At 52.2% G+C, this 115,343-nt stretch carries 90 protein-coding genes (2 of these 90 cut by a window edge); 59 read left to right on the forward strand and 31 right to left on the reverse strand.

The window, feature by feature from the left end:
• The 4 genes in view from HBA55_RS21575 to HBA55_RS21590 are tightly spaced (at most 33 nt apart) and all read left to right on the forward strand, a layout consistent with a single transcriptional unit that may run on beyond the window.
• Positions 1-1,805 carry the 3' portion of a TonB-dependent receptor gene (locus HBA55_RS21575; protein WP_166995745.1) on the forward strand. 547 nt of this gene lie to the left of the window's left edge, so the window shows 1,805 of its 2,352 coding nt (coding positions 548-2,352); its start codon lies beyond the left edge, outside the window; its stop codon occupies positions 1,803-1,805.
• 19 nt (positions 1,806-1,824) lie between these two features.
• Positions 1,825-3,780, forward strand: a complete 1,956-nt coding sequence (locus HBA55_RS21580; protein ID WP_166995747.1) for an NAD(P)-binding protein — start codon at positions 1,825-1,827, stop codon at positions 3,778-3,780.
• Positions 3,781-3,813: 33 nt separating this feature from the next.
• The gene (locus HBA55_RS21585) at positions 3,814-4,416 is read left to right on the forward strand and encodes a hypothetical protein (RefSeq protein ID WP_166995748.1); all 603 of its coding nucleotides are present in this window, start codon (positions 3,814-3,816) and stop codon (positions 4,414-4,416) included.
• Between the two features lie 31 nt (positions 4,417-4,447).
• Positions 4,448-4,849, forward strand: a complete 402-nt coding sequence (locus HBA55_RS21590; RefSeq protein ID WP_166995750.1) for a hypothetical protein — start codon at positions 4,448-4,450, stop codon at positions 4,847-4,849.
• 127 nt (positions 4,850-4,976) lie between these two features.
• Here the strand turns inward: HBA55_RS21590 and HBA55_RS21595 are convergent, their stop codons facing one another.
• The 7 genes from HBA55_RS21595 to HBA55_RS21625 all read right to left on the reverse strand — a co-directional run bounded on the left by HBA55_RS21595 (position 4,977) and on the right by HBA55_RS21625 (position 15,682).
• Positions 4,977-7,484: a glycoside hydrolase family 3 protein gene (locus HBA55_RS21595; protein WP_166995752.1), complete on the reverse strand. Its 2,508-nt coding sequence runs from the start codon at positions 7,482-7,484 to the stop codon at positions 4,977-4,979.
• A 66-nt stretch (positions 7,485-7,550) separates the two neighbouring features.
• Complete coding sequence (locus tag HBA55_RS21600; RefSeq protein WP_166995754.1) at positions 7,551-8,357, reverse strand: enoyl-CoA hydratase/isomerase family protein; 807 nt, start codon at positions 8,355-8,357, stop codon at positions 7,551-7,553.
• A gap of 24 nt (positions 8,358-8,381) precedes the next feature.
• A complete protein-coding gene (locus tag HBA55_RS21605; RefSeq protein ID WP_166995756.1) occupies positions 8,382-10,172 on the reverse strand; it encodes an acyclic terpene utilization AtuA family protein in 1,791 nt (596 codons plus the stop codon).
• Positions 10,165-12,174, reverse strand: coding sequence for an acetyl/propionyl/methylcrotonyl-CoA carboxylase subunit alpha (locus tag HBA55_RS21610; protein ID WP_166995757.1), 2,010 nt, complete (start codon positions 12,172-12,174; stop codon positions 10,165-10,167). The genes HBA55_RS21605 and HBA55_RS21610 overlap by 8 nt, the downstream gene beginning before the upstream one ends.
• Positions 12,175-12,199: 25 nt before the next feature.
• On the reverse strand, positions 12,200-13,825 hold the full coding sequence (locus tag HBA55_RS21615; protein WP_166995759.1) for an acyl-CoA carboxylase subunit beta: 1,626 nt from the start codon (positions 13,823-13,825) through the stop codon (positions 12,200-12,202).
• Between the two features lie 40 nt (positions 13,826-13,865).
• Entirely contained in the window at positions 13,866-14,504 is a 639-nt protein-coding gene (locus HBA55_RS21620) for a glutathione S-transferase family protein (RefSeq protein ID WP_166995761.1), read from the reverse strand.
• A gap of 5 nt (positions 14,505-14,509) precedes the next feature.
• A complete protein-coding gene (locus HBA55_RS21625; protein ID WP_166995763.1) occupies positions 14,510-15,682 on the reverse strand; it encodes an acyl-CoA dehydrogenase family protein in 1,173 nt (390 codons plus the stop codon).
• A gap of 430 nt (positions 15,683-16,112) precedes the next feature.
• On the opposite strand from HBA55_RS21625, the gene putA reads away from it, so the two are divergent.
• The 5 genes from putA to HBA55_RS21650 all read left to right on the forward strand — a co-directional run bounded on the left by putA (position 16,113) and on the right by HBA55_RS21650 (position 25,222).
• The gene (gene putA / locus HBA55_RS21630; protein WP_166995765.1) at positions 16,113-19,874 is read left to right on the forward strand and encodes a bifunctional proline dehydrogenase/L-glutamate gamma-semialdehyde dehydrogenase PutA; all 3,762 of its coding nucleotides are present in this window, start codon (positions 16,113-16,115) and stop codon (positions 19,872-19,874) included.
• Positions 19,875-20,142: 268 nt separating this feature from the next.
• A complete protein-coding gene (locus HBA55_RS21635) occupies positions 20,143-22,026 on the forward strand; it encodes a methyl-accepting chemotaxis protein (protein WP_166995770.1) in 1,884 nt (627 codons plus the stop codon).
• Positions 22,027-22,308: 282 nt separating this feature from the next.
• Complete coding sequence (locus HBA55_RS21640) at positions 22,309-23,619, forward strand: Nramp family divalent metal transporter (RefSeq protein ID WP_166995772.1); 1,311 nt, start codon at positions 22,309-22,311, stop codon at positions 23,617-23,619.
• 123 nt (positions 23,620-23,742) lie between these two features.
• On the forward strand, positions 23,743-23,991 hold the full coding sequence (locus tag HBA55_RS21645; RefSeq protein ID WP_166995774.1) for a helix-turn-helix domain-containing protein: 249 nt from the start codon (positions 23,743-23,745) through the stop codon (positions 23,989-23,991).
• Positions 23,984-25,222 (forward strand): type II toxin-antitoxin system HipA family toxin, encoded by a 1,239-nt coding sequence (locus HBA55_RS21650; protein WP_166995776.1) that lies wholly within the window; start codon positions 23,984-23,986, stop codon positions 25,220-25,222. Before HBA55_RS21645 ends, HBA55_RS21650 begins: the two co-directional genes overlap by 8 nt.
• Before the next feature lie 109 nt (positions 25,223-25,331).
• Here HBA55_RS21650 and HBA55_RS21655 read toward each other — a convergent pair whose 3' ends face one another.
• Positions 25,332-27,026 (reverse strand): sigma 54-interacting transcriptional regulator, encoded by a 1,695-nt coding sequence (locus tag HBA55_RS21655; protein WP_206019914.1) that lies wholly within the window; start codon positions 27,024-27,026, stop codon positions 25,332-25,334.
• A gap of 359 nt (positions 27,027-27,385) precedes the next feature.
• Here HBA55_RS21655 and HBA55_RS21660 point away from each other — a divergent pair, with 359 nt between their 5' ends.
• From HBA55_RS21660 to pulA, 12 genes are all read left to right on the forward strand, one after another.
• Positions 27,386-27,637, forward strand: a complete 252-nt coding sequence (locus tag HBA55_RS21660) for a phenol hydroxylase subunit (protein ID WP_166995778.1) — start codon at positions 27,386-27,388, stop codon at positions 27,635-27,637.
• Between the two features lie 70 nt (positions 27,638-27,707).
• Positions 27,708-28,712 carry an aromatic/alkene monooxygenase hydroxylase subunit beta gene (locus HBA55_RS21665; RefSeq protein WP_166995780.1) on the forward strand — a complete coding sequence of 335 codons (1,005 nt, stop codon included), beginning with the start codon at positions 27,708-27,710 and terminating at the stop codon, positions 28,710-28,712.
• Positions 28,713-28,741: 29 nt separating this feature from the next.
• Positions 28,742-29,017 (forward strand): MmoB/DmpM family protein, encoded by a 276-nt coding sequence (locus HBA55_RS21670; protein WP_166995782.1) that lies wholly within the window; start codon positions 28,742-28,744, stop codon positions 29,015-29,017.
• Between the two features lie 47 nt (positions 29,018-29,064).
• The gene (locus tag HBA55_RS21675) at positions 29,065-30,609 is read left to right on the forward strand and encodes an aromatic/alkene/methane monooxygenase hydroxylase/oxygenase subunit alpha (protein ID WP_166995784.1); all 1,545 of its coding nucleotides are present in this window, start codon (positions 29,065-29,067) and stop codon (positions 30,607-30,609) included.
• A gap of 14 nt (positions 30,610-30,623) precedes the next feature.
• Entirely contained in the window at positions 30,624-30,983 is a 360-nt protein-coding gene (locus HBA55_RS21680; RefSeq protein ID WP_166995786.1) for a phenol hydroxylase subunit P4, read from the forward strand.
• Positions 30,984-31,038: 55 nt separating this feature from the next.
• Positions 31,039-32,100 carry an NADH:ubiquinone reductase (Na(+)-transporting) subunit F gene (locus HBA55_RS21685; protein ID WP_166995787.1) on the forward strand — a complete coding sequence of 354 codons (1,062 nt, stop codon included), beginning with the start codon at positions 31,039-31,041 and terminating at the stop codon, positions 32,098-32,100.
• Between the two features lie 11 nt (positions 32,101-32,111).
• The gene (locus HBA55_RS21690; RefSeq protein ID WP_206019915.1) at positions 32,112-32,456 is read left to right on the forward strand and encodes a 2Fe-2S iron-sulfur cluster-binding protein; all 345 of its coding nucleotides are present in this window, start codon (positions 32,112-32,114) and stop codon (positions 32,454-32,456) included.
• Between the two features lie 12 nt (positions 32,457-32,468).
• Positions 32,469-33,392: a catechol 2,3-dioxygenase gene (locus HBA55_RS21695; protein WP_166995789.1), complete on the forward strand. Its 924-nt coding sequence runs from the start codon at positions 32,469-32,471 to the stop codon at positions 33,390-33,392.
• Positions 33,393-33,557: 165 nt separating this feature from the next.
• A complete protein-coding gene (locus HBA55_RS21700; protein WP_166995791.1) occupies positions 33,558-35,009 on the forward strand; it encodes a 2-hydroxymuconic semialdehyde dehydrogenase in 1,452 nt (483 codons plus the stop codon).
• Positions 35,010-35,131: 122 nt separating this feature from the next.
• Complete coding sequence (gene dmpE / locus HBA55_RS21705; RefSeq protein WP_166995793.1) at positions 35,132-35,917, forward strand: 2-oxopent-4-enoate hydratase; 786 nt, start codon at positions 35,132-35,134, stop codon at positions 35,915-35,917.
• A 25-nt stretch (positions 35,918-35,942) separates the two neighbouring features.
• The gene (dmpH, locus tag HBA55_RS21710; protein WP_166995795.1) at positions 35,943-36,734 is read left to right on the forward strand and encodes a 2-oxo-3-hexenedioate decarboxylase; all 792 of its coding nucleotides are present in this window, start codon (positions 35,943-35,945) and stop codon (positions 36,732-36,734) included.
• 319 nt (positions 36,735-37,053) lie between these two features.
• On the forward strand, positions 37,054-43,278 hold the full coding sequence (gene pulA / locus HBA55_RS21715; RefSeq protein WP_166995797.1) for a pullulanase-type alpha-1,6-glucosidase: 6,225 nt from the start codon (positions 37,054-37,056) through the stop codon (positions 43,276-43,278).
• Positions 43,279-43,315: 37 nt separating this feature from the next.
• Here the strand turns inward: pulA and HBA55_RS21720 are convergent, their stop codons facing one another.
• The 5 genes from HBA55_RS21720 to HBA55_RS21740 form a co-directional block, all read right to left on the reverse strand.
• A complete protein-coding gene (locus HBA55_RS21720) occupies positions 43,316-44,068 on the reverse strand; it encodes a GNAT family N-acetyltransferase (protein WP_166995799.1) in 753 nt (250 codons plus the stop codon).
• Position 44,069: 1 nt separating this feature from the next.
• Entirely contained in the window at positions 44,070-44,519 is a 450-nt protein-coding gene (locus tag HBA55_RS21725) for a DMT family transporter (RefSeq protein ID WP_166995801.1), read from the reverse strand.
• On the reverse strand, positions 44,519-45,184 hold the full coding sequence (locus tag HBA55_RS21730) for an NAD(P)H-dependent oxidoreductase (RefSeq protein WP_166995803.1): 666 nt from the start codon (positions 45,182-45,184) through the stop codon (positions 44,519-44,521). Before HBA55_RS21730 ends, HBA55_RS21725 begins: the two co-directional genes overlap by 1 nt.
• A gap of 90 nt (positions 45,185-45,274) precedes the next feature.
• Positions 45,275-45,886, reverse strand: coding sequence for a Crp/Fnr family transcriptional regulator (locus HBA55_RS21735; RefSeq protein ID WP_338109434.1), 612 nt, complete (start codon positions 45,884-45,886; stop codon positions 45,275-45,277).
• A 9-nt stretch (positions 45,887-45,895) separates the two neighbouring features.
• Complete coding sequence (locus HBA55_RS21740) at positions 45,896-46,795, reverse strand: LysR family transcriptional regulator (RefSeq protein ID WP_166995805.1); 900 nt, start codon at positions 46,793-46,795, stop codon at positions 45,896-45,898.
• A 118-nt stretch (positions 46,796-46,913) separates the two neighbouring features.
• Between HBA55_RS21740 and lldD the strand changes: the two genes are divergently transcribed.
• From lldD to qhpR, 18 genes are all read left to right on the forward strand, one after another.
• Positions 46,914-48,053, forward strand: a complete 1,140-nt coding sequence (lldD, locus tag HBA55_RS21745) for an FMN-dependent L-lactate dehydrogenase LldD (protein WP_166995807.1) — start codon at positions 46,914-46,916, stop codon at positions 48,051-48,053.
• Positions 48,054-48,176: 123 nt separating this feature from the next.
• Positions 48,177-48,908, forward strand: coding sequence for a phytanoyl-CoA dioxygenase family protein (locus HBA55_RS21750; protein WP_338109435.1), 732 nt, complete (start codon positions 48,177-48,179; stop codon positions 48,906-48,908).
• A gap of 391 nt (positions 48,909-49,299) precedes the next feature.
• Positions 49,300-51,105, forward strand: coding sequence for an acyl-CoA dehydrogenase (locus HBA55_RS21755; RefSeq protein WP_166995809.1), 1,806 nt, complete (start codon positions 49,300-49,302; stop codon positions 51,103-51,105).
• Positions 51,092-51,910, forward strand: a complete 819-nt coding sequence (locus HBA55_RS21760; RefSeq protein ID WP_240946208.1) for an SDR family NAD(P)-dependent oxidoreductase — start codon at positions 51,092-51,094, stop codon at positions 51,908-51,910. The genes HBA55_RS21755 and HBA55_RS21760 overlap by 14 nt, the downstream gene beginning before the upstream one ends.
• A gap of 18 nt (positions 51,911-51,928) precedes the next feature.
• Positions 51,929-52,702 (forward strand): SDR family oxidoreductase, encoded by a 774-nt coding sequence (locus tag HBA55_RS21765; RefSeq protein ID WP_166995810.1) that lies wholly within the window; start codon positions 51,929-51,931, stop codon positions 52,700-52,702.
• Between the two features lie 50 nt (positions 52,703-52,752).
• Positions 52,753-54,537, forward strand: a complete 1,785-nt coding sequence (locus HBA55_RS21770) for an acyl-CoA dehydrogenase family protein (protein WP_166995812.1) — start codon at positions 52,753-52,755, stop codon at positions 54,535-54,537.
• Between the two features lie 121 nt (positions 54,538-54,658).
• On the forward strand, positions 54,659-55,432 hold the full coding sequence (locus tag HBA55_RS21775) for an acetoacetate decarboxylase family protein (protein ID WP_166995814.1): 774 nt from the start codon (positions 54,659-54,661) through the stop codon (positions 55,430-55,432).
• 10 nt (positions 55,433-55,442) lie between these two features.
• Positions 55,443-56,213 (forward strand): SDR family NAD(P)-dependent oxidoreductase, encoded by a 771-nt coding sequence (locus HBA55_RS21780; RefSeq protein WP_166995816.1) that lies wholly within the window; start codon positions 55,443-55,445, stop codon positions 56,211-56,213.
• Positions 56,214-56,262: 49 nt separating this feature from the next.
• A complete protein-coding gene (locus HBA55_RS21785; protein ID WP_166995818.1) occupies positions 56,263-57,288 on the forward strand; it encodes an MDR family NADP-dependent oxidoreductase in 1,026 nt (341 codons plus the stop codon).
• A gap of 3 nt (positions 57,289-57,291) precedes the next feature.
• A complete protein-coding gene (locus tag HBA55_RS21790; protein ID WP_166995820.1) occupies positions 57,292-58,146 on the forward strand; it encodes an EthD domain-containing protein in 855 nt (284 codons plus the stop codon).
• A gap of 48 nt (positions 58,147-58,194) precedes the next feature.
• Positions 58,195-58,956, forward strand: coding sequence for an SDR family oxidoreductase (locus HBA55_RS21795; protein WP_206019916.1), 762 nt, complete (start codon positions 58,195-58,197; stop codon positions 58,954-58,956).
• A gap of 262 nt (positions 58,957-59,218) precedes the next feature.
• Positions 59,219-60,163 (forward strand): VOC family protein, encoded by a 945-nt coding sequence (locus tag HBA55_RS21800; RefSeq protein WP_166995822.1) that lies wholly within the window; start codon positions 59,219-59,221, stop codon positions 60,161-60,163.
• A gap of 29 nt (positions 60,164-60,192) precedes the next feature.
• Positions 60,193-60,825, forward strand: coding sequence for a TetR family transcriptional regulator (locus tag HBA55_RS21805; protein WP_166995824.1), 633 nt, complete (start codon positions 60,193-60,195; stop codon positions 60,823-60,825).
• Positions 60,826-60,973: 148 nt separating this feature from the next.
• Complete coding sequence (locus HBA55_RS21810; protein ID WP_166995826.1) at positions 60,974-63,148, forward strand: TonB-dependent receptor; 2,175 nt, start codon at positions 60,974-60,976, stop codon at positions 63,146-63,148.
• 186 nt (positions 63,149-63,334) lie between these two features.
• Entirely contained in the window at positions 63,335-64,711 is a 1,377-nt protein-coding gene (locus HBA55_RS21815) for an aspartate aminotransferase family protein (protein WP_166995828.1), read from the forward strand.
• A gap of 14 nt (positions 64,712-64,725) precedes the next feature.
• Positions 64,726-66,159 (forward strand): aldehyde dehydrogenase family protein, encoded by a 1,434-nt coding sequence (locus HBA55_RS21820; RefSeq protein WP_166995829.1) that lies wholly within the window; start codon positions 64,726-64,728, stop codon positions 66,157-66,159.
• Between the two features lie 47 nt (positions 66,160-66,206).
• Positions 66,207-67,823, forward strand: a complete 1,617-nt coding sequence (locus tag HBA55_RS21825; RefSeq protein ID WP_206019917.1) for a long-chain fatty acid--CoA ligase — start codon at positions 66,207-66,209, stop codon at positions 67,821-67,823.
• Positions 67,824-67,943: 120 nt separating this feature from the next.
• Positions 67,944-68,966: an AraC-like transcriptional regulator QhpR gene (gene qhpR / locus HBA55_RS21830; RefSeq protein ID WP_277345674.1), complete on the forward strand. Its 1,023-nt coding sequence runs from the start codon at positions 67,944-67,946 to the stop codon at positions 68,964-68,966.
• Between the two features lie 180 nt (positions 68,967-69,146).
• Here the strand turns inward: qhpR and HBA55_RS21835 are convergent, their stop codons facing one another.
• Positions 69,147-70,193 (reverse strand): VOC family protein, encoded by a 1,047-nt coding sequence (locus HBA55_RS21835; RefSeq protein ID WP_166995835.1) that lies wholly within the window; start codon positions 70,191-70,193, stop codon positions 69,147-69,149.
• Between the two features lie 609 nt (positions 70,194-70,802).
• Here HBA55_RS21835 and HBA55_RS21840 point away from each other — a divergent pair.
• The 6 genes from HBA55_RS21840 (at position 70,803) to HBA55_RS21865 (ending at position 79,204) form a co-directional block, all read left to right on the forward strand.
• The gene (locus HBA55_RS21840; protein WP_166995837.1) at positions 70,803-71,846 is read left to right on the forward strand and encodes a YCF48-related protein; all 1,044 of its coding nucleotides are present in this window, start codon (positions 70,803-70,805) and stop codon (positions 71,844-71,846) included.
• Complete coding sequence (locus HBA55_RS21845; RefSeq protein WP_166995838.1) at positions 71,843-74,245, forward strand: efflux RND transporter permease subunit; 2,403 nt, start codon at positions 71,843-71,845, stop codon at positions 74,243-74,245. Before HBA55_RS21840 ends, HBA55_RS21845 begins: the two co-directional genes overlap by 4 nt.
• 260 nt (positions 74,246-74,505) lie before the next feature.
• Positions 74,506-76,488: a DUF1302 family protein gene (locus tag HBA55_RS21850; RefSeq protein ID WP_206019918.1), complete on the forward strand. Its 1,983-nt coding sequence runs from the start codon at positions 74,506-74,508 to the stop codon at positions 76,486-76,488.
• Positions 76,489-76,506: 18 nt separating this feature from the next.
• Complete coding sequence (locus HBA55_RS21855; protein ID WP_166995840.1) at positions 76,507-77,841, forward strand: DUF1329 domain-containing protein; 1,335 nt, start codon at positions 76,507-76,509, stop codon at positions 77,839-77,841.
• A 62-nt stretch (positions 77,842-77,903) separates the two neighbouring features.
• The gene (locus HBA55_RS21860) at positions 77,904-78,503 is read left to right on the forward strand and encodes a 2-hydroxychromene-2-carboxylate isomerase (RefSeq protein WP_166995842.1); all 600 of its coding nucleotides are present in this window, start codon (positions 77,904-77,906) and stop codon (positions 78,501-78,503) included.
• Positions 78,504-78,520: 17 nt separating this feature from the next.
• Complete coding sequence (locus HBA55_RS21865; RefSeq protein ID WP_166995844.1) at positions 78,521-79,204, forward strand: glutathione S-transferase family protein; 684 nt, start codon at positions 78,521-78,523, stop codon at positions 79,202-79,204.
• On the opposite strand, the gene HBA55_RS21870 is transcribed toward HBA55_RS21865, so the two are convergent.
• Complete coding sequence (locus tag HBA55_RS21870; protein WP_166995846.1) at positions 79,194-79,853, reverse strand: TetR/AcrR family transcriptional regulator; 660 nt, start codon at positions 79,851-79,853, stop codon at positions 79,194-79,196. The two genes, HBA55_RS21865 and HBA55_RS21870, sit on opposite strands and share 11 nt — an antisense overlap.
• A 326-nt stretch (positions 79,854-80,179) precedes the next feature.
• Here HBA55_RS21870 and HBA55_RS21875 point away from each other — a divergent pair, with 326 nt between their 5' ends.
• From HBA55_RS21875 to HBA55_RS21890, 4 genes are read left to right on the forward strand one after another with little or no spacing between them, the layout of a single operon-like run.
• Positions 80,180-82,063 (forward strand): 2-oxoacid:acceptor oxidoreductase subunit alpha, encoded by a 1,884-nt coding sequence (locus HBA55_RS21875; protein WP_206019919.1) that lies wholly within the window; start codon positions 80,180-80,182, stop codon positions 82,061-82,063.
• 21 nt (positions 82,064-82,084) lie between these two features.
• Positions 82,085-83,128 carry a 2-oxoacid:ferredoxin oxidoreductase subunit beta gene (locus HBA55_RS21880; RefSeq protein WP_166995848.1) on the forward strand — a complete coding sequence of 348 codons (1,044 nt, stop codon included), beginning with the start codon at positions 82,085-82,087 and terminating at the stop codon, positions 83,126-83,128.
• A gap of 34 nt (positions 83,129-83,162) precedes the next feature.
• Positions 83,163-83,486, forward strand: a complete 324-nt coding sequence (gene fdxA / locus HBA55_RS21885) for a ferredoxin FdxA (RefSeq protein ID WP_166995850.1) — start codon at positions 83,163-83,165, stop codon at positions 83,484-83,486.
• A 15-nt stretch (positions 83,487-83,501) separates the two neighbouring features.
• The gene (locus tag HBA55_RS21890) at positions 83,502-85,778 is read left to right on the forward strand and encodes a 4Fe-4S dicluster domain-containing protein (RefSeq protein ID WP_166995852.1); all 2,277 of its coding nucleotides are present in this window, start codon (positions 83,502-83,504) and stop codon (positions 85,776-85,778) included.
• Positions 85,779-85,864: 86 nt separating this feature from the next.
• On the opposite strand, the gene HBA55_RS21895 is transcribed toward HBA55_RS21890, so the two are convergent.
• Positions 85,865-86,662: a glutathione S-transferase family protein gene (locus HBA55_RS21895; RefSeq protein ID WP_166995854.1), complete on the reverse strand. Its 798-nt coding sequence runs from the start codon at positions 86,660-86,662 to the stop codon at positions 85,865-85,867.
• Positions 86,663-86,792: 130 nt separating this feature from the next.
• On the opposite strand from HBA55_RS21895, the gene HBA55_RS21900 reads away from it, so the two are divergent.
• The 3 genes from HBA55_RS21900 to HBA55_RS21910 all read left to right on the forward strand — a co-directional run bounded on the left by HBA55_RS21900 (position 86,793) and on the right by HBA55_RS21910 (position 88,903).
• Positions 86,793-87,674, forward strand: a complete 882-nt coding sequence (locus tag HBA55_RS21900; RefSeq protein ID WP_166995856.1) for a LysR family transcriptional regulator — start codon at positions 86,793-86,795, stop codon at positions 87,672-87,674.
• Positions 87,675-87,851: 177 nt separating this feature from the next.
• The gene (locus HBA55_RS21905) at positions 87,852-88,358 is read left to right on the forward strand and encodes a hypothetical protein (protein WP_166995858.1); all 507 of its coding nucleotides are present in this window, start codon (positions 87,852-87,854) and stop codon (positions 88,356-88,358) included.
• A gap of 32 nt (positions 88,359-88,390) precedes the next feature.
• Entirely contained in the window at positions 88,391-88,903 is a 513-nt protein-coding gene (locus HBA55_RS21910; RefSeq protein ID WP_166995860.1) for a hypothetical protein, read from the forward strand.
• Between the two features lie 35 nt (positions 88,904-88,938).
• Here HBA55_RS21910 and HBA55_RS21915 read toward each other — a convergent pair whose 3' ends face one another.
• Positions 88,939-89,103: a hypothetical protein gene (locus tag HBA55_RS21915; RefSeq protein WP_166995862.1), complete on the reverse strand. Its 165-nt coding sequence runs from the start codon at positions 89,101-89,103 to the stop codon at positions 88,939-88,941.
• A gap of 327 nt (positions 89,104-89,430) precedes the next feature.
• Between HBA55_RS21915 and HBA55_RS21920 the strand changes: the two genes are divergently transcribed.
• Positions 89,431-91,338: a hypothetical protein gene (locus HBA55_RS21920; RefSeq protein ID WP_166995864.1), complete on the forward strand. Its 1,908-nt coding sequence runs from the start codon at positions 89,431-89,433 to the stop codon at positions 91,336-91,338.
• A 67-nt stretch (positions 91,339-91,405) separates the two neighbouring features.
• On the opposite strand, the gene HBA55_RS21925 is transcribed toward HBA55_RS21920, so the two are convergent.
• Positions 91,406-92,032, reverse strand: a complete 627-nt coding sequence (locus tag HBA55_RS21925) for a TetR/AcrR family transcriptional regulator (protein WP_166995866.1) — start codon at positions 92,030-92,032, stop codon at positions 91,406-91,408.
• A gap of 244 nt (positions 92,033-92,276) precedes the next feature.
• Here HBA55_RS21925 and HBA55_RS21930 point away from each other — a divergent pair, with 244 nt between their 5' ends.
• Positions 92,277-93,218, forward strand: coding sequence for a homocysteine S-methyltransferase family protein (locus HBA55_RS21930; RefSeq protein ID WP_166995867.1), 942 nt, complete (start codon positions 92,277-92,279; stop codon positions 93,216-93,218).
• Between the two features lie 149 nt (positions 93,219-93,367).
• On the opposite strand, the gene HBA55_RS21935 is transcribed toward HBA55_RS21930, so the two are convergent.
• From HBA55_RS21935 to HBA55_RS21955, 5 genes are all read right to left on the reverse strand, one after another.
• Positions 93,368-94,483 carry a class II histone deacetylase gene (locus HBA55_RS21935; protein ID WP_166995869.1) on the reverse strand — a complete coding sequence of 372 codons (1,116 nt, stop codon included), beginning with the start codon at positions 94,481-94,483 and terminating at the stop codon, positions 93,368-93,370.
• A gap of 25 nt (positions 94,484-94,508) precedes the next feature.
• Positions 94,509-95,936 carry an amidase gene (locus tag HBA55_RS21940; protein WP_166995871.1) on the reverse strand — a complete coding sequence of 476 codons (1,428 nt, stop codon included), beginning with the start codon at positions 95,934-95,936 and terminating at the stop codon, positions 94,509-94,511.
• Positions 95,937-95,947: 11 nt separating this feature from the next.
• Complete coding sequence (locus tag HBA55_RS21945; protein ID WP_166995873.1) at positions 95,948-98,371, reverse strand: TonB-dependent receptor; 2,424 nt, start codon at positions 98,369-98,371, stop codon at positions 95,948-95,950.
• Positions 98,372-98,495: 124 nt separating this feature from the next.
• A complete protein-coding gene (locus tag HBA55_RS21950) occupies positions 98,496-101,201 on the reverse strand; it encodes a winged helix-turn-helix domain-containing protein (protein WP_166995875.1) in 2,706 nt (901 codons plus the stop codon).
• Between the two features lie 28 nt (positions 101,202-101,229).
• The gene (locus HBA55_RS21955; RefSeq protein ID WP_166995877.1) at positions 101,230-101,694 is read right to left on the reverse strand and encodes a PACE efflux transporter; all 465 of its coding nucleotides are present in this window, start codon (positions 101,692-101,694) and stop codon (positions 101,230-101,232) included.
• A 92-nt stretch (positions 101,695-101,786) separates the two neighbouring features.
• Between HBA55_RS21955 and HBA55_RS21960 the strand changes: the two genes are divergently transcribed.
• Entirely contained in the window at positions 101,787-102,683 is an 897-nt protein-coding gene (locus tag HBA55_RS21960) for a LysR family transcriptional regulator (RefSeq protein WP_166995879.1), read from the forward strand.
• A gap of 159 nt (positions 102,684-102,842) precedes the next feature.
• On the opposite strand, the gene HBA55_RS21965 is transcribed toward HBA55_RS21960, so the two are convergent.
• Complete coding sequence (locus HBA55_RS21965) at positions 102,843-103,781, reverse strand: substrate-binding periplasmic protein (RefSeq protein WP_166995881.1); 939 nt, start codon at positions 103,779-103,781, stop codon at positions 102,843-102,845.
• Positions 103,782-104,063: 282 nt separating this feature from the next.
• Between HBA55_RS21965 and HBA55_RS21970 the strand changes: the two genes are divergently transcribed.
• Positions 104,064-104,717, forward strand: a complete 654-nt coding sequence (locus HBA55_RS21970; RefSeq protein ID WP_166995882.1) for a carboxymuconolactone decarboxylase family protein — start codon at positions 104,064-104,066, stop codon at positions 104,715-104,717.
• Positions 104,718-104,807: 90 nt separating this feature from the next.
• Positions 104,808-105,131, forward strand: a complete 324-nt coding sequence (gene trxA, locus HBA55_RS21975; RefSeq protein ID WP_166995884.1) for a thioredoxin — start codon at positions 104,808-104,810, stop codon at positions 105,129-105,131.
• 130 nt (positions 105,132-105,261) lie between these two features.
• Here trxA and HBA55_RS21980 read toward each other — a convergent pair whose 3' ends face one another.
• From HBA55_RS21980 to HBA55_RS22010, 7 genes are all read right to left on the reverse strand, one after another.
• Positions 105,262-106,392, reverse strand: a complete 1,131-nt coding sequence (locus HBA55_RS21980; protein WP_166995886.1) for an FAD-dependent monooxygenase — start codon at positions 106,390-106,392, stop codon at positions 105,262-105,264.
• Between the two features lie 25 nt (positions 106,393-106,417).
• Positions 106,418-107,065: a VOC family protein gene (locus HBA55_RS21985; protein WP_166995888.1), complete on the reverse strand. Its 648-nt coding sequence runs from the start codon at positions 107,063-107,065 to the stop codon at positions 106,418-106,420.
• 183 nt (positions 107,066-107,248) lie between these two features.
• Entirely contained in the window at positions 107,249-108,550 is a 1,302-nt protein-coding gene (locus tag HBA55_RS21990) for an amidohydrolase family protein (protein ID WP_338109437.1), read from the reverse strand.
• A gap of 74 nt (positions 108,551-108,624) precedes the next feature.
• The gene (locus HBA55_RS21995) at positions 108,625-109,659 is read right to left on the reverse strand and encodes an aromatic ring-hydroxylating dioxygenase subunit alpha (RefSeq protein ID WP_166995890.1); all 1,035 of its coding nucleotides are present in this window, start codon (positions 109,657-109,659) and stop codon (positions 108,625-108,627) included.
• 42 nt (positions 109,660-109,701) lie between these two features.
• Complete coding sequence (locus HBA55_RS22000) at positions 109,702-112,146, reverse strand: TonB-dependent receptor (protein WP_166995892.1); 2,445 nt, start codon at positions 112,144-112,146, stop codon at positions 109,702-109,704.
• Positions 112,147-112,314: 168 nt separating this feature from the next.
• Complete coding sequence (locus HBA55_RS22005; RefSeq protein WP_166995894.1) at positions 112,315-112,947, reverse strand: TetR/AcrR family transcriptional regulator; 633 nt, start codon at positions 112,945-112,947, stop codon at positions 112,315-112,317.
• A 208-nt stretch (positions 112,948-113,155) separates the two neighbouring features.
• Positions 113,156-114,064 carry a LysR substrate-binding domain-containing protein gene (locus HBA55_RS22010; RefSeq protein WP_166995896.1) on the reverse strand — a complete coding sequence of 303 codons (909 nt, stop codon included), beginning with the start codon at positions 114,062-114,064 and terminating at the stop codon, positions 113,156-113,158.
• 130 nt (positions 114,065-114,194) lie between these two features.
• Between HBA55_RS22010 and HBA55_RS22015 the strand changes: the two genes are divergently transcribed.
• Positions 114,195-115,145 (forward strand): glutathione S-transferase family protein, encoded by a 951-nt coding sequence (locus tag HBA55_RS22015; RefSeq protein ID WP_166995898.1) that lies wholly within the window; start codon positions 114,195-114,197, stop codon positions 115,143-115,145.
• Between the two features lie 159 nt (positions 115,146-115,304).
• Positions 115,305-115,343, forward strand: the 5' portion of a protein-coding gene (locus HBA55_RS22020) for an MFS transporter (protein WP_166995900.1). The gene runs 1,185 nt beyond the window's last position; the window shows 39 of its 1,224 coding nt (coding positions 1-39); its start codon is at positions 115,305-115,307; its stop codon lies off the right edge, out of view.

A 115,343-nucleotide genomic window follows, 5' to 3' on the forward strand; every position in this document is an offset into this window, starting at 1 on the left:
TTAGCCTGGACTATGGTCGCTACGATTATGCCAAAGTGGATGGCTATATTACTGGTGCTCTCAATGACGCGGTGCAGGGTCGATTTGCATTCACCACCACCCGGCAGGACGAAGGCATCCAAAAACATCTGGTAACGGGTGAAAGGCTGGGCAAACAGGATAAATCCGCTGCAAGGGCCTTGCTTAATTGGAATGTCAGCGAAAACCTTAGTGTGCTGGCTGATTTTCACATCGCCCAGGACGACTCCGATCATTGGGCGCAACAGGCCTACAAAGTCGTCGATGTTTCCGGAGGAACGCTGACACCGGTTAATCCTGCGGAACTCAACCCCAGCAGCCCTCGCGATGCAGCCTGGGACCTCAAACCGCAGAAAGACCAGGACAGCAGCGGTGGGTCGATCACCGTCGACTGGGCTCTAAACGACGTACTGAGCCTGACCTCCATCAGCGCTTATGATCAGTTCGAACGCGACGATACCAGCGACTGGGACGGTACCAGCCTTGAGGATTTCAATATTCGCAACGTCACAGAGATTGACAGCTACAGCCAGGAGTTGCGCCTGAGTGCGAATGGTGATCGCTACAGCTGGATCGCAGGCCTTTATCTTTCCAGCGATACCGTCGATGAGGCCTATCACGCCTGGTTGAGTGATTCTGGCGCGAGTTTAGGGGTTTTCGGGGAGGTCGAAAGCCGCTACCAGCAGGAAACCGATACGCGCGCATTATTCGGGCATGCCGAGTTGGAGTTGAACGAGCAGTGGCATCTGTCCGTGGGAACCCGTTACACCCATGAAAAACGCAGCTGGCAGGGCTGCACCTACGACGTTGATGGAGGGGTGGCCGTACTCTATGAATTTCAAGGCATACGCAAGTTTGGAAATGCGCCATTTGAGCTGGGCGACTGCTCAACCATCGACAGTGCCAATGGCAATTTTAATCTGCAAACCGGCTATCTGGAGGTGGATAACACCCCTTTTAAGAATGAGATGGTGACTGAGAATGTCTCCGCCAAGATAACCCTCGACTATGCGGCCAGTGAAGATATCCTGATTTACGCTACGCTCGGCACGGGCTTTAAGTCGGGTGGTTACAACGGCGCGCTGGCCAACGATATTGCGCAGCTCGCCCCCTATCAGGAGGAAGAAACCACAGCTCTGGAACTGGGCGTCAAAGCGACTCTGCTCAACAACACTATGCAGCTGAACGGAGCTCTCTTCCACTATGACTACCGCGACAAGCAAGTGGTGGGGTCAGTCGACACCTTTCTTGGCCCGCTGACCACCACCGTAAACGTTCCCCGTTCCGAAATCGAAGGGGCGGAACTGGAGTTGCAATGGCGGCCACTGGCGGGGTTGGATTTGAAACTGGGCGTAGCCTACCTGGACACCCTGGTAAAAGAATATGACTCCCTGAGCTCGGTATTCACCAGCATTACCAACGCCAAGGGCGCCGAATTGCCCAACACGGCGCAGTGGCAGTACAACGGTCTTATCGGTTACGAATTTGCGATTACGGATGGAATGCTTATTCGTATGGTCACCAACTTTAGCTATTCCGACAGCTACTACAACCATCTGGAAGGCTCATTGGGCAAGGTGGATGAGTGGCATGTGGAAGACTACTGGCTGGTCAACGCTCGCCTGGCACTGGCCGCCGAAGACGGCAGCTGGGAGGTGGCCCTCTGGAGCCGCAATCTCGAGGACAAACATTACTACGTCAGCAGCAGCTTCGGCACCGACACCATTAACCGACCCGCCGGGCCCGGCAATACTTACGGTATTAATTTCAGTTACCACTGGATGTAATTAAAACAGGAAGCTTCGCATGGGTAAGAATATCACTCGGCGCGATTTGCTGAACGGAATGGCACTTTCGTTGGCAGGAGCGACGATCGCCTCAAAGACAGTGCTGGCAGACACCATTACTCACGCTAACCGCAGCACAATTAAGGGAAATGCGGCAGGTGGTCAGCAGTGTTTGCCTGACGACTATTACCCACCGTTGAAAAACGGGATTCGCGGCAGCCACAAGGGTTCGTTTGAAGTGGCGCACGACCTGGCCTGGCGGGGCAATCGCCCCCGGCAGTACGAAGATAGTGGCGAAGAGTACGACCTGGTGGTGGTAGGAGCAGGGATCAGCGGCCTGGCGGCCGCCTATTTTTATCAAAAGCATTCCGGCGGCAATCAGAAAATTCTGCTACTGGACAATCACGATGATTTTGGTGGTCATGCCAAGCGCAATGAGTTTCACTCCCAGGGCAATATGCTACTTGGTTTTGGCGGCAGCCAGAACCTCGAGCATTCTGATAACTACAGCGTTGTTTCTCGCGAGCTGCTTGAAGAGCTGGGGGTTGATTTCGAAAAACTGAGGCAGGCGATGGATCCGGAGTTTGCTCTGGCGAAGATGGACAAACCTATCGGCATGTTTTTGGAAACCGATACCAGTGCCAACATTGTAGCGGGTGAGTGGTTTTCTGCCGGGCTGGGGTTTGGAGATTATAAAAGCCTACTCAAAAAACTGGATCTTCCGGAAGACGAAACAACACGTCTGATGAGCTTTTATGGCGGCGACAAAGATTATCTCGACGGACTGTCGCTCACTGAAAAACTTGAGTACATCAAAACCACCGCCTACAACGATTATCTCAAGGATAAAGTTGGATTAACCAACCAGGCTTTGGCGTTATTTGATACATTTTTACGCGCCAATTATGCCGTTGGTGGTGACTGCCTATCGGTGACGGAGGCCTTGATGAGCGGAGCTCCGGGTTTACGGTCCTTAGGCTGGCTGGGTCATTTGGGTGTAAAGCTGACTGTCGACCCCAAGAATTTATATGAAGCAAAATATTTCCCCGATGGCAATGCCAGTATTGCCAGACTCTTGGTAAGAAAGCTAATCCCTGGAGTCGCGTCGGGCAATGATATGTTCGACATAGCTACGGCAAAATTCGATTACAAAAAGCTGGATCAGCCCGATAGTTTGGTCAAACTAAGGCTAAACAGTACGGCCGTGCATGTGCAGAACTTATCGGATAACCAAGTTGCTGTTTCCTATGTTGATAAATCCAATGGCAAAGAGGGTGGAGCTGCGCAGAGAAACATCACAGTAAAAGCCAAACGCTGCATTTTGGCCTGTTACAACGGTATTATCCCGCACCTGTGCCCTGAGCTTCCTGAATCGCAAAAAGAGAATCTCAAATACGGCGTAAAATGCCCATTGGTTTACGTAAATGTACTGTTACGTGACGGTGCTGTGATCAACAAAGCCGGTGCAAAAATGTTCAATTGCCCCGACAGTCACTATGACTGGGTGGCGACGGCGCCGTTGACCGCTATAGGTGACTACAGCGCGAAGGTGGTCGACGGTCAGCCTGCAGTACTGTTTATGAGCAAAACCCCACCGCCGCAGCGAGACGGCGATAATCCACAACAGACAGCCAGAGATCTCCTACGACTCGGCCGTTACAAGCTGTATACCACGCCTTTTTCGGAATACGAGGCCAATGTCAGGCAGCAACTCAATGCCATGTTTGGCCCTTACGGGTTCGATGCCGATCGAGACATTGAGGCCATCACCGTTAACCGCTGGTCACACGGCTATGCCTATCAATATATGGACCTGTTTGACCCCGAGTGGCCAGCGGGCGAGGCACCCCACGAACTGGGCCGCAAACCTTTCGGTAACATAACCATTGCCAACTCAGATTCGGAGGCCTACGCCTATGTCGATGGCGCCATTGACGCCGCGTGGCGTGCCGTCAAAGAGCAACTGCTGAAGTAGTACCACCCGGACTGAGCACAATTTGGAAACAATATGATGAAGAAACTTACGAAACTCTTTGCTCTCCTTATAGCAACCACCAGTTTAGTTGCTTGTTCTGCCAACGCCATCAACGGTAAAGAAGATATGAATGTAGACGTTATTGACACAGAATCCAGACGTGAATTTATCGATTTACTCGACTACGAGCTCCAGAATCGTGCCTTTGCGTTGAAACTTATGGAAGCGGCGGTAGAAAAAGGAAGTGGTAATGAGGCATTGCCTTTCCTCAAAGCCTACTTGGCGTTGGAGAAACTCAATCAACGGCATTTCGCCTCTGTTGCAAAAGAGTACAACCTGGATATGAAACCCCGTTGGTGGACGCGTACACGTACTACTCTGGCACTGTTGGGTACCGCATTGTTACCGGAAACATCGTTGAAGTCAGTACATAAAGCGACCGTAAAATATGTTGCTCAACTTCAGAGGCTTGAGAGCCTGTCAGCAGAGCAGCACAAGCGGTTCTTTCGCTACGTGGTAGCCCAGGAGCAGGCACAAGCCGATGCCGTTGGTCTGGTACTGGCAGGCGATATGGAACAGGGTGCAAGCCTGCTAAACGATTTTGTTCAGGAATATCAGAATCATACGTTTAACTAAACATCGAGAGGTATAGGAGATGCTTGAGGCATTGAACATTCTTCGCTGGATATTTGGTTCCTATTATTTGCTGGTGGGCATAGCCGTTGCCTTGTCATTGCTGGGGGTCATTCCAGGCGCTGACAGGATTGATTTTGGCAAGGGCATCAATGATTTTATTGCGGCCCTGGAAAGAACAGGATTCGCACTGGGTGCGCTGGCGGTAACCTACACGGTAGCGGGCGCTCTGATTCTAAGCCACAAAACCGCCCATCTGGGCATCGTGATACTCGCCCCTGCAGTGGTTATGATTTTCCTGACGCATCTGTTTGTAGAAGAAGGCGCACCGGTTTGGGGGTCGTTACATATGGCGATATTGATGGCGCTGGCTTGGCAATATCGGCATGGATATGCATCGCTGTTTGACTTTAATGGCACAGCCGCCATGGGCTAGGCTAATACGGGGGATGTACCCTTGTCATGCCGATGTTCTTCATGGTAACCGTTTTGTGTCGGCGATTGGTCAGATTGCTGGGCGGTGAAGGAGAGTCCTGTACTCGCTGAACGCGAGAATTGGTGCCTCAATGCCCCTCACATTGCAAATCCGCCGTAGCAACCTGGCCTGGCACAATCTGCACCCGGCTGATACTCAGACCCAGCTCGCCCTCCGTCATTAAAACAAATGGCGTGTCTACACGCTTGAGATTCAGTCCCGCTTCAGTGAAACAACGCAGGTCGATATTGAGCCGCCGCCATCCCCAGGTGGCCTGTCGAACTAACCAATCCGTGATCTCGACTCTTGCTGAGCAGGGATAACCGCAATCGATGCGCGCAACTACCGGAGCCGTTGGAGCGCTTTCCACTTTTACATCGATACTGAGTACTGCATCTCGGTTCTCAAAGGGCGACAAATCGTGTGGCGTTTTGTCCTGCAAGTGGATCTGAGCTGCTCTCTCGCCGCTCCAAACCAGGCTGCGGGCATCCCCTTGGCGCACTCTGCGAGTGGTGGTTGCGACCAAATTGGCTTTCACTTCGCTGACCACCCGTTCGCCGTCGACAAGCACTTGCCAGTTATGCTCATTGCCCAGGTAGAGTTTCCAGGGGGCGATCGGTTGTCCGTCAAACAACATCAGGGGCTGCTCACCTATCTTCAGTACCTGTGTTTCTATTTCTGCCAAGCGTTCCGGCAGTGTGTCCTGTTCACCATAGCGCAGCCCATAGCCCACCGGAAAAAGTGTCTCCCGTGTCTTGCCGCCGGGCCAGCTGAACGGCAGGCGCCCTTGCAGATCGTGGTTGATGTTGCCATCGGGGCGGCGAAATATCACATCGGTAACTCCGGCTCCTTCTGAGCCTGGCAGCCAAGCCGCGATAAACGCGTCTGAGGCATTCAGCTCTTTGTTGACTAACCGTGGCCGACCGGACAGAAAAATGGACACCACCGGTATTCCCCGGTTTTTTAAACGGCGCAACAGTTTGACATCCCGATGGGTGCTGGCCTGGTAGCTCAGATCGTCCAGATCCCCGAGAAACTCCGCGTAGGGGTCCTCCCCAAACACGACTATGGCGACATCGGGTTTGCGCGAAAACTCGCCCTCTTCGCTTAAAACCGCCTGTCCACCCGCTGCCGTCACCAAGGTGTTAATCGCCTGGTAAATGGAGGTGGCACCTGGAAAATCGTCGTTGGTATTATCGTTGCCCTGCCAGCTCAGGCTCCAACCACCGCTTTGTTTAGCAATAGTGTTGGCGCCGTCACCCGCCACCAAGACCCGTTGCCTGGGGGCCAGCGGTAGTAACTGGTCCCGGTTTTTCAGTAACACCAACGATTGCCGTACGGCGTCGCGGGCCAGAGACCGGTGAGCACTGCTGCCAATCTCGTTCAGCGGTGGCAGGGCGGGTCCATCAAAAAGACCTGCCCGCAGTTTCACTCGCAGGATTCGCCTGACGGCGTCATTAATACGCGATAGCTGAATTTCGCCGGCCTGAACCTGCTCCACAGTATTGTGCAGCAAGTCTCGCCAATCCGTGGGGGCCATCAGCATATCGATACCGGCGTTGATGGCAGCGGCGCAGCGGCTGGCGCTGCAACCCTGAACATCACTGTGGCCGTTCCAGTCCCCAACCACCAAACCGCCAAAACCCAGGCGCCCCTTTAATACCTCGGTCAACAGATAGCGATGTGTGTGCAATTTGCGATCCTGCCAGCTGCTCAGCGACACCATCACCACCTGAACACCGGCCTGCAGCGCCGCGACATAGGGAGGCAAGTCCCACTGGCGCAGTCGTGTTTCGTCCCCGCTGTAATTGCCGCGGTCGCGACCACCCTCAGTACCGCCGTCACCCAGGAAATGCTTGGCGGTTGCCAACATTTGAACCTGATCAGCATACACGGGTCCCTTTTGGACCCCTTGCAGGCCCAACACAGCCGCTTTGGCGCTGGTGGCCACCCATTGGGGATCGGCACCAAATGATTCGAAGGTACGGCCCCAGCGCAGGTCGCGAACCACCGACACGGTAGGGGCAAAGGTCCAGTGAATACCGGTCGCAAGCACTTCTTTGCGGGTGGCCTCGGCAATGTCTTTGATCAATGCCGGATTACCGGTGGCTCCCAGGGCGACATTGTGCGGGAACAGGGTAGCGCCCAAGACGCCGTTGTGACCATGAACGGCGTCAGTGCCCCAAAGTACGGGAATAGCCACGCCACCTTTGTCGGTATTTAAAGAGGCCTCCCGATAGGCTTGCGCCAGTGACCGCCAGGCAGCTGGCGAGGCCCTCTTGTCTTGCCCCGGGGAGGAACCACCGCCGTTCAAAACCGCCCCCAGACGGTAGCGTTTGACCTCCTCAGGAGTTGCCGATTTGATTTCGGCCATGATCATCTGCGCCACTTTGTCCCTCAGCGTCATTTTTGACATCAGCTGATCAATGGCTTGTTCCAGTGTGGGGTCGCGGGGGAAATGTGGAGACAGCCGTGGCCACTTGTTTAGATTGGCGTTTGGATCACGGCTGATTTGCCCTGAACAGGACAGCAGCGCGGTCAATATGAGCAGCAACAGGGCTTTATAGATACCTCGCCAATGAGTGTGTTTTGCCATGTGGGGGTCGAAAGTTTGCCAGGGACTCCAAGAATACTAGTAGAAAAAGGAGTCACCAGCTGCTGTTTATTCCCACTTGGGCGCACGTTTTTCCAGAAACGCCGTAATGCCTTCTTTGGCATCCGGACTCTGTAAACAGGCATCCAGTTGCTCGCGCAGAAAGGGAAGAGCGCTGTCAAAGTCCATGGCGTCCTGTTGGACATAGGCCGCCAGCCCCATGCTCATGGAGCCAGGGGCCAGACTGGCCAGCTCGGTTGCCAGGCTGGCGACGTGATCCTGTAAAGAGTCCGCTGGTACAGCCTCGTTAATCAGTCCCCATTTTTCGGCCTTGTCGGTAGAAATGGCATTACCGCGCATCACAAAATCGAGGGCTGCCCGCTGGGGCATAACCCGGAACAATCCGCCCATGACCATAAAGGGCCAGATGCCGCGTTTGATTTCCGGTGCGGAGAACTTTACGCCCTCGGCGGCAATTGCATGGGTCACATTGCAGAGGAACAGCAGGGCTCCGGCAAACAGGTTGCCCTGCACACAGGCTATAGACGGTTTATTGAGATGACGAATTCGCAGGGCGATATCGTCGGTGCCGCCGCGAACGGGTACCGTGGATGTGGTTTCACTGGCCTTACCGCTCATCATGGACAGGTCGCCGCCGGCGCAGAAGACATCGCCATTGGCTGCCAGTACCACCACGCGAATATCTCTTTCCTGTTTGGCGTAATCCAGGGCGTAGATGATCTCAGCCGCCATGGCGGCGTTAATGGCGTTTTTACGCTCCGGGCGGTTGAGGCGGATGGTGAGGATATGGTCTTTGATGTCGATTTCAACGGCTTCGAAGATCAAGCCTTCCAGAGATAGTTTTTCTGCAGTCATTGTTTGTCTCTCATTCTTCTCTTTTCAGCCCAGGTTCAAATGTTCCGTCAAAGCAACAGGTACCTCGATAACCTTGGCTCTGAGGTATTCCCCCATGGATTTTGCCTGTGGGTCCATCCGTACTGAAGACGCCACACCTTCACCCAGAATGCCTTTGATAAAGAAATTCAAAGATTGGATATTGGCCAGCTCAAAGCGTTCAATATCCAAGTCGGCTGTTTCCGGCATCAGTGCTTTTAATCGATCAACCGTCAGAAACTCATGCAGGAAGCCATAGGCGTCATCGCTGGTCGCCCATACCCCCACATTGGCACAGCCGCCTTTATCGCCGGAGCGGGTACCGAATAAGCGCCCGAATGGAATGCTGATAGTTTCTCCAGTTGGAGCAGCAGACACGGCGGCCGGTACCACTTCATGGTTAACAGGTTCCAAATCCAGTTGGCTGGTTGGTGTTACTTCGATCACCTGTTCGTCAATGTGTACGCGCTCGGTGATGTATCGGCTATCCACCAGCGTCGGCCAGTAAACCAGGAAGCTCTCACCATTTCCGATGGGGTTCATGGGACCAAAGCCCGGAATATTGGCCAGGGCGATTTCAATCATTTTGGCACTAAACAGGCGGCCAACCAGATCCTTGTCCTGGGATTTGGCGACGATTCTCAAGCGGGCAAAGGCTTCTTCATTGCATTGCGGGTTTTCTTTGTCGCTGCGAATCAATTCGATCGATACGTCGTCAAACTGTTCTTTACCACCGATGTTCTTGAAAAAGGTTTCAGTCAAAACATTAGCCTTGGCTTCCACATCCAGGCCGGCGATCAGGATTTCAAAACCGTTGCGAAAGCCCCCCAGGGTATTGATGCACACCTTATGCGTTGGTGGTGGGCAGGAGCCTTTACAGCCGCTGACGTACACGCGATCATCGCCGGTCTGCTCAATACTCAAGGTGTCAAAGTGGCCAATCACATCCGGGTTTTTGTAGGCCGGATCACCGATTTCGTACAACAGCTGTGATTTAACCGTGCCCACAGAAACCAGACCGCCTGTACCGGGGTGTTTGGTTATGGTGAAATTGCCGTTGGCCTCAATTTCGGCAATGGGGTAGCCGGGGTTGTCGAAGCTGGGCACCTCCTGAAAGAACGCGTAGTTGCCGCCGGTGGCCTGCTGGCCACACTCGATCACATGACCGGCGGCCAGTGCACCTGCCAAGGCATCGTAATCGGTGCGCTGCCAGTTGAACTTCCAGGCTGCGGGGCCGATGACCACTGCGGCATCGGTCACGCGAGGGCAGATAACCACATCGGCGCCCTGGTCGAGGGCTTCCTTGATGCCCCAGGCGCCCAAATAGGCATTGGCCGTCAGCAGTGTGTTTTGGCTGTCGGCCAGCCTGGCGCCGGTATCCATATTGCTAAAGGTTTCACCTTCGCCCTGTAACTCTTGCATACGAGGAACCAGATCGTCACCATCGATATAGGCGACCTTGACGTCGAGGTTCAGCTCACTGGCAATTACCTTTACGGCGTCGGCCATGGACGCAGGGTTGAGACCGCCGGCGTTGCTGACGATTTTGATGTTCTTTTCGATACAGGGCTGCAGCACCTGTTTAACCTGCTTTAGAAACGTACCTACGTAGCCCCCACTATTGTCGCCTTGAGAGCTTCGCTTCATTTTCTGGCCATACAGAATAGCCATGGTCAGCTCGGCGAGATAGTCACCGGTCAGCACATCAATGGGGCCACCTTCAACCATTTCCTTTGCCGCCGATAGCTTGTCGCCGTAAAAACCGCTGCAGTTGGCAATTTTGATGACATCAGTCATTGCTTTCCTCTCCGTCAACGCTGACCAGCAGCTGTTTGGATTTCACCTGCTGACCCGCTTCACAACTGATGGCGGACACGGTACCGCTAATGCCCGCTTTAAGGGGGTGCTCCATCTTCATAGCCTCCAGTATCACCAGGGTCTGGCCGGCTTCCACGGCGTCTCCCTCGTTTACCAGGACTTCGACAATGGCGCCGTCCATGGTTGCCTTGATCTGTCCGCTGCCGGCGCCACCGGCCGCAGCCGCGGGCTGGTGGGTAACGTCTTCGAGAATAAAGTGACCAGTGCCGTCATCCAGGTACAGTGTTTTATTGTCGAAGGCGAAGTGCAGGGTCTCGCGCACGCCATTTTCGATATAGACACAGCGATTGTCGTCCAGGGAAACAAATTGCAGCGCCATGCTTTCTTGTTCAGAAGAGGGTTCTCCAACCGAAATCACGAAATGATCATCGCTTTCACTCAGGTTAATCAGGTTGGACTGCCCGTCGAACTCCAGCTTGTAGGCATAGCTCTGGGCCACGGAACGGCTCCAGTGGAATTTTTGATCCTGGCCGGCGTCCTTTGAGCGCTTAAAGTACAGCAGGGCGGCTTTGGCCAGAGTCGTGTTGGACGGCTGTTTCTGATCCATGCTGACATCAGAGCTAAAGTGCTGCTCAATAAACGCGGTGGTGGCTTCGCCATCGCCGAAGACATCATGTCTCAGTACATTTTGCAGAAACAGTTTGTTGTTGTTCATCCCCAACAGTTGGGTATCCTGCACTGCGGAGGCCAGACGCCGAATGGCTTCGGCACGGTTATCACCATAGGCGATGACTTTGGCAATCATCGGGTCATAGAAGGGGCTGACTTGCTGGCCGGTTTGAATGCCGTGATCCATACGGATTCCGGAGCGCTCCGGGCTATTTGTCCGTTCGGGACAACTCCACAGGCGAACCTGACCGGTTTGCGGCATAAAGTTATTGCGCGGGTCTTCGGCGTACAGGCGGACCTCTACGGCGTGACCCTTCAATTGCACCTGATCCTGGGTGAGGGGCAGAGGGTCGCCGGAGGCGACTTTTAATTGCCAGGCAACCAGATCCAGACCGGTGATCAGCTCAGTGACCGGGTGTTCCACCTGCAGCCGGGTGTTCATTTCCAGGAAATAAAAGTTCTTGTCTTTATCAACCAAAAACTCCACGGTACCGGCGCCGCGATAGCTGCAGGCCTTGGCGGCGTTTACCGCCGCCTCGCCCATGCGCTGGCGCAGTTCGGGGTCAACAAACGGGGAGGGTGCTTCTTCCACCACTTTCTGGTGGCGGCGTTGGATGGAGCAATCCCGCTCACCCAGATAGACGGCATTGCCGTGTTCGTCGGCAAAGACCTGAATCTCGATATGGCGCGGTTCAATCACCGCGCGCTCCAAAATCAGTTCGCCGCTGCCAAAGGCGGTTTCTGCCTCGGAGCGCGCTGTGCGAATCTGCTCGGCCAGTTGTCTGTGTTCGAACACCAGGCGCATACCGCGACCGCCGCCACCGGCGGAGGCTTTTACCATCAACGGGAAGCCAATCTCTTCGGCCCTGGCTAGCAGGGTTTGGTCGGACTGGTCGGCATCCTGGTAACCGGGAATGCAGGGTACACCGGCATCAATCATCGCGATCTTGGACAAACGCTTGCTGCCCATCAGCTCGATGGCTTCGGCACGGGGGCCGATAAACACAATGCCCTCGGCTTCGCAGGCTTTGGAGAAATCGGCGTTTTCCGACAGGAAACCGTAACCGGGGTGGATGGCATCGGCACCGGTCTGTTTGGCAGCGGCCAGGATTTTGTCTGCGACCAGGTAGGATTCACCCACGGCAGCGGGTCCAATACAGACAGCCTGATCGGCCTCGCTCACATGCAGGGCGCCAGCGTCGGCCTCACTGTAAACGGCAACGGTGCGGTAGCCCAGGTCGCGGGCGGTGCGCATCACGCGAACGGCAATTTCGCCACGGTTGGCGACAAGTATTTTTGTGATCTTGCTCATGATGTCTATTTTCCTGATAAAGCCGTTACAAACGTCCGATACCGAAGGTATTGGTATTCACATGTCGCTCATCGGCTTCGCGACAAACACTCAGGGCAAAGGCCACCACCGAACGGGTGTCGGCGGGGTCGATAATGCCGTCGTCCCAAACCCGTGCAGTATTGGCCAGCGCGTTGGACTTGGCTTCCATGGTGTCGACCGTGTCTTTTTCCATGGCGTCGATCATACCGCGCATTTCGTCGGTCATCTGCGCGCCGGAGCGCGCCATTTTGGCTTCGGCCACCTGACGCAAAACACTGCCGGCCTGGGCCGGGCCCATGACCGACACCACACTGCGGGGCCAGGCAAACAGAAAGCGCGGCTTCATACCGCGACCGGCCATGGCGTAGTTGCCGGCACCGTAGGAGCCACCGACAATAATAGTGATTTTAGGTACGGTGCAATTGGTAACCGCCTGAATAAACTTGGAGCCGTGTTTGATAATGCCCGCCTGCTCGGGTTCGGTGCCCACCAGAAAGCCAGTGGTGTTAGTGAGAAACAGCAGCGGGGTGCCGGACTGCTCACACAGCTGGATGAACTGCGCGGCTTTGGCGGCACCTTTGGCGGTGATCGGGCTATTGTTGCCAATGACACCGCAGGGCTCGCCTTCGATCTCGATATGGCCACACAGGGTGCCGTTATCAAAATCACCCTTAAACTCCAAAAAGTCTGAGCCATCAGCGATGCGGGCAATCACCTCACGCATATCAAACGGTGTTTTGGCATCTTCCGGCACAATACCGCGCAATTCATTAGCCGCGTAAAGGGGCTCCTGATAGGAAACCTCGGCGTGCAGCGGTTGGTTTTTATTCCACCCCAGTTTTTGGGTTACGTCGCGGGCAATACGAATACCGTCGGCGTCATTCTCGGCCAGGTAGTCATTGGTACCGGCAATTTCACTGTGCATCTCGGCGCCGCCCAGTTCTTCGTCGGTGGCTATTTCGCCGGTGGCGGCTTTCAGCAGGGGAGGGCCCGCCAGATACATGGTGGACTGCTTACGTACCAGAATCAGGTAATCGGACAGTGTCGGTTGGTAGGCTCCACCGGCGGTGGCGCTGCCATGAACCACGGTAATTTGTGGAATACCCGCTGCGGATAAACGGCACTGGCGGGCAAACATCTCGCCGGACTCGCCAAAGGTGTCGCCAATCAACTTCAGATTACCGCCACCACTCTGGGACAAGTTCACCATCGGCAATTTGTTCTCCATGGCGATGTCCATCATACGGTTACGCTTTTTGCCTCCCATGGGGGCGATACTGCCGCCCTTGGTGAGGTAGTCGTCAACCGCCACCAGACAACGAACCCCGGCGATGTAGCCAATGCCGGCGATATAACTGCCGCCGGCGGCGGAGCCGTCCGTATCTTCATCCTGCATATAACCGCAGAGGCTGGATAATTCCAGAAACGGTGCCCCGGCGTCGAGCAGCAGGCTCAGGCGCTCGCGGGGCGGGATCAAGCCCTTTTTGATATAGCGTGGCGCCTTGGCCTGCGCCGCTTCAATCACCCGGCGTTCGATGCCGCGAAATTCGTCGACCGCGGCCGTCATCACCTTCAGGTTGTGTTTAAACGCCTCGGACTGGGTATCCAATTGAGATTCGATAACCGCCATAATGTCTCTTCCTGTAACCCTTGTTTTGACTTAAAAGTGTTTACTTAAAAACGCTGCCTTCTTCACCGATCACCACCACCTTCTGAAAGGCGGGGCGTGCTCGCATGCGGTTGAGGTAATCGCGAACGTGAGGTTTATAACGCTCGTCGATTTTCAGGGCTTCGCCCAGATGCAGTGCGTAGGCAATGGCGATATCGGCAATGGTAAAACGATCACCCACCAGATATTCGCGACCGTCTTCCAGGTGTTTGTTCAGTCGGCGCAGGCGTGCGTGGAACCATTTCATATAGTCTGTCGCCGCTTCTGCCAGACCCCGCTCAGGTGGTTCCTGCATGGTGTAGCGGATATAGACGGTCTGCGGAAATGTCAGGGTGGCGTCACTGTGAAACAGCCAGTTGAGGTAGTCGCCATACTCGGGGTGATCGGGTTTGAGACCAAACTCCTCTTTGCCATAGCGCTCTACCAGATACAGGGGGATGCCGGAAGACTCGGTCATATGAGTCTCTCCGTCGATCATATAGGGGATGGTTCCCAACTCGTTCAGCTCAAGAAACTCAGGCTGCATAAACCTTGGAGGAAAGGGCATCACTTCAACTTCGTAGTCGAAGCCCATTTCTTCCAGTGCCCAAAGTACGCGCAGGGAGCGGGCGTTGTGGCAGTGCCAAAGTTTGATGGTCATTCTGTTTATACTCCATATTGGCGCGAAGCGAGGTCGCGCATAATTTCTTCGGAGCCGCCGCCGATGGCGTTGACTCTTACTTCCCGATAGATTCGCTCGACCCGATTATCGCGCAGATAACTGGCGCCGCCCAGAATCTGGCTGGCTTCGCGGGCGCAGAACTCCATGGTCTGGCTGCACTGCACTTTAAGCATGGCAATGTCGCCGGGGTTGGGTCGGCCTTCGGCTATTTCACGTGAGCAATGATTAATATAGGCCTGGCAGGCGTTAATGCGCTGTTTCATCTCGGCAATCTTGTGACGAATCACCTGGTGGTCAGCCAGGCGCTTGCCAAAGGTTCTGCGTTCTTTGGCCCAGGTAACAGCCTCTTCCAGACAGACGCGGGCACTGGCTTCCATTCCCACGCACAGCATCATGCGCTCGGCGTTAAAGTTGTTCATGATCACCAGGAAGCCTTGGTTCTCTTCGCCTATCAGGTTACCCGCAGGTACTATGACGTTATCAAAGTAGATAGTGGCGGTGTCCGAACACCACCAGCCCTGTTTGCGATCCAGCCGGGTGCGGGACACGCCTTCGGCATCCATGGGGATCAGCAGCATGGAGACACCACCGGGGCCCTCGCCGCCGGTGCGAACGGCGGTAGAGGTCCAGTTAGCGTTCATGGCACCGGTAATAAAGGTTTTTGAGCCGTTAACGATGTAGTAGTCGCCCTCGCGTCTGGCGGTAGTCTGGATATTGGCAACGTCTGAGCCGCCACCGGGTTCAGTAATTCCCAGGGAGATGCGCTTGCTGCCGTTGAGTACAGCCGGAACCACCTCTTGTTTAATGGCCTCGGTGGCAAAGTTGGACACGGGAGGCAGACCGATGCTGTGAATCATCAGTGTAGCCGCCACCCCGCCCACGCCCGGCCGCGCCAGCTCCTCGTTAAGAATATTGTGATACCAGACGTCGATACCCTCGCTGATACCCCCATACTGTTCCGGATAACCCAGCCCCAGGATTCCCACTTCCCCTGCCTTGGTCCAGAGCTCATCAGGCAGCTCGCCGGCTTCGTCCCACTCTGCGGCGTAGGGCATGATTTCGCGATCGATAAAGCGGCGTACCTGATTGCGCCACTCTTCATGCTCCGATGTCAGATAAGGGTTGGTCAAGCGGGCGCTGTCAAAATCCAGGGCCATGGGTATCTCCTAATACACTCAATGTCATTGTTTCTTAGTGTAAGGCGATGGCTGGATGGCGCCCTTTTTTGAGTGCCAATCGTTTGGGAATTGGTGCCAATGGTACTCCGTACCCTGTAGCAGCGGGCTCTGACCGCGATTACTCCGTTACAGAGTGCCAATCCCTGTCGCGGTCAGAGCCCGCTGCTACAGGGTGAGGTAGATTGGCAGCGGCTTGCTGAGAGGGCTAATAACGTGATCGTTGATCAATTGAGGATTTATAGCATATTAAACCGCTATAACTGGATTTTATCAGTATTACCATCCTTTTAAAGTCATAAAAATAGATAAATAACCTGAATAAAGTCAATTATTCAAAACCACATGCTGCGGCTATTTCTCTAATATTTCACCCAACAATTGCACAAAGTTTAGTCAGAGGAACAGTGGCATGCATCTATCCCCGCATATTGATACGGATAACCCGCTCCGCAACCGGATTCGCCAGCACTATCGCGCTGATGAAGCGGACGTCATTAACTCGCTTCTGCCCTTGGCGGAACTGGATCAGCAATCCCGGCTGCGGGTGGATGCCAAGGCGGTCAGTATGGCGGGTCAGGTGCGTCAGGCCGCTCACAATGGCGGCAGCATTCAGAATCTACTCAACGAGTATGCGCTGTCGACCAATGAGGGCATTGTGTTGATGTGCCTGGCTGAGGCCTTGTTGCGAGTGCCTGATAAAACCACGGCAGACAGGTTGATTCGCGACAAGTTGATGAGTGGAGACTGGGCCTCGCATCTCGGTGGCAGCGACTCCTTATTTGTTAACGCCTCCTCCTGGGGGTTGCTGTTATCCGGTCGCGTGGTGAAGTTTAACCAGGAAGAACAAGAGCAGACCATCAACGGTCTGAAAAAAACCATCGGCCGCCTGGGCGAGCCACTGATCCGCCAGGCTATGCGTCAGGCTATGGGGGTGATGGGATCGCAATTTGTGTTGGGTCGTACCATTGATGAGGCGACCAAGCGCGCCGCCAAAGAGGAGGCCAGGGGCTTTCGCTACTCCTACGATATGTTGGGTGAAGCGGCGCGCACCCTGTCGGACGCCGACGGTTATTACCAATCCTACAAAAACGCCATCGAACATATTGGCCGCATCAGTGGTGGCAAGGGCATCTACAACGGCGCCGGCATTTCAGTAAAACTGTCGGCGATTCATCCTCGCTACGAGTTTGCTCAGAGTGAGCGGGTGATGACTGAGTTGGTGGCGCGTCTCAAAAGCCTGGCCTTGTTGGCCAAACAATACGATTTGGGTTTTACCATTGACGCCGAAGAGGCCGATCGACTGGATCTCTCTCTGGATATTATCGAGACGGTCTTTTCCGACCCAGACCTGGACGGCTGGGAAGGCTTTGGTATTGTCGTGCAGGCCTATCAAAAGCGCGCCATGCCGGTACTGGAATGGGTCATTGATCTCAGCCGCCGGGTGGGTCGAAAGATGATGTTGCGTCTGGTGAAGGGGGCCTATTGGGACACGGAGATTAAACTTGCTCAGGTGGACGGCCTGGGCGGCTACCCGGTGTATACTCGCAAAGCCTCCACTGATGTGTCTTACCAGGCTTGTGCCGGTCTATTGCTGGACAATCGCGATGTGGTTTTTCCTCAGTTCGCCACCCACAATGCCTACTCCGTCGCTTATATTCTTGAACGTGCCGGTAACACCTTCAGTGGCTTTGAATTCCAGCGTTTGCACGGTATGGGCAACGGGCTTTACGACAATATCATCAAAGACGAGCAAATCCCTGTTCGTATATACGCTCCGGTGGGCGAGCACGAAAATCTGTTGGCGTATCTGGTACGTCGGTTGTTGGAGAATGGAGCCAACTCCTCCTTTGTTAACCATATTGTTGATGAGTCGGTATCGCTTGCGTCTTTGGTTGAAGACCCCGTCGTTAAAGTCAAAGGCTGGGCGAGCAAGAGCAACCCCAATATTCCCCTGCCGGTCGATCTTTATGGCGCCAGTCGGGACAACTCACAGGGTGTTGACCTGACAGATATACCCAGCGTGATCAAAATGGCAACGGGTGTGAATGCCTGGGTTGATCAAAACGTGAAGCGCGAGTTGCAATGCCCGGAGGGTATGATGTTATCGACCAGTCCGACGGACACCCGCGACAAGCTGGGTCTGGTCGCGGCCACAACAGTCGAAGATATGCCCGATAAACTGCAAAAGGCCAGCGAGGCATACGAGCAGTGGTCCAATACCCCCGTTGAAGAACGATCCGAATGCCTGCGTCGCCTGGGTGACAAACTCGAACAACATATGGATGAGTTTATTGCCCTGTGTACCAAAGAGGCAGGCAAGATTGCCGTTGATGGCGTGGCTGAAGTTCGCGAAGCTGTGGATTTCTGCCGTTATTACGCCAATGAGGGACATAAGGTTTGCAGTCCGCACCCCGAGTGGGAGTCCGATGGCCAACTGCAGCCCCGAGGCGTGGTGGTGTGCATCAGCCCCTGGAACTTCCCGCTGGCCATTTTCCTGGGCCAGATTACGGCGGCATTGGCGGCGGGCAATACCGTATTGGCAAAGCCGGCTGACACAACCTGTCTGATCGCCGCCAGGGCGCTGGAGTTGATGGCGGAATGCGGCTTCCCGGAAAATGTTGTCCAGCTGGTCGTCGTGCCTGGAAGACTGGTCGGAGAGCACCTTTTGCCGGACCCACGAGTGGCGGCGGTCATGTTTACCGGCTCCACCGAGATTGGAGCCTGGATCAGCCAGAAGCTGGCGGCGCGCCCGGGGCCGAGAATTCCATTGATTGCCGAAACCGGGGGTCAAAACTGCATGATTGTGGATTCAACCGCGTTGCCGGAGCAGGTGGTGGACGATGTCATTTCTTCGGGCTTCCAGAGTGCCGGGCAGCGTTGCTCTGCGTTGCGGGTTCTGTTTTTGCAGGAAGACATTGCCGACGATGTTATCGCCATGATCATCGGTGCAATGAAGGAGCTGACGGTGGGTGATCCTTCCTACCTGCGCACAGACGTTGGTCCCGTGATTGATCAAAAGGCACTTTCAGCGCTGCAGGCACACGTGGACTATATGGCAATCAACGGCCGCTTGTTGTATCAGTGCGAGCTGCTGGACGAGTGCGCGCACGGGACTTACTTTGCGCCGCGGCTTTACGAAATCGACAATATTGGTGTGCTCCAGAAAGAAGTGTTTGGTCCCGTAGTGCATATTGTTCGTTACCAGGCCGATAAGCTGGATCAGGCGCTGGCTGATGTGAACAGCACCGGTTTCGGCCTGACCTCGGGCGTGCACTCGCGTATTTATTCGACCACGGACAAGGTGGTTAACACCATCGACGCCGGCAATATTTATGTGAATCGTAATACCATTGGTGCTGTGGTTGGGGTACAGCCTTTTGGCGGGCACGGACTGTCCGGTACCGGGCCAAAGGCAGGTGGTCCTTCATATGTGTATCGGTTGGCAAAGCAGGAATGCGGCGCGGAGCAGGGCGAAAAGAGCGGTGGGGTTGAATTTAACTTCGCTAATTGCTCGGTAAATCCCGCCAACTCTGTGGTCGATACGAATAGGCCCATGACTGTTAATCAACGCGCGGAAAAAGTGAAGTCGTTGATTGGTTTGCTGCTGGACAGCAATGACTTTGATCTGTCCGACAAGATTAAAACACAGATCGATGTGATGGCTACCGAAGCCGCTGGTTTTATGTCTGAGCCCAGCACATTGCCAGGACCCACCGGCGAACTCAATCAACTCCTGATCAAGGCCAGGGGTAAGCTGCTCTGTGTCGATCAGGGCAATGGCAATTGGGAAAACAGTATTCGTCAAATCTGTGCGGCATTACTGTGCGGTAACTCTGTCAGTCACATCAGTGATCAGCGCTCTGATATCAGTCCATACCTGGCACAGGTGGGTTTGGATCAGTGGTACCAGCGCCTGGCCGTCAACAGTCAGGCACAGGCAGAGGCCCTGTTGGCAGACTCGGCGTTAAAAGGCGTTGCGGCAAGTGCACCGCAGGCCATGATTGAATGGCTGGATAGAGCGCTGGCAAAACGTGAAGGGGCTCTGACACCCCTGATTGTGGAGTCCAATGGTCCGGCCATGATGCACCGTTTTGTGGTTGAGAAGGTTGTTTCCAATAACACCACCGCCTCCGGTGGCAATACTGCTTTGCTGACCATGAGTGATGCATAATCTGATCTAAAGTCAACATCGCTGAGAAAGGGTCAATCCCTTTCTCAGCGCTTTCCTGTCTGTAACAAATCTGACATAAACTCCTGGTCAGAATGTAAAGCCGTTGGTGGGCATCTATTTTTTGTGCAAGTAAAATATCAGGACGATACTTGCTCAATTCGCACCAAGCATCAATACTTCTACGGAGCAATACCCACCGGAGTCAATGTGAGTGGGCATAAAGCCGCCAACTACAAGGTGTTGCAAGCAGATTAAGGAGGATTTGATTATGGGGATGTGGCTTAATCACCTGACTATTCGATCAAAGCTAACCCTGGTGGCGGTTGCCGCCATCGTCGGGATGGGCTTGATGGTCGCACTCAAATACAATTTTGACCGCCGCATTGATGGATTGCATCAGGCTGGCGTGCTGATTCGGGAGATTGAATCTGGCATGCTTACCCTGCGGCGCAATGAAAAGGATTTTCTGGCGCGTCTGGATCTCAAGTATCGCGATAAATTCAATAGCAACCATGAGCTTCTGATGAGTGATCTTCAGAAACTGAAAGAAAGGCTCAAAGGACAAGGCGTTGAGATCCAGTCGATTAATAATCTGGACGAGGTCTTTTCTGACTACCGAAGCGCCTTCCTCGGTATCGTCTCCCAACAGCAAACGCTTGGGATGCATGCCAAAGACGGCTTGTACGGTCGCTTGCGACAGGCGGTACATCAGGTCGAAGATATCGTCGGTGCTCAACAGAATCACTTGCTGATGAAGGATATGTTAATGCTGCGTCGGCGCGAGAAGGATTTTATGTTGCGCTGGGATATGAAATACGCGGATAAGTTCTCGACGGATCTGGCGGTGTTTCATGACAACCTGCAGCGCAGTTCCATTGACCCCGAAAGCAAACAAGAAATAACGGGGTTTATGGAAAACTACGAACGTGATTTTATGGCATTTGTGGCTGCCAGCCAACACAAGGGATTGAGCAGTAGCAAGGGGCTTCACGGCAAGATGCGCTCAACAGTGCACCAAAGTGAGCAGCTGCTCGAAACCGCCAGCCAAGAGCTGAACCAGCAGCTTGAGGAACAGAGAGCCATTAATCAGTCTCGCTACCTGCTCACCGTGGTAGGCATTGCCGCCCTGATCCTCGGAGGACTTTATTTTATTCTGCGTAGCATCCAAGGACCGATTAAGGAGCTGACACAATTGATGCAAAAGGCCCGTGCAGAGCACGACCTGAGTGTCCGTTCCAATATGAATGGCAGGGATGAAATCAGTGTGATGGCCCAGGTATTCGACGATATGCTGGACAAATTCGGGAAGGTCTTGGATCGCATTTACCGCTCGACCGGGGAGATGGGGGTCGCGACCCATCAATTGACCTCAGTGTCGGAGCAGACTAACAGAAATATCAATGAACAGCGTTCCCAAACTGAGCAGGTGGCGACAGCCATGAATCAAATGAGCGCGACTGTACAAGAGGTCAGCAATAATATCTCGATCACGGCCGACGCCTCAGAGGACGCCAATCGGGAAACGGATAAGGGACGTCAGCGCGTGGAGGAGGCTGCGATTGCTGTTCAGAGTTTGGCCGATCGTATTGAAGGGGCTTCCGAAGTGATGCAGCAGCTGGAAAGCGACAGCGACAATATCAACGCAGTCCTGGAAGTCATCAAAGGCGTCGCGGAGCAAACCAACTTGCTAGCGCTCAACGCCGCCATTGAAGCCGCAAGAGCCGGTGAACAGGGGCGCGGTTTTGCTGTGGTTGCCGATGAAGTGAGAACGCTCGCCGGTCGCACCCAACAGTCAGCTGAAGAGATTAATCAACTCATTGAGCGTCTTCAGTCGGGCTCTCAGAAAGCCGTCGAGGTGATAAGCATCAGTCGCGATGAAGCACGCGCCGTGGTTGAGCAAGCCAATGCCGCAGGTGAATCGCTGGTATCCATCGCCGAAGCCGTTGCCCGTATCAATGACATGAGTGTACAGATCGCTACAGCCTCAGAACAACAAAGTACGACTACCGATGAGATTAACCGTAACGTCATGGCCATCGCGGATGTGGCCCAGAAAACCTCTCTGGGGGCGGAGCAAACCGCGGCGGCCAATGATAACCTTAATAAGCTTGCGGGTAACCTGCAGGGGTTGGTGGAGGAATTTAAAGTCTGAGCAGTAGGCTATTGAAAATACTGAAACACGCTCATTGTTAAATCGTCCAATTACCGCAGCGCAGGGACGCGCTCTTCGTAAAATTTGGTTGGACCAATATTCGACCCCAAAATCCATTTTTTTCTCTCTGTATTACAGTGGCGCTAAACCACGGCCAGCACGGCCAGGGCGTTATTTCTCCTCCTTCTTATACTTATGTGGTGTGCGGCAGTTATTGTCAGGCAACACGATCGCAGGTATTAACCACAGATTGAGCCGATATCCAATAAGAGACTGCGATCTATGAAGAGCGACCAACCTCTGCAATCCGTTGCTACGGAACATTTGCCCTGGTGGCGCCAACTGAGTGTGCTGGGCCCCGGGTTACTGTTTGCCGCCACCAGCGTTGGCACTTCTCATCTGGTGCAGTCCACCAGAGCCGGGGCACTGTATGGTTTGGCGTTGATGGCCATTATCGTGGTCGCCAATATTTTGAAATATCCGGCTTTTCGGTTCGCCAGTGACTATTTTCCCGCAACCGGAACGACTCTGCTGGAAGCCTACCGGCGCCAGGGGCGTTGGGTATTGTGTGTGTACTTTCTGATTACCCTGACAACCTTGCTTTTCGCTGTTTCAGTTTTGGCGCTGATGTCTGCGGGTCTGATCAAAGTGGTATTCGTGCTTTCAATACCAGCACATTGGTTGGCCCTGGGCTTGATTGGTGTGACTGCGGCGTTACTGGTAGTGGGACACTATCAGACCCTGGAGCGGGTGACCAAGGCATTAGTATTGCTGATGATGGTGTGCACCCTGGTGGCCACCGTGACGGTGATTCCCGAGATTTCCTGGGAGGAGGGGATGCAGCTATTGCCAACTGACCTCGATATTGTGGGGTTGCTGTTTATTGCAGCGTTGATTGGCTGGATGCCTGTACCTCTGGACGCCTCCGTCTGGCAGTCTCTGTGGGCCAAGGCCAAAGCAGAAAGTAGTGAAAAAGCACCGACATTGGCTCAAAGCCGTTTCGATTTTAACTTGGGCTTTTTCGGTACCCTGGTGCTCGCCATTTGTTTTCTGTTGTTGGGCGCGGGTTTGATGCACGGCAAGGGGATTGAATTGCAAACAGGCTCGGCAGCATTTTCGGCACAGTTGATCAGCTTGTATCAGGGGGTGTTTGGCAGCAGTACCGGACCGGTTATTGGTCTGGCGGCGCTGGCGATTATCTATTCCAGCCTGCTGGCCCTGATGGATGCCTTTCCCCGAACCTTGTCATCACTGCACCGTCGCTGGCTCGATATCCCCGAGGCGCAGGATGACCACAAACTCACCGAGACGGATCCCTTTTACTTAGGTGTTTTGGTATTAATGGCGGTAGGAGCAGCGCTGACATACCGCTATTTTCTGACGTCGTTGACGGGGTTGATCGACCTGGCTGCCACTGTGGCCTTTATCACGGCGCCGTTGATTGCATACCTTAACCATAAGGCAATCACCGCGGAGAACGTGCCCGTTGCAAGCCGTCCAGGAGAAAAATTCAGACTGTTCAGTAAGGTATCCATTGCCATGATGGCCGGCTTTGCAGTCGGGTACCTATATTTGAGGTTCTGGTTGAGCTGACGGTATCTTTATCCGCCTGGCGTCCTCCAGTAGTCATCGAGAAATCATTACTTGATTGATAGGGGCTAAAATATTAGACTTTTTGGGCGAAATCCTTGAAAATGACTAATATTCTAGACCGTAATGAAGACCAAAAGACGTATTGAACCTCTGGGGCGAAACCTGGCCAAGGCACGCAAGAGGCACTACCCCCGGGATACCCAGCGAACCTTCTCCTTGAGAATTGGTGTATCTAAGGCTACCTACGTCAAAATGGAACAAGGGGATTTGTCAGTGGGTATGGATAAATACTATGCCGCTGCTGAACTGCTGGGGCTGACTGAGGGATTCGCGCAGCTGTTTATCATGGAGGAGAATATCCTCGATGGCTAAGCGGGTTGAAAGGTACGATCTTTACCTGAATACACCTCTCATTGAGCGGCTTAAGGTCGCTACCGTGGCACTACGGGAGGAGCACGGTGTCCTGGACTTGTTTGCTCTGCGCTATGAGCAGGATTATCTCAATCAGCCCAATGCTTTCGCTCTGGACCCGGTTCAGATACCGCTATCCAACGAAGATATTGTCTTGACCTGTCGAGCCGGAGGGCAGCCCGGTTTGCTTGATGATTACTTGCCCGACGGCTGGGGAAAAAAAGTTCTGTCGCAACTGACTTTTTATAAAGAAGGCAAGCGCATCAGTGAACAGAGTCCAATTGATCTTTTATCCAAGTTGGGTAGCAATCGCATTGGTGCATTACAGTGGGTGCCCAAGGATCAGCGGCCAGAGTATGGTCTGGGCGCGGATATTAGCCGGATTGCTGAAGCGGAGCAGACTGCTCAAGCGGTTGAAAAGGAGGAATACCGCGCACCGTCAACGGATGAGTACAGTTTGACCTATTTGGCCAATGCGGGTACAGGGGTAGGCGGTGCACGCCCCAAAGCGCTGATTCAGGAGAACGGTCGGGCGTTTCTCGCCAAGTTCAACTCGCTTACCCAGGACCAATACAATAATGCGCGGGTTGAACTGGCCTGTTTGAACATGGCACGGAACGCCGGCATCAATACGTCCACAGGCAAGGTCATCACGGGAATTAACGGTCGAGAAGTTCTCTTGCTTGAACGATTTGATGTGGTGACGAATGGTCGCCAACACCTGATTACAGCCAACGCGTTGCTAAAGGACAATCAAAATCAATGTGATCGAGGGGGGGCTTTCCGATACGATGACATTGAGCACTTCATCAAAGTATACAGCGCCGATCCGCAAGCCGATTTGGAGCAGCTGCTACGGCAGATGCTTTTCAATGCGGCTATTAACAATACTGATGATCATGAACGAAACTTCAGCTTTATCAATACCGGCGACGGATATAGGTTGTCGCCCGCCTATGACATGGTTCCATCCTTGGCAGTTGGCCAGTACCACGTGGCCGGTTATAAATACCAGACTTCACCACCAAGGCCCAGCGAAGTCAGTGGTAGAATATTTGGCCTTTCTGCCTCTAGAGTAAGCTGCATCTCTGAAGAAGTTCATAACGCTATTGAGCATTGGGAAACATTCTTTAAAAATGTAGGAGTGAGTGATGAAGACACGGAACAGCTACACAAGCACTTTCGACCCTAACGGGGTGTACTTACTTTTCCACAATTGCATTGGCCAATCCTGTAGGAGGGTTTCGTAGATGCGCGCAGCTAGGAGCTTGGTAAGCTCCCTTGAGACTAACAGCCGAGGTTCAATGAGCCGCTCCCGACTCTGCGCCGTTGCCTTGCTTTTTCAGGCGGTAAGCCAATTGCGGCCGGGTTAACCCAAGCATTCGTGCTGCGGAACTTAGATTGCCGTTGCTGCGCTCCACGGCCGTCTGCATCAGCCGGGATTCAATCTCGTCCAGGGAGGTGGAGTTGTCGAGCATGTCCTCCACAAAATTGTCCATAGATCGTTCAGGCAGGGGAGCAGCCGCAGTGGTTGCGCTGGCGGTTGGCGCTTGCGACGTGTTGATTTCGAGCCGGGGAAACAGCAGATCTCTCGAAATAGGGGTGTCGTTACCGGAGAGAATAACGCCCCGTTCAATCATATTTTCCAATTCGCGGATATTACCGGGCCAGTTGTAGTCGTTCAGAGCGGCTATGGCGTCTCTGGAAATCCCGGTGGTACGGCGTCCGTGACGGGCCGTGTATTTGTCCAGAAAGAACTTCGCCAGCAGGGCGATGTCTTCCCGGCGTTGACGCAGCGGTGGAATAATGACCGGGTAAATATTCAGTCGATAAAACAGATCGGCTCGGAACTTACCTTCGTCTACCGCTTTTTGTAACTCAACATTGGTAGCTGCGACCAGTCTAACATCGACTTTTCGGGTGCGGGTATCACCCACCCGTTCAAATTCACCTTCTTGCAACACCCTTAAGAGCTTTGCCTGTGCAGCCGCCGACAGCTCTCCTACCTCATCGAGAAACAGAGTTCCGCCATGGGCGCGCTCGAAACGTCCGGGGCGGGACTGTTGAGCACCGGTAAATGCACCTTTTTCCACACCGAATAATTCTGATTCCAACAGGTCTTCAGGAATGGCTGCACAGTTAATGGCGACAAAATTGTTCTTGGCGCGAGGGCTGATGCCATGCAGGGCTCTGGCGAACATCTCTTTACCAACGCCGGTTTCACCCAGCAACAAAACCGTGACGAGGCTGTCTGCCGCTTTGCGAAGAAGGTTGCAGGTTTGTTTGTAACTTTCAGATTCTCCCACCATACCTTCGAGAGAATCGGCGTCGTCGAGCGAGTAGCGCAGGTGTTCGACCTCCTGCTGTAACTGTATAATCTGATCAGCGACCCGGTCGGGTTTAAAGTATTTGAGATCTTCCTCAATGTCTTCCCAGTCTTCCACCGGCTTACCCAGTATGCGGCAGTGACTGTCGCCGCGACCGGTACAGGAGACTTCACGATAAAAAATGTCCTTGCCCATAATCGCACTGGTGTAGCCGCAAGCGTAACCGATTTGTTGCCAGCAAACCGGTTCGGTATGCATGCCGAAGCAGTCCCGGTGCATTTCGGATTCGTAGGAGTCTTCCCACAAAAATTCACCCATATAGTTGCCGCCGGCGATATCGATGCTGAGACGGATTGGGCTGACTTTAACGCTGCCTTCTACACTGTGTAACAACGGTCCCATGCTCAGTAGTTCTTCGTCAGAAGCCTCCGGCAATTGTCGGCGGGTTAATTCGGCATCCCGTTTGCCGGAGGCATAACCCATACGAGTCAATAACCCACGGGCACGTTCTTCGCCGAGAGTATCGATCAGTTCTTTGCGGATGGTGGCCATGGCATCGGCATGCAATAACACCATGCGATGCTGTTCGAGAGTAATGTGGCCCGGCTGTAATTGCAGTTGCAGTGGAATTGGCAACTCCAGGACTTCGCCCAGATTGACGTTAGTCACGAGATTCTCCCTCAAGCGCTTGGCTTTTTAATCGGCTTGGATGAGCCTGTCTTTAAAATTGTTTTTATCAAATCAATAAATCTACCTTTGCAAAAGGTCTGGAATCTGTCAAGGCGAATCTAATCTAATCATCAAATTTGATCATTTTAGAATAAAGGAGCCCGTGGTTAAGAGAAAAAAGACATGATGAAAACAACAAAACTCAACCAAATAATTAATGAATTGGTGAGATCAAGACTTTCCCCAAATCACCAATAATTATCTAAGTCTTTGAAATAAAGTGACTTTTCCCGTCTGGCACAGTTTCTGCTCTGTACTCCAATACGTTCGAGGCGAGAAGATATTGGAGAGTGAGCACCATGGCCACAGCAGCAGACACCCAACAGCAACGTTATGTCCATGTGCGCGAAATGCGTGGTGACGGTTTCGTTGAGTTCGATTTTTCCATCAATGACCCGGAGTTGTACGTAGAACTGATTTTGCCTGAGACGGCATTCTGGGAGTTCTGTTCATCCAATCGGGTTCATTTTCTCTCCGACAATCAGGCGGAAGTGATCGATCAGGATCGGGAGCAGTGGCGCGAAGCCAGTGCTCCACAGCTTCAGCAATAAATCAGAGAGCGACTTCAAAAGTTAGTTAACAGGCAGACAACCAATAAAGCTGTATCAAGGGGAGACACCTATGCAAATCGATATCAAAACCGCGGATGTGACGCCGTTGCGACAGACCTTTAAACATGTGCAAGAGCGTATCGGCGACAACAAACCCGCTTCACGATATCAGGAAGCGACCATTGCACTGCAACCGGAAGCAAATTTTCACTACCGGCCTTACTGGGATTCGGCTAATGAACTTTATGATAAAAATCGTACCGCCATTGTAATGGAAGACTGGTATGCGTTTCGTGACCCCCGCCAGTTTTACTACGGCAGTTGGACCATCGCCCGCGCCAAGCAACAGGATTCTACGGAGCGCAATTTCAGTTTTGTCGAACAGCGGGATCTGTTGTCTTTGATGAGCGACGAATGGCGTCAGGTGGTTGCGGATGTATTGCTGCCTCTGCGCCATGTGGAGTACGGAGCCAATCTCAATAACTATTACGTGACCTCTTATGGTTACGGCGCCGCGATTACCCAGCTTACGGCGTTTGCCGGTATGGACCGCCTCGGCATTGCCCAGTATTTGTCTCGTATCGGTCTTATTCTGGATGGTAATACGGGTGAACTGCTCAATCAGGCCAAGGAAGACTGGTTGCAGGCTGAACGCTGGCAATCATTACGGCGCCTGATGGAAGACCTGCTGGTGGTGGAAGACTGGTTCGAACTGCTGGTGGCACAGACGCTGGTATTGGACGGACTCCTGTATCCGCTGGTGTATGAGCGTATGGATAAAGCGGTTTCCGAGAACGGTGGTTCCTCACTGGCAATGCTGACTGAATTTATGTCCGAGTGGTTTGGTGAGTCCAAACGTTGGGTTGATGCCACTCTCAAAACGGCAGCGCAGGAATCGGAAGCTAATCGCGAGCAATTGCAGTCCTGGATCAACCACTGGCTGCCCAAGGTGGAAGCGGCGCTGTTGCCGGTTGCGGAACGAGTATTTGAGAGTGAGGCCGAAGATGTTTTGGAAGAGTTAAAAACTGAACTGAGCGTGCGCCTCAAAAAGAAGTGCACACTGGAACTGTCTTAATTCAAAAATCGAAAGTGAGGGTGATAACGATGTCGAACAACATGGTGTATATCGCATTGCAAAACAACGAAGAGGCGCGCCCCATTATTGAGGCCATCGAGCAGGACAATCCCAAGGCTGAAATCAATCACTTTCCGGCGATGGTGAAAATCGATGCTCCGGGGAGATTGGTAGTAAACCGGGAAACGGTTGAAGACCTGATCGGCCGTGATTGGGATCCGCAGGAGATACATATCAGTCTGGTGTCCATCTCCGGCAATGTGGATGAAACCGAAGATACCTTTACGCTGGAGCGCCGCGCGTAAGCGGTAAACCATTAGCACAGATAAAAACGAAATTTGAGGACTGAGCGATGAGTGCAAAGAAACTGGGACTGCGGGAAAAGTACAGCAAAATGACCCGCGATCTGAGCTGGGAACCCAGCTACCAACCCATGGAAAAGATCTACCCGCAAACGGAAATGGAAGGTCTGAAGATTGAAGACTGGGACAAGTGGGAAGACCCGTTCCGGTTAACCATGGATGCCTACTGGAAATACCAGGCAGAAAAGGAACGCAAGCTCTACGCCATTATTGAAGCCTTTGCGCAGAATAATGGCCAGCTGAATGTTACCGACGCGCGCTACATCAACGCCCTGAAGCTGTTTCTCAATGGCGTTTCGCCTCTGGAATATGCGGCACACCGTGGTTTTGCCATGGCCGGCCGGCAGCTGCCGGGTGTCGGTGCGCAGGTAGCCTGTCAGATGCAGAGTGTGGATGAATTGCGCCATGTGCAGACCCAGGTTCACACCATCAGTCACTACAACAAGTACTTTAACGGCCTCGATGATTTTCGTCACAAGCACGACAACGTCTGGTATCTGTCCGTGCCCAAGTCGTTTTTTGACGACGCCATGACCGCCGGTCCGTTTGAATTTATTACCGCGATATCCTTCTCTTTCGAGTATGTGTTGACCAATCTGCTGTTTATGCCATTTATGTCGGGCGCGGCCTACAACGGTGATATGGCCACAGTGACGTTTGGCTTCTCTGCCCAGTCCGATGAAGCCCGTCATATGACGCTGGGTCTGGAAGTGATCAAGTTTATGCTGGAGCAGCACCCGGACAATGTTCCCATCGTGCAGCGCTGGATCGACAAGTGGTTCTGGCGCGGATACCGTCTGCTGTCTCTGGTATCCATGATGATGGACTACATGTTGCCGAAAAAAGTGATGTCCTGGAAAGAAGCCTGGGAGATGTACTTTGTACAGAACGGCGGCGCGCTGTTTGAGGATCTGGCCCGCTACGGTATCCGTATGCCCAAGTACTGGGAGCAGACGGTAGCCGGTATGGATCACCTCAGTCATCAGACCTGGAACACATTCTACACCCATAACCACGCCGCCGCCTTCCACACCTGGATGCCGGAAGAAGACGAAATGCAATGGCTGGCCAGCAAGTACCCCGAGAGCTTCGACAAGTACTATCGCCCTCGCTGGGAGCACTATAAAAAGCTGGAGGAGGAAGGCAAAGACTTCAGCAACCCGTCACTGCCGATGCTATGCCAGACCTGTCAGATTCCCATGTTCTATACAGAGGCAGATGATCCAACCACCATCAGTTACCGGGTCAGCGAATACAAGGGAGACAAATATCACACCTGTTCCGACGGCTGCAAAGATATTTTCGACCACGAACCGGAAAAATACATTCAGGCATGGCTGCCCGTACACCAGATTTTTCAGGGCAATTGCGGTGGAGGCAGTCTCGAAGAAGTGCTCGATTGGTATCGCCTGAATCAAGGGGTGGAAAACGTGAAGTACCACCTTTCGGAAGACTTCAGCAACTGGAAGAAGTGGAAGGGGTTAGATCCGGAAACGGAGTCCGATGATGAACCTCGTCAAGTGTCCAACGGGTAAAGGGGAGAGCAGCAATGAGACAAGCAAGCATAAACGATTACCAGGGTGTGGCCAAAGATGCGCAGGAAAACTTCCACGGTAATCAATTGGTGTATATCGGATGGGACAAGCATCTGATTTTTTGCGCCCCTATTTGTGTACCACTGCCCCCGGATGCGCCTTTTGAGGTGATCGTGAAAGAAATACTGCCTGCGGCCTATGGACTCCACCCCGACTTTGAACATATCGACTGGAGTCATGTGGAGTGGACCGTGGATCAGATTTCTCATATTCCGGATATGCACAAGAGTCTTTCACAGAACGGTGTTGGTCACAAATCGGTGATTCGATTTGTCACCCCGGGCTTGAATGGCATTGGCGGTGTAGCGGCCTGATAAGCACCGTCAAGACAATTCTAACAACAGAGACAGACAAAGAGGTATTGCGGCAATGAGCTACGAAGTCACCATCGAACCACTGGGCGAAACCATCGAAGTGGAGGACGACCAGACGATTCTGGACGCTGCCCTGCGTGCCGGCATCTGGCTTCCCCACGCCTGTTGCCACGGATTGTGTGCAACCTGCAAGGTGGATGTTGTCGACGGAGAGGTGGAGCAGGGTGATGCCTCTCCATTCGCTCTCATGGATTTCGAACGGGACGAAGGCAAATGCTTGGCCTGCTGCGCCACACCCACCTCGGATCTGGTGATTGAGGCGGACATTGAAGAAGACGCCGATGCCGAAGTTCATCCGGTGGAAGATTATGCCGGTGTGGTGGTTGCCATTGAGGCTCTGACGCCCACCGCAAAATCCGTGATCGTAGAGTTGGACCGTGAGCTCAAGTTCCAGGCGGGACAATATGTGAATCTGCATCTTCCGGAAATTGGTCAGACTCGTGCTTTCTCCCTGGCGAATTCGCCATCGGAAAAGCGTCGGGTGGAACTGCAGATCCGACACATCCCCGGTGGAGAAGCCACGAGCTTTGTTCACCAGCAACTGAAAGTGGGTGACAAGGTGGACATCACCGGCCCTTACGGTCGCTTTTTTGTCAGACGTTCCGCAGATGCCGATGCCCTGTTTCTGGCCTGCGGAACGGGTATCTCCAGTCCCAAGTCCATGATCCTGGATTTGCTGGAGCAAGGGGATGATCGAAACATCAAACTGTTTCACGGCGCCCGCAACCAAACAGAACTCTATGATCGGGATCTGTTTGAGCAGTTGGCGGCGGACTTTAAGAACTTCCGCTACACGCCCGTGTTGTCCCAGCCCAATGGAGATCAGACCTGGGAAGGTGCGGTGGGTTATGTCCAGGACGTTGCTCAGTCACACCTGGAGAATGATTTTCGCGGGCATCAGGCTTACCTGTGTGGATCGCCCAATATGATCGACAGCGCCATTACCGTACTGATGCAAGGGCGTCTGTTTGAGCGGGACATTTACTTCGAGAAATTTATCTCTGCTGCGGATGCCGCACAACAGAGCCAGCGAAGCCCGCTGTTTAAATCCATTTAATGGAAGCCGTGATGATGCCACTTCATTGTAAAGTCACCCTGGATAACTACCGTGAAAGCTTCGACTGCCGTACGGGTGAGTCGTTGCTGCGGGGCATGGAGCGTCTGGGCCACAAGGGTATACCCGTGGGTTGTCGCAATGGGGGCTGTGGGGTTTGCAAGGTCCGTGTTACGCGAGGCGAATATGAGGTCGGCAAAATGAGCCGGGACCACGTCAGCGAGGATGAGCAGAATCAAGGGGTGGTGCTGGCCTGCCGCTGTCATCCACGCGGTGACCTGCAGCTTCAGGTGTTGGGTCATTTAACGCGGATTATTGAGAAGAGTCATAGTTTTAACAAGCAGAACGCTAATAACTGAGGAGAGTGTGTTATGGCACTAACAGGTGTATTACGCCCCGGTTTTATTCAACTGCGGGTACTGGATATGAAAGAAGCGCTGGTTCACTATCGCGACCGTATCGGTTTGGACGTGGTCAGTGAAGAAGCTGACGGCCGCGTTTACCTTAAAGCTTACGATGAGTTTGACCGCCACAGTGTCATTCTGCGTGAAGCCGACAAAGCCGGTATAGACTACGTCGGATTTAAAGTTCGTACGGAAGAGGAGCTGGACGGTTTTGATGCGGCACTGCGCGACTACGGCTTGCATACCGAGCACGTACCCGCAGACGAGCAACCGGGTCTGGGTCGCCGGGTCAGTTTCGAAATTCCTTCCGGCCATCGCCTGGATCTGTATACCGAGATTGAGATGTCAGAAAACGGTCCCATGGTGCAGAACCCGGATGTTTGGCACGAAGAGCCCCGCGGTATGCGCGCCATTCGCTTCGACCATTGTCTGTTATACGGTCCAAACGTTGCGGAGAACATAAAAATATTCACCGAAATACTGGGCTTTTCGCTGACAGAATACGCGGAAGGTCCCGACGGTGGAAAACTGGCGGTATTTCTGTCCTGCAGTAACAAGGCCCACGATATCGCCTTTGTGGAATATCCGGAAAAGGGCAAATTCCATCACGCCTCTTTCTTGCTGGAATCCTGGAACGATGTCGGTCACGCAGCAGACATTATGACTCGCTACGATATTTCGGTGGATATTGGTCCTACCCGACACGGTATCACTCGCGGTCGCACCATCTACTTCTTTGATCCCTCCGGCAATCGCAACGAAGTATTTGCGCTGGATTATCACTACTACCCGGATAATCCAACCCGTCATTGGGATGCCGATCAGACCGGCAAGAGTATCTTCTACTATGAGCGGCAGCTGAACGACCGCTTCCTGACGGTGGTGACCTAAAACTCTGTCTTCTGTGCGTGGGGGGATTTACCCAAATCCCGTAGGGTGGATTAGCGAAGCGTAATCCACCGTAAACAAGACACAGATTCAAAATCTGGTGGGTTACGGCTTCGCCTAACCCACCCTACAGATCATGATTGTAATTGAACAGTGGTGGGACGAACCATGAGAGAAAGTAAGCATTTTATCAACGGTGAATATGTGGGCTCGGTTAACACCATGCCAAACTTCAGTCCGGTTACCGGAGAACAGATCGGAGTGATCCACGACGGCGGAGAAACGGAAGTGGACCTGGCGGTAAAGGCTGCCCGCAGTGCGTTGAACAACGGTTGGGCCAATATGGAACTGAATGAGCGGGTAGCCTTGTTGCATCGCCTGGCTGACCGCATCAACGAGCGCTTCGACGAATTCCTGGAAGCGGAATGCGCCGATACGGGCAAGCCCTACAGCCTGGCTCGTCATGTGGACATTCCCCGGGGTGCCAACAACTTTAAAGTGTTTGCCGACATGGTCCGAAACGTCGCTAATGAATCGTTTACCATGCCCACGCCCGACGGCACCGGTGCCATTAACTATTCCATTCGCAAGCCCAAAGGCGTAATCGCAGCGGTGATCCCCTGGAACCTGCCACTGCTGTTGATGACCTGGAAGGTGGCGCCGGCGCTGGCCTGTGGTAACACCGTTGTTGTTAAACCGTCCAATGAAACCTCGCTGACCACCTGCCTGTTGGGTGAGGTGATGAACGAGGTCGGCATACCCAAGGGTGTATTCAACGTGGTTACCGGTCGCGGGCGCTCCGCAGGGGATGCGCTGGTTCGCCACCAGGATGTTGATGCCATCACCTTTATCGGCTCTACCGACACCGGCGAAAAACTGATGACGGCAGCGGCCGTCGGTGTGCGCGATGTGGCTCTGGAAATGGGCGGCAAAAACGCGGGAGTGGTGTTTGCCGATTGCGATATGGACAAGGCCATTGAAGGTACCTTGCGCTCCGCCTTTGCCAACTGTGGGCAGGTGTGCCTCGGCACCGAAAGGGTGTATGTCGAGCGTTCCATCTTCGACGAATTTGTCGCACGTCTGAAAGAGGGCGCAGAGCAGCTCAAGCTGGGTGCTCCGGAAGACGATTCTACCAATATGGGCCCATTGATCAGCGCCTCCCACCGCGATCTGGTGCTGTCCTATTACCAAAAGGCGGTGGAAGAGGGGGCAACCGTTGTTACGGGCGGTGGCATTCCCGATATGCCCGGGGAGCTGGCGGGCGGCAACTGGATTCAACCGACCATCTGGACCGGTTTGTCAGAAGACGCCGTGGTGATCAAGGAAGAAATCTTTGGCCCCTGTTGCCACATTGCACCGTTTGATACGGAAGAAGAAGCCATCGAACTGGCGAATAACAGCCCCTATGGTCTGGCTGCGGCGCTGTGGACAGAGAATGCTTCCAGGGCGCATCGCGTTGGCCAAAAGCTGGATGCCGGTACCGTATGGATCAACAGTTGGTTTCTGCGGGATCTGCGCGTGCCCTTTGGCGGTATGAAGCGATCGGGTATTGGTCGTGAGGGCGGCGAGCACTCGCTGGAGTTTTACACCGAGCTGCAGAATATTTGTTTGAAGCTGTAACGGCACAATTTTTCAATTTCACTGCAGAATCAAAAACTGGTGGATTACGGCTTCGCCTAATCCACCCTACGTGGTTGCCTGCAGTTGTATGAACAATAAAAGATAGCCTGAGAGGGGAAAACATGAACCAAGATAAAATCACTGCCCTGGGAGATGAACTCTACCAGGCGCTGTGCCAGCGTGAAGCCATCGCGCCGCTGACTGAGAGGGAGTCCGAGATTACTCTGGAAGATGCTTACTATATCTCAAAGCACATGGTTGACCGCCGTGTCGCTGCTGGAGAAAGTATCGTCGGCAAGAAAATCGGTGTCACCAGCAAGGCGGTCCAAAACATGCTGGGCGTACACCAACCGGATTTTGGTTACCTCACGGACAAAATGGTGTTCGCCGACGGCGACGAGATGCCCATCAGCGAGCAGCTGATCCAACCTCGTGCTGAGGGTGAAATCGCATTTGTTCTTAAAAAAGACTTGATGGGACCCGGCGTAACCAACGCCGATGTCCTGGCGGCTACGGAGTTTGTACTTCCGTGTTTTGAAATTGTCGATTCACGTATTCAGGACTGGAAGATCAAGATTCAGGATACCGTCGCCGACAACGCCTCTTGCGGTCTGCTGGTGTTAGGTGGCCAGGCCATTGATCCTCGCAAGGTGGATCTGGCGGTTGCCGGTATGGTGGTGGAAAAGAACGGAGAGATCATCAGTACTGGTGCCGGTGCCGCCGCGCTGGGTTCTCCGGTCAACTGTGTGACCTGGCTGGCCAATACCCTGGGGCAGTTTGGTATTCCATTAAAGGCAGGTGAGCTGATCTTGTCGGGTTCTCTGGTACCACTGGAGCCGGTGGTCGCAGGTGACTATATGCGTGTGGATATCGGCGGTATTGGCAGCGCCAGTGTGCGTTTCAGTTAATTCTATTTAAACAGGAGAGCAGGAAATGACGGCACTCACCAAAGAACAAGTGGCCGAACTGGCAGCCTATCTGGAAAACGCCGAACTGGAGGCCTACGAGGTCACCAAGGTCACGGATCAATACCCGGAGATGGATTTTGAAGACGCCTACAATGTGCAGGATGAAATCCGTCGGCGCAAGATCGAACGCGGCAATAAGATTGTCGGCTATAAAGCCGGCTTGACTTCGCGGGCGAAAATGAAACAAATGGGTGTGGAAGAACCCTGCTACGGATTTCTCGCCGATTACTTTCAGCAACCGGACGGAGCCGAGATTGATACCAAGAGTCTGATTCATCCTAAGGTGGAAGCGGAAATCGCGTTCGTGACCAACAAACCACTGCGCGGACCGGGGTGTCATGTAGGCACGGTGATGGCTGCAACCGATTTTGTGATTCCAGCGGTGGAGATTATCGATTCCCGCTACAAGGATTTTCGTTTCGATCTGGTCAGTGTGGCCGCTGACAACTCCTCCTCATCCCGCTTTGTGTTGGGTGGCCAAATGGCCGATGCCGGTGATGTGGACCTTCGCAACATCGGTGTGGTTATGGAACGCAACGGCGAGATTGTAGAGGTGGGAGCGGGCGCCGCGGTATTGGCCCACCCCGCCAACAGCGTGGCCTGGCTGGCCAATGCCCTGGGTGAGCGAGGAGAGGAGATTCCAGCAGGCAGCTTGATTTTGACTGGAGGCGTAACCGCCGCCGTGACAGTGGAGCCCGGTGACAGTGTTACGGTTCGCTACCAGGGGCTGGGGACAGTCGGCATGCGGTTTATTTAGCACGTGCGATGTTCATGGTGGATTACGGCTGCGCCTAATCCACCCTACGCCAACTCTATCCTTTTAATGACAAAGTAGAACTGATTAGCCATATTATAATCGTCGGTGGCCTGAGCAACACCGGCGGACCTGCCGCATGAATACGTATGCAGTCGATTGCCTTCAATAGTCGTGATTGACTAATCTATCCCTCATTCAAATCTTCAACGTATCTGATTTACGGTAGTGCTCTATGCACCACCGGGGGCGACCTATTGCCCAGAATTTGACTAAACAATAATTACATTAAATAAAAACTACGCTAGGGATGTTGCTGATCATGACCAAACCTGTATCAAGGCTCTGGGGGCCTTTGAGTTCATTTGCGTTGCCACTGTTCTTTAGCTGCTCTGCTGCGACGCTACACGCCGCTGATGATGACGATCACTATCTGGACCGAGACGTCCGTGACGATGTCTTCTATTTTGTGCTTCCGGACCGCTTTCACAACGGTGATCGCAGCAATGACACCGGCGGTATAGAAGGGGGTCGTGAGCAGCACGGCTTTGATCCCGAGGACAAAGCCTACTACCACGGCGGTGACCTACAGGGCTTGGCAGAAAAGCTACCCTACTTGAAAGGGATGGGTATTACGGCCGTCTGGTTAACTCCGATCTTCAAGAATGATCCCGTCAATAACGGCTCGGCCGGCTACCACGGATACTGGACGCTGGATTACACTCAAATCGATCCCCATCTTGGGGGTAACGAGTCACTGCAGACGTTGATCGATCGAGCCCACGATATGAACATCAAGATATTCTTTGATGTCGTGATCAATCACACGGCGGATGTTATCCGTTATGCGGAATGCCACAACTCAGATGGCAGTTTCCCGCAGGGGCTGTCGGCCTGCTCCTACCGTGACTCAATGCAGGACGCCTATACACCCTTTATTCCCAGCGGCGATGAAAACGTCAAGGTGCCTGCCTGGTTAAACAATATGGATCACTACAACAATCGTGGTGACAGCACCTTTGCCGGTGAATCCTCCATTCTGGGTGATTTCTTTGGGCTCGATGACCTGGATACTACCCAGCCGCAGGTGGTAGAGGGCATGACCGAGCTGTTTATGCACTGGATCAGTGAATACAAGATCGATGGTTTTCGGGTTGACACCGTCAAACATGTCGACATGGATTTCTGGAAACAGTGGACTCCGGCGATCAAGGCTCACGCGGAGTCTGAGGGCATACCCAATTTTTTTGTTTTCGGAGAGATTTATGACGGCAATCCGGTGAATCTCAGCCGCTACTCAACGGAAGGGGAGTTATCCGCTTCTCTGGATTTTGGCCTGTATTACGCTCTCAAGGATGTTTTCGCCAATAATCATGCGCCATCGCGGCTAAATGATATTTTTGCGCTCGACGACTGGTATACGGATCGCGATAGCGATGCCAGTTTTTCGATGAACTTCGTCAGTAACCACGACGTTGGCCGCTTGGCTTACGAAATTCGCAACGCCAATCCGGGAATTTCAGATCAAGATTTATTGGCACGATTGGAACAAGCCTATGCGCTGATATATTTTGCCCGTGGTATTCCAGTCGTTTACTACGGAGACGAGCAAGGATTTGTCGGTGGCGGCAGTGACCAGAACGCCCGAGAGGATATGTTTCCCAGTCAGGTTGATGAATACAATGACCTCGATCTGGTCGGCACCGACTACAGCACCGGGGTGAATAATTTCCGGCGCACCCATCGCCTCTACAGAAGCCTGGGACTCTTTGCCAGACTTCTGAAGCAACACGAGGGTTTGCGTCGCGGACAGCAGATGGTTCGTTATGCCAGCGATGAGCCGGGGATACTCGCGTTTTCAAAGATCGATCAAGGGCTGGAGTATCTGGTTGTTCTAAACACCAGTACGGATAGCAAAAACGTGAGTCTTGAGGCTACGGCCGACCGCTATCGCAAAATTTATCCGACACGTGATCAGGTCAAGACGATAGACAATAGCTTACAGCTGAGTGTTCAGGGCTTGTCAGTGTCCATCTACATGGCTGCCGATGAACACAGCGCTCCCAATATTGAATCCGTAAACCTGGTACTGGACAGCAGCCGAAAGGCCAGTGGGCGCACGCCCATTGCCGCTGATGTTTCCTGGGTGACATCGTCGGTTTTGCCGATGACCAGTGTGACCTTTGAGGTCAGCGTCGACGGTGGCGAGTATCAGCACGCCGGCACCGATCATAGCCCCGACTACAATCTTTTCTTTAATGCTGACGACTATCCCCAAGGTTCCCAACTCAGCTTTCGGGCGCGGGCGACCGATCAGAGTGGTAATAGCCTGATCAGCGAAGCGGTTGCCGTCGAGGTGGGAGTGAACCCGGGGTTGGAGGTGATGTTCAGCAAGCCATCCGACTGGGGTAACGACATCAAGGTCTACTATTGGAACGCCGAACCCGCACCGGGAGTCAGCTGGCCGGGTGTTGAAGCCGAGTCTTTGGGTAACGGCTTGTATCGCTATCAGTTTCCGGACAACGTCAGCGCCGCCAACCTGATTTTTAACGACGGTAATGGCCAACAGACTGCGGATTTGTATCGGGATAGCGACGGCTGCTTTGTTGATAGTGGTTGGCAGGACGGGTGTGAATCTGAGCCCGAACCGCAAACCGGCCCACTGCAGGTGTTTTTCAAGAAACCGGCCGAATGGTCTAGCGGTATTAACATTTATTACTGGAACGCCGATCCCGCAGACCCCGTCAACTGGCCCGGCATCCCAGCCGAAAGCCTCGGAGACGACTGGTACAGCTTCGAATTCTCCGACGAGGTGGCCAGTGCCAATGTGATTTTCAATGATGGTAGCGGTAATCAAACCGCGGATCTTTTCCGCGATACCAGCGGCTGCTTTGTGGACAATGGCTGGCAGGACAGCTGCGATACCCCCGAACCGGGTTTGGAATTGTTTTTTCATAAACCAGAAGGCTGGGGCGAAGAGATCAGCGTCTACTACTGGAATGCGGACGGAGCACCCGCCGTCAACTGGCCGGGTACCGGCATGCAAACCATGGCCGATGGCTGGTATCGCTACGAATTTCCGGCCGGCGTCACCAGCGCCAATGTGATCTTTACCGATGGTCAGGGTAACCAGACCGCGGACCTGTACCGCGACAGCGGCGGTTGTTTTGAATCCGAAGGCAGCAGCTGGTCTGATAACTGCGATGTTTCGCCGTTGGCCAACGTTAGCGGTGCCCGTGCTCACTGGCTCAGCCGCGACCGCATAGCCTGGAAGACGACCGGCAGTGACGCAGTGAGCTATAAGCTCTACAGCGCGGCGGCCGCTAATCTGGAAATTGCTAACAACCAGATCGTCAACGCCGATGTTGAAATTGATCTCTCCTCCGGTTCCAGTTTTTCAGAGGCAACGGCGGACAAATTCAGACACCTGGCCGACTGGCCCGCATTTGCGCTGAATCTGTCGGATGCGGAAATCGCCGCAGCCCTGAAAGGGGAAATCTGGGCCGTGGCCCTGGACAGTGAAGGCCGTGTCAACGAAGCGACTCGCGTTCAGTTACCAGGGGTCATTGATGAACTGTTTAGCTACAGCGGGCCGTTGGGGGTAGACACTGACAGTGGCGTCACTCTGCGTTTGTGGGCACCCACGGCTCAGCAAGTGGCGTTAAAGATCTACGATGCCGATTTCAATCTGCTGTCCACGGAACAGGCGGTTGACGTCAGCGACGGAGTTTATCGGTTTATTGGCAACAGCAGTTGGATCGACCAATACTACCGCTACGAAGTCACCGTGTTTCACCCTGAAACCGGAGCAGTAGAAACCTACGAAGTCACTGACCCCTATTCGGTCAGCCTCAGTCAGGACTCCCAGTTCAGTCAAATTGTGGATCTGCGCAACGACGCGGAAATCAAGCCACTGGGTTGGGATTCCTTACAAAAGCCGTTGCCCGCGCAAGCAAATATCAGCGTGTATGAAGGACATGTCAGGGATTTCAGTATCTCCGATCCCTTGGTGCCTGAGGAGCATCGCGGCACCTATCTGGCGTTCACCTATAACGGCCAGAATGGTCAGCCCCTGTCACACGGAATGTCTCATCTTACTGCTTTGGCGAATGCCGGTCTCACGCACCTGCATCTGCTGCCGGTGAATGACATCAGTTCGGTCAAAGAAAACCCGGACGATCGAGTGGATTTGGATGACCCTTACAGCCGACTGTGCGAGAAGGTCGCCACCGCCAGTGTGCAGGCGGGTTGCGAAGCCTTTGCCGATGTCACCATCCGCGAAGCCTTTGAAATGCTGAAGGCGGACGATCCCACCACGGATCTGATTCAGGCGATCAACTATGATCAGCGCACGCAAGGTTTTCCTTCGGTGGACGGCTTTAACTGGGGTTATGATCCCTACCACTTCCTGGCGCCTGAGGGCAGCTACGCCACCGATACCAACGGTAAACAACGGGTACTGGAGCTGCGCGAAATGGTGCGAGCGCTGAACGAAGTAAACCTGAAGCTGGTTGTGGATGTTGTTTTCAATCACACCTCGGCCTCCGGACTTTGGAGTAACTCCGTGCTCGACAAAGTGGTGCCCGGTTATTATCACCGTTTAAATGCACTGTCAGGAACAGTGGAAACCTCCACCTGTTGCGACAACACGGCCGCTGAGCACACCATGATGGAAAAGTTGATGGTGGACTCTATTATGTTGTGGGCACAACACTACAAGATCGACGCCTTCCGTTTCGATCTGATGGGCCATCATCCCAAATCGGTGATGGAGAATATTCGAGCGCAACTCGACCAGCTGACCCTGGAGCAGCACGGTGTTGATGGCAGCAATATCTATCTCTACGGTGAGGGTTGGGACTTCGGCGAAGTGGCGGGTAACCAGCGATTCGATCAGGCGACCCAATTCAATTTGGCGGGAACCGGCATAGGTACGTTTAACGATCGTCTAAGAGACGCGGTTCGCGGCGGCAACTTTACTGATCGGGGCCGAGCGCAGGGGTTTACCAACGGTAACGGCACGTTCGATAATGGTGTGGTCGAAGGGGCCAGCACTCCCGGCGACCAAGCGGATCGTATTCGCATCGGTCTGGCCGGCAATCTGCAGGACTACCCCTTTGTAGACAATGGCGGCAATCTCAATACCGGCTTGAACTACTCCGGAGTGGGGTATAACTCGGACCCCCAGGAGAACGTGGTCTACATCGACAAACACGACAATGAAACCCTGTGGGACAATACTCAGGCAAAACTGCCGGACTGGACTGATATCGACTCTCGTGTAAGAGTGCAGTCCCTGGGGCACGCCATTGTCAATTTCTCCCAAGGCATTCCCTTCCATCAAATGGGCACCGATCTGCTCAGATCAAAGTCCATGGATCGCGACAGCTTTGACTCCGGTGACTGGTTTAACAAAGTCGACTTTACCCTGGAGGATAATAACTGGGCGGTGGGGCTGCCTTCGGAGGACAAAAACGGCGATCGCTGGGATGTAATGAGGGATATTCTCTCCAACCCCAATATCGATCCTGTTGCCGAACACCTGCAGGCTGCCACGGCTGTGTTTCGCGATCAGCTGGCGATTCGCTACAGTTCGCCGTTGTTCCGCCTGGATAACGCCGAACAGGTCAAGCAGCGTGTGGGTTTCTGGAATACCGGTTCCGAACAGCTGCCGGGATTGATTACCATGACCATTAGTGATGGCGCCTGCAGCGACGGCGATTTTGACCCACAGTACGACGGTATTGCTGTGATCTTTAATGCAGACGATGAGGCCCGGAGTGTGACTCTGGAGGCGCTGGCCGGCATGCCAATGTCTCTGCATCCGGTTCAGGCCGGAGGCAGTGACTTGACGGTTCAACAGGCCAGCTACGATTCGGCGAACGGAACCTTTGAGATCCCGGCACTGACCGCTGCGGTGTTTGTGCAGGCTCAAAATGGATCGCAGGGCGAGTTCCCCTGTAATCCCAGCCACGGTCTGGTCAAGGAGCCGGGTTTTACGACCTACTTCAAAAAACCGGACCATTGGACCGAGGTTAATATTTATTACTGGAATGCCACGCCCTCCGCGCCTGCGGTCAACTGGCCCGGTGTGCCCATGGAGGATCTGGGCGAGGGCTGGTATGCCTTTACTTTTGCCGATGAAGTGACGGCTTCGAATCTGATCTTTAACAATAACAGCGGCGAGCAAACCGGTGACCTCTACCGCGAGGGCGACGGTTGCTTCGATTACACCGATTCATTTTGGACGGACAGCTGCACCTTGCCCGGTCTGAAATTCTGGTTCGAGAAACCGGCCCACTGGAGCGACAATATCAACCTCTACTTCTGGGGCGCAAGTGTCTCAGGACCCGGCTGGCCGGGCGAGGCGATGGAGAACCTGGGTGACGGTTGGTTCTTTTATCAGATGCCGCAAGGTGTCCGGGAAAGCAATCTGATCTTCAACGATGCCGACGGCTCGGGCGAGCAGACTTCGGACTTGTTCCGCAGTCGCAATGGTTGCTACTCTCAGGACGCTGGTTGGGTGGAGACTTGCACACTGCCCTGACGATGATCTGACCAAGCCTGATCTATCCTGTGATCGATCAGGCTGGTGGCACCCGCTGATAGTTACGAATCGTGAACAGAGAAGTAAACCCCAAGCGATCGTACAGCGGTTTGCCCACAACAGAGGCCTGTAACGTAATCGCCTCGCCACCCCGAACGCGACACCGCTCAATCAGGATTTGCATCAAAGCCAGGGCGATACCTTGCCCCTGATAGTTTGGATCCACGCCCACCTGGTGAATGCCGATGACCGGCGCAGTCTCAAATAACAGCCCTGTTGCTACCGGTTCACCCTGGAGACGGGCCAGAAGCACCTGAGCACTCTCGCATTTCAAGACGTTACGAATTGCGTCGGAATCAATCTGATAGCCAAACGCAGCGCTGCCGATACGCACCCAATGGTTGAGTTCCTCGTCGCTGGCAATCTCTGCAACCTGCAGTTCGATTGAGGGTACCAAACTCTCGGTGGGCATAGGCAACGCCATAGCCGTTTGACTGAAGGTGGCTTCGAGACCGCTGGCAATCAATTCCTGCTCGAACACTGCCGGGTGTGCAGGGTTGCTATCCCAAACCGGAATGATTGCTGTTGCCGGAACACGCTTGGCAAAATCCCTGACCGCTTCAGGTGCTTTGATTTGCGTTCCCCAGTCGAGCCAATGCCGATGGGGCCAGCTTGCACACACATTAAGCTGCTGCAATGAATAATCATGTGACTCTCGCAGTCCCATCTGTTTCCACAGACGGGTCAGGTTATCGATATTGAGTTGTTTGATAGGCTCCAACGCCAGCATGTCAGGACTCCAAATCCAGATTGACAAGAACAATGCCCGCTATCATACACAGCAGGCCAATCAATTTGATATGGGTAACGGGTTTAGCAGGAAGATCAAACCAGCCCAAGTGGCTGCAGAGTGTCGCCACCAGTATCTGCCCGCTAAGCGCAAACGACATCATATTGCCCACCCCCATTTTCGGGATCAGAAAATAGAAGAGGGCGACCCCGAAACTGCTCAACACGCCGCCGGTCCAAAGATGCGTCGGCACCGCTCGAATCACCTCAAACGACGGATACTGCCGCGTTGACACCAGTACCACCATCAAGGTCAATACTGCGCTGGCCGTGAAGGCGATGGCGGTGCTCATCAACGCGTTGTCCAACAGAACGCCGAGTCGGGCGTTCATACCGGCTTGCACGGCAATGGCAGCACCGGCCATCATGGCCAGCAGACCCAGGCTGGACATCACTCGCGTCCCACCACCAGTTCGTCGACGCCGAGACGGACTTTAGGCTGCTGAGCCAGTGCATCCCCGTGATCTCGGACTCCCAGTGCGATCAAAACGGTGGTGGTTAAGCCTAAATCCGCCAGGCCCAGTACCTGGTCAATTCCCTTTGGGTTTATGCCTCCGATTGGGCAGGCATCCACTCCCAGCAGGGCAGCGCTGGTGAGCAGATTGCCCAGAGCGACGCAGGCCTGTTGATGGGCCCATTGCTGTTGCTCAGCCGTGCTCATGCCCGCCAGGGCGGTTTTCATATGATCCAGCATGCCCTGCGGAATGGGTTCTTCGCGAACCCTATTGGCACGCTGGGCATATTGATCGACCGTGTGATCTCCGATGCAGGTCTGCGCCGCCAGTACCAGCAGATGTGAGCAGTCAGCGACTTTTTCCTGCCCCATGGCATGGGGCACCAGCTGTTGGCGCAGAGCCCGATCTTTGAGCAGCAGCGCTCGATAGGGTTGTAAACCGTAGGAAGAGGGGCTCAGACTCAGCGCCTCAAGCAGCGGTTGTATCTGAGCGTCGGTGAGTGTGGCGCCGCTGAATGCTCTCACTGCGTAGCGCCAGTTCAAGGCTTTAGACAAGGTGGCAGCGGGGTCTATTGGCTGAAGGGTTGGGTTTCCCTGGGGCATGGTGTGTGGTCTCCGATGGCGTTTCAGTTGGAGCCATCATAGGACTGCGCCCGCCACAGGGCATTTACATAGGTTGATAAAAGGCCCAATTCAGGTTTTTTTTCGAATGCGGCTGAGCTGAGTGGGCGTGATGCCCAGGTGCGAGGCAATATGGTATTGCGGCAAGCGTTCAGTGAGCCCCGGAAAATCCTGCAGAAAGCGCTGGTAACGCAGGGCGGCATCCTCCTGAACGATCTCCACCTCTCGGGCATCTTTATCCAGCAGCCAGTTCCTTTCCAGATAGTGGATCTGGTAGAGCATGAGGTCTTGACGCTGTTGCAACAGATCCCTGAAGCCCTGGTGATCAATTTCCACCACCAGGCTGGCTTCCAGGGCATCAACGGTAAACCGGGAGGGTTGAGACTTTAGCAAGGCGGTCATGGATCCGGGAAAGCTACCTTCCTCAAAGAACTTTTTGTTGTATTCGTTGCCGTTGTCGTCGGTGACAAACACTCGCAACAACCCCGTGTACACGTAGGCAAAATGCGTTGGCAGTTCTCCTATGGGATAGAGAATCTCACCTTTTTCCAGGCGACGACAGCGGCAAATGGCTTGCAACTGCGAGCGAGTCTCGCTGCCAATCGGGTGATACCCAATCATCGTCTGGTGCAGTGCCTCTAGAGCGCTGGACTCCAAAGGGGTCATGGTTTTCTGTTGCTTCACAAAACAGCCTCAAAAATAATGGGATATCGCCAGATAGCGGGCGCGGATATGCTCGATCAACAGCTTCACTTTATTCGGCAGTTGACGGGTAAAGGGGTACACCGCATACACCCCCAGCTTCTTGCCGACCTGCTCCGGAAACAAATCCACCAGCTGGCCATTGCGAATATCGTGGTAAACCAGACATCTTGGTACATAGGCAATGCCGTATCCTCCCAGTGCCGCTTTGCGCAAGGCGGTGGCATCGTCGGTGGAGAAGGACCCCGAAACCCGAACCACATAGTCACCGCTTTTGGCCTTGAACTGCCATTCGCTGGCACCGGTGGTCTGGTAGGCATAGCGCAGGCAATTGTGGTCGACCAAATCCTCCGGTTTTTGGGGTTTACCGTTGCGGGCGATACAGGCGGGTGAGGCACACACCACCCACTGGGAATCGAGAATATGACGGGCGATCAGACTGGAGTCCTCAAGATAACCCGTTCGAATAACCAGGTCGTAACCGCCTTCGATCAGGTCGACAAAGCGGTTATCCAGAGACATATCCACGCTAAGCCCGGGGTGGTTGTTACAAAACTCAGCAACCGCTTCAGCCAGAATCAAATCACCGGAAATGGTGGGCACGGACATCTTGATGTGACCACTGATATTCTCGCCAAAGCCAGATACCGCATCCACGGCCTCGGAGGTGGCCTGTTGCACATGCCTGGCGCCCTGGGCAAGGGCTTTACCGGCCTCGGTGAGGGTCAATTTGCGCGTTGTTCGATATAATAGCTGCACGCCCAATTCCTTCTCCAATCGGGCGATTCGCTTGCTGACGACGGAATTTGTCAGGCTGTTCGCCTCTGCAACCCGGCTAAAACTGCCCAATTCCACCACCTGTGAAAACAGGATCAGATCATCTGCATGCATCAGATTATGCCGTTTCTGGAACTAATCATTTTCATTATTTCCGTTTATCAGGCAAAAAGAAAGGGGTAAATTGGCGTCAACTGAACGATAAAACCAACACTGTTGTTATCCCGAAACTATGATTATCTCTGCCCCCACTGACTACCGCCAAGCTGCCAAAGCCAAGCTGCCACCGTTCTTGTTCCACTATATTGACGGTGGTTCCTACAGCGAGCATACCCTGGATCGCAATATCCGGGATCTCTCGGAGATCGCGCTTAAACAGCGGGTCTTAAAAAACATGTCGGACCTCAGTCTCGACACCGAGATCTTTGGGGAACAGTTCTCACTTCCCATAGCTCTGTCTCCAGTGGGTTTAACCGGTATGTATGCCCGGCGTGGTGAAGTGCAGGCGGCAAAGGCGGCTGACAACAAAGGCATTCCGTTCACGCTGTCCACGGTGTCCGTTTGCCCGATTGAAGAGGTAGTCCCGACGATCCAGCGCCCCATGTGGTTTCAGCTCTATGTACTGAAAGATCGTGGATTTATGAAGAATGTGCTTGAACGGGCAAAGGCGGCTGGCGTCACCACTCTGGTGTTTACAGTAGATATGCCGGTGCCCGGTGCCCGCTATCGGGATATGCACTCGGGAATGAGCGGCCCCAATGCAGCGATTCGGCGTGTTGTTCAGGCCATGTTCAAACCCCACTGGGCATTGGATGTGGGAGTGTTTGGTAAACCCCACGACCTCGGTAATGTATCCACCTATCGCGGTGAACCGACCAAACTTGAGGACTACATTGGCTGGTTGGGGGACAACTTTGACCCCTCCATTTCGTGGCAGGATCTCGAGTGGATCCGCGATTTTTGGGATGGCCCAATGGTGATCAAGGGCATTCTGGACGAACAGGATGCCAAGGACGCGGTAAAATTCGGTGCCGATGGTATCGTTGTCTCCAATCATGGGGGGCGACAGCTTGATGGTGTGCTGTCATCCGCCAAAGCGCTTCCAGGTATTGCTAACGCCGTCAAAGGGGATCTCAAGATTTTTGTAGACTCTGGCATTCGTACCGGTCTGGATGTAGTTCGGATGCTGTCACTGGGGGCAGACTGCGCAATGCTGGGGCGCTCTTTCATCTACGCCCTGGCGGCGGAAGGTCAGCAGGGCGTCGAGAATCTGCTGGATCTTTTCGAAAAAGAAATGCGCGTCGCCATGACCCTGACGGGGGCCAAGAGTATTCACGATCTGGGGCCAGAGTCCCTGGTTGTGAATACCTGATGGAGAGCAGTTAGTCACCAGATTATTTTCCGGGCTTGACAATGCCTGTTTCAGGTCATAATGTAAACGTTTACATTTTGAGCCTTTACCCGTTGTTTTAAACCCCAATAAGAGAAAACTGCCGTGGTTGATCATAAAACATTAAGTAGCGCTGATATTGAAAAAGCGACACAACAATTTTGGAAGGATGGATTTGTGGTGGTCCCGGACTTTTTTGGTCCGGAGCTGATGGACGAATACGATGGCTTGATTCTGGACCATTATGGGATGAACCCGGATTTTGAACACAACGACGAGTTCCTGGAGGCGGCAGCAACGGAAGTGGTTCCCTGGTTTCCTCAGCGCGAGGGGATTAAGGCGTTTGACCTGGTGCAAAACTGCCCGGACCTGAATGCCTTGACAGACAGTATTCTCGGAGAGGATTGGTATGCGGATTATTGCATGGTTATGTTTTCGAAATCCGGAACCAAAGGTCAGGCCTGGCATCAGGACTGTTCGCCGGATAACAACCAACAGTTCAATCTGAATCGGTTGGTCTATACAAGTGATATTACCGATGAAATTGGCGGACAGACTTTGGTGGTTCCCGGTTCGCATCGACTTGGAGAGCTGCCCTCGAAAGCCAGCGCGAGTGACTTTCCTGAAAAGAGAATCTTGACACCAACCAAGGGTACGGTGGTGTTGCTGCATGGTCACACCTGGCACAGTGTGATGCCGGTAAGCGGCGCCTATCGTGTCTCCACCAATTACCGCAGCGCCCCCAAGGGGACGCCGGAGGGGATTACCGATATCTGTGTTTACCAGAATATGCGTTACCGGTTTTCCACCAATTCTATTGTGGAAGAGAGGGTGTAATGACCGGTTGCTATCTTTCTGGTGGCGAGTGATATCTACTTGTCATCACTGGCTAAGAACTTAGCCGCGCCACCATAAACTAGCCTCTCAATGAAAGAAATGTCAGAACTTCCAATTGGCGACCTCTGATCGCTGAAATTCTAGGAGTGCGCGACCTGACGCCACGGGACGCCGCCTCCCTTTTCCAATTTCTCTGACCAATTCGATACTCGATCAATCCGCTGTTGTCACAGGGTGTTAACGCTTTGTCATCGCGAGCAAAGTAACGACCCTATGATAGGCGTTAACATTTCCTAGCTATCAATAACGCTGGAGCGACAAGGCTGGAAAATGGTCTACATGTGTAAATCATGACTCTACGGCAAAGCACATTGAAAATCCTGAGGACACTATGAATCATAATCTACTTAATGAAAGAGATTTAGACTTTTTACTTTACGAGTTCTTGGATACAGAGTCCCTATTGGAAAGACCCCGTTATAGAGAACACTCCAGAGAGATTTTTAACGCTACTCTGGATACGGCCCATACGGTCGCAAACCGATACTTTGCCAATCACAACGCTAGGGGGGACGCCAATGAGCCAAAATTCGAAGGTGAATGCGTTCATTTGATACCAGAGACAAAAGAAGCTTGGAATGCCTTTAGCGAGGCAGGGTTTCTGGCAGCGCATTATGACTTTGATGAAGGTGGGATGCAGCTCCCCGAGGTAGTTCTGCGTGCTTCGATGGCCTATTTTAGTGCCGCCAACATCGCGACTACCGGTTATCCGTTTCTCAGCTTGGGTGCCGCGAACTTGATACATTCTTTTGCTGATGAACAACAGAAGAATAGATTCTTAACGCCAATGCAGGAAGGAAGGTTCGCCGGAACCATGGCGCTAACGGAGCCTGGTCAGGGCTCAGCTCTAGCCGACATCAAAACCACAGCAAAGCTTAGTGAAGATGGTACATACCGAATCTTCGGTCAGAAGATGTTTATATCCGGCGGTGACCAATCGATAACCGAGAACATTATTCATATGGTGCTGGCCAAGATAGAGGGCGCACCTGCCGGGTCCAAAGGGATATCACTGTTTATCTGTCCGAAGTTCAATGTTAACGAAGACGGATCGCTTGGAGAGCGCAATGATGTTGTTCTAGCCGGGTTGTTGCACAAAATGGGATACCGAAATACAACATCCACGGTTCTGAACTTTGGAGAAAGAGAGGGTGCCGTCGGATACTTAGTTGGTGAGCCTCATATGGGGCTGCGTTACATGTTTCAGATGATGAATGAAGCTCGTATTGGCGTCGGCCTGGGCGCTTCAGCGCTTGCTTATCAGGGCTTCAATTGCTCGTTGAAGTACGCACGAGACCGCCCTCAGGGAAGATTACCTTCGAACAAAAAACCCGAATCCAAACAAGTCAGCATTATTCAACACGCCGATGTCAGACGTATGCTATTGGCGCAAAAAGCTTACGCGGAGGGTGGTATTGCGATGTGCCTCTACGCCAGTTCTCTGTTTGAAGACACTAAAACCGCGGACTCAAGAAAAGTCAGGGAAGAGTCGTCGCTGCTGTTGGATTTACTGACTCCAATAGTGAAATCCTGGCCTTCGAAATATGGGTTAGCAGCCAATGAGTTGGCGATACAGATATTAGGGGGCTCAGGGTATATTCGAGAATACCCGGTTGAGCAATACTACCGCGACAACAGGCTTAATCCTATTCATGAGGGTACTGAAGCCATTCACGCGCTCGACATTCTTGGTAGAAAAGTATCAATGAAGGGAGGGTTGGCCTTCCGGCTTTTCAATCAAACTGTCGATCGAACACTTGCTGAGGCGGAGGGGTACAAGGTTTGCAAAGACTTCGCTACTGCCTTAAGGCAAAGTATAGATATTCTCAATGATGTTACGCAGGCGCTGTCCTCAAAGGTTGCCCAGGATCCTGACACTGCATTGGCAAATGCGACCGTGTATCTGGACCTGTTTGGTCGTGTGTTTGCTGCCTGGATCTGGTTGAAGCAAGCAATCTCAGCAGAAAACTCTCTAAAATCTGAGTGTATATCGAGTGACGATCAAAACTTCTATCTCGGTAAGCTGCAAGTATCACGATACTACTTCCAATGGGAACTTCCGAAAATTTATCAACAGTCGGAGCTACTGAAGAGTTTTGACTCCGCGCCATTAGAAATGCGCAATGAGTGGTTCTGACATGAAAATGAATAAGGTATCAAATAGCAAAGCAATGAACACTGAAATGTTTTCACTTAAAGGCCGTGTTGCTCTAATAACCGGTGCGTCTTCCGGTATTGGCTACACCCTGGCAAAGGGATTTTCGGCGGCTGGTGCTACTGTAGTGATCGCCGCTAGACGAATTGAGCGATTACAAGCTCTAGAGGAGGATATTCAATCAAAGGGTGGGAAAGTCGTATCCGTTAATATGGATGTGGTTGACCGAGATAGCGTCAATGCCGGATTTTCCGTAGCGCAAGATCAGGTCGGGGTCATTGATGTCATTGTAAATAATGCCGGAGTAGCAGACCCGAAAAACTTTATGAGTATTGATGAAGATTGCCGAGACTATGTTATGAATACTAATTTCAACGGAGTTTGGAATGTTGCCCAGGAAGGTGCGAGGCGGATGATCGAGTCGGATAAACCAGGCAGCATCGTCAATATTGCATCCATTCTGGCGTTGGGAGTTCAAAAGGGACAATCTGTATATTGTGCTTCAAAAGCCGCTGTTGCACAGTTAACAAAAAGTTTGGCTCTGGATCTGGCGAAACAAGACATCCGAGTTAATGCCCTGGCTCCGGGCTGGTTCAAAACCGAAATGAATCAAGATTACTTTGACTCCAAACCAGGTCTTGATTATATAGGACGGATGCCCGCAAGACGGCTGGGTAATCTGGAGGAACTGGTCGGGCCGGCCTTACTTTTGGCCAGCGCCGCAGGTGCTTTTGTGAATGGCGCTGTACTTCCTGTGGATGGTGCTATTGATGTCGTGAAAATATAGATTGCGAGTATTTCATCCATGGATATTTACAACAAAGTCATTGCGATCACCGGAGGCGCCGGTGGTTTAGGGCTGGAGATGGCAATGCATCTCTCTCAAAAAGGAGCAAATATCGCGCTCATTGATGTAAACCAGACTGGACTTAATCGCGCTCTCGGATATTGTGCTGCCATTAACCGGGATTTCGGTACCAAAACTCGCATCTATAACGCCAACGTTGCCAATGAGGAAGAGGTGATAAAAGTATTCACCAAAATAAGATCCGATTTTGGCAGCTTACACGGTCTCATCAACAATGCAGGGATCACTAGAGATGCGCTCATGGTGAAGACTAATAGTGAGTGCATTTCAACTCGTATGAGTTATGAGCAATGGAAGTCAGTTATCGATGTTAACCTTACCGGTACTTTCCTCTGTGGAAGGGAGGCTGCTACATTGATGATTGAAAGTGAAAGCAAGGGCGTTATCGTCAACATTGCGAGCATAAGTAAAGCAGGGAACATGGGGCAATCCAACTATTCTGCTTCAAAAGCTGGAGTGGAGGCACTCTGTGTAACCTGGGCAAAAGAGTTGTCACGTCATGGCATTCGGAGCGCTGCAGTCGCTCCAGGCTTTATAGAAACTGACTTGGTTGCCAACATGAAGCCGGAATTGCAAGAATCAATCACTGAGAGGATTCCACTGAAGGAAATGGGAAGGCCTCTTCACATCTCTAAAACGGTCTCCTTTATCCTTGAAAACGACTATATCTCCGGTCGAACAATAGAGGTTGACGCTGGACTGAGGTTCTAACCTTTGTTCAGAGAACACACGTCAAACAACCCAATATTCGGGAACCCACTATGTCTCTGTACATCGCACCCCTAAGAAACATCAAGTTCGCCATGAACGAAGTGCTCGACTTTCCGAGCCACTACCGCGAATTACCTACAGCGGAAGAAACTATGTCAGATTTGGTAGATGCGATATTGTCGGAAGCGGCAAAATTCTCTGAAAATGTCATTGCGCCGCTGAACACTGTAGGAGATCTTGAAGGCTGCAAATTTGATAATGGCGCTGTCACGACTCCCAAGGGTTTTAAGGAAGCATATGACAGCTTCGTCATGAATGGATGGCATAGCCTTTCTCAGGATGTTGAATATGGTGGTCAAGGTTTGCCGAGTTCACTCAATAGTATTGTGCTGGAAATGCTAGCCTCGGCAAATCAGGCCTGGGAGATGTATCCGGCGCTTACCTGGGGCGCGATAAAAACTTTGGAAGCTCATGGCAATTCGGATCTCTGTCGTCAATTTTTACCAAATTTGATCTCTGGAAAGTGGTCTGGAACCATGTGCCTAACTGAATCTCAAGCGGGTTCCGACTTGGGCCTGCTGCGCACAAAAGCGATTCCCAACGGCGACGCCAGCTATACCATTCGGGGCAGCAAGATCTTTATTTCGGCTGGCGACCATGACTTAACCGACAATATCATTCACATTGTGTTGGCACGGCTCCCTGATGCGCCCGAAGGCGTCAAGGGGATTTCCCTGTTCGCCGTACCAAAATACAAACTTAATAAGGATGCATCTCTTGGGGAGGGTAATAAAGTCCACTGTGGTTCCATTGAACACAAAATGGGCATACACGGTAATGCCACTTGTGTCATTAATTTTGATGACTCAATTGGCTATATGCTGGGAGAGCCCAATAAGGGTATGCGAGCTATGTTCACCTTTATCAATGAATCTCGATTGAGTGTAGCGCAGCAAGCCGTTGCTAATATGGAGGCTTCTTTCCAGACGGCGTCTAGTTATGCAAGAGAGCGGCTTCAGATGCGAGCGTTCCGACGAATGGACCCGGCAAGTGCGGCTGATCCCATTATTGCCCATGCAGACGTACGTCGAATGTTGCTAACCCAGAAGGCGTTTGTTGAAGGTGGACGCTTACTGAACTATTTTTGCGCGAAACAGATTGATATCGTTGAATCGCACCCGCAAAAGGCTGCTAGAGATACCGCCGACAATCTATTGGGCTTCCTGACGCCCATTGCCAAAGGATTTCTAACAGAGGTCAGCCAGGAAGCGACATCTCTGGGGATTCAGGTTCTTGGCGGACACGGATACCTGAAGGAATGGGGCCAAGAACAACGCTATAGGGATACGCGCATTACCGCCATCTACGAAGGAACTACCGGCATTCAAGGCCTGGATTTGCTCGTTCGAAAGGTATTGGCTTCAAAAAGCAAGCTGCTGGAAAGTTTTGTCTCCATTATAGATGGCTTCTGCCGCCAAAATGCCGATACCTACTACGCTATTGCTCTTGGAGATACGGTAGATCAATGGAAGGGCATTTCCAACGAGCTGTCTCTCCTTACTGAAAGAAACGAGGAAGAAGCCAATGCGGCAGCCTTTGAATACCTGATGTATTCCGGCTACTGCGTCCTAGCCTACTTTCTTGCGGAAGGTGCAGTATTGGCAGACCGGGAAATTCAATCAGGTTCTGAAGAAGAGCTGTACTATAAATCCAAGCAGACCATTGCTAAGTTCTATTTTGAACGCATTCTGCCCCGTAAAGATGCTCTGAAAATGGCGATGCTCTCGGGTTCGGCGAATTTGGCGAATCCAGACAATGTCGTATACGACGTCTAATGTCACTTGCTGCAAAGTGTTTGTCGTCTGTTGTTTAGATCGCCGGTTGATATCCGGGTAACTTAATATCCACCCAAGCCGGTATTGAATGTGACCGGCTTCCGCAAATCAGGAGATGATAATGGATTCCAATACCTCAAAATTTGGTCGTCTTACCCCTAAAAACTGGGGTGAGACTATGCCGGCCCATAGCCCCTCCTACAAAAAGGGACCATGGTTCTACCGGGATACCGAAGCTGTGATAGTAACTTACCTTACTGATGAAGAGGCAGCGCTAGACATTTTGCCTTCAGATCTAGAGCTTGTTCAGCCTGCTACTGCCTTTATGGTCATCGAATTCAACCACTTCAGCACTAGTGGTGGACCTTATGGAGAAGTGTATACGGGGATTTTGTGCCAGTACGAAGGCCAGGTGTATGGCTACACCAACGCTGTGTATGTAACAACAGAAAATGCACTGACTCTTGGACGGGAAATCTGGGGCTTTGGCAAAAAGATGGCTCATCGCATTGAGTTGATTAGGCATGGCACAGGCGAGATTGAAGCCGTCGTCGAAGTAAAGGAAGGGCAGATCGCCGCCAGAGCGCTTATAACACCGGAAACTAACCTCCCCGCGTCGGTACTGGAAGAAATACCATTGGCTGTTCTCAAAATTATACCCGGTGTAGAAGGAGAAGAACCGGATGTTGCGAAGCTCAACAGAGTTTGTTTCGGTGGGCCTCCACACAAGGGGCCGGACGGCAAAGACGAAGTCTATAGTGGCGAGGCCTCTCTGGAGGTGGATAAAGTCTCCGATGTGAATTTGCCGGTCATCCAGGTAGTGGACGCTAAATATGTCAGAATGGTTGCCGATCTACCATACGGAGAAACACTGATCGATTATAAGAACAGGTAAAAGGCCACCTATGGATACTCTTGATTTTTCAGTTTCTCTAAAGGGCAAGGTTGCTATAGTAACCGGGGCTAAAGGAGGCATCGGCAGAGCCGTTGCCTTACTACTGGCCTCGTCCGGTGCGGATGTTGTCATAACCGATATTCATGCAGCGGCTAGCCAAATAGAGACGGTTGCTGAGAAAATCAGAGATCGTGGTGTTCGGTGTGTTTCGATTACCGCTGATATTACCAGGAAAAACGATCTTGACCAACTGCTGGGCGATGTTTTGAATGAGTTCGGTTCAGTGGATCTATTAGTGAACGTCGCGGGGGTGTATCTCTCCAATCCGCTTTTGGACTTTGATGAAGAAAGATGGAATACCCTTTTTGATGTCAATCTGAAAGGCGTATTTCTGGCTTGTCAATCGGTTGCCAAGATCATGGTGCAACAAGAATCCGGTTGCATTATCAATATCTCTTCTGACAGCGCCCTGGATGTCGCCGAAGGCGACGGCCCCTATAGTGCGTCTAAATCTGGTGTGATCGCGATAACCCGCCATCTATCCAAGGAGCTTGGGAAGTTCAACGTTCGTGCCAATGCTATTGCCCCGGGCTGGGTTAAGACAGAAATGACCGAATTTGTGTGGAGAGATCCACAGTTGCTAAAGGAAGCGGAAGCACAAATCCCACTGGGCTATATCGCCGAACCTCGTGATATTGCCAATGTTGCTCTTTTTCTAGCCTCTGAGGCCTCTCGATACGTGACAGGTCAGGTAATAGTAGCTAATGGCGGTCGGGTATGATGACTCCTCTGCATAGTTCAAAAGAAGAGAATCTTCCAAGAGTTTCACTATGTTAACAAAACAAGTTCATTTATTAAGGCGACCTGAAAAAGTTTCCGTCGATGACTTCGAAGTTCGCGAAGTTGACTTGCCGGAACTCGAAAACAATCAGGTATTGATCGAAAATCTCTATATGTCCGTTGATCCCTATATGCGTCGATCCATGGAGTCTGACGGTAAGGATCTTGATCCCTGGCCATTAAACGCTCCTTTGGACGGTCCATCCATTGGCAGGGTGATCGAATCGAATAACCCGAACTATGCAATTGGAGACATAGTTGAAAGCATGTCGGGTTGGCAACAGCATTTCATCTCTGATGCGGAAGACTTTGTCCCCTACCTGTCATCGAATAATGCCATTGTAAAAAGAAATGGGGTAGAAAATATTGACCCAATGGATTATGTAGGACTACTGGGCATTGCAAGCCAAACCGCCTATTTCGCGATGATGTGTGCCACCACGCTGGTGCCTGGTGAAACAACGGTTATTTCCAGTGGCGCCGGATCAGTTGGATCGTTGGCATGTCAAATCGCCAAAATCCAAGGTGCTCGTGTGGTTACCTCCGCCGGATCAGATAGAAAAGTCGAGTGGCTGCGTGATGAGCTTGGCGTAGACTTTGCTTTTAACTATAAAACAACCCCAATTGACATTGGCTTGCGTGAAGGATGTCCAAATGGAATCGACCAGGTGTTGGAAAACGCCAGCCCTGAACATTTTTCCGCTTGCCTGCCCTTGATGAACTTCGGCAAACAGCTTCTCATTGCCGGAATGGTAGGAATTTACGACTCCGGTGGGAAAGTGAACAATATCGACAATTTCGAGCATGTTCTGGACAGCTTCCTTACGATTAAAGGGCACCTGTTTATGGACTATCTTGATGCCTACGATCAGTTTACCAAGGATATGTTGACTTGGCGTGGCGAAGGTAAACTCATTCAAAAAGTTCATGTATTTGAGGGAATCGAATCGGCTCCGGAGGCGCTGTTGGCATTGTTTAACGGTAAAGGTCGTGGAAAAATCGTTGTTAGGGTTTAAGCAATGAAAACAGTCAATCCCGGACCTTGGGTAAACCCGGAAATCGTAGAAGAAGATCCCTGGTTAACTCAGAAGGGTCCAATAAAGCTCATCGAGTTCCCGGTACGCAATCCCAAGATGTCACGCAGGGCATTTCAGTTGTACTGGCAAAAGCACCACTCACTTCATGTGATGAACATCACCTCATTCTCCCAATTTATTCGGAAATACAATAGCGCTCACGTTTACCCGGAGTCTACAGACTTGTTACCGGATGAGTTCAAGCACAATTCGGAGCGTGAAGGCGCTTCAGAGCTTTGGCTGGATAGTCTGGAGGATATTGACGCCTGGTTCCGCCAGCCGGCATACGAGGAGTTGATTCAGCCCGACGAGTTACGCTTTCTCTCTCAAGAAAAAGAAGGAGAGTTTATCCTTGCTAAGGAGGAGCCACTGTTCGTACCTGATTTGGATATGAGGGAAAGTAACAAAACCAAGGTATACCTACTTTTCAAACGAAATACCGATCAAAGCTACGATCAGTTTCACAGAACTCTAAGTGACTATGGCAAGCTTATTTTGGAGCAAGAGACCCTACGCCAACATATTATTAAGTTGGTTGTCAGCCATAGACTACGGGATCCTCTACCTGAGGGTTTTGATTCTTCAGAAATCGAAGGAATACTAGAGGTATGGTTCCAGGATTCCGAGAGGCTTAAAAACTTCTTCCAAGACGATAACTATACCGAATTCGGCGGGCGCATTGAGGTAGTGGAATTTAACGGGTCATCCGCAGAGGCAATTGTTGCTAAGGTACGCGTGGTCCATGACGAGTGCTCTTTTCAGCCCATTGAAAATCAGACTGTATCTTTTGGTTGGTAATATGAATAGTTGAATTTGTAGCGGTTGCAAAACAAATGAGAGTTAAACATGATGAGCTTTTATGACAAAGTTGCTCTGGTTACCGGGGCAGGGTCTGGTATAGGCCAAGCAACAGCCATCGCCTTTGCCAAGCGTGGTGCCAATGTCGTGGCTGCGGATGTCGATACGGATGGTCTGAAAATGACTAAGTCCATCGCTCAGGAGTATGACGGAAGTATCTCCTCTGTACGGGTAGACGCTGCGAACTCAGCTTCCGTTGAAGAAATGATATCCACAGCGACTTCACAGTTTGGTCGCTTGGATTATGCCTGTAATATTGCAGGAATTACGGGAACAGAGTGTGGTTTTACCGATTGTACCGAGGAAAATTGGGACAAAGTCATCAATGTTAATTTGAAGGGCGTCTGGTTATGCATGAAGTATCAGCTTCGTCAAATGCTAAAACAAGGGCACGGCTCAATTGTGAATATGTCCTCGGTTGCGGGTTTGGTGGGAATGAATGACAGACTAGCGCCTTATGGGCCCAGCAAATTCGGAGTTGTGGGCCTGACAAAATCGGCAGCGCTTGAGTTCGCCAGGCAGAACATAAGAATCAACGCAGTATGTCCAGGGGAAATAATGACTCCGATGCAGGAGGCATATATAAAAAACTCTCCTGAGTTAGAAACCAAGGCCATTGATTCAGAACCTATAGGGAGATTCGGGATTCCGGATGAAGTTGCCGAGGCAGTGCTGTGGTTATGTTCTGATGCGGCGTCTTTTGTCACTGGACATGCGATGGCCATCGATGGGGGATATGTTGCTCAGTAGCCATTCTCAGTTATTTCCCGCGTTTGTCAACGGGTACCATCCGGTGCCCGGATCTCCTCGTTCGTTCTGAGCTTCTTATCACATTCTGACCTATCATTTTCCTTCTTTATTTCTATCCATAATGAGTGGGCTTCCTGTCTATGTGTCGGATTGGCACCTGTTGTTTAGCGGTTGTCGTCCCAGGTACATTAATAGGACAAGCATACGGTTATTGTAATGGTTCGAGCTAAAGCAACCTTGCGTATCTGATAGGAGACAATGAATGACAGCGACTACACTAAACACGCCACTTAGACTGGACCATTTAGCCATATGGGTTTCCGATATGGAGCAGTCACTCAGTTTTCTGTGCGATGTGGTGGGTTTTCAGCGACATCCCATGGTTGTAGAGGTAAGTGAAGATGATCCAACCTGCGGTGGCATGAAGGCGATGTTTGCTGATGGCAATGGCCTGTGGCTTGAACTCATCCTGCCCACGGCACCGGGCCCGGGGTTGGAGATCCTGGAACAGGTTGGAGATGGCGCCATTGTTGAGGTTAACTTTGAGGCGGTGGACGAGGACTATCGTGCCCTCATTGATGATATGACGTCGAAAGGTATCCAAATGTTGGGAATGGATGGTTCAATTCTCAAGGATTATGGCCGTATTGATGAGGGGGTTGCGGGGAATAAAGAGTCTAAGGAGTCAGGCCAATATATCGCCTACTGGCCGACAGAATTGACTGGAGGGACAACCGTTGAGGTCTACGAAAAACTGCGCAATGATGCAACAAATTTGCTGAATATGCGGGAAAGGGAATGGATGCATAATGTCCCTGATGTGAATGCGCCCTGCATTGATCACTTGTCGATTGTTGTCGAAAACCTGGAGCACGCCTCAAGTTTTTACACGGATATTATGGGGCTTTCTTGTACAAATGGCAGCGGGAATTCCGACGAGATGAAGGTGGCCTGGATTGACGCCAATGGGGTATGGATACAATTATGTCAACCAGTAAAACCAGGGCCCCTTATGGAACTAATGAAGGAAAAGGGGAGTGGATATCCAATGAAAATCGTTGCGTCAGTCAATGATTTCGAAACCTATTGTTCTGATATTAACTCAAGGGGCATCGATCTGATTACCCTAGGTTCTGATTCCGTGCGTTTTCCACCGGAAGTGAGTCGCGGTATGGAAATAGAGGTTGTCAAGAAAGTAGTGAGATAGGGTTTTCTATAGACGTAAGGAGAAAACCGGTGACAGAGCCCCGCATTAGCACGATGAGTTCTGGGAGATCGAAAGTTGCAACGCGAACTCGTGGGCAGCAGCGCCGCGCCGAAATAATTGAAGCTGCGACAGCCATCCTTCTGGAAAAAGGTCACAGCGGTTTAGTGCTGAGGGACGTAGCCGCGAGGGTAGGAATTCGCATTGGAAATCTTCACTACTACTTCCAAAATAAGCAGGAGTTATTAATCGCGATTTTCAGCCATCAAAGCTCTGCCTATGTTCAGGGTGTGAAGGATGCGGTGTCTCTGGTAAAAGGCAGAGAGTCTGGGTTATTGGCGATATTTGACGCCGGACTTTCGGTTATTAAGCGGCCTGAGGCGAAACTGTGGAAAATTCTTATAGCCCGGGCCCAATACGATCCTGAAGCCCGAGCGCTATTTCTCCAAGAGAATCAAATTTATCACCAAATCACAGTGGAAGCACTGCTAAACATTGATTCATCAATCTCTGAAACAAGAGCACTGGCGATTGCACATTTTGTCTGGACATTGCTTGATGGGATATCGCTTCAGATCGGGCTCATTTCCGAGACATCGGAGGAATTCATTTCAGTTGAAGAAGAGGCTCGTCAAACCGTCAAAAACCTGTTGCGAGCCGACTGATTGTCACAGAGAGTTAAGGGTTTGTCGTTTCCGGTACAGTGAAGAGGATCATAAGTTCATATATTACGATTGAAAGATTCGAAATAGCGGGTATTCCACTATTTCACGGTCCCAAAAAAACATAATGAATGCTACTGGAGAGCAATTGATGTTTACCACAAGACGAGAATCAGAATACCGTAAGGGCCTGAGCTACCTGATGAGTGCCAGTCTGTCAACCGTTACTCTGCTGGGCGCGATATCAGCTCACTCTTCGGTGCTCGAGGAAATTGTAGTTACCGCACAAAAGCGTGAACAAAGCCTGCAAGATGTTGGTGTCGCAGTCACGGCCTTTTCAGGCGACCAGTTGGACAAGCTTGGACTCGACAGCGCCATTGATCTTGTAGCACAAACACCAGGGTTGGAGGTTTCAGGCGCTGGCGGCGGTACCATCAATTCGTTCAGTGTACGGGGGGTCGCCCAGAATGATTTTGCAGCCTCACAAGAGTCACCCGTCGCGGTCTACATTGATGAAGGCTACATCAGCCTCAATAGTATTACCAACTTCAGCCTGTTTGATATCGATCGGGTTGAGGTGCTCAGAGGCCCTCAGGGAACGCTGTTTGGGCGCAACGCGACAGGTGGTCTTCTGCATTACATTACACAAAGACCGTCGCAGGAGTTTAATGGATATGTAGACGTTGAGCTTGGTGAGTCCGGCCGCAAACGTATTGAGGCAGCTGTTGGTGGAGCCGTCACAGATGTCGTATCCGGTCGTTTGTCAGCGGTATTAAATAAAAATGATGGGCTGATCAAGAACGATATAGGGCCCAACCTGATGACAGCGGATGATTATTCAGTTCGCGCACAAGTGATGATTGAGCCAACCGATGACCTCAATATCCTAATCAAGGCACAATATGCAGATGAAGACAGTGTCAGGGGAGGCTACGCCCACCAAGTGGCATCTGAGGGAGACTTCGTCTCCGATCCCGCGGCGACTGATTTCTTTGGTTACAAGGATGCCGATGGTAATCCTTATACTCAGTCGAATGATTTCGCGGGCTATAAACTCGCAGAAATGTCTGAACTGGCGCTTCATGTCAACTGGGCGCTGGGCGACTACGAGCTGACATCCATCACTGACTACCAGGATATTGACGATGCCTATGGTGAAGACGCAGATGCCTCGCCGGCCGATGTCTACAACTATGAACAGGAGAATGCCGTCAAACAGTTGTCCCAGGAATTTCGGTTGAGCTGGGAGGGTGAGGCATCACGAAGTGTTGTTGGATTTTTCTACCTCAATATTGACGGAGAATACATGACCCGGCAAACGGGTGATGCCTTTTTTGGCACGGGTGTCGGGTATCCACAAGGTACTGCCGAAGTAGCCGGCGCTGACCAGGAAACAACCACCTATGCACTGTTCGGTCAGACAGAAATTGATCTGACTGAAGCCCTGGCTTTAACACTTGGGGCGCGTGTTAACAAAGATAAGAAGGATTTTGACTATCAATCCACAGATATTTACTTTCTGCAGGGTGGTTCATTTGTACACCGGGATTCGTTTACAGACACGGACTGGTCCGGGAAGATACAGCTTGACTACAGGCCTACTGGAGACTGGCTGCTCTATGCTGGCATAAATCGCGGTATTAAGTCAGGAGGGTTCAATCTTCCTTTGTACCCGATTGCCTCTGAAGACTTTGAATTCGGCGGTGAAGTTCTTAATTCGTACGAGATTGGTCTAAAGGGAACTCTTACGGAAACAACCCGCTTGAATGCATCAGTCTATTACTATGATTATGAAGATTATCAGGCTTACTCCTTTGATGGCTTCGCGACCTTCTTGTTTAATGCCAGTGCGGAAACAACCGGCGCGGAAATTGAACTGATTTCCAACCCCGTGCAGGGATTGGATCTGCTCCTTGGTATTGCATGGCTCGATTCAGAGGTAACCGATGTGCCGCTCTCCATTTCTGCTACCGGGACAGAAGACGCGGTGTTAGCCCCCGAATTTTCAGTCAATGGTCTAATTCGTTATTCCTGGGACCTGTCATTCGGTACGGTGGCAGTGCAGCTGGATGCCAACTGGAAGGATGATCACAACTTCAACCTTTCGTTCTCTCCCGTTATTCAAGAAGAAGCGTATGGAGTGGCGAACGCGAAAATCAGTTTCTACAGCAGCGATGATACTTGGTCGGGGTCTCTGTTTGTCAAGAACCTGACCGACAGACAATATCGTTCCTATGCATTTGACTCCACCGGTTTTTTTAACTCTATAGAGAATGTTCCTGGTACTGAACGATGGATAGGAGCAAATCTCAAGTATCAGTGGTAGTGGATAAGTACTGTCAGTGATTGCTTTGGGCCAGGGTATCATAGGGGATTCCTGGCCTTTTTTTGTCTGAGACATCTGCCTCATCGGTTGTCATTACAGGCTAATAGCTTGTCACTCCAAGATAAGAACCCAATCAATAAAACAACGAAGATAAGTAACAGTCGAATAAGAAGTCGAGGAAATATTATGGAGAACGCATATCCGGGGCAAATCAATGCTAAGCGTTCCGCAGCGCTGCGTGATCATATCTATGCAGATTACAAAGTAAGAACGGTGCAATCGGGGCAGATGTTCGAGAAAGCCAAATCTGTTCTCCCTGGTGGCGTGTCTGGAAACCTGAGGTTTTTCCCGCCGTATCCTCTTTATATGACAAGTGGCCGGGGCAGCCAGGTAACGGATATTGATGGAAACCGCTATATCGACTGTTTTAGCGCCAATGGCCCACTACTACTCGGTCATAGTCATCCGGCGTTAATGAAAGCGCTAGACAATGGACACGACTACGGGTTGTTGCCACTGAATCCACCGGTGATGATCGAGTGTGCCGAGCTTGTAAAGGAAATAGTTCCCTGTGCTGAACGGGTACGTTTTTTAAACACGGGAACGGAAGCGGTGATGACCGCTGTGCGCTATGCCAGAGCTTACACCGGAAAGCAAAAAATCCTAAAGTTTCACGGTCACTATCACGGACAGCAAGATCAATTCCTGTTCGGAATGGGCGCCGATCGAGCACTATTTTCAGCCGGCGTTCCTGATGATTCAATCACCAGTACACTTGTATGCCCCTACAACGATATTGAATCGGTCAGGCAATCACTTGAGACCGACGGTAATATTGCGGCCGTGATACTTGATCCAGCCATGCATGCCGGTGGGCTCTGGGGTAGCCAAAGAGACTTCCTGGTTGAACTGAGAGAAACAACCCAACAGAAAGGTGTGCTTCTGATCTTTGACGAAGTGATTACGGGCTGCCGACTGGCACTGGGAGGAGCTCAGGAATACTTTAGGGTGGTTCCTGATCTGGTTACCATGGCAAAAGCATTGGGTGCTGGGGAAAAGCTTGCCGTCGTAGCGGGATCGGAAGCGGTAATGAGTGTGGTAGATCCTTTAGCATCGAAAGGCACCCCCCGAGTCTTTCAGTCGGGAACGGTAAATGACGGCTCCGTCGCATTGAGCGTTGCTTGCGCTGCCTTAAGGGAATATCAAAAACTTTCCTCTGCTGGCGAATATGAGCGCCTGGAGATGAGGGCGGAGAAATTGCAGGCCGGAATTATGTCAGCCTTCGATGCCCATGGCATTAACTGTCAGGTCAACGGCATCAGTTCCATGCTGCAACTCTATATTGCGCCAGAACCAGTCACATTCGATAGTAGCCAGAAGTTGGACATGAGCTTTGTACAGCTTTTTTATCTGGCTTTAATCAACGAAGGCGTATTGTTGTCAGTACCGACTTCGAATCATATTTATCTGTCTTTTGCTCATTCCGACAATGATGTAGACAAGATACTGGACGCCGTGCAAGTCGTTTTGAATCGCTATGACTTTGCCGGTTCGATTTTGTAGAATTGGAGTCAGTTATGAAAGAAAATACCGTCGCCGAATTAGAAACACTCTTTGAAAAACAAAGGAAAGCGTTTAGTGAAAACAATAACCCATCCTATGAAGAACGGATGGGATGGCTGAAGTCTCTAGAGCAGATGATGATGGATTTACGCCATCCAATTAGAGAAGCCATCAGCAAGGACTTTGATTGCCACTCTCCACTGATTACAGACATGTTTGAAACCGGCGGTGTTCTGGGTCGTTGTCGTAATGCACAAGCAAGTCTGAAAGAGTGGATGGCTCCGGTTGATCGTCCGTTATCTGATATAGTTCACGGATCCTCTAATTGCCAAGTAATTCAACAGCCCAAGGGCGTAATGGGGAATATATCTCCCTGGAATTTCCCCATCGAATGTTCACTGGTCATGGTTTGTGACATGTTGGCGGCGGGAAATCGAGTTATTGTCAAAGCCTCTGAGCTGGCACCGGCGACCGCTAAAGTCCTGCAAGACCATGTTGGCAAGTACTTTCCCGAGGAAGTGCTTGCCATTGTAGTCGGGGGTATCTCCTTCTCTCAGCACTTCGCGTCCATGCGTTGGGATCACCTGACGTACACGGGGAACACCGAAGTCGGGCGCCTGATTATGAAAGCCGCCGCAGAGAATCTAACGCCCGTCACACTGGAGCTGGGCGGCAAGAATCCGACCATATTTCTCGACGATGGCGTCGACAAACAGAAAATCAGGGAATACTTGAGTTTCAAATTTTGCAAGAGTGGACAGATTTGCACTTCCCCGGATTATGCGATGGTTCCGGAGAATCTCTTGGAGGAATGGCTGGAGCTGGCTCAGGAAGTCTGGCAGGAGGCCTATCCCAATTACTCCGACCATCCCGACGTCACCGGAATCATCAATGAGCGGCATTTCGGAAGGCTGCTGAATGCCGTAGAAGAAGCAAAGGATGATGGCTGTCGAGTTATCGCCCTGAGCAACGCCGAACCCGTACCCAGCCGTAGACAGCTTCCTATGTATCTAGTAGTCAGCCCCAGAGACGAACTTATGGTCATGAGGGAAGAAACCTTTGGCCCCATTACTCCGGTTCTCACCTACAAAACACTGGACGAAGCCTACGAATACATCAACAATCGCGAGAGGCCGTTGGCTTCCTACCTGGTGACTCAAGCGCGAGACCCAGAGGTAGTGGAAGCATTCAAAAAGGCAATCGTTTCTGGTGGTGCAGGTATCAACGTGTTCGGTTTCCAAGCTGCAGAGCCGACCGCTCCCTTTGGCGGCATTGGCGCGAGTGGCATCGGTGCTCATGGTGGCCCGCAAGGGTTCGCGAATTATTCACATTCCAAAACCGTATACAACTGTACGGACGATAATCCGCTCAAAATGTCTATCTGTGTCCCTTATGGTGAAATAACCCAGGCATTTGCTGAAGGCGTCTTCGCGCAGCCAGAACAATAAATCATCCCCAAAACGAAAACTAGAGGTAAACTGAAGTGCATGGCGAAATGATGGAAGAGCAGCTGTTGATTTCGGATATTCTCGAGCACGCTGCGGCTGTCCACGGGCAAGCCGAGATTGTAAGTCGATATTCGCATAGAGATATTCATCGTTATGGTTATGCGGATGCCTTGGAGCGTACGAAGAAGCTGGCCAATGCACTGAGTCGACTTGGTGTCATCGAAGGTCAATGTGTAGGTACCTTGGCGTGGAACGACCATCGTCATTTCGAGCTCTATTATGCCATTTCGGGTATAGGGGCCATCACCCATACTATCAATCCCAGGCAGTCCTCAGAGCAAATAAGTTATATCATCAATCATGCCTCAGATACGTTTATTTTTCTGGACCCTGACTTTATTCCCCTGTTAGAGAGCATTGAGCACCAGATAAAAGGGGTGATCGGATTCGTCGTGCTCGCAAATCGTTTTGAAATGCCTCCAACGAAGCTTCCTAACGTTTGGTGTTACGAGGAACTCCTGCAGGGTGAGTCAGAGACCTATCATTGGCCCAGATTTCCAGATTCTACAGCCGCCAGCCTCTGCTATACCTCGGGAACAACGGGTGATCCCAAAGGAGTGTTGTATTCTCACCGCTCAACGTTGTCCCACGCCCGAGCGGTAGCCGGAGGAGAGGGGTGGATGCTGGATAGCTCTTCCTCTGTATTGCCCGTCGTCCCGATGTTTCACGCCTGCGCCTGGGGCATCCCCTATTCTGCGGCCATGTTGGGATCAAAGCTGGTGTTGCCGGGCGGCGCTCTTGATGGCAAATCGCTGTTTGAGCTTATTGACAGCGAAGCTGTAAATTCCATGTGCGGGGTACCTACGGTGTGGCAAGGGTTACTGCGCCATCTGGACTCTATTGGTCGCAAGCTCACCAATGTTGAGAAGGTGGTTGTGGGCGGATCTGCGGCACCACTGTCTATGATTCAGGAGTTTGATGAAAAGCATGATGTTTTTGTTATGCACGGCTGGGGGATGACCGAGTTGAGTCCCGTGGGCGCGGTCAACTGCTTGACTCCGGAAATGAAACTCATGCCTAGAAATGAACGTCATCAACTGCAAATGAAACAGGGTAAGCCGTTATTCGGTATAAAGATGAAAATCGTTGACGACAATGGCATGGAACAGCCACACGACGGAAGGAGCTTTGGTCGATTGATGGTTAAGGGACCGTGGGTAGCAAAATCCTATTTCAAATGCACGGATCACTCTGCATTCAGCTGCGACGGATGGTTTGATACCGGTGATATATCCACAATAGACTCCAGTGGTTATATGCAGATCGTAGATAGAGCAAAAGACGTCATTAAGTCTGGAGGAGAATGGATCAGTTCCATCGAGATAGAAAATGCTGCACTTGGGTGCGACGGCGTAACTGAGGCTTGTGTGATAGCTGCTACGCACGACAAGTGGGGAGAGCGCCCACTGCTGCTAATTACTGTCAACAAGCTGAGATCAGAAAAAACTGTCCAACAACATCTGGCTAATGTACTTCCCAAAATCTGGCTTCCCGATGCGATCATCATCGTTGAGACTTTACCTCACAATGCTACAGGCAAGCTATTGAAGCAGGAGCTGCGGAAAACCTACCAAAACTATCTGATCTCAGATGAAATAGCGTGAGCGCTGCAAAAAGAGTGCCATCTTTCCGATTGGGCAATCCAGTTCCTATGTTGTGATAGGGCGGATGACTATCAGATAGCCTTCAGCTATTATTTATTGTTATTGGCTGAATATTACACTATGACTGTCAAACGAGTAGCTCAACAATCGGCGCCATCTTTTTCCGCTGAGAATCTGTATCAAAGGTTTTGCCACATCTTTACTTCCTCCATCCTGGAAGAAGCTGGAATCAGGCAGACCGTGTTGACAGATCCGGATACAGAGGTGGCGCTTGGCGACCATTGCAGGCTATTGGAGTTAGCGGCAATTCGGTCCGCCGATGATTGTCTCGGTTTGCACATCGGAAGTGAAATTAAACCGGGTGATATGGGGCCGCTTGGGTACACGATTCTCAATTCCCCTACGGTTAGAAAAGCGCTCGAGAACTTCTCAAGATATCTACATGTATACGCACGCGGATGCGACATGACCCTGGAAGAGGAGAAGGAGCTGGCCTACTTTAAATTCAGTTATACCATTGTAGAGCCGAGCGTACTTGGGCGCAGACAGGAAGCTGAGTGTACCCTGGCAATGGTAAAGCACGTTATTGAAGTGGCAACCGACAGGTCGTGGCGCCTGGAGGAGGTTCACTTTGAACATCCGAAACCAGAAAGTGTACTTGAGCACAAGCGAATTTTCGCCGCTCCCGTGAGCTTCGGTCGAGAGATAAACTGCCTTGTTTTCGCCAAGGCGCAGCTCGATCAGGAAATTGTACAAGCGGAGTCCAGGTTATATCAGGTTCTGGAAGCTCATCTCAGTGATGTGTTGAATAATCAGGTTGAAGAGGATGACATTGTAGCAACAGTTGGTAACATCATTGCCAAATCACTCAGCAACGGAATACCCAGTATAGATGATGTAGCAAAAGAACTGTGTATGACAAAACGCACCCTGCAACGTCGTCTGTCTGATCGAGACAAGCTCTATAACGAATATGCGGATGAAATTCGCCAGCAAATGGCTCGCCAGTATGTAGAGAATACCAAGCTGCCACTTACCGAAGTGGCATTTCTCCTCGGTTACGCCCATGTGAGTGCTTTCTCCAGGGCTTTCCGGCGATGGGCAGGTCTCACTCCTAACGAGTGTAGAGCCCAAAATATATGACGTAACCAGTTTGTTTTGAATGCCAGCTTCAAAGTGGAAGTTAAAGCAGCAAAGATGGTATTATTGAATTTGAAAAGTCGAAATCGCATTAAATCTCAGTTCAGTCGGTTTCCAACGGCCATACCAATAAAAGATGGCAGCGCCGCCAGAAACCCGTCAGCGAAATGCTAATTTCTTATACTAGCTCCATGAAGGCGGGTAGCTTCTAGGAGGAAGGCAGCTGGTTTCTTTAGGGCCTGGCTGAATAATCTCAATCGTCATGCCGCAGCTGACGTCCTTGGGGAAATAGGCCATCTTTTCACCGTGAGGCTCCAATATGCAGTTCTTGTCATCCAGTGGTGAACCATCGATATTTACCATCTGGATACCTTTCGCCTCCATTTTTTTATTATATGCATCTAGGTCTTTGACACACACGCAAATTTCACCCAGATATCCATCGCCTTTTTCGTTCAGAGTCTCCATCAGAGCACCAGGACCAACAGGCTGAACCAGCTCAAGCCAGACGCCTCCGCAATCGATAAAGCATGCTTTGAATGCACCGATTTTTTCATTAGCCTGATTGTTCGAATTATCGATTTCTTTTGCGTAACGCTTTAAACCCAACACATCGGTATAGAAGCTGGCTGTAGCTTCAAGATCTTTCACCCATACGGCAATGTGATCAATCCATATTTCTTCGGAGTCCGACTCGTTTTCCCATAGTGAATCACGGATATTGATCAGACCGCCCTGGTCATTCGGAATTACTTCAAATATCTCAACGCTTGAACCACGTGTCGCCTCGATAGGCCAGTAGGCAATGCGCTGTCCCGTGTGTTCTATATCGTCTCCAAGCCCGACGCCTTCTTTGATCAAGCCTCCATCATCACCCAACGGGGAGCCATCCATATTCAACATCTGAATTCCCCGCTCCTTCATTTCCCGTAGTACTCCGTCGTAATCCTGAGGCTGAAAATTAATCTCAACCAGAGTACCCGCGCCAACCTGATTCAAAATATCCATGCCCGGCCCGGGAGTGGTTGGCTTTATCAATTCCAGCCAGACTCCATTACCGTCAAAAAACAGCCCAGCCATGCCTCCGGTTGTGGGATCGTCGTCGCTGCAACCAATGTCCATGCTGTGTTGTCTAAAACCAACGATATCCCTTAGGAATCTCGCTGTACCATCGAGGTCTTCTACCCAGACTACCATGTGGTCCATGTGCATATTCATGTTGTTAATCATAGTAATATTCTCCGATTTTTAACTGAGCGTTCGTGGTGTAGTTCGAAAATATTTGTCCTTGCATATCTAGGCATTCCGAGATTTAAATCAGGCCTTTGGTCAGCATTGGGGCCGTGGGATTTGATAATGAATTAGTTTGAAAGTATAGCGTTTGAAAATCTGCATTCTTTCCACCGGGTGCCAAATGTTTTTCACTGGATGCCATTGCGTGTGTTTATTCCCATCGATCACCCTATTGCCAAGGGCAGTGGAGTCTCAAAACGAGGCGGGTGAAGTCCTGGCAGCATGTAACGCCAGCATGAGATGTTTATTGGAACAGGAAGCCTACGAGACCACTGACGAACTCCCCCAGCGCCTCTATCAAACACTAGCCCGAGAATTGGGGTAGCCTTCTTCGGTACGGTTTGTTCCATTCTTGCTAGATGATGAAATCATCACCCTCTCTCATCACCTGATAATCCCGCACTGCCAACAGCCTTGATCAATTGATAAAGCACCACTGAAAAAGACTTATAAATCAATAGCTTAAAAATTGGCCCGGTTACTGCATTACCTCTTCCACGAGGCAGTTAAAACTGCACGACGCATTGATAGTCGGAGGGGAGAACCATGAAACTTAACCATTTGGCACAACGCAAACTGGTGCCTTTGTTACTGACGCTGGGCGTCCTGGGGGGCTGCGAAGCTCCTCTGGATTTGTCCGGCATTGAGCAACAACAAAATCAGGCCACACGCCGTTTTGATCAGTTCAAGTCTGCAGCTCATACCGATGATCGTATTGTGGTTGTTGGAGATCACGGCGTGGTGCTGACCTCCCGCGACCAGGGTGAGAGCTGGAGTCGCTTGGAACTCAGCGGTTATCCCGCTTTAGTGGACGTGACCGCCTGCCCGGACGGAAGCGTGGTGGCTCTGGACCGCTCGCGCAAGGTTTGGGTTTCCGACACCAATGACTCAGGTAATGAGTACTGGGCCTCCCGCGGCATTACCACCGAAGAGGAGCCGTTGGCCATTGACTGCGACCCCGAGGGCCATCTCTGGGTAACTGCCAGTTTCAGTACCATTCTCCACAGTAATGACAAGGGGTTGGGCTGGGCGTCGCAGTCACTGGATGAAGATATGCAGCTGGGCACCATCCAGTTTCTGGACCGTGACAGCGCGGTTATTACCGGGGAATTCGGTGCACTGCTGAAAAGTATCGATGGCGGACGCACCTGGCAGCGGCACGCGGATTTGCCCGATGAGTTCTTTCCGCTTGCGGCTCACTTTGCGGATACCGACACCGGCTGGGTATCCGGCTTGGGTGGCACGGTGTTACACACCCGAGACGGGGGACAAAGCTGGGAAAAACAATCCACTGCCAGCGTTTCTCCCCTGTATGGATTGATCAGCAATGGCCCCGAACTCTATGCCGCCGGTGATAGCGGTACGCTTTTGCAATACGACGGAGCCAGTTGGAATCCCGTTGCCCACAATACCGGCGTTCGTTCCTATTTTATTGCCATGGCAGCCTTAAACAGGGATCAGTTACTGGTGGCCGGCGGTGCAGGCCTGGTGAGCGTGATTGATGTCACTCAGGACACTACCAAGCCCCATGCCAATCACAACGTGTTGGCAGAGAAATTGAACGAACGCACTGAGGGAGCCACCCTATGAAACGCCTGCATCAATTTACTCACTTTCTGCGTAATCTGGATAATTACGTTTTTCACTATCCAAAACTGTTTCTGGGGTTGATAGCACTGGCCACCGTTTTTTTTGCCATGCAGGTCCCCAAGGTGCAAATGTATTCGGATTTCGCCGATCTGCTGCCGCAGGAACACCCGTATATCAAACTGCATAACTCCATTCGTGATACCTTTGGCGGGGCCAATAATGTGGTCATGGCCGTTGAAGTGGAAGAGGGGGATATTTTTACCTCCGAGACGCTGGCCCGCATTCATCGTGTTACCCAGTCAGTGGATAATCTTACTGGCGTTAACCACAACCTTTTATCCAGTCTGACTCACCGTACTTCTCGCAAGGTGTGGCTGACCGAAACCGGTGACGTAAACTCCGAACCTTACTATGATCCGACACAGCTTGAACTGACGCCGGCTCAGCTGGCCGGACTGCGCAACGATGTGATGGCCAACCCCCGGGTGTATGGCCTGTTGGTATCCCCCGATTTAAAGGCCGCATTGATCAAGGCGCAGTTTAACGAAGGGCAGTTGGACTACGAGAAGATCTTTACCGGCATTCAGGAGATTCGTGCGGCGGAATCGGTACCGGGAACCAAAGTTTACGCCACAGGCCAACCCATGCTCTGGGGATGGGTGTACAGCTATCTCGATCAGATCTTTCTGATTTTCAGTACTACCGCGGCCATTATGCTGGCACTGCTGGTAGTTTATTTTCGTCGCGCTTATGGCATTATCCTGCCGCTGTTTGGCATTACGATTTCCTGTATTTGGGGCGTGGGCATTGTTTCCCTGCTCGGCTATAACCTCGACCCCCTGACTCTGGTGATTCCTTTCCTGATTGCCGCACGGGCCATGTCTCACGGTATTCAGCTGGTTCAACGGTATTACGATGAGTTCGATCTAGTGGGTGACGGGCGCGAAGCCGCTCAGCGAACCTTTGATTCGCTGTTTCGCCCGGGCACGCTGGGCATTGTCTCCGATGCAATAGGACTGTTATTGATAGCACTGGGATCGGTACCCATTAACGTTAAGCTGGGTATCTACGCTTCGCTGTGGGCTGTCTGTGTGGTACTGACCGTTCTTGTCACTGTGCCTTTGCTGTTGTCTCTGCTGCCGGCTCCCAAGGTTGCCGAGAACCGGGCTCGACAAACCCGCGGTTGGATTCATTCGGTGGCACGTATTGTGTCAAGCCGGCGAGGCGGCTTAACCGTACTGGCGTTAGCCTTTGTGACTCTATTGGCAGGCGGTGCACTCAGTTCGCGGGTACAGATTGGCGAGTCTGAACCCGGTTCTCCGATATTGTATCTGGACCATGACTACAATGTTTCCTCCAAGGTAATCAACGAACGCTTCCCCGGCTCTGAGGAGCTCTATATCGTCGCTCGCACGGAAAACGTTGGCGGCATGAAACGCCCCGAGGTGTTACGAGCTATTGCGGCTTTTCAACGCCATATGATGATGGACCCCGAGCTGGGTGGTACCAAGGCGTTGCCCGGTTTGGTGAAACAGGTTAACCGTATCTTTCACAGTGATGACCCCCGCTGGGCGGTCATTCCCGACACGGATTCCTACGTCGGTGGTCTGATGTTTGCCTATATGGCCTCCAGTCCGATACCCGGCGCGCTAAAGGAATTTGTCGATACTGACGACCAGGTGGCCAACATCGTCTTTTTCTATAAAGATCACCAGGCCAAAACCATTCGCCGAGCCATACACCAGGCCAAAGCCTGGATTGAAGATCCCGCCAATCATGTCGATGGACTCACCATCGAATTGGCGGGTGGCCTGGTCGGGGTAACGGCGGCCATGAATGAGTCCGCATTCGAAAGTAATATGACCATCATTCCCCTGGTGCTGGCGTTTATCTTTTTCGTAGTCACCTGGTTCTACTGGTCGTTTCACGCCGGTTGGTTAATGTTACTGGCCATGGCCTTCTGTACTACCTCCACCTACGCCTATATGGGGCTGGCCAATATTGGTATCAACGTTAATACCGTGCCGATTATCGCCGTGGGTATTGGTGTGGGAATCGACTACTCCATTTACATGATGGACCGCATCCGCGAGGAGGTGGCTCGTTCTGACGGCGACATGAGTCAGGCGCTGATTCGAGCGCTGTCGAGCACCGGCAAGGCGATCGCCTTTACGGCCACCTGTCTTATCGGCGGTGTGATTATGTGGGTCTTCCTTTCCGACCTGCGCTTCCAGGCGGACGCGGCGTTGTTGCTGGTGGTGATGTTGGTGTTGAATGCACTGGCGGCGGTGTTCCTGGTGCCAGCCTGGATCGGTTTCTTTAAACCGGACTTTATTACCCGTGCGCGTTTTGATGAGGATGGTGTGCTGCAGACGGATCTGGAGGCTGCCACCGCTTGATGTTGTAACTTATTTTAGGGGGCTCGAAAGAGCTGTTTGACTGCAGTTGGTTTCTGCAATCTTTAATACCGGGGCTTGCCCCGGTTTTTTTATGTACTTTTCATCTCATTGTTGATCAAAAGACTCATCTGAGTTGATCATTTCGTAGATTATCTTTATCTCAATCCAAATAACTCATAAAAATCAATGGCTTACAAGTTGGCATGAGTGATGCAACCCCTATCCCGCAGACAATAAGCAATAACATTGAGGAGAGGTTTATGCGAAGCACCCTGATCCCCCAACGCTGGCTGACGGCGGTTCACGCCTGTTCCGTCAGCTGTCTATTGGCCACCACAGCACCACTGACCCAGGCCTACACTTCCGAGGACGGTACCCTGGAGGTTAACGGCTTTATCGAAAACGGAACCTACCAGCGGGAAACAGTGGGTATCTCCAAATCCCGTTCTACCGCTCAACTGGAAATTTCCAAAGCCTTTGGCGATAAAGGCATCTTTAGCAATGTGTCGTTCAACGGTACCCTGCGGGCTACCTTTGATGCTGTCTACGATCTCAATGACGACGAATTTGGTGATAACGCCGGCGATGCGGTTCGTCTCGAAAACGCGTTGATTGGTATCGAAACACCGTTCGGTTCCTCGCCGGTGAGTACGGGCTTTCTGATTCCGGGGACACCCATTCCCACCGGTTTCGGTTTTGATACCAGCGCTAATCCCAATGAAGGACTCAAGCTGCTGGGGGGTGAATTGCGTGGCGCCAACGGTGGTGTCGGACTGGCGGTTCCCGTCAGGCCCTGCGATAAGGATTCAAGGGGCTGTATTGACGACTATCTGGACTTCGATAGTGATGAACTGCGGCATCCGGAGTTTAATGACCGTCTGGATTTTATCCGTGAGGCCTATGTAACCGCCGACGTAAATTTCGATAGCGGTCGCCAGCTCAGTTTGAGCGTTGGCAAACAGCAGGTGATCTGGGGCCGAACGGATTTGTTTCGCGTGCTGGACGTGATTAATCCGGTAGATTATTCCCGCCATAATATTTATGACGAGCTGGAGGATATCCGCATTCCCATGTGGATCGCCCATGCGGAGTATCGTCTCGGTTCAACAGAAATGTTTGATGACCTCAATTTTTCTCTGGTCTGGAACTTCGATAAATTCCGGCCCAATAATCTGGGGCAGGGCGGTTCACCCTATGCCATTCTCGGTGCCGGTGATTTTTTCCGGGGCATGGCCAACTGTTGGGAAAATGGCTGTAGTGTCGCCAACTTTGCGGCGCACGGTGGTTTGGCCACAGACTTCCCCGCACACACCATCGGTATACGCAAAGCAGAGATGCCCAGCTGGTCGCTCAGTAATACTCAGCTGGGGTTGAAGGTGGAAGGTGAGTACAAAGGCGTAGGCTTCTCACTTAATGCGCTGACCTATCGCAGCCATCTGCCCTCCCTGCGCGGTGGTGTGGAGGCTCGTAACCCCTTTATCGCTGACGGTGCATTGGACCCACTTGGCAGCGGTGAAATCGGTGGCGAGGAAAAGGTGCGAGATTATCTGATCGCCTTTGATATTCACTTCCCCCGTGTCAACCTGATCGGCGGTTCGCTGGATTTTTACGTCGATCCGCTCAAATCGGTGTTTCGTATCGAAACCGCCTATACCCAGGGCGAAGAGTTTGCCAATACCTTAAAACCCAAGCTCTACTCAGAATCGGATGTATTGCGTTACGTGATCGGTTGGGATCGTCCTACCTTTATTCCTTTCCTCAATAAAAAACGCGCCTTCCTGTTGTCCGCCCAGGTGTTTGGCCAGCATCTGTTGGATCATGATTTGGTCAAGGTCAATGGTATCGAAGCCGGTATACCGGATTGGGAAGTCAATCACACGGCAACCTTCCTGTTCAAAGGCTGGTACAAGAATGACCGTATTAGTCCCCAGGTGATTATTGCTCACGATATGCGTGCAGATGCCACCACCATTGCCCCCTCCGTTGAGTGGTTGATTGACGATAACTGGCAGTTGGTTGTCGGTGCCAATCTCAAATACGGCGGTGGCGATAAGCCCTTTGATGACTGTCGCGGCTGTAACCCCTTCCCGGGTTATACCGATAACCTGACCTTTCAGGATGCCGGCGCTTTGGGCCTGCGCGATCTGGCGGGAGTTGAGCCGCTGGGTCGCTTTCGTATGGGACCGCTGGGAATGGCCAGTGAAGAAGATGAATTCCAGATCACCCTGCGTTACCGCTACTGAGTTTTGGAGGAGAAAACGATGAAACTGTTAAATAAGAAAATCGCATCGGTGGCAATGCTCGCCACAGTTATGGCTGGTTCCAGCAGCTCGGCCCTGGCTACGGCGAACGCCACCATGGAAGACGTTGACGCGTCTTTTTATCCCTATCGTCAGTCCGTACCAACCTTTCCCGGATTGTCTGCAGGTGCTGTTATTAATCAGAGCAATGTCGATCTGTTTGCCGACGTGTTGGATCCCGCAGTATTCAATTTTGTGAAAGACGGTTGGACCGAAATCAAAGTAGGGGAGACCACGTCATTTGATCTGCATCCCAACTATGTAGCAGCGACCCGAGTCAATCTTAACGAGGTGTCGCTGGGCGACCAGCCGGGCGAAATCCATAACTTTATCGCCGGGCGCCCGTTCCCAACCGAACCGGACATCAACGATCCCCGTGCCGGTGAAAAGGTTGCCTGGAACTTTAAGTATGGTTATAACTGGGGTGACAACGCCGCCATCTCGCCCTTCTACTGGAAGTACCGGGACATGAACTCGGGCAAAGTCGAGCGTAATATCAAATTCGACTTTCACTTCCTGAACTTTATGCATCGGGTTAATCAAGAGCCGACTCCAGAGGTTCAACCCAACCCCTCGAAGCTGTTTCGGGCCATCTACGTAAAAGCCAACGAACCGTTTGATGTGAAGAATACCCAGCTGTTGATTCACCGCAAGCAGGACGACCTGCAGCGAGACTCTTCCTGGCTCTATCTGGGTTTCCAGCGTCGCGTTCGCAAGCTGGCGTCGGGCCAGGTGACGGATGCGTTCCTGGGTTCCGACATCATGATTGAGGACTTTGAAGGTTACAACGGTCGGATTTCTGACATGAACTGGGCCTTTAAGGGGAGCAAGAACCTATTGTTGCCGTTCTACAATCACAACGAAATGGAACTGGCCGATGATCTGAAGGAAAGGGACGGTTATCAGTTTGTCGACTTCGAAGGTAAAGGTGGCTGCTTCCCTAAGATTACCTGGCAACTGCGCAAGGTCTATGAGCTGGAAGCCACACCGGTGGATAAGAATCACCCCATCAGCAAGCGGACTCACTTTGTGGACGCCCAGACCTACACCATTCCGCGCACAATCTCCTATGACCGTAAGGGCGATATGTGGAAGACCTTTACCATCGGTCAGGCGCATCCGGATCATCACCTGGAAAAAAACAAGGGCTCCGGCGTCTCCATTGATGACAGCTTCTCCATGGTGGATATTCAAGCGTCACACTGCACAACGGGGCAGTTCAAAGGACAACTTGACCCGGAGATGAATCCGCGTACCAAGTTCTCGGTACAGAACCTTCGCGCCTCAGGTCGATAACCACGTAGGGTGGATTAGCGTAAGCGTAATCCACCTTTTTCTTCTTCGCCAGGAGAAACAATATGCCAACACCCGTTGACGTAAAACTTTTTTTTAACTTCCGCAGCCCATACTGCTATCTTGCCAGTAAAACTCTGTTTCAAATTTTCGACGACTATCACGCGAATCTGCTCTGGCGCCCGGTGGGAGGATGGGACCTGCGTTCTCCACCGGATCGCGCCAAAGTCAAGGTGCCTCTAACCCGGCAGGACGTTGCCCGCTTTGCCCGCCGCATGGGTATCCCGCTGAATCCACCGCCCCTGGAAACCGAACCGACGCTTGCCGGTGCAGGCTCGCTCTACGCTCAGCAGCAGGGTTTGCTGCGACCCTACCTGGTGGCGGTCATGGCGGCGGAGTGGTCTGAAGGTAAGAATATTGGTGAACGTGAACTCTTACTGCAGGTGGCAGAGTCCGTCGGATTGGATCGCGGCGAGTTCGCGGAAGCCATGGATAATCCGGACAATCTGCAACAACTGAAGACCCATGCCGAAGAAGCAATTCAATTGGGTGTGATTGGCGTGCCGACGTTTGTGATAGATGATCAGATCTTTTGGGGGCAGGATCGCATTGAGTTTGTGCTGGAACACCTTAACGAACTGCGTTTGAAACGAGACCGCTACTAACAAAACCAGGGCTTACTATGATTAAACTCTACGATAAACCGGAGTGTCCGTTTTGTTGGCGCGTGCGCCTGGCGCTGCACGCCGTTGGTGTCGAGTACCAACGACTTGATTACCTGCAAGAACCTCAAAGCTGGCGGCGACTGACACCGGGAAGTACGGTCCCGGTCATGGAGGATCGCGGCATGGTTCTGTTTGAATCCAGTGTGATGCTTGAATATCTGCAGGACCAGTTCGGATCGTTGCTTCCTGTGTCGCCCGAGGAACGGGCCCGGGCCCGTTCGTTGATGTCCTATGCTGACAATGTATTGGGCCGGGCCGGGCGCGACGTCATTTTTGAAAAGAGAGATCGTGATCCGGCGCTATGGGACCATGATCGGCTGCGACGGGCCGAGGAAGCCTGGATTCAGGCCATGCCCTGGCTTGACGAGCAACATCAGCGCGAGACCAGCTTTTTCGGCGGCGAATATTCCCTCGCGGATATGGTGTTAGCGACGCGCTTTGGCTTGGCGCAAGCCTATGGTTTGTTGATTCCTGAAGAGTATGGCTATTTGAAGCGTTGGTTCGGTCGGATCTCTTCCCTGCCGGGCTTTCTTGTTACCGCCCCGCAGGTTGTTCTGGAAGCTCTGGCTGATTCCGCCTCCCTATCCGGGGTTGTGGCAGGGGATGTACAACCCTCTGAAGCCATTACCGTTAATTCTTGAGTGAGTACATCGTCAAGAATACCTCCACCGTTTTGTCGGCGTGCCGATGTATCTGTGTTTGCGTCAGTTGTGACTTGGCGCCTACCATCATCGGCAGCATCAAATCCCACAGTAGTAATCCAAAAAATCGCACACCGGCAGCCTGAGCATCTTCATTGTCAACGGTTTTGTGATTGATATGTTTCTGCAAATAGCCACCGAGATCCCTCTGAGCCGAGAAGGGACCCAGCTGGTAGTATCCTTGTCCCAGCTCTGGAAATTGCCAGCTCTCCGCGACAATTGCTCTGACCACCGCGATGTGTTTTTTCGATAAAATCAAGGTCAAAGCACGACCTGCGTATCTTTGCAGAAGCGTCTGCAAATCCAGCTGCTGACGATCCAAATAAATCAGTTCCGAGGCCAGTTCCGCGCTGATATCTTCAGTTAATGCCTCCAATAACCCTTTCTTGCTGCCGAACATCTTGTAGATCGTTGACTTTGAACAGCTCGCCTGTTCAACCACCGCATCCAGGCTGGTGGCCGCATAGCCATAGCGGCCGAACTGATCGGCAGCCGCATCCAGTATCTGCCGTCGTTTGGCGGACTGATTAGTGGCGACCTTAAAAGACCGTGGAGTCTCTGTTTCATCAAGCTGTTTTTTCACTTGCATTGCTTTGGCTTCCAAATTCCCGGATTTACAACATCACAGTGCAATCCCCATACCAGCGCTGAGATCACTTTAACCGGGTTACTCATCGAATTGCTCAAATAGCTTCAGCTGCAAACTCAACCAAATCGTAAAAATGGTTGCTCAAATCAGAAATCAGCTCAGCTTATCAGCCGTGATGCCAGTTGAGGTTTTTATCCCAACCCCGGCTGCGCTGGGGCCCTAGCCGATTATCGGACTCTCTGGCACGGAAGCTGCTCTATAAAAATAAAAGAGTACTCGTCAGTACTCAAATTATAGCGGATCCAGCTACCCAGAGGAGAGAACTAGTGTTGCAAGAACCCAAAGACAAGCACAGTCCGAACACCCATCTCAGTCAGGCGATCATCCGATTCGCCGGCGACTCCGGCGACGGTATTCAGGCCACCGGCGCCATGTTTTCACATAACTCCGCCGCGCTGGGACATGACATCAGTACCTTGCCGGACTACCCCGCGGAAATCCGCGCACCAGCTGGAACCATTGCCGGTGTGAGTAGTTTTCAATTGAACTTCAGTTCGCGCCGAATCCACACGCCCGGTGACAGACCCGACGTTCTGGTCGCCATGAACCCGGCCGCGGTGAAAGCACATATCAGCAGCCTGCGTCCCGGCGGTACTCTGATTGTCAATGACGATGGTTTCGATGAGCAGGCGTTAAAACTGGCCGGCTATGACAAGGATCCTCGTGAAGACGGCACGCTGGACAGCTATCACGTCCACCGTGCTCCGGTTTCCACCATGACGGTGGAATCCGTAAAGGCTCTGCAATTGGCCCCGCAGCAGGCGGCACTTTGCAAGAATATGTACACATTGGGTTTGGTCTGCTGGTTGTTCGATAGGGATACCGATTTTATTGAAGCCCTGGTGGAGCAACGCTTTGCTCAAGAGTCGGAAGTATTGCGCGAAGCCAATTGCATGGCATTGCGGGCGGGTTATAACTTCGCGGAAACCACCGAGATGTTCAGCAGCCAGTGTCGGGTGGAAACCGCCGAACAATCGCCGGGACTCTATCGTCGACTATCCGGTAATACTGCCACGGCACTGGGGTTGGTGGCCGCTGCACAATTGGCACAACGTCAATTGATGTACTGCACCTATCCCATCACGCCCGCCAGCGATATTCTCCATGAACTGGCCAAGTTGCGGCATATGGGCGTGATCGCCGGGCAAACGGAAGATGAAATCGCAGCCATGGGCGCGGCAGTGGGCGCGGCTTACGGCGGATCGCTGGCGGTTACCGGCACCAGTGGCCCCGGGGTTGCGCTAAAGTCGGAGGCCATAGGCCTTGCGGTAATGACGGAACTGCCGGTCGTGATTATCAATGTACAGCGCGGTGGCCCCTCTACCGGATTACCGACGAAGACCGAGCAATCGGATCTACTGCAGGCAATGTACGGCCGTAATGGCGAGTGCCCGGTGGTGGTACTGGCGCCCGACAGCCCCGCAGACTGCTTTACCATGGCCATGGAAGCCTGTCGTCTGGCAATGAAATATATGACCCCCGTGTTTTTGCTTTCGGATGGTTATATTGCCAACGGCTCTGAACCCTGGCAGGTACCCAGAGTCGATCAATTGCCGCAATTCAGGACCAATGAACCTGTCTGTTCAGAGACGCAATCACAATTTCTGCCTTATTCCCGCAACCCTGAAACCCTGGCGCGTCCCTGGGTGGTTCCCGGAACCCCCGGTACAGAACATCGTATCGGCGGTCTGGAAAAACAGGACGGCACGGGACATGTGTCCCAGGACCCGCTCAATCACGAACAAATGGTTCAGTTGCGGGAGCAGAAGATTGCAGGTATCGCCGAGGATATTCCCGAACTCGACGTCTTTGGATCATCGGCGGGGCGATTACTGGTGTTGGGTTGGGGCGGTACCGGCGGTGCCATCCGCGCAGCCGTAGAAGAAGCCCAGGCAAAAGGGCTCGACGTTGCCTGTGCGCAGCTGCGCTACCTGAATCCGTTCCCCAAGAACCTGGCGGCCGTGTTAGACGCGTTCGATCAGGTTCTGATTCCGGAACTCAATCGCGGTCAACTGAGGCAACTGGTTCGCGCCCAATACCTGGTTGATGCACAGGGCTTAAACAAAGTTCAGGGTCAACCCTTCCATACCTCGGAAATCCTGGAAAAGATCGAGAATTTGTGTCAGCAGCCGTCGGAAGCTGTCGCCTGACAGCATTGAAGGAAAATCATAATGAATCAGACAGAGCCTCTTAACATCCCCACCTATCAAAAGGAAGACTTTGCCAGTGACCAGACGCCACGCTGGTGCCCTGGATGTGGTGACTATTCCATTCTGGCACAGCTGCAACGGGTGATGCCCGCCATTGCCGAGCAAACACAAACACCGCGAGAAAACATGGTGTTTATCTCCGGTATCGGCTGCTCCAGCCGTTTTCCCTATTACATGAATACCTATGGTTTTCACAGTATCCACGGCCGCGCCCCGACATTGGCATTGGGGCTGCAGGTATCACGCCCGGAATTAATGACCTGGGTCGTTACCGGCGATGGCGATGCGTTGAGTATCGGCGGTAATCACTTGATGCATTGCTTGCGTCGTAACCTGAATGTGAAAATTCTATTGTTTAACAATCGCATTTATGGTTTGACTAAGGGGCAGTACTCGCCCACGTCGGAGCTTGGAAAGCGGACGAAATCAAGCCCCTTGGGTTCCGTTGCGCGGCCTTTAAACCCGCTGTCCATTGCCCTGGCTTCCCAGGCTACCTTTGTTGCCCGAGCCGTTGACCGTGATCCCAAGTTGTTGCAGGACGTCATTACGCAGGCAGCCTTGCACAAAGGCTCCGCCATTGTCGAAATCTACCAGAACTGCAATATCTTTAACGATGGCGCTTTTGCTCATGTCTCTGAGCGCAAGAGTCGCGACGACAATACTCTGAAGTTGCAGCATGGTGAGCCTCTGGTATTTGGCAGGCAGCGTGACAAAGCCGTGGTTCTGAACGAACAGCTTCAACCCAGAGTGGTTGCCACCTCCGAAATTTCGGAGTCCGACTTACTGATTCACGACACCAGCCGGGATAACTCTGGGCTGACCTACGCGTTATCACAGTTGCAGTACCCGGAGTTTCCGGTACCGGTGGGTATCTTCCGAGCGCTGAAGGCGCCCACCTACGAGGAACGCGTACACCAACAAGTCAATGAGGCTAAACGCCAGAAACCCGCGACAGCTCTGCAGCAGCTGCTCGATAGCGGTGAAACCTGGCGCGTCGCTGAATAACACCCAACAAGAAAACCCGAGAGAGGTAATAGTTATGGCTTATGTGGTCACTGAAGGATGCATCAACTGTAAACAAATGGACTGCGTCGAAGTTTGCCCCGTCGATTGTTTTCGCGAGGGGCCCAATATGTTGGTTATTGATCCCAACGAGTGTGTGGATTGCACACTGTGTGTACCCGCGTGTCCGGAGAAGGCCATTTTTCGCGATGGTGACGTACCCGTGGAACAGCATCAATTTGTCGCTCTGAATGAAGAAATGGCGGAGGTTTGGGAACTGATCGACGAGAAAGGAGACGTACCGGCGGACGCCTCAGATTGGAGTGGACGCGTGGGCAAGTTTGAATTTCTTCAGCGTTAAGCGGCGGAGATCGATATGAAACTGTTTTCACACAAGCATCGCCCGGCCCATTTGGGGCCGTACCCTCTGGAACGGTTGAGCAGAACCAGCGTGAAACCGGAATACCGGCGTCAACAGCCACCCGGCGCATTGGAGTTTGTCAATCGTGCAAACCCGCAAAGCCTGAGCAATGCCATGTTGGAATACGTCAACCTGATGGACCGTCTGCGTGACGGCGAGGTTGCTGTCAACAAAGCCCCGATTCCCGATGATCCCGTCGAACGTGCCAATCACCTCAAGGCGGCGGCTTATTTTCTGGATGCCAGTCAGGCGGCCACCTGCGCCTTGCCCAGGGAGGCCATTCTCGCCAAGCCGATCAGAAATGCCTCTCTAGATGATGAGGTGGAAAAAAACTATTCGGTGGGTGCATCGCAAAACGCCATGTCCACCTCTACAGTGGAAGAGGGCGCTTCGGCATGGCAGCGCACCGAATCAACCGAGAGTATCGAGCACCACAGTCACGCATTGGCGCTGTTGATTGAATATCCCCGCGAGCCGGATATTACAGAACCCGGTGGTGAGTGGCTGGTGGGCACCCAGGCGCAGCGGGCCGCCGTGCGGGCCGCCGAAGTGGCAGCGGTATTGTCCCAGTACTTGCGGTTTCTGGGTTTTGAAGCCCGCGCTCATACAGCGACAGCGTCAGATGTGGACCACGATCAGATTCTTCTGGCCTGTGGGCTGGCGGAGGTTGATCAGCATCGTTTGGCGAATCCTTTTCTGGGAGACCGCTACGGCGTCGCCGTCATTACCACAAGCCTGCAACTGGACGACGATCAGCCCCTGGCCGCCAGAAACCTGGTAGAACAGTGGCGGGCCAAAGGGCCGAGCTGGTGGCTGGGGCAGGGGGGGACTGCGGCGGCCTGGCAAGGTCCGGCGTACAACAGGCGGGCCTACCACCAAGGCCGCTATCCTATGGAGAAGGTCAAACGGCAGTCTCGCCCCAGCACCTTTATCGATGATGAAAAGGTGCCCCGGGTTCCCAAAAGAGGGGATATGTTTGTGCGCGCGGCGCTGGGTGACCTGGGCAAAAAAGCCGAAAAGGAGCTGCAGCAGTTTCGAATGATAACCAAGTCGCCCTTTGGCCACGCCATGATGCCCGTGCTTGGTGGCATGGTTCCCATGCAATATGGCAAGGAGGCGGAGCAGGTGGTACCCGGCACCGACGATCCGGTGAAGAATGCGGCCAGCGTCAAAGCCGCCTTGCATTATCTCGGCGCAGATATGGCCGGCATCTGCGAGATTCCCGACTACGCCTGGTATTCCCACGATCACGACGGTTCTGAGATCGAACCCTATCACAAGTACGCCGTTTCCATTCTGGTGGATCAGGGTTATGAAACCATGGAAGGGGCCAGCGGAGACGACTGGATTTCGGGCGCTCAGAGTATGCGTGCCTACATGCGTGCCGCACTGGTTGGTGGAATCGTCTGTTCACATATTCGCAGCCTGGGTTATTCGGCGCGCACTCATAGTGTTATTGATCAGGACGTATTGCATGTGCCATTAATCCTACTGGCAGGTATGGGTGAACTGAGTCGCATCGGCGAGGTAGTGCTCAACCCATTTGTGGGGCCAAGATTCAAGTCCGGCATCCTCACTACCAATATGCCGCTGGCGGTGGACCAGCCTATGGATTTTGGTCTGCAGGATTTTTGCAATCAGTGTAAGAAATGCGCCCGCGAATGCCCCTGCACGGCTATTCCCTTCGGCGATAAAATCATGTTTAACGGCTATGAAATCTGGAAACCCGATTCGGAAAAATGCGCCCGCTACCGCATCACCAATTCCGGGGGCTCCATGTGTGGTCGCTGTATGAAAACCTGCCCCTGGAACGTAGAAGGTGTGTTGGCAGAGCGCCCCTTTGTCTGGGCTGCGATGAAACTGCCATTTACCCGCAAGTGGTTGGCGGAATTTGACGATAAAGTCGGCAACGGCAAACGCAATACGGTCAAGAAGTGGTGGTGGGATCTGGATACTGACAACGACGGCAATATCCTGATCGCCAAGCGTGCCAATGAACGTGAGTTGTCCTTTCGTCCTCCACTGACGCCGGAACAGCAGACCTTAGGCTGTTATCCTGCGCAAGACTTGCCGACGCCCGGGTTAAACGAACCGTCCCCTGTGGACCGGAAGCAGGGCAAGCAACGGTATGAACAGGCGTTATCGCCAGCGCTGTATCAGGCACTGAAAAACGAAGGGAGCAATACAGATGAAGAAGCGGTGGCGGTAATGGAGCCCGTTAAAGTCGAGTGAATCCAGTTGTAACTCAGGTTGTAACGACAGTCGTTCCAACTGCACTTTAGGCCGCGCTCCTCCGACGCGGCCTCTTTTTCAAAGGCCTACAACAATTCTGAAATATGAGACTCGATCACGGCCCAACCGGGTTTTCCAACGGCCAGCAGTTGCTCACAAACATCCTGAGGAAAATCATCTGCCACTGCCGATTGATAGGATTGACGGTCACGACAGCGATTAAACCAGTCGGTCACTCTCGGGCAATCGCGGGTATAGATTTCGGTCCAACCGAATTGCAGCAACGTCTGAAAGTACGGTGCCAGACAAACATCCGCCAGACTGAAAGAATCGCCCACCATCCACTCATGTTGTTCCAATGCCTTTTCCATATCCACGATGGTGTTGCGATAGATGCGGGCGGCATCTGCGACGTCCGGCGCTTCCAGTCCATACTTCATCAATCGGATTTGCCGCTCACGGCGGGGTTTTTCAGGCACTTTCGCCAGAATTGCCAAGCGTTCTTGCTCAGGTTTCTCCATCAGTTTGGGACGCATCACCAGAGGCCACTGCAGGGCACCACAGGAGGGGTGAAGCTTGTTGTCCACGTGCTTCATCCAAAAACGCATTTTTGCCCGCGCATAGGTATCTGCGGGCTTGAGGGAAGACTCGGGGTAGGTATCATCCAGGTATTCACAAATGATGCTGGACTCGATCACGGGTTGTCCATCATGGACCAGGGTGGGGACGACCCCCAGTGGGTTGAGCTTCAGATATTCCGGTCTCAGGTTCTCCTTGTCCGGCAGGCTGACGTGGTGTTTGGTCCAATCCAGGCCCTTTTCGGCCAAAACAATGCGCACCTTCTGCGCGCAGGGGGACATGGGATGGGTGTAGAGCTCTAACATATTGGCAATCTCATTGGTTTACGGGTAGTTGCCAGTGTAGGTAAGAGTCGGATTGGCTAGAATAACGGATAAGTACAAACACTCTTGACACCAGATCAATAATCACCGGGGGCCTTGAGGGAGTATTACCATGGACAAACTGACCGAAATGACGGTTTTCGCTGAGGTTGCCCGATGTGAAGGGCTCTCAGCAGCCGGGCGAGAGCTTGGGCTGTCGCCCTCAGCGGTCAGTAAGATTCTGAACCGGCTGGAGGAGCGGCTGGGCGTTCGGCTCCTGAACCGAACCACCCGGCAGGTGAACTTGACGGAGGCGGGTCAGGAGTTTCTGGCGCATTGCCAAAGTATCGTCGCTGATATCGAAGCTGCCGAAGACAGCCTTGCCGACTATGGCAGTGAACCCAGGGGCATCATAACCGTTAATAGCACAGCGGGTTTCGCCCGCTATAAGCTGCTGCCATTATTGCCGAAGTTTCAACAGCAGTACCCCAATCTGACCGTGAACTTGCAACTCAGTGGCGACACAGTGGATCTGGTCGCCGAGGGGGTCGACGTCGCCATCCGCCTGGGGCAGCTGCAGGACAATCGCCTGGTAGCCCGTAAACTTTACCAATGCCCGAGAATCGTATGTGCCAGTCCTGACTATCTCCAGCGCCATGGCTACCCCAACCGCCCCCAAGAGCTGGAGTTTCACAATTGTCTCCGTTTGAGCACCTCCGCAGTTTTTAATCAATGGCATTTTCACTCAGTAGAAGGTGAGCAGCGTGTTGAGGTGAACGGCACTTTTATTACCGACCAGGTTGAAGCGCTCCATCAACACGCGTTGGCGGGCGGGGGGGTTGTTCGATTGGCTGAGTTCATGCTGGCGGAAGATATCGCCCAAGGACGACTGATTCCCGTTTTACGGGATTTTGATTGCGGTACTCAGTCGGTCCACGCAGTTTTTACCCATCGAGAACTGATGCCAACCAAAGTGAGGGCTTTTGTGGATTATTTGGTCGGCTCCTTAGGTTAGGTATAAAAAGTTCATATAACTCAATGAGTTATTTTCTTTCAATCGTACAATTGATCAACAATCCGGAAGATGCGCTTTTGCATTTATGGGGATCCTATCTATGCTAATTACTAGGTTCGCAAGACTGCTTCTTGCTCAAGCGTATTCATAATAGTTATAACAGTTACAGGGGCGTTGATGAAAAATACTGGAACCCTAATATATCTGTCTTTGATGATTTTCGTTACGTCATGTGTTGGAGTTTCCGAAAAAGAGTCAGTTGTTACCGCATCGAGGGAGAAAACAGATACCGCGATATCATCGCGTACAACACCCTATAGCGGTAACACTCAGAAATCTCTGAGTTTTTTTGATTCCGGGATCTTCGATGAGACTCTGGCGAATGAGCTCAAGAAAAAACAAGAAACCGTATCAATTACTGCTCCTTCTAAAATCGATCTCAATGATATTCCTGATCGACTGGAGAAATGGCTGGTTGCTGCCAAAGAATCCGGCGCAGATATAAAGCTGGAATCGGAAGCAAAGACTCGTGGCATACTCTCAGATTCCGTGGAGATCGTGTTCAAAGCCTACCAAGCGATCAAACAAACAAAGATGTACGAAAACGTTGAAGGCTATGATATCCGTATTCGGCATACACCCTACGGTGAAATTACATCCATAGACTTCCACAGATCGAAATAATGATAAGTGATTCTAAGGGCTGCAATAACATTATGAATACAAGAGTACTTATTTTTCTTTCAATATCGGCATTGTTTCACTCAGCAGCATTGGCTGATTCAGTCATGCTGTTTTCGGAGTCTGAGGCTGAAAAACTCACATATGATGAAGTATCGTTCGACAGTATTGCTCCGGGAATAAACGCGGTAAAAATGCGAGGAACCAGCTCCAGCTCAAATAAAATTAACGGACCCATTGTAAAATTGCATCAACCGAAATTGGACTCATCCAAAGGTTCAAATCACATTTCAGTAGAAACGCCAACGCCACTTCATATCCAATTCATCGCAAACAACGCTAATATAGATATGGAATCGCTGGAGGTTGAAGCTCGAAAAGGGATATTTTCGAAGTCACTTACCAAAAAAGTATTGCCATACTTTGTAAATCATTCGATAAATATCGAACAGCTTAATATCCCCTCAGGGAATTTCTTGATTTCAATCTTGATTAACGATGTCGAAGGCAATAAAACCATTGCCACATACCGATTGAGCGTTAAATAGTTTGCATAACGTTAACGCTTAACTCGACCTTTCACTTAAGTAACGCTCGACCGAATTGTGTCGTCGTCAACAAATACCAGCAGCGTGCACTCGGGACCGGGATCATCGTGAGGTGATGCTTTGCTGGCGATACCGTGTTGGGAGCCCCTGTACCTGGCGGACACAAAGCTAAGCAATTCAGCAACTTGGGAGCGAGTCATGAGACTTTCATTGACCTTCTTGAAGATGTCGAAACGGACTAATTCCTTGTCGCCATACAAAATTTCGCATAATAATAATTATGTTAAATAGCGTGTATTACCGAATAAAGGCTATGCAGTCCAATTCCATGCATTACTCAAATTAGAAGCTAGACTCCATATACGACGCGGTCCAAAACTGCAATGCTCAATAAAATTTTTCGCGCCAAAACAGGACACTGTCACTCAGAGATATTCATCTTGAGCTTCACTATTTCAGCGGAGATTTGGACCCTAGCGAAGACCTCTACTTGTGATTTGGATTAGATATAAGGGAGTGCGTGAGTCATGGCATTTGATTATGGTTCAATTGATCTAGGACTGAAAAACCCCTTTAAATTGGAGGGTGCGGTTACAGCAGCTCGAGGGGCAGTCGTTTTTGTTCTGGGCATGTATTTACTGATAGAGGCTGCCTCTACGGTTAAGAGCGACGGCGTTCTCGGCTGGATTATCGCAGTATTCGGTTTATTCTTGGTTGGCAACGGCGTCAGGATCACGGCCACCGGTATCGTCGCCATGCTCAGGTATTTTGTCGGGCGTAATCATCCCACCTCGCTCGCCCACAATTTCAGTCGCTCTGAGTCCAGTACTGCCAAGGAAGAGGCCGGATACGTTGTATATGACAAGCAAAAGCTCACAGAGATGCTGGTCGGGAGGAAGAACCCCACCTTCGTCGAGCCCCGAGGATTTCTCGCCCGCCTTGTTCACAGCATTTTACCCCGCCTTACCTACATGCCCTACCCGGTTAGAAACATGGCGCAACGGGTATTTGGTGCTTGGGTGAAAACGATTGTGGCTTTAATTGCTTATGCCTTAGTCGCCTTTGTATCGCTGGCGGGTTTCGCTGGTGAAACCGGGGCAGCCGCCTTTCCGGTTTATTCTGTAGCCCTGACTATATACCTGCTGTATGTGTGGCGCTCAGTGGGTACCGCACTGAATCGCACCGCCGACAAAGAGATTCCCAGCATGGGCGGCGCAGAGCTCGTGCGAGTCATCGCCGGAGCGATCCTGTTGCCGGTGATCATCGGTCTCGCGCTGGCCTGGGTCCTCAGCTCGTCCGGAACTTCCATCGCTGATGTGGAGCAGGTATTCGCCAAGCTGCCGGACTCTTACACAATTCTGTACCTTTTTGCAGTGCTGATCGGGGCCTCAATTTCAACTGCTGCCGTGTTTTTCATGGTGAAGAAAAGGCTGCAACACGCCGATCCCAAGGTGGAGGTGTCGGAGCTTCGCGAAAACTGGCAGGAGTCCGTACACCCCAATGAAATCTTCATAAATCTTGACAACCTGGTGATGGCTAACAGACGCTACAAGGAAGTGCCCAATCGGGTATATCAGGAACTGGAGCCGGATCTGAAGGAGCAGGTAGAGGGCAAAGGTAATTTCTTTGGTGAGATGATTCAGGAAATACAGCCAAAGTTTAAGCCAATGGACTTGGGTTCCCTGTTCGAGCGAACCCGGTTGTTTAGCCTAATCGCCGGAAATCTGCTGTTCTTGGTTGGGTCTGTTTTCACCGTATTTCTGACCTTCGCTGTTGCCAGCACCTACAGTCATCTTAACGCCATCGGCTTCGACAACTTGAGTAACAATATGACCGCCTCAGATCTGGAAACATTTTTCGCACTTTGCGGCACGGTCATCCATCTGTTGCTGTTTGGTATTCTAATTCGAGCGTTCGCCAGGATACTGACTAACTCCGCCCATTTGTTTTTCGCGGAGATGCTGTTCGACAGCCATCTCATCTACCTGAAAGTGGAAGGCACTTTTACTGAATCAAAGATTTCTACCGGCACAGGCATACACGATTCAACTCGCTCTGAAAATATACTGGTAAGATCCAGTATCACCCCTTGGATCATTGTAACCCGAATCATCTCCAGTACTTTTGCTGCGACCGGAATGAGAAATCTGGAGCACCCTCGATTTATCCTGGAAATGCACAAGAATGATCAGGAATTATCCGGCATCCGTAATGATGTGATTGATTTCCTCAAAGACAGAGAATCCATTGCGGCTATCACCAGTGAACGTGACCTTCAGAATGCGGCTCAGATTCATGATATCAATCGACAATCGCGAGCCATTCCCATGCAGCCCCAACCGGCGCTGCAGAAAGCCGATGAAGAGGCTGCTGGTTATTTGAGACAGGAGAAGCAGGAGGACGGCCGCAGCGGAGACGGCTTCAGCGCCACGTAAGAATACTGGTTGGGGCATGCCGGCGACCGGTGTGAAAACTGGAGCTGGATGCTACCTGATAACGGCTTCAGTGCTTGCGCCCCCCCTGCTCATACAGCAGTTTCACATAGCGGCGATATTCTAACAGTTGCTTCATCAGGATTGCGGGGTCACCGACCGCCCGGGAAACGATGATACCACCCTCGATAATGGTGGACAGCATATCCGCCAGATCATCGCTGTGGGTTCCAGAAATGGGGTTATAAGCAGTATTGATTTTATCCAACTGGGTTTTAAACAATTGTCTCCAGTCTCTGACTATGGCGGCGGTGATATCCCGAACCTGCTGATTGACGTGATGAGTCTCGTAGGTAAACGAAGCCACCAGGCACCCAGGGTGCATTCCCTCCATGTCACCCATGGTTTCGGCCAGCAGTTTCACAAACACCAGCATCTGCTGCAAGGGGTCATCGGTTAACTCTTCCGCCCGCTTGAACAAACCACTGAACAGCAACGCATCGTCCCGTTGGTAGCGCTGCAGAAGAGCCGAGGCCAATGCGTTCTTGCCTTCGAAGTGGTAAAAAAAACCGCCCTTGGTGATGCCAGCTTCCTTAATCAGGTCTTCGATCGAGGTCGCCAGAAACCCGTCTGAGAGGAAATGCTGCTCGGCGATATCCAATAATTTTTCCCGGGTGGCCTGGCCTTTGCTGGACATGTCGGTAACTCCCCTTCTTTTCTATACCCGCAGTAAGGTTTTGTATCCTGGTAAAGCGCGCGAATTGGGTATCCATGCCAATGCGCGATATAGGTGGTTGTTTTATGGGGATTTTTCAAAAAAGTGAAAAAAAAGTACTGCCGGTTCACTAGAAAACAACCTACCAAAAGCCTAGCCTATTTCTTCGTAAACACCCCAGATTAACGCGATTGCGACGTGCAATCGCCTCCGAAGAGGAATGACAATGGGTATCTACAGTCAACAATTGCCACAACTTGGAAACCGCCCCTTTATCACCGATGGCGGGCTAGAAACCATACTCTGCTTTCAGCAGCATATCGACCTCCCCCACTTTGCCGCTTACGATCTGCTGCGAGACCAACAGGGCTATGAACGCCTCTATGATTATTACACCACCTACACCAAGCTGGCTCAGCAATATGGTGTCGGCATTGTGCTGGAGACACCCACCTGGCGTGCCAACCCTGACTGGGCTCGCTTGATCGGCGACTCTCCCGAAACTTTGGAGCAGCTCAATCGCCAGGCGGTAAAACTGCTCGAACAGATTCGCGATGAATACGAAACCGAGCACACCACTGTCCTCATCAGCGGCAATCTCGGCCCTCGGGGAGATGGGTATACCCCCTCCAAGCTGATGACGGAGGACGAGGCAAAGGACTATCACAGCACTCAAATAGCTACTTTTGCCGATACCAATGTGGACATGCTGGCGGCGCTGACCCTAAATTATGTGGACGAAGCCATCGGCATCACCCGGGCAGCCCAAGAACACGACTTGCCGGTGGCGATCTCTTTTACCGTGGAGACCGACGGCAAATTACCCAATGGTGAAAGCCTGCAGCGGGTTATCACTGAGGTGGATGCGGCAACCGATCAGGGACCGGCCTACTACATGATTAACTGCGCCCACCCCACCCATTTCGAGCATCTGTTTAAAGCCGGCGGCGATTGGTTGCAGCGCATCAGGGGGCTTCGGGGCAACGCCTCCTGCCTGAGCCACGCGGAGCTGGATGAGTCCGAGACTCTGGACGATGGTAATCCGGTAGCCTTTGGGTGCGAACTTGAGGAGTTAAGGCGCCTCTCCTCTCATCTCACGGTACTGGGGGGCTGCTGCGGCACAGATCACCGCCATATTGAGGAGGTATGCAAGCATATTGTTCACTGAAGTTCAGCATCGAGAATATGCACAGACATCCAGGGTATCTCTGTTTTTCTGTGCATATATCCTAGTGTGAAAAACTACTGGCGCGGATCGACGAGTTATTGCACTCCGGGGCGAACTGACTTCGCCTTGGAGATACTATAAGCCTCAATTCAATATCCCGTCCGTTGATACATTTGCTCAACAATCAGCTCCGCCTGCTGCACAACTTCCTCTTGGTGCGGCAGCAGCTTCTGCCCGCCAAGCGCTTGAAACATTTCCAGAAACGGATCTTCCACACCGGTTTTGATGCCACTGAGCTGTTCCATTACCGCCAGGCCAAAAAACGGTACAGTTGAAGCGTTGTAGCCCCCTTCGTGAGTCATTACCAGACGGCCCTCGCACAGATCCCTCGCCGCCAACATCATTTGTTCGGTGAGATAGCGATAACCTTCGCTGTGCATCATCATTCGACCCAGCGGATCCTGGGCACCGGCATCAAAACCACAAGGTACAATAATCAGTTCCGGCCTGTAAGCTCGCAGAGCGGGCACAACAACACGATCAAACGCCGCCTTATAGGCCTCAAAGCCGGAGCCCGCAGGCAGCGGGATATTGAGATTATAACCCTCACCCTCACCCTCTCCTGTTTCGGAAATGGGACCGGAATCCATTGGGAAGCAATTTTCCTGATGAATGGAAATTGTCAGTGCACGGGGGTCTCGATAAAATGCACTTTGGGTACCGTTGCCGTGATGCACATCCCAATCCACATAGGCAATACGTTTTAGTTTGTGGATTTCCAGTGCATGCAGTCCGGCAATCACCGCGTTGCCGAACATACAGAAACCCATGGACATATCCGCCAGGGCGTGGTGTCCGGGCGGGCGTACTAACGCGTAGGCATTATTAACCTCACCGTTGAGCACAGCATCCACCGCCGAGATAACACCACCGGCCGAAAGGGTCGCGATCTCATAGCTGCCCTTGCCCATGGGTGAGAAGGCACCGGCATCTCCCCCCTCCCCGGCGCTCAAGGTTTTTACCCGTTCCAGATGCTCGCGGGTATGAAAGCGAAGAATCTCTGCCTCGGTGGCATGACGGGCCTTTATAGGATGAAGCTGCTCCAGTAACCCACTCACCTCCAGCAGATTGCGAAATCGACGCTTGGTTTCCGGTCCTTCGGCATGCTCGCCCGGTTGCACCGGGTTACCGTAGGGCATCACTCCAGCATAGTTTCCGGTGTTGTGCCACATATAGAGTTCGTGATAGACAAAACCTGTTTTCATTCCAAAAACCTCAACAGTAATACGCTTAAGCCAATGATGGATTGTGTGTTGGCCAGGGCATGACCTGCTCCAGACTGCGGGCCAGTTGCAACAGGGTTGCTTCGTCGCCAAAGCGGGCACCGAACTGCATTCCCAGCGGCAAACCGCTACGGGTACGTTGCAAGGGCAGAGATATTGCCGGTAATCCGGTCAGGTTAAAAAGCCCGGTAAACGGGCAGAAGCCAAAGATCTTTTCCGCCCACCCGTGGGCATCCAGGGTGCTGTCGTTGGCGTTGAACACGCCAAGCTTCGCCGCCGGGCCTGCAACGGTGGGAGAGAGCAGCAGGTCATATTTCTGAAAGAACTGTCCTACCGTTCGCGATACCGTATTGGCGATGGACAATGCCTCCAGCAGATCACAGGCACTCAGGTTTTTTCCGTAACGATAGCTGGCGAGTGAGGTGGCTTCCAGAGTGGTCTCATCCACAGGTCGCTGGGAGAGTGCCGCATAGCCATCGGCCCAACTGGCGATATTGGCGCTCCAGATGCGCAGTTGTGCCGACAGGAAACTCTCGTGATCTATTTCAGGTCTTGCCTCGACAATCCGATGTCCCAACTTCTCACATTCACGTGCGGTGTTCCAAACGGCCTCAATCATTTCACTGTCCACACCCGGACCAAACCAGGGTTCCGCGGCCACGGCGATGGTCAGTGACCTGGGTGAATCAGCAATGGTTTTCAAATAGGGCTGCGAAGGGGGCGCTATTTCGTAGGGCTCACCAATACCCGGCCCCTGGACCGCATCCAACAGCGCAGCGGTATCGCGCACGCTGCGGGTAACGGCGAATTCAATCCCCAGACCGTTGAGTCCATCCCCCGAGTCCGGCCCAATGGGCACCCGACCACGGGTGGGCTTTAATCCTATCAAGCCGCAGCAAGCGGCGGGTACTCGAATCGAACCACCACCATCGTTGGCATGGGCCATGGGCACAATACCGGCAGCGACAGACGCCGCCGCACCGGAACTCGACCCCCCGGCAATACGGCTGGTGTCCCAGGGATTACGGGTTGCGCCATTGAGCAGGGATTCGCCGGTGATGTTGTAGCTGAATTCCGGTGTGGTGGTACGGCCCAGACTCTTTAACCCCGACCGCTTAAAACGGGTCATCAGGTCTGAATCGTGAGGAGCGACCAGGCCCTGGGCCAGGCGGCTGCCCATTTCAGAGGGAATACCCTGTGCATGGATCACTGAATCTTTAATCAGAAACGGCACTCCATAGAAGGGTCCCTCCACCGCGTCATCCCAGGCTGGCAGGGGTTCGTCAAAACACTCGACAATGCCGTTGATGGTCGGGTTCAATTTCTGTGCCAGCTGTAAACAACAGCTGGCCAATTCTTCTGGCGTCACCTGTTTGTCGCGAACCAAGCTCGCCAGCCCCATGGCATCGAAACTGCGATACTCGTCAATATTCATGTCGCAGCCCCTCAGAAACGGTAATCAAATGTGACGCCGTAGGTGTTCGGCGTACCGGCGCTGCGAACATAGGGCCCATTGCCACCTTGATAAGCCGCCGGATAATAGTATTCGTCCGTTAAATTGCGACTCCACAGCATCGCTCGCCACTGACCATCCGTACTGCCGACCGCCACCTGCGCGTTAACGACCCAAAAATCGTCGGTGGCATCCTCGATGGCAACACCGCCAGAGGTTTCGCCCTGAAAACTGAAGTCGGTACCTACTTCCATTACCAAAGTTTCTCCGAGCGGCCATTCGTATTTTATCTGGCCGTTGTACTGCCACTCTGGCGCCTGGGCCAGTTCAATGCCGGAAACGTCGTGGGTCACCACCGTCGGCCAGGCACTGGCGGCAGGATCTACCGCTTCCCATTTCTCCACCTTGGTATCCAGATAGGCAATACCCAGATTGATATTAAGACCTTCAACCGGCAGCCATTTCAGTTCCAACTCTGCACCGTTAATGCGAGACTCGGGCACATTGGTCAATCCGGAGATATTGCCTACGAAGGTTACCGCCAGGTCTTGTTCCTGCTTGTCCTCGTAGTCGTACCAAAAGGCGGCCGCGTTAAGTTGCAGGGTGCCGTCAAGCAATGTGCTCTTAAGGCCCAGCTCAAACGCCGTTAACTCCTCCTCGGTGTAGGGAATCAGCTGCTGGGTGGTATTGGAATTTGCACCGTTAAATCCGCCGGACTTAAACGCTGTTGAGAAAGTGCCGTAAACCAGCAGATCTTCCGTTACGGCGTAGTCGAGCCCGATTTTTCCCATCCATTTGTTGGTGTCGATGGAGTCGGTAAAGGGGTGAAAGGCATCGTTGACATTGGGGCTGCCCAATAGTCCAAATACATAGTTGGGGGAATTGGGATCGTCATCAATGGTGCCGCAGTGACCCGCCGGCAAGGTCGAACCGAAGGAGAAGTTTAAAAAGCCCGCCAGACTGCCGTCTCCGGCGTCGTAGGTGCAACCGCTCCACTCCCGCTCTTCCTGAGTGTAACGGGCACCCAGAGTCAGCCGCAGATCCTGGGTCAGATTCCACTCCACGTGACCGAATACCGCAGCCGATTGTGTCTCCTGCTCGTAACGGGTTTGCAGCTCCAGAATCGGAGACAAGGCAAATGGCGGAATGCCATAAGGGATAGAACCCTGGCCAAACATGGAGTCCGACATAAAGTAATGGTATTCCTCATCCATTTCGTCATGGGAGTAATAAACACCGGCAATCCACATCAGCTCATCAGAGGTATAAGTCAGGCGCACTTCCTGGGAAAACACCTCCAGATCAGTGGTGTTTATGTTGCTGGAATCGTTGTAAGCGCCACCGTCCCAATCGTTGGACTCCTGACGTTCAAACTTGTCGTAACCGGTAATGGCGGTCAGCGTCATGCCTTCATTCAGCTCCCACTCCAGTTTTGCCGAGGCACCGGTCAGCTCATTGTCCCGCTGCGGACGAAGGTCAAAGGTCTTGCCGGTGATGGGGCTGGTGTAGCTATTGGTCCAGTCAGCTGAGCGGCTGTCGCCGGTAGAGTACCAGGGTGGTGTTTCGCCGAAATTGGCACCGGTGGGCAATTGATAGTCTGCCAATTGGCGATAAGGTAAGGCGTTTTCAGCTAAACCCGCCTGGCGGCCATCGTAGGCGGTGTTTGCACGATTTTCGGATTTGTCTCTGACAGCGTGCAAATTCAACAACAACGAGGCATTGTCATTCAGTTCAATATCAAATAATGCTCGTATCGCGCTAACGTCTTTTTCGCCCAATTCGTCATCGCGGGTGATGCTCTTTTGCCAGCCTTCATCAGATTGGGTGGTCTTATAAGCGAGGCGGGCGTTCACGTTGTCGGTCAGGCTGCCGCTGACAAAACCTTCAAAGTCCAGAGTATCAAAACGCCCGTGGCTGACACTGATACCGGCCTCGAATTCCTCAGTGGGTTTCTTGCTGACGAAATTGATTTGCCCCGCGGTGGTATTGCGACCATAGAGGTCCCCCTGCGGCCCCTTGAGTACCTCCACCCGCTCCATATCAATTAGTACACCGCGGCTCATCACTGTATAGGGTATCGCCACCTCGTCAAAGTAGAGCCCCACCGTGGATGAGGCCGCAGTGCTGTAGTCCTGAAAGCCAACGCCGCGAATAGTGTAGTTGGGAGTGCCAGTTGCGGCCGCTTCATTAACCGTCAGGCCGGGGGTGTGTTGGGCTACGTCCTCAGCGGAGAACACACCCATGTCCTTCATTTGTTCGCCGCTAAAAGCGTTAACCGTGATACCTACATCGTTGATACTTTGAGCACGCTTCTGTGCCGTGACTACAATTTCTTCCAGCTGAATGGTCTCAGCGACCAGATTCATTGTTGGCAGACCCGCCAGCACCACGGAAATGGATAATAGTGTTTTGCGCATTGCGCCCTCTCCTGTCGTTATGGTTATTGAGTTTGATAACCATACGCCAGGGGGGCGGGGTAAGTGACCGGACTAAAGTCCTGTTCTACCCCGGATCATTAAGAATATCAGTGGGATCAATAAGTTAGATGTCGATGATAGCCAGTTCACGGGCGGTGATGACGGCGGCCGTCCGATTGCGGACTCCCAATTTGCCGAAGATATTGGTGGCGTGCCACTTGACTGTTTTTTGGCTGATATGCAGATCGTCGGCTATATCGCTATTGGTACGCCCCTGGGCCATCAACGTCAGGACATCGATCTCCCGACCGCTGAGCGGCTCAATCAACCCATGGGGTTTGTTGTCAGCGGTTTCTCCGGAGCCCCAATAGCCCAACAGAGTTTCAACAAAGCTGTTTGCCAGTGGATCCCTGTCTTTGGGGGCCGACGCCAACAACTGCTTCATTGCTTCCCCCTCTTCCAGAAACAGGCAATAAGCGTCATTGGGTGCGGCGATTCGCAGGGCGTCTGTTAATATCGCTTGACTGACCTCCGTCTGACCGGCCTGCTGGTGCGCCAGAGCCAGGACCAACAGAGCCTTTAAGCGCAGATAACCCTGATCAAGCTGATGCAGCCGCTGCTCGAAGTCTTCCAGCCCCTGGATCGCTGTGTCTGTCTGACCCGCGACCAAAAGCAGCCGAAGTTGCAAAAAGCGTTTCAGATAGGCCACCCTTTCCCAGCCAACGGGCAGGGGCTCTAATTCATCGTCCAGAGGAATTTCGTGTTTGGTTGCTAATTTCAGGGCCTGTACAGATTGGCTCGCCTGCAGCAGGATTTCCAGTCGAACGGCATCCACAAAAAGGCAGTGCATGTCATGGCTAGGCGAATGGGGGTGAAGACCCAGCGCGTGGTCCAAGAGCTTCAAGGCTGCCGCCTGATCGCCCCGCAAGGCATACAAGCGAGCAAGGCTGCAGTAGCCTAATCGTAACAACCGCACCTGACCCACCTCCTCCAATATGGGAAGCGTCGCCTGCAGTAACGGCAGGGCCCGGTCCAGATGATTCATCTCCAGGTGCAATACACCACGCATGGCATCAAACACCGGAGCCACATAAATGCTCTGCTGACGGCTGGAAATACCATCGTCAAACCATCGGAAAATATCGAGCACCTGCTTCAGGTGCCCTTGCTGCAGCCTGAGCATGGCCATAAAACAATCCGAGTAGGCCACGCCAAAGCTGTGTCGGGTTTTAAGGTGACTGGCTCGGGCTTGTTTCAAGAGCCGCTCGGCCGACTCAAAATCCCCGTGCATGAGGTGGCTGTAGCCAAGGATATTGTTAATGGTGCCCTGCTGCCAGGCGAGTGGAGGGCAAAAATCAGCGGGGACCCGGGCCATCGCCTCCCCCGTTCGTTCCTGGGACATTTGAATGCCCGCATCCAGAATCGTCATGGACGTTTCCAGATTGGCTTCCTGCTCGTCTGAGAGATTGTCTCTGGTTTTTTTCCGGTCAATACACTCCCGCGCCTCATCACAAATCGCGCGGGCGTTGTCGGGCTGGTTCATATGGTAAAGGGCGGTCGCCTGCAGCAACAGCAGGTCCGGATGTCGGGCGCACACTGATGCGGGAATGCGCTTGATCAGGCTGTCGATCTGGGGCATGCGCCCCTGCACAAATTGCTCATAGCCATGTTGCTCGATAAATACGGCGGCATCTTCAGACGCATCGCCCGCGAGCGCATAGTCCACCGATTCCTGAAAAAAACCATTAGCGTCAAACCAGTGACTGGCGCGCCGGCTGTAGTGGCGGGCGTCCTGCAAATAGTGTTGCTGCAGTTTGCCCTGCAGGAATTCCTGAAACAGATGGTGATATCGGTACCAATCGCCCTTCTCGTCCAATGGAATCAGAAACAAATCGAGGTCTTTCAGGCGCTGAATGTAGAGCGTGCTATCGGATTGTTCGAATACTGCATTGCACAACTCAGCATTAAACCGATTAAGCAGAGACGAGCCCAATAAAAAGCGTTGCAGCTCCGGTGGTTGTTTTTCAAACACATCCGTTGCCAGATAGTCGGCCACATCGTGGAAATTGCCGGAAAATTCCCTGCGCTGAACGGATCGCCCCTCCTCTTTTAGGTACAGCGATGCCAATTGCAGCCCCGCCACCCAACCGTCACTGCGTTGATAGAGCTCGTCCAACACCTCTTCCGAAAGCTCCAGCTTGTGTAAACGGTTGAGGAATTCCCGCGATTCTGCCAACTCAAAGCGCAGAGACTCCGCATTGAGTTCGGTCAGCTTGTCCCCAACCCGCATCGACCCCAGCGACAGATCAGGCCGGACGCGACTGGCGATCACCATTCGAAAGTTGGGGCTTGCCAAGTTAAGTAAAAGCTCAACAAATTGGCATACATCAAGGTCGTCGACCAGATGAAAATCATCCAGAAAAAAGACGATCTCCCGGTCGAATTCGCTGATTTCATTTATCAGCAGGCCGAGCACCTTGGAGACATCACTAGGGCCGACATTATCAAGAAAATCGAGAACCGGTTGTCCCAGTGCTGGTGAGAGAGTCTGCAAGCTGGCGACAAAATAGCGGACAAAAGTCGCCGGGTCGTTGTCACCGGAGTCGAGCGAAAGCCAGCAACACGCCTTCCTGCTCTCCATCAGTACGCTATACCACTGGCGTAACAGAGTGGATTTACCAAAACCCGCCGGTGCCGTTACCAGCGCCAGCCGCCGCCCTTGTGACTGTGCCAGCCGCTCAATCAGCCGAGGGCGATTCACAGCCCCGGAAACCTGGGCGGGTGGTGTGAACTTGGTTTTAATCAGATAGGCAGCAGCCGGGTTTTTCATTGGCGATACTCATTGGGATCGCCAAAATTTAATCACATCCGATTTTTTCACACAAACCCGGCTGCAAAACCGGAAACAAACGGTCGTACGCCAGGGTAAAGAAAAAGGTGTGGACCACCACCCACGCCATCAGCACCACATCCATCACTAACGCCTGCAACCAGGGGATGTCCAGCCACCAAACGATAATGGGTAATGAAGTGGCAGTAAGCACAAGTTCAAATCCCAGCGCGTGAGCGATGCGTCCCGGCAGAGATCTTTCGGTTGGAATCCGGCCAAAATGCGCATCCATCCTGTCGTACAGGTAGTTGTAGATCATACTGATGATCAGGGCTTTGACGCAGAGTATGATGGCCAACGCGCCACTGTCGGTCACAGGGCGGTCAAATATGATTGACACCGCCGGTACGATCAGGGCGATCAGAGTCGCTTCCAGCAGCAACGAATAGCGAACGCGGTCCCATTTGCTGCGAATTGCCACGTTTTTGTTCATTTTTTCCTCGATACTGTCACATAAGGCTTGCTCATTCTATCCATCATTTAGATAATTAAAAGTTAGTAACTATCTATAAATGAGATACTTCGATGCCAACACTGGACCAATTGACTGCTTTCGTAGCCGCCGCTGAGACCGGTTCTTTTTCTGCAGCTTCGCGGCAGCTCAATAAAGCTCAATCTGCCATCAGTACTGCCATCAATAATCTTGAAATTGAGACCAATCTCGAGCTCTTTGACCGCAGCGTACGTAAACCAAAATTGACGCCCGATGGACAGTCACTGTTAAATTACGCTAATGCGGTATTACAAAGCTCCAGGGAATTTTCTGCTCATGCCTCTTCCCTGATCGGCCAGGAAGAAACCCGTTTGTGTCTTGCCGTAGAGCAGAGCATCCCCATCCAGACAATTCTTCCCGCATTGAGTGAATTTGAAGAACGCTTCCCGTTTATCGAAGTCGAATTGCTCGACCCTGGCGCTCATGATGTGGCCTCACTGGTAAGAACAGATCGGGCAGATATTGGCTTGATGCTGGAACAGGAGGAATATCCGGAAGGCTATCATTTTCGCTCCATGGGTCACTATCGGGTATTGCCGGTTTGCGGCAAAAACCACCCCCTGGTCACCGAACAGCCAGTATCCCTGCCAATGCTTCGTCACCATCGTCAACTGGTGGTTCGCGGTCGCGAGCGAGGCGGCTCCGGACATGAAACACAGTCGATCAGTCCGAAGTTCTGGTTGTCTGAAAGTCCTTTTATCGTATTGTCGCTGTTGTGCGCAGGAATTGGCTGGGCTTTTTTACCGGAAACTGTCGTGCAGGAAAAGGTGGATAACGGAGAGCTTGTGGTTTTGGATCTGGACTACCTGGGTGCGGATATCCGCCAGGGGCTGGATCTTGTCTGGAGTCAACAACGGGCCCTGGGAGAAGCGGGCACATGGTTGCTTACCCGATTGTTGAACTTGGAAGTTGACCCGAAGAAGAATTGACAATAGACGCCCCGGCTCCAAATGGCCGTTGTTTTTGCCGATGAAGTTAGCCCAGACCTGCCCATTCATTGTTTCCAGCGCCGTATTGATGCTGAGCAGCGATTAGGTTATCTCGGAGAGTTTTCACATTGGGCAGCCTGTTATACTTGAACATAGCTATTACTGCAGCGTAATCCTATCCTCATTTGGCCAGTGAAAATAGTCCAGCCTACTGTGCCTCTGGACGACGGATTTAACTGTACCGGACTGCCACAGCCGAGCTATGCTTTGCTCCAGGTGGTTCGCCATGCTTCTGGCGTCTTGCTGGAATCTCTCCGTAAAGATCATTGGTCTGACTGCCAAGGGTGTGACTTCCTTGACTAATTCCAACTGCGATCCGTGGTGTTGCTGTTCGAATTGCTGCAACCCTACGGAAAAGTAAACAAAAAAATCAATACGCTTTGATGCCAGGGCCCTGAGCCCCTGCAGTGAATCGCCAAAGCCTTTGGGGACAAACGGTATCCCCAGAAATTCCCACCAGTAGGCCGCAGTGTGATGTTCCATTCTAAGACTGCCGATGCGATCTGCAGCAATAATAACATTCTGACGGAAAGGATCTGAACTCCCTTTTCGTGCTATGTAACCGGCGCGCATGACCAATATCGGCTGGTAGCTGATAATCACCTGGGGCGAATCTGTCACGTCAGAAACAGCATTTTGTTTCATGCCCCTAATGTATTTTGGCTGCAGTGGATGTAGATCACTGTCAACCGGAGCGGCGTATAACGCAATATCGATATGTTGCTTTCTTGCGGTGGGTTGCGATCTGGAAGCAGGCAGATATCTTAAAGTAAGCTGACATTTTATGTCCGCCGAAACCTGCTGGAGCAGATCGGGGAAAATGCCCATCTGCTTTTGGTCTTGAAAATAGAACAGCGGAAACTCTCTCGTCCAGAGTCCCACAGTGAGTTCGCATCTTTCTGCCGCCGTTAGTATCGGAGTGAAAAATGAAGCTATAACGAAAAGAACTATGACAAATGCAGACTGAGTGGCCATCTTTCGCTGTCGTTCTTTGACCCCGGTAGCGCTTGGAGCTTTTGATGATACAAGGGTAGGCATATAACCCTCAAATACGAATACGATATCTTATTTTACACAACCTATCGAAGCTCCTTGTCTTTTGCAAACAAACGGGTTTGTCTGCATTCGATTCAGTACCTGCTTTAAATCTTATTAATTTCAATGGGTTAGTGGATTTCGTATAAACCATCAGGCTAGCGGGTAGGTGCTACCGGATTTATTCATTAGTCCCACAATAGTTGCGCTGCTAGCCTGATAACCGTAAGTACAAATTGATAGAACCCTAAATAACACTGACGACACAACCTTGGAGATGTGCCCATGCCTTTTGTCAAATCGTTACCCGAAGAAACCACCGCTGTGACTCTCTGGGGACTCCACCCTGAAGCCTACTCCGCCTGGCCAAATCTGGTACAAGCCACCATGCGCAGTGAATCCGAGCTGTCCAATGGCGAAAAGGAACTGATTGGCGCCTACTCGTCCGCGCTGCGTGGCTGCACCCATTGTTACAGTGCCCACTATCCCGTGGCCATCGCCTACGGCATTGACCCCAAGTTCTTTGAAGACGTACTGCAGGATCCGAAGACGGCGCCGATTGACGAGAAGTTCCGCCCTATTCTGGTTTTTGTGCACAAGCTGGTTACCGATCCCAACCGCCTGGTGCAAAAAGACGTTGATCCAATCTTTGCAGCGGGCTGGTCTGAAAGAACCCTCACTGATGTTGTATTTATTTGTGCAACTTTCGCCTTTATGAACGCCATCATGCAGGGACACGGTGCCCACGACGCCGATCTGTCCGATTTTGGTCCAATCCACGCGATCATTCGGGAAAAGGACCAGTATGGTCACGCAGAAGGTTCCGGTCGCAAAGATCCTAAAGCTCTGATGAAGGAGAGCATTGAGCGTTTTGGCGAGGAAGCCACCATGAAAGCCATCAAACGTGCCAAGGAACTGGGCATCGGCGACGCATTGTAATCTGTCTGCAGCATCAGGCTGAGTTTTAAGTCTGATGCTGCAGTTCTTCATCGCAGCTAAAGATTCCACATCAATAAATGAGGCACAACCGTGAGCATCATTAGTAACATCTCGGACAGTTCTTTCGAATCAGACGTGCTGAAGTCTGATGTTCCTGTACTCGTCGACTTTTGGGCAGAGTGGTGCCGCCCTTGTCGTATGCTGGGTAACACTCTGGATGAAATCGCCGGCGACTATGGTGACAAGATTAATATCTGCAAGTTGGATGTGGACGCTAACGAAGCCTCCCCTTCCAACTACGGGGTCAGGGGCATCCCAACGCTGATGATATTTAAGAACGGCGAGGTACAGGCAACCAGAAATGGACCCCTGTCCAAGACCGAACTGGCAGCCTTTATTGACGACAATGTCTGAATGAGCACAACAATGATTGCCTCTTCTGCATCTCATCTGTAAATCAGTAGACTTTCAACGGCATAAGCCGTCTACAGAGACGGCTTTGCCCAACCCGCCCCGGGTAGGGGGCGACGTTTTATTTTAGTTTCTAGGCCACTTGAGCTTCCAACGCAGCCGCCAGGTTTGGCGCATATTCATGCAGGCGATCCGCCGGCATACGGCCAGTACGGTCCATATAACTTCTGATAAATTCCAGAATCGGCATATCCAGTTTTTCATGGACATGGGCGTACCAGTCCAGGCTGCGGACAGTCGCTTCCATCAGTCCCGCCTTTCTCGGTTTGCCGTTCTCTTCGTACGCGGCCAGCGCTGCGGGGATATCATCCGGGGAAGCCGCCAGAGCATCCGCCAGGCCCAGTGCATCTTCCATGGCGAGACGGGTTCCGGAACCCAGGGAGAAGTGAGCCCTGTAGAGCGCGTCACCCACCAGCACTCGGTTACCGACTGACCAGCGTTCGTTACGGATGCCTGCAAATTGATTCCAATCAGACTTGTTCTCGATCATAGGAGTACCTTCGAATATGTCTTCGAACGCTTCTTCGAACAGCGCCTTGCGCTCAGCGTTGGTCATTTTGTCCATGCCCAGATCAAACCAACTCTGCTCATCAAGCTCTCCAACGACTGTCCACATATCCGGGGTGTAGGGATAATAGTGAACCATAATGCTGCCGTTCTTATAACTTCTGAAGCGCAAACCGGCTTCGAGCTTGGTCTTGGCGCAGCCCCACCAGACAAAATAATTACCGTGGGGACTGCGCTGGGTACCAAAGTCCTGTTCATGGGCAGTGCGAACCACTGAGTTGGCACCGTCGGCGCCAACCACAACGTCGTAGTCATCAAATTCCGCCAGATCATCGATGCGGCGCTGGTGGTGGACCTCTATGCCGAGCTCTCGGCAGCGTTGCTCCAGTACCGTCAGGATATCCAGGCGGGTGATGGCCCCCCCCATGGCAGTGGTCTCCAATTTAAACTCGCCGGTGTTGTTCTGGATAACCTGGTTGGTCAGGAAGTGCATTTTCTCTTCGAGAGCCGCCATGGTGACAGGGTCGGCCGCACCCAGTTTGTCGATGGCGGAAGCTGCCAGTCCAACGCCGAAGCCATAGGTTGCGTCCTTGGGGTTTTGCTCCAGCACCAGAATTTCTTCCGCGGTACCTCGGGATTTCAACAATATGGCCAGAAACAGTGCACTGGGGCCGCCGCCGATGATGCATACTTTCATGTGTTTTCTCCTGGGGATTTGTCGTTTAGTGTTGTATGACGTTGACAAAAGGTAAGGCGCCAGCCGTTTCTATATCCATATTCATCACCTTTTCCGTAATCGATGTGTAGTATTCCGGTTTTTGCACATCCGGATTGGGCAGATGCAGCGTAAATGGTTTGGTGCCTTCTCGCGGGTAACCAACTTCGTCAATCCCCTTTTTCTCAACGAAGATATCGTAAGCGTGTTTGGCATCTCCCTCGGGCAGCTCACCCTGAATATAGGCGCATTCCACCATCAGTCCGTTGGGATCAAAGGTGTAAATGGAGTGCATCCATTCTTTGTGATGGTCCTGTTCCATGACTTCCAGGCCATGATCCAGCCAGCGCTGGCGGATTTCTTCCAGTCCTTCTCGATTCTTCGCCTCATAGGCAACGTGCATATAGGCGGGACCCAGGCCCATGGCTTCCGTGACATTGGTGTTCGCCTGGCTGTGGGCCCTGGTACCGTAGGCACCCAGGTCATAGTAGGCAAGCAAGGTGCCGTCACCGGTGTCAAAGAAAACGTGCTTGTATTTGTTGCCCTTTTTGTCGTCAGTTTCTATGCCGGCAATGTGAAATTTCATTGCCTGGGTATAGAACTTGTAGGTCAGTTCGGGGGTATGGGTGCTGAATGCAACGTGATTAAGGGCCATGCTGTATTTCCTTGTCAGTTATTGAGTATCAGTGATCTCGGCTAAGAAATTGCCCAAAGCGTCACTGTGCAGGTCAACTATACCCAGAGCGGGAATTTCAATAATTGATCCTGATCAATAAAAGAATCAAGGTTCTTGTTCGTATTGTAATGAAGTGAATACGTTGTTTTGCAGTATTTGATCTCAGTGTTTGTAAACCTTGCCGGCCTTCATTACGAAGTCTACATCCAAGAGCTCTTCGATATTTTTTAAAGGCGAGGCGTCAGTGGCTATAATATCCGCTTCTTTACCCACCTCGATGGTACCCAGGCTGTCGCTCAAGTCGAGTAGCTCTGCGGTATTAATGGTGGCTGTTTTGATAATCTCCATTTCGCTCATCCCCGCCCTGTGCATCAAGACTGCTTCGCGGGCATTGATACCGTGCATCATGGCGGTATCAGTACCATAGGCCAGCTTTACACCCGCCTTGTGCAGTTTGGCGAAGTTCTTCATCATCTGGCTGCCTACCTTGCGCGCCTTTTCCCTGATCGGCGCCGGCAAGGTATCGTTCTTGGCAGCCATTTCTCCAAGCAGATGCCCGGCCAGTAACGTAGGCACCAGATAAGCCCCGGTTTTCTTAAACAGCTTGATCGACCGGGGGCCAGCAAAACTGCCGTGTTCAATACAATCCACACCCGCCTCCAGCGCAGCGATAATGCCGTCTTCCTGATGGGCATGAGCGGTCACCTTGCGGCCCATTCGGTGCGAGGCGTTAACAATTTCGCGGATCTCATCGCTGTCCATTTGTTGGCCAGTGCCCGTCGCCCGTTCGGTTGCCACTCCGCCCGTAGCAGATATTTTCACCCAGTCGGCGCCATAGGTAATCGCCTTGCGGGCTACGCGCCGACAATCATAGGGGCCATCGCAGGTATTATCTCCTTTGCTGTCCAACAGATCTTTGAAATCGTGCCGCATGGCGATCTCACCTCGGTGTCCGCCTGTGACCACGATAATTTCGGAAGCGATGATTCGGGGTCCGTCGAGCCACCCCTTTGCAATGGCATCCCGCAATGCATACATTTCCTGGGCCCCCTCTACCGGCCCGGTATCGCGGACGGTGGTAAATCCCGCCAGCAAGGTGTTTTTGGCGTGATGGGCAGAACGCATCTGCGCCAACTGACTGGACATCTTTAATTTGTCCACAGCCATCTTGGGGCCGAAATCAATCTGCAGGTGCACATGCGCATCCATCAGTCCGGGCAGGACAAAGCTGTCCTTGAGGTCGATCAACTTGGCGTTTGATCCAAATTGATGGGCATCTGCATAGCCCTGCAGCAAGTCAACAATCTTTCCGTCCTTGACAACGATGGTATGCGCAGTGAGAGGCTTTTCTCCGGGTACGGCCAGAAGCATACCGGCATGGATAACCCGGTTATCGGCGTTGATAACCGTACTGGCCACCACCATCATTACGGCGGCAATGTTCCTTAAAAGTAAACGATGCACACATTCTCTCCTAATAGACGATTTTTTATGATTTTCAGGGGTGGGGACGCCTGCGCCCCCACGGCTCTGACCGATCAGGCTTGCGACTCCTGTTCGAGCTCCAACTTAATACGCTTCTTGAGTATGCGACGCGCCCTGACATTTGCACCATCGGTTTGGATGATGGCGGGTCCCATCGCCAGGGGATCGGTTTCATCTCCCATCATACGGGCCGCCGCTTCGATTACGGGTTTGTCCTGTTCGGTAAAGCCCTTCAGGTGCCAGGCGCGAACTGCGTTATCCACGTCTTTATCATCCAGTCGATGCTTGCGAGTCAGGCCGTAAAAGTAGTGGGCCGTTGTTTCCGTTTCCGGAGTCAACAAATGGCTGCCAAAGGACTCGTGCAGAGCCTCATTCGTATCCGCGTCCAGAAATTGGATATGGTTGGTGACAATTGAGGGAATCTGCCAGTGTGCCGCCAGAACGAAATTCCCCCGTTTGTTATCCTCGCCGGTAATGCCCCTGATAGCCGGAGGCATATTGGCATTGGGGATCGTGATGATAACGTCCACCTGTTCATCGGCCTGCTTGACTTCCAGCTGGGCGTCCTCGTAGTTGTCTACGCCAAGCTGGTCATTATGGACAAACTGCGCATGGCTGAGATCAATCAGATTATCGATATAGAGCTCATAGGCCGCATCCACATGAATATGGCCGGTCACTGTTCTGGTTTTCGGGTCGGTAACGTAGCTGAGGTCCGGGATCAACGCCGGATCGGCTTGTTCTGGATCTCCTCCCCAGAACCAGACCAGATCATGGCGCTCTTCCACACGATACGCGGGTACTTTCGCTTTGGGGGGAATATCTCCGTCCCCATTGGGATTCAGAACACAGGCACCATGACCATTAAAGCGCAGTCCGTGGTAGGGACACTCGATGGTATCGCCCTGTAATTTCCCCATGGAAAGCGGCGCAAAGCGATGTGGGCAGCGATTGCCAATGGCCACCACATCTCCGTCTTCCCTGCGGTAGAGCACAATATCTTGATCGAGCAGTTTGCGCCCCAATGGTTCACGAGAAACTTCATCACCCCAGGCGGCGACGTACCAGGTATTCTTTAAATAGGTCATATTGACTCCTGACTCTCATCATGCGTGTAAATTTCGTGCTATCTAGAAGCGATAGCTGGCTTGAACTTCGTAACTTCTCGGTGCATCCAAAAAGTGAAAATAGCTTCCCAGGAACCCCAGATTTCCCAGTGGGATATCGTCAGGGGCGTTGGAAACCGTTTCGTCGGTGAGATTCTTGCCAAGCAACGCCAGCGTCCAGCTGTCGTCACCCGCGATCTGGATTCTGGCGTTGATCTTGGTAAAGGCATCCTGCTGTAACACTGGATCGTTGTCGTTGGTGGGCAGGTAATCGCCCATATATTGCAGATCGATGCCGGCTTTCAGTTCCAGCCTGTCGCTGAGCTGGTGGCGGTATTCAAATGCCAGATTGCCGGACCATTCGGGCGCAAATTGTGTTGGCTGCCCGGACAGGTCCTGTTCGCATCCATCAGGTCCAGTCCAGTTAGCCGTCTGTCCCGCGGTACAGGGAGCTCCCTGATAGGAATCGTAGGTCGCGTCCAGATAGGATAACGCATAGCGCATGGACAGGTTTTCCGTCAGCAGCACCTGGCCGTCCAGTTCTACCCCTTCCGTGACGGTTTCCGCGGCATTGCGGACCACAAATCCGGCGACGCCGTCGAATACACTGACCTGTACATCTTCGAAACTGTTACTGAACACCGCGATGTTCAACTGAGCGCGCCCATCCCAGAGCGACATTTTTGCACCCAATTCGATACTCTCGACAGTTTCGTCTTCAAACTCCTGAAATTCAGCCAGGGCAGTAAGATTCGCTTCGTCAAAACCACCGGCCTTGTAGCCGCTGCCGAACTTCAGATAGGCCATAATGTCGGCATTGATGTCGTACTGAAACACGATGTCCCCGGTCCAATGTTCCTCGTGGCGAACATTGTCATAACCCTGCTGCACCGAGCAACTGACGGCGGGAACCGGTACTGGCAGAGAGGGAAAGGACGTGCGGCAGACTTCATACCCCGAAGCGTCAAAGGTGTGCGCGACCGCGAAGTTTAGAAATTGATCATAGAAGGCCTGGTGCGGAAGGCTTGCTGCGGTCGCAAAGGCGACGTAATCCGTACCACTGAACGCTGCGGTATGCATGGTTTTTTCAAAGATCTTCTCATCGTCTGAATAGCGCAAGCCGGCAATTACCCTCAGATCATTAGTCAAATTCCAGGTGATCTGGGAAAATGCCGAAAAGGTTTCGCTGTCCTGGGTGAAATTGCCCGCCATCACTGCGTCGCCAAAACCCGCCTGTACAATCGCTTCCAGCGGGTGACCCGCAAACAGCGGCGCAATGGAGGACAAGACAATGTCCAGATCGCGCCCCCGGCTCAGATTTTCGTTCTGATAATAGACTCCGGCCATATACTCGAGAGTTCCGCCAGTGGGAGAAGTCAAAATAAACTCCTGGCTGAATTGATCGTGCTCCTCGAAACGCTGCGCGCCAATCATTTGTAGTGGCCCGAAATCCAGGTCCAGTGAGTTTTCAACCGACGCCTCTACGTAGGCGGTAATCGAGCGAATATTGAAATCGCTAATATCCCAGTTTGCGGTCAGTGAAAAGGTGTCCCACTCGGAGTCGTCAAATTGAGCGGGTCGACCAGGCAGGCTTCCGGTGCCATACTTGTCGTAGTTGATACCCGCCCGAAAGTCAGGATCGCCAAACGTTTGATAAATAAAGTCCGAAGCCGGAGTGGTAATGCCAATGGTGTTCTGGCGACCCCGTGTATCGGTTTTACCCTGTTCTACCTTGAGGCGAAAACCCAGGTCTTCGGTGGGCTGCCAATCCAGCGTTAATCGAGCTATGGTGTCCTCTTCCTGGCGTTCATCCTGATTGAGGGAGTGATTACGAAAATAACCATCGCTCTCTTCCCGACGCAGGGCCAGGCGGGCATTGACGGTCTCACTCAACGCACCGGAAACAATCAGTGAAGTGCCCCACCCCCCAAACTCCGGCTCTAACGATGCCTGAATCGAGGCCTCAAATTCTTCCTCCGGACCCGCCGTGGTGATATTCATTGCACCGGCAACGGTGTTCTTTCCGAACAGGGTACTTTGGGGACCTTTAAGAACTTCAACCCGTTCCACATCCAGTAACGCCGAGCGCGACGCTTGAGAACGACCGAAGTAAACGCCATCGATAAAGGTACCCACTGATTGCTCGAAACCTGCATTACTGGGTGAGCCGATGCCGCGGATAAAGATAGCATCACTGCCGGAGTTTTCGGAGATATTGACATTGGGCATAAAGGCGGAGATATCCTCTAAAGAGCCAACGCCTTGTTCGGTAATCTTTTCCCCGCCCATGACCGACAGTGCAATAGGTACATCCTGCAGCCCTTCGGCTCGTTTGGTGGCGGTAACGATCACTTCTTCGATCTGAAACCCTTCCGCTGCAGGCTGGTTTAATGGCAGTAATGCCAGAGTGATGGCAGCCGCGAGTGCTGATTTTGGGGAAGTTTGCTTATTAGTTTTATCGTTAACCATGATAACTCTCTCGTATAGACCTGTTGGTTGGCTTATCTCTTCGGCACTGAAATGCGCCCAATTAAATAATACGTATTATGGTTCTTATTTGTGGGAAAGCTGAACTATCGTACTCCCGCCTTTTTTAGGATCCCACGTCAGCCCCTGAATGGGCCCTGTGCGATCTAACTACGACCCAATCTTGGCCAACTGACGCAGCTGCTTGCGCAGATGTGTCAGCTTTTCGTCCAGCCCCACTCGACCGGGCTCCTTGACCAGGGCAAAACTGAGACCCCGCAAGGTCAGGTTGGTGATATCGATCAATTCATCAGCCTCTTCCGGAGAAATACCGGATTTGGTCAATGTCTCTTTCCACCTGTCGTCAAACAATTTGCGAAAGCGATCAACAAGTGGGAAATACTCTTCAGCGAGGTAAGGTTCGTTTCTCGCCGCTAGCAGCAACTCCAGCATGGCGATATAGCGCTCGGACAGAAAAAAACGTTCCGATGCATCAAAGAACGCATCAACCGCTTCCTCTCGCCCGTCAGCTTCAAGTGCGGCTTCTTCGACCTTTTTCATCTCCAGCCCCATAACGTATTGGGCAGCGGAGATAACCAACTGGTCTTTGGTCGAGTAGTAGTGATTAAGGGCACCTCGGGAAACACCGGCCCGCTTGGCGACCTTCGCCATCGTCATAGCCGCGTAGCCCTCTTCGTACAGCATCTCAATAGCAGCAACCATCAGTGCGTTGATGGTTGCCTTGCGCTGTCGCTCCTTAACACCGGTGGAACGCGTGGCTTTTGTTGGAGCGACCGCTGTCATAGAAACCCTCAAATACGAATGCTGACTTTGATTTGTATAGACTAGCAGAGTTCCTACATTTTGCAAACAAACGTGTTTGTGTGTGTATTAGCGGAGTCAAGGACGGAAATCTTTTGTATTTCAATATGCTAGGTGATTTAGGCGTAATTCGAACAAGTCGAAAATAAACGAAAGGACAAAAATTTGAAGCAACTTTGGCCAATTCAGACTAAATATAGCTGCCAGCCTTTTCGACCACTTCTCTAAACCACTGGTGCTCAGGATCGTTGTCATAAGAGCGATTCCACACCAGGCCGACCTCATACTGCGGCATGTCGTAGGGTAATTCGAGTGCTTTGATCTCCGCCTGTTGCCCCAATATGTCCACCATTTTTTTGGGCAAGATGGATATCGCCTCGGCGTGGCGCAATGCGTAAACCAGGGACTCATGGGTACTGAATTCGGCAATGGCATTAATGCGAAGCCCACGCTCCTCCAGAAATTTATCGGCCAGCGATTGCGCACCGCTGGTCATCGATGGATTGAATCTGAGATGACTTTCCGCCAGCAGTTGTTGCTCAGAGATCGTGTTATCGTATTTTTCAGTCCCCTCCCACACGGCCGCCACCAGATGGTCGGTGTAGAGGGCTTGAAAACTGGTCTCCTCAGACTTGCCCAGGATGGTGTCAAACGGTGCAATCAACAGATCCAGGTGTCCCGAACGCAGTCGTTCGCGAGTATCAACAGCCAGCGGGCCGAAAATCACTCGGGTCGACGGTGCCTCCGACTGCATCATGGAAATGATTGGTCCGCCGACTCTGTGACGAATAAAATCGGTGGTTACCAGCGTAAATTGACGTTGCAGTTTCTCCGGCGAGAAACGCACCTCTTCCACAAGACCTTCGATATTGCGGATGATTTCTTCGACGGGTTCAATCAGATTTTCCGCTCGCCGCGTCGGCACCATCTTTCTGCCGGACCGGACAAACAACTCATCCTGAAAAGCCCAGCGCAGACGTGCCAGGGAAGCACTAACCGACGATTGCGATACAGACAACTTCTCGGCGACTTTTGTGGTATTCGGCTCTTTCAGGAGCTCTCTCAGGACATACAGGAGATTGAGATCGATCCGACGCATGACAGTATCCTTATGCATTTGATAGCCGGGTTGCTGCTACCGGTATTATTCATTACTCAACTATTTTAGGCGTCGCTAACATTGTTGTCAGCCGCAAATAGCGCCCTTACCTGTTGATAGGAGTCATCCAATGTCGTCTCTAGAAACCCTACCGGAAGAAATTACCGCCAAGATCGCCAAAAACAAGGGATCTGCCGCCGGTGAGCTCCGGTCTTATGAGCCCAGCGCCCGCGCTCAGGCCATTGCCTGCGGTGATCTCAAGGTCGGTCCTGACACTGCAGAGAATGTCGTCTTGTACAGCCATTACGCCTCTATTTGCTCCCAGCGAGCGCGCATGGTGCTGGTAGAAAAGCAGGTACCATTCAAAGGGGTGATGCTGCACTACGAACTCGGTGAAACCATATCGCCTACCTATATGGGTATTAATCCCAGGGGGCTGGTACCAACTATCATCGCTGATGGCGAAGTGGTGTTCGATTCTGCGACCATTATGCAGTATGTAAACAACCGTTATGCCGGCCCTGATCTCACTCCAGGTGACGATCAACAAAAAGCCTTGATCAAGCAGGAAATTGCCAGGGCGGACTTTTTTCCCATCCGTGATCTGGTCACGCGCATAGGTATGGAACGGAGCGCCACTGGGGCAACTTACTCCGGTTGGGGAGCAGAGGGCCTCAAGAAAATGATTGGCGCCATGCACGAATACAAGGTGAAATACCCTGAATTCGCGGTAAATTACGACCAAAAGATCCAGGATTGGATGGGGCAAATCGAGCGATCCCAGAATCCGCAAGTCATGGAAAATACCTATGATTACGCCAATGAAGTGATGGACGACTTTGACAAACGACTTCAGACACAGGAATTTATCGTCGGAAACGAATTTTCTCTGGCCGATATCACTTGGGTACCTGTGCTGATTCGTCTGCAGTATGCTCTGGACTTTAAAATCTGGGGAGATGGACTGCGTCCAAACCTGGAACAGTACTTTGTTAGTCGGATCAAGACGCGCCCGGGATTTAAACCCGCGATCGTAGACCACTACTACAACAATGTTGTGCCTGAAGGCATCGCTTCCTGAACCACCCCGTTTAGCCCGTCGGCAGGCCCCCGGCGGGCCTTTCTCTGCTACCCGATTTGTTTATAGCAGCTACCTGTCTCATTCATTTATTGCGGCACTTTTGCCTTTGATACCATAAACACCGGAACCAGCCTCAATTACCTCCTGTTTGAGAAAGTTATGAATACAGATGCCGCAGCCACCCGGGACCTGCAAACA

It is taken from the genome of Pseudomaricurvus alkylphenolicus, assembly GCF_011683955.1.
Classification (GTDB): domain Bacteria; phylum Pseudomonadota; class Gammaproteobacteria; order Pseudomonadales; family Cellvibrionaceae; genus Pseudomaricurvus; species Pseudomaricurvus alkylphenolicus.

Coding starts and splice junctions, on each gene's coding strand:
- HBA55_RS21580 (WP_166995747.1), top strand. CDS start 1,825: ATGGGTAAGAATATCACTCGGCGCGATTTGCTGAACGGAATGGCACTT.
- HBA55_RS21585 (WP_166995748.1), top strand. CDS start 3,814: ATGATGAAGAAACTTACGAAACTCTTTGCTCTCCTTATAGCAACCACC.
- HBA55_RS21595 (WP_166995752.1), bottom strand. CDS start 7,484: ATGGCAAAACACACTCATTGGCGAGGTATCTATAAAGCCCTGTTGCTG.
- HBA55_RS21600 (WP_166995754.1), bottom strand. CDS start 8,357: ATGACTGCAGAAAAACTATCTCTGGAAGGCTTGATCTTCGAAGCCGTT.
- HBA55_RS21605 (WP_166995756.1), bottom strand. CDS start 10,172: ATGACTGATGTCATCAAAATTGCCAACTGCAGCGGTTTTTACGGCGAC.
- HBA55_RS21610 (WP_166995757.1), bottom strand. CDS start 12,174: ATGAGCAAGATCACAAAAATACTTGTCGCCAACCGTGGCGAAATTGCC.
- HBA55_RS21615 (WP_166995759.1), bottom strand. CDS start 13,825: ATGGCGGTTATCGAATCTCAATTGGATACCCAGTCCGAGGCGTTTAAA.
- HBA55_RS21620 (WP_166995761.1), bottom strand. CDS start 14,504: ATGACCATCAAACTTTGGCACTGCCACAACGCCCGCTCCCTGCGCGTA.
- HBA55_RS21625 (WP_166995763.1), bottom strand. CDS start 15,682: ATGGCCCTGGATTTTGACAGCGCCCGCTTGACCAACCCTTATCTGACA.
- putA (WP_166995765.1), top strand. CDS start 16,113: ATGCATCTATCCCCGCATATTGATACGGATAACCCGCTCCGCAACCGG.
- HBA55_RS21635 (WP_166995770.1), top strand. CDS start 20,143: ATGGGGATGTGGCTTAATCACCTGACTATTCGATCAAAGCTAACCCTG.
- HBA55_RS21640 (WP_166995772.1), top strand. CDS start 22,309: ATGAAGAGCGACCAACCTCTGCAATCCGTTGCTACGGAACATTTGCCC.
- HBA55_RS21645 (WP_166995774.1), top strand. CDS start 23,743: ATGAAGACCAAAAGACGTATTGAACCTCTGGGGCGAAACCTGGCCAAG.
- HBA55_RS21650 (WP_166995776.1), top strand. CDS start 23,984: ATGGCTAAGCGGGTTGAAAGGTACGATCTTTACCTGAATACACCTCTC.
- HBA55_RS21660 (WP_166995778.1), top strand. CDS start 27,386: ATGGCCACAGCAGCAGACACCCAACAGCAACGTTATGTCCATGTGCGC.
- HBA55_RS21665 (WP_166995780.1), top strand. CDS start 27,708: ATGCAAATCGATATCAAAACCGCGGATGTGACGCCGTTGCGACAGACC.
- HBA55_RS21670 (WP_166995782.1), top strand. CDS start 28,742: ATGTCGAACAACATGGTGTATATCGCATTGCAAAACAACGAAGAGGCG.
- HBA55_RS21675 (WP_166995784.1), top strand. CDS start 29,065: ATGAGTGCAAAGAAACTGGGACTGCGGGAAAAGTACAGCAAAATGACC.
- HBA55_RS21680 (WP_166995786.1), top strand. CDS start 30,624: ATGAGACAAGCAAGCATAAACGATTACCAGGGTGTGGCCAAAGATGCG.
- HBA55_RS21685 (WP_166995787.1), top strand. CDS start 31,039: ATGAGCTACGAAGTCACCATCGAACCACTGGGCGAAACCATCGAAGTG.
- HBA55_RS21690 (WP_206019915.1), top strand. CDS start 32,112: ATGATGCCACTTCATTGTAAAGTCACCCTGGATAACTACCGTGAAAGC.
- HBA55_RS21695 (WP_166995789.1), top strand. CDS start 32,469: ATGGCACTAACAGGTGTATTACGCCCCGGTTTTATTCAACTGCGGGTA.
- HBA55_RS21700 (WP_166995791.1), top strand. CDS start 33,558: ATGAGAGAAAGTAAGCATTTTATCAACGGTGAATATGTGGGCTCGGTT.
- dmpE (WP_166995793.1), top strand. CDS start 35,132: ATGAACCAAGATAAAATCACTGCCCTGGGAGATGAACTCTACCAGGCG.
- dmpH (WP_166995795.1), top strand. CDS start 35,943: ATGACGGCACTCACCAAAGAACAAGTGGCCGAACTGGCAGCCTATCTG.
- pulA (WP_166995797.1), top strand. CDS start 37,054: ATGACCAAACCTGTATCAAGGCTCTGGGGGCCTTTGAGTTCATTTGCG.
- HBA55_RS21720 (WP_166995799.1), bottom strand. CDS start 44,068: ATGCTGGCGTTGGAGCCTATCAAACAACTCAATATCGATAACCTGACC.
- HBA55_RS21725 (WP_166995801.1), bottom strand. CDS start 44,519: ATGTCCAGCCTGGGTCTGCTGGCCATGATGGCCGGTGCTGCCATTGCC.
- HBA55_RS21730 (WP_166995803.1), bottom strand. CDS start 45,184: ATGCCCCAGGGAAACCCAACCCTTCAGCCAATAGACCCCGCTGCCACC.
- HBA55_RS21740 (WP_166995805.1), bottom strand. CDS start 46,795: ATGCATGCAGATGATCTGATCCTGTTTTCACAGGTGGTGGAATTGGGC.
- lldD (WP_166995807.1), top strand. CDS start 46,914: ATGATTATCTCTGCCCCCACTGACTACCGCCAAGCTGCCAAAGCCAAG.
- HBA55_RS21755 (WP_166995809.1), top strand. CDS start 49,300: ATGAATCATAATCTACTTAATGAAAGAGATTTAGACTTTTTACTTTAC.
- HBA55_RS21760 (WP_240946208.1), top strand. CDS start 51,092: ATGAGTGGTTCTGACATGAAAATGAATAAGGTATCAAATAGCAAAGCA.
- HBA55_RS21765 (WP_166995810.1), top strand. CDS start 51,929: ATGGATATTTACAACAAAGTCATTGCGATCACCGGAGGCGCCGGTGGT.
- HBA55_RS21770 (WP_166995812.1), top strand. CDS start 52,753: ATGTCTCTGTACATCGCACCCCTAAGAAACATCAAGTTCGCCATGAAC.
- HBA55_RS21775 (WP_166995814.1), top strand. CDS start 54,659: ATGGATTCCAATACCTCAAAATTTGGTCGTCTTACCCCTAAAAACTGG.
- HBA55_RS21780 (WP_166995816.1), top strand. CDS start 55,443: ATGGATACTCTTGATTTTTCAGTTTCTCTAAAGGGCAAGGTTGCTATA.
- HBA55_RS21785 (WP_166995818.1), top strand. CDS start 56,263: ATGTTAACAAAACAAGTTCATTTATTAAGGCGACCTGAAAAAGTTTCC.
- HBA55_RS21790 (WP_166995820.1), top strand. CDS start 57,292: ATGAAAACAGTCAATCCCGGACCTTGGGTAAACCCGGAAATCGTAGAA.
- HBA55_RS21795 (WP_206019916.1), top strand. CDS start 58,195: ATGATGAGCTTTTATGACAAAGTTGCTCTGGTTACCGGGGCAGGGTCT.
- HBA55_RS21800 (WP_166995822.1), top strand. CDS start 59,219: ATGACAGCGACTACACTAAACACGCCACTTAGACTGGACCATTTAGCC.
- HBA55_RS21810 (WP_166995826.1), top strand. CDS start 60,974: ATGTTTACCACAAGACGAGAATCAGAATACCGTAAGGGCCTGAGCTAC.
- HBA55_RS21815 (WP_166995828.1), top strand. CDS start 63,335: ATGGAGAACGCATATCCGGGGCAAATCAATGCTAAGCGTTCCGCAGCG.
- HBA55_RS21820 (WP_166995829.1), top strand. CDS start 64,726: ATGAAAGAAAATACCGTCGCCGAATTAGAAACACTCTTTGAAAAACAA.
- HBA55_RS21825 (WP_206019917.1), top strand. CDS start 66,207: ATGATGGAAGAGCAGCTGTTGATTTCGGATATTCTCGAGCACGCTGCG.
- qhpR (WP_277345674.1), top strand. CDS start 67,944: ATGACTGTCAAACGAGTAGCTCAACAATCGGCGCCATCTTTTTCCGCT.
- HBA55_RS21835 (WP_166995835.1), bottom strand. CDS start 70,193: ATGATTAACAACATGAATATGCACATGGACCACATGGTAGTCTGGGTA.
- HBA55_RS21840 (WP_166995837.1), top strand. CDS start 70,803: ATGAAACTTAACCATTTGGCACAACGCAAACTGGTGCCTTTGTTACTG.
- HBA55_RS21845 (WP_166995838.1), top strand. CDS start 71,843: ATGAAACGCCTGCATCAATTTACTCACTTTCTGCGTAATCTGGATAAT.
- HBA55_RS21850 (WP_206019918.1), top strand. CDS start 74,506: ATGCGAAGCACCCTGATCCCCCAACGCTGGCTGACGGCGGTTCACGCC.
- HBA55_RS21855 (WP_166995840.1), top strand. CDS start 76,507: ATGAAACTGTTAAATAAGAAAATCGCATCGGTGGCAATGCTCGCCACA.
- HBA55_RS21860 (WP_166995842.1), top strand. CDS start 77,904: ATGCCAACACCCGTTGACGTAAAACTTTTTTTTAACTTCCGCAGCCCA.
- HBA55_RS21865 (WP_166995844.1), top strand. CDS start 78,521: ATGATTAAACTCTACGATAAACCGGAGTGTCCGTTTTGTTGGCGCGTG.
- HBA55_RS21870 (WP_166995846.1), bottom strand. CDS start 79,853: ATGCAAGTGAAAAAACAGCTTGATGAAACAGAGACTCCACGGTCTTTT.
- HBA55_RS21880 (WP_166995848.1), top strand. CDS start 82,085: ATGAATCAGACAGAGCCTCTTAACATCCCCACCTATCAAAAGGAAGAC.
- fdxA (WP_166995850.1), top strand. CDS start 83,163: ATGGCTTATGTGGTCACTGAAGGATGCATCAACTGTAAACAAATGGAC.
- HBA55_RS21890 (WP_166995852.1), top strand. CDS start 83,502: ATGAAACTGTTTTCACACAAGCATCGCCCGGCCCATTTGGGGCCGTAC.
- HBA55_RS21895 (WP_166995854.1), bottom strand. CDS start 86,662: ATGTTAGAGCTCTACACCCATCCCATGTCCCCCTGCGCGCAGAAGGTG.
- HBA55_RS21900 (WP_166995856.1), top strand. CDS start 86,793: ATGGACAAACTGACCGAAATGACGGTTTTCGCTGAGGTTGCCCGATGT.
- HBA55_RS21905 (WP_166995858.1), top strand. CDS start 87,852: ATGAAAAATACTGGAACCCTAATATATCTGTCTTTGATGATTTTCGTT.
- HBA55_RS21910 (WP_166995860.1), top strand. CDS start 88,391: ATGAATACAAGAGTACTTATTTTTCTTTCAATATCGGCATTGTTTCAC.
- HBA55_RS21915 (WP_166995862.1), bottom strand. CDS start 89,103: ATGACTCGCTCCCAAGTTGCTGAATTGCTTAGCTTTGTGTCCGCCAGG.
- HBA55_RS21920 (WP_166995864.1), top strand. CDS start 89,431: ATGGCATTTGATTATGGTTCAATTGATCTAGGACTGAAAAACCCCTTT.
- HBA55_RS21925 (WP_166995866.1), bottom strand. CDS start 92,032: ATGTCCAGCAAAGGCCAGGCCACCCGGGAAAAATTATTGGATATCGCC.
- HBA55_RS21930 (WP_166995867.1), top strand. CDS start 92,277: ATGGGTATCTACAGTCAACAATTGCCACAACTTGGAAACCGCCCCTTT.
- HBA55_RS21935 (WP_166995869.1), bottom strand. CDS start 94,483: ATGAAAACAGGTTTTGTCTATCACGAACTCTATATGTGGCACAACACC.
- HBA55_RS21940 (WP_166995871.1), bottom strand. CDS start 95,936: ATGAATATTGACGAGTATCGCAGTTTCGATGCCATGGGGCTGGCGAGC.
- HBA55_RS21945 (WP_166995873.1), bottom strand. CDS start 98,371: ATGCGCAAAACACTATTATCCATTTCCGTGGTGCTGGCGGGTCTGCCA.
- HBA55_RS21950 (WP_166995875.1), bottom strand. CDS start 101,201: ATGAAAAACCCGGCTGCTGCCTATCTGATTAAAACCAAGTTCACACCA.
- HBA55_RS21955 (WP_166995877.1), bottom strand. CDS start 101,694: ATGAACAAAAACGTGGCAATTCGCAGCAAATGGGACCGCGTTCGCTAT.
- HBA55_RS21960 (WP_166995879.1), top strand. CDS start 101,787: ATGCCAACACTGGACCAATTGACTGCTTTCGTAGCCGCCGCTGAGACC.
- HBA55_RS21965 (WP_166995881.1), bottom strand. CDS start 103,781: ATGCCTACCCTTGTATCATCAAAAGCTCCAAGCGCTACCGGGGTCAAA.
- HBA55_RS21970 (WP_166995882.1), top strand. CDS start 104,064: ATGCCTTTTGTCAAATCGTTACCCGAAGAAACCACCGCTGTGACTCTC.
- HBA55_RS21980 (WP_166995886.1), bottom strand. CDS start 106,392: ATGAAAGTATGCATCATCGGCGGCGGCCCCAGTGCACTGTTTCTGGCC.
- HBA55_RS21985 (WP_166995888.1), bottom strand. CDS start 107,065: ATGGCCCTTAATCACGTTGCATTCAGCACCCATACCCCCGAACTGACC.
- HBA55_RS21995 (WP_166995890.1), bottom strand. CDS start 109,659: ATGACCTATTTAAAGAATACCTGGTACGTCGCCGCCTGGGGTGATGAA.
- HBA55_RS22000 (WP_166995892.1), bottom strand. CDS start 112,146: ATGGTTAACGATAAAACTAATAAGCAAACTTCCCCAAAATCAGCACTC.
- HBA55_RS22005 (WP_166995894.1), bottom strand. CDS start 112,947: ATGACAGCGGTCGCTCCAACAAAAGCCACGCGTTCCACCGGTGTTAAG.
- HBA55_RS22010 (WP_166995896.1), bottom strand. CDS start 114,064: ATGCGTCGGATCGATCTCAATCTCCTGTATGTCCTGAGAGAGCTCCTG.
- HBA55_RS22015 (WP_166995898.1), top strand. CDS start 114,195: ATGTCGTCTCTAGAAACCCTACCGGAAGAAATTACCGCCAAGATCGCC.